At 67.6% G+C, this 112,390-nt stretch carries 115 protein-coding genes, 1 tRNA gene and 3 pseudogenes (1 of these 119 cut by a window edge); 45 read left to right on the top strand and 74 right to left on the bottom strand.

Going from position 1 to position 112,390, the window contains the following annotated elements; genetic code table 11:
* Positions 1–837: the 5' portion of an alpha/beta hydrolase gene (locus QC180_RS25225; RefSeq protein ID WP_278265299.1), read on the bottom strand. 144 nt of this gene lie to the left of the window's left edge; only the first 837 of its 981 coding nucleotides appear in the window; it begins with the start codon at positions 835–837; the stop codon falls past the left edge of the window.
* Between the two features lie 187 nt (positions 838–1,024).
* A complete protein-coding gene (locus QC180_RS25220) occupies positions 1,025–2,584 on the bottom strand; it encodes an FAD-dependent monooxygenase (protein WP_278265298.1) in 1,560 nt (519 codons plus the stop codon).
* 131 nt (positions 2,585–2,715) lie between these two features.
* Here QC180_RS25220 and QC180_RS25215 point away from each other — a divergent pair, with 131 nt between their 5' ends.
* From QC180_RS25215 to QC180_RS25200, 4 genes are all read left to right on the top strand, one after another.
* Positions 2,716–3,384: a TetR/AcrR family transcriptional regulator gene (locus QC180_RS25215; RefSeq protein WP_278265297.1), complete on the top strand. Its 669-nt coding sequence runs from the start codon at positions 2,716–2,718 to the stop codon at positions 3,382–3,384.
* 293 nt (positions 3,385–3,677) lie between these two features.
* The gene (locus QC180_RS25210; RefSeq protein WP_278265296.1) at positions 3,678–4,634 is read left to right on the top strand and encodes a YihY/virulence factor BrkB family protein; all 957 of its coding nucleotides are present in this window, start codon (positions 3,678–3,680) and stop codon (positions 4,632–4,634) included.
* 105 nt (positions 4,635–4,739) lie between these two features.
* Positions 4,740–5,180 (top strand): DUF3618 domain-containing protein, encoded by a 441-nt coding sequence (locus tag QC180_RS25205; protein ID WP_278265295.1) that lies wholly within the window; start codon positions 4,740–4,742, stop codon positions 5,178–5,180.
* Complete coding sequence (locus tag QC180_RS25200; RefSeq protein WP_278265294.1) at positions 5,177–5,437, top strand: DUF4235 domain-containing protein; 261 nt, start codon at positions 5,177–5,179, stop codon at positions 5,435–5,437. Before QC180_RS25205 ends, QC180_RS25200 begins: the two co-directional genes overlap by 4 nt.
* 174 nt (positions 5,438–5,611) lie before the next feature.
* Here the strand turns inward: QC180_RS25200 and QC180_RS25195 are convergent, their stop codons facing one another.
* The 5 genes and pseudogenes from QC180_RS25195 to QC180_RS25175 all read right to left on the bottom strand — a co-directional run bounded on the left by QC180_RS25195 (position 5,612) and on the right by QC180_RS25175 (position 9,884).
* Positions 5,612–7,012: an NAD-dependent succinate-semialdehyde dehydrogenase gene (locus QC180_RS25195; RefSeq protein ID WP_278265293.1), complete on the bottom strand. Its 1,401-nt coding sequence runs from the start codon at positions 7,010–7,012 to the stop codon at positions 5,612–5,614.
* 218 nt (positions 7,013–7,230) lie between these two features.
* A pseudogene (locus tag QC180_RS25190) lies at positions 7,231–7,497 on the bottom strand (hypothetical protein); the annotation flags it as partial.
* Between the two features lie 5 nt (positions 7,498–7,502).
* Positions 7,503–7,913: a cupin domain-containing protein gene (locus tag QC180_RS25185; RefSeq protein ID WP_278265291.1), complete on the bottom strand. Its 411-nt coding sequence runs from the start codon at positions 7,911–7,913 to the stop codon at positions 7,503–7,505.
* A 93-nt stretch (positions 7,914–8,006) separates the two neighbouring features.
* Positions 8,007–8,891 carry an MEDS domain-containing protein gene (locus QC180_RS25180; RefSeq protein WP_278265290.1) on the bottom strand — a complete coding sequence of 295 codons (885 nt, stop codon included), beginning with the start codon at positions 8,889–8,891 and terminating at the stop codon, positions 8,007–8,009.
* A 3-nt stretch (positions 8,892–8,894) separates the two neighbouring features.
* Complete coding sequence (locus QC180_RS25175; protein WP_278265289.1) at positions 8,895–9,884, bottom strand: MEDS domain-containing protein; 990 nt, start codon at positions 9,882–9,884, stop codon at positions 8,895–8,897.
* Between the two features lie 326 nt (positions 9,885–10,210).
* Between QC180_RS25175 and QC180_RS25170 the strand changes: the two genes are divergently transcribed.
* Positions 10,211–10,453, top strand: a complete 243-nt coding sequence (locus QC180_RS25170) for a hypothetical protein (RefSeq protein ID WP_278265288.1) — start codon at positions 10,211–10,213, stop codon at positions 10,451–10,453.
* A 40-nt stretch (positions 10,454–10,493) separates the two neighbouring features.
* Positions 10,494–11,825: an MFS transporter gene (locus tag QC180_RS25165; protein ID WP_278265287.1), complete on the top strand. Its 1,332-nt coding sequence runs from the start codon at positions 10,494–10,496 to the stop codon at positions 11,823–11,825.
* Positions 11,826–11,873: 48 nt separating this feature from the next.
* Here the strand turns inward: QC180_RS25165 and QC180_RS25160 are convergent, their stop codons facing one another.
* Positions 11,874–12,167, bottom strand: coding sequence for a hypothetical protein (locus QC180_RS25160; protein ID WP_278265286.1), 294 nt, complete (start codon positions 12,165–12,167; stop codon positions 11,874–11,876).
* Positions 12,168–12,432: 265 nt separating this feature from the next.
* Between QC180_RS25160 and QC180_RS25155 the strand changes: the two genes are divergently transcribed.
* Entirely contained in the window at positions 12,433–12,687 is a 255-nt protein-coding gene (locus QC180_RS25155; protein ID WP_278265285.1) for a hypothetical protein, read from the top strand.
* Positions 12,688–12,973: 286 nt separating this feature from the next.
* Here the strand turns inward: QC180_RS25155 and mbp1 are convergent, their stop codons facing one another.
* Entirely contained in the window at positions 12,974–13,219 is a 246-nt protein-coding gene (gene mbp1, locus QC180_RS25150; RefSeq protein ID WP_278265284.1) for a microaggregate-binding protein 1, read from the bottom strand.
* Positions 13,220–13,495: 276 nt separating this feature from the next.
* On the opposite strand from mbp1, the gene QC180_RS25145 reads away from it, so the two are divergent.
* The 3 genes from QC180_RS25145 (at position 13,496) to QC180_RS25135 (ending at position 18,483) form a co-directional block, all read left to right on the top strand.
* Positions 13,496–15,136 (top strand): phosphatase PAP2 family protein, encoded by a 1,641-nt coding sequence (locus QC180_RS25145; protein WP_278265283.1) that lies wholly within the window; start codon positions 13,496–13,498, stop codon positions 15,134–15,136.
* A 360-nt stretch (positions 15,137–15,496) separates the two neighbouring features.
* Positions 15,497–15,931 carry a hypothetical protein gene (locus QC180_RS25140; protein WP_278265282.1) on the top strand — a complete coding sequence of 145 codons (435 nt, stop codon included), beginning with the start codon at positions 15,497–15,499 and terminating at the stop codon, positions 15,929–15,931.
* Complete coding sequence (locus QC180_RS25135; RefSeq protein ID WP_278265281.1) at positions 15,928–18,483, top strand: tetratricopeptide repeat protein; 2,556 nt, start codon at positions 15,928–15,930, stop codon at positions 18,481–18,483. Before QC180_RS25140 ends, QC180_RS25135 begins: the two co-directional genes overlap by 4 nt.
* 79 nt (positions 18,484–18,562) lie before the next feature.
* Here QC180_RS25135 and QC180_RS25130 read toward each other — a convergent pair.
* The 5 genes and pseudogenes from QC180_RS25130 to QC180_RS25110 form a co-directional block, all read right to left on the bottom strand.
* Positions 18,563–18,688 (bottom strand): annotated as a pseudogene (locus QC180_RS25130) (IS481 family transposase); the annotation flags it as partial.
* Between the two features lie 652 nt (positions 18,689–19,340).
* Positions 19,341–20,198 (bottom strand): aldo/keto reductase, encoded by an 858-nt coding sequence (locus QC180_RS25125; RefSeq protein ID WP_278265280.1) that lies wholly within the window; start codon positions 20,196–20,198, stop codon positions 19,341–19,343.
* Between the two features lie 54 nt (positions 20,199–20,252).
* The gene (locus QC180_RS25120; RefSeq protein ID WP_278265279.1) at positions 20,253–20,396 is read right to left on the bottom strand and encodes a hypothetical protein; all 144 of its coding nucleotides are present in this window, start codon (positions 20,394–20,396) and stop codon (positions 20,253–20,255) included.
* A 128-nt stretch (positions 20,397–20,524) separates the two neighbouring features.
* Positions 20,525–20,662 (bottom strand): hypothetical protein, encoded by a 138-nt coding sequence (locus QC180_RS25115; RefSeq protein ID WP_278265278.1) that lies wholly within the window; start codon positions 20,660–20,662, stop codon positions 20,525–20,527.
* A gap of 109 nt (positions 20,663–20,771) precedes the next feature.
* The gene (locus QC180_RS25110; protein ID WP_278265277.1) at positions 20,772–21,686 is read right to left on the bottom strand and encodes a helix-turn-helix transcriptional regulator; all 915 of its coding nucleotides are present in this window, start codon (positions 21,684–21,686) and stop codon (positions 20,772–20,774) included.
* Between the two features lie 162 nt (positions 21,687–21,848).
* On the opposite strand from QC180_RS25110, the gene QC180_RS25105 reads away from it, so the two are divergent.
* The 9 genes and pseudogenes from QC180_RS25105 (at position 21,849) to QC180_RS25065 (ending at position 29,175) form a co-directional block, all read left to right on the top strand.
* Positions 21,849–23,108 (top strand): MFS transporter, encoded by a 1,260-nt coding sequence (locus QC180_RS25105; protein ID WP_278265276.1) that lies wholly within the window; start codon positions 21,849–21,851, stop codon positions 23,106–23,108.
* 39 nt (positions 23,109–23,147) lie between these two features.
* Positions 23,148–23,645, top strand: coding sequence for a cyclophilin-like fold protein (locus tag QC180_RS25100; protein ID WP_278265275.1), 498 nt, complete (start codon positions 23,148–23,150; stop codon positions 23,643–23,645).
* A 23-nt stretch (positions 23,646–23,668) separates the two neighbouring features.
* Entirely contained in the window at positions 23,669–24,436 is a 768-nt protein-coding gene (locus QC180_RS25095) for an SDR family oxidoreductase (RefSeq protein WP_278265274.1), read from the top strand.
* A gap of 34 nt (positions 24,437–24,470) precedes the next feature.
* Positions 24,471–25,497, top strand: a pseudogene (locus tag QC180_RS25090) (zinc-dependent alcohol dehydrogenase family protein).
* A 190-nt stretch (positions 25,498–25,687) separates the two neighbouring features.
* Positions 25,688–26,668 carry an alpha/beta hydrolase gene (locus QC180_RS25085; RefSeq protein WP_278265273.1) on the top strand — a complete coding sequence of 327 codons (981 nt, stop codon included), beginning with the start codon at positions 25,688–25,690 and terminating at the stop codon, positions 26,666–26,668.
* Positions 26,669–26,694: 26 nt separating this feature from the next.
* Entirely contained in the window at positions 26,695–27,162 is a 468-nt protein-coding gene (locus QC180_RS25080; RefSeq protein WP_278265272.1) for an SDR family NAD(P)-dependent oxidoreductase, read from the top strand.
* 167 nt (positions 27,163–27,329) lie between these two features.
* A complete protein-coding gene (locus tag QC180_RS25075; RefSeq protein ID WP_278265271.1) occupies positions 27,330–27,488 on the top strand; it encodes a DNA-binding protein in 159 nt (52 codons plus the stop codon).
* Positions 27,488–28,708, top strand: coding sequence for a tyrosine-type recombinase/integrase (locus QC180_RS25070; RefSeq protein ID WP_278265270.1), 1,221 nt, complete (start codon positions 27,488–27,490; stop codon positions 28,706–28,708). The genes QC180_RS25075 and QC180_RS25070 overlap by 1 nt, the downstream gene beginning before the upstream one ends.
* Before the next feature lie 41 nt (positions 28,709–28,749).
* Positions 28,750–29,175: a helix-turn-helix domain-containing protein gene (locus QC180_RS25065; RefSeq protein ID WP_278265269.1), complete on the top strand. Its 426-nt coding sequence runs from the start codon at positions 28,750–28,752 to the stop codon at positions 29,173–29,175.
* A gap of 835 nt (positions 29,176–30,010) precedes the next feature.
* Here the strand turns inward: QC180_RS25065 and QC180_RS25060 are convergent.
* On the bottom strand, positions 30,011–31,108 hold the full coding sequence (locus QC180_RS25060; protein ID WP_278265268.1) for a DUF262 domain-containing protein: 1,098 nt from the start codon (positions 31,106–31,108) through the stop codon (positions 30,011–30,013).
* Between the two features lie 356 nt (positions 31,109–31,464).
* On the opposite strand from QC180_RS25060, the gene QC180_RS25055 reads away from it, so the two are divergent.
* Positions 31,465–31,641, top strand: a complete 177-nt coding sequence (locus tag QC180_RS25055) for a hypothetical protein (protein ID WP_278265267.1) — start codon at positions 31,465–31,467, stop codon at positions 31,639–31,641.
* 15 nt (positions 31,642–31,656) lie between these two features.
* Positions 31,657–32,415 carry a trypsin-like peptidase domain-containing protein gene (locus tag QC180_RS25050; protein ID WP_347567353.1) on the top strand — a complete coding sequence of 253 codons (759 nt, stop codon included), beginning with the start codon at positions 31,657–31,659 and terminating at the stop codon, positions 32,413–32,415.
* Between the two features lie 44 nt (positions 32,416–32,459).
* On the opposite strand, the gene QC180_RS25045 is transcribed toward QC180_RS25050, so the two are convergent.
* The 3 genes from QC180_RS25045 to QC180_RS25035 form a co-directional block, all read right to left on the bottom strand.
* A complete protein-coding gene (locus QC180_RS25045; RefSeq protein ID WP_278265265.1) occupies positions 32,460–32,729 on the bottom strand; it encodes a hypothetical protein in 270 nt (89 codons plus the stop codon).
* Between the two features lie 423 nt (positions 32,730–33,152).
* Positions 33,153–33,287 (bottom strand): hypothetical protein, encoded by a 135-nt coding sequence (locus QC180_RS25040; RefSeq protein WP_278265264.1) that lies wholly within the window; start codon positions 33,285–33,287, stop codon positions 33,153–33,155.
* Positions 33,288–33,663: 376 nt separating this feature from the next.
* A complete protein-coding gene (locus QC180_RS25035) occupies positions 33,664–33,942 on the bottom strand; it encodes a hypothetical protein (RefSeq protein ID WP_278265263.1) in 279 nt (92 codons plus the stop codon).
* Between the two features lie 116 nt (positions 33,943–34,058).
* Here QC180_RS25035 and QC180_RS25030 point away from each other — a divergent pair, with 116 nt between their 5' ends.
* Positions 34,059–34,412, top strand: coding sequence for a helix-turn-helix domain-containing protein (locus QC180_RS25030; protein WP_278265262.1), 354 nt, complete (start codon positions 34,059–34,061; stop codon positions 34,410–34,412).
* Positions 34,413–34,418: 6 nt separating this feature from the next.
* The gene (locus QC180_RS25025; protein ID WP_278265261.1) at positions 34,419–34,976 is read left to right on the top strand and encodes an ImmA/IrrE family metallo-endopeptidase; all 558 of its coding nucleotides are present in this window, start codon (positions 34,419–34,421) and stop codon (positions 34,974–34,976) included.
* Between the two features lie 167 nt (positions 34,977–35,143).
* On the opposite strand, the gene QC180_RS25020 is transcribed toward QC180_RS25025, so the two are convergent.
* From QC180_RS25020 to QC180_RS25005, 4 genes are all read right to left on the bottom strand, one after another.
* Positions 35,144–36,034: an IS3 family transposase gene (locus QC180_RS25020; RefSeq protein ID WP_278265260.1), complete on the bottom strand. Its 891-nt coding sequence runs from the start codon at positions 36,032–36,034 to the stop codon at positions 35,144–35,146.
* Positions 36,031–36,360 (bottom strand): transposase, encoded by a 330-nt coding sequence (locus tag QC180_RS25015; RefSeq protein ID WP_278265259.1) that lies wholly within the window; start codon positions 36,358–36,360, stop codon positions 36,031–36,033. The genes QC180_RS25020 and QC180_RS25015 overlap by 4 nt, the downstream gene beginning before the upstream one ends.
* A 64-nt stretch (positions 36,361–36,424) precedes the next feature.
* Positions 36,425–37,036 (bottom strand): IS3 family transposase, encoded by a 612-nt coding sequence (locus QC180_RS25010; RefSeq protein WP_278265258.1) that lies wholly within the window; start codon positions 37,034–37,036, stop codon positions 36,425–36,427.
* A 2-nt stretch (positions 37,037–37,038) separates the two neighbouring features.
* Positions 37,039–37,344: a transposase gene (locus QC180_RS25005; RefSeq protein ID WP_278265257.1), complete on the bottom strand. Its 306-nt coding sequence runs from the start codon at positions 37,342–37,344 to the stop codon at positions 37,039–37,041.
* A gap of 1,035 nt (positions 37,345–38,379) precedes the next feature.
* Between QC180_RS25005 and QC180_RS25000 the strand changes: the two genes are divergently transcribed.
* Complete coding sequence (locus QC180_RS25000; protein ID WP_278265256.1) at positions 38,380–38,751, top strand: effector-associated constant component EACC1; 372 nt, start codon at positions 38,380–38,382, stop codon at positions 38,749–38,751.
* A 267-nt stretch (positions 38,752–39,018) separates the two neighbouring features.
* On the opposite strand, the gene QC180_RS24995 is transcribed toward QC180_RS25000, so the two are convergent.
* The 5 genes from QC180_RS24995 to QC180_RS24980 all read right to left on the bottom strand — a co-directional run bounded on the left by QC180_RS24995 (position 39,019) and on the right by QC180_RS24980 (position 43,651).
* Positions 39,019–40,668, bottom strand: coding sequence for a caspase, EACC1-associated type (locus tag QC180_RS24995; protein ID WP_347567352.1), 1,650 nt, complete (start codon positions 40,666–40,668; stop codon positions 39,019–39,021).
* 440 nt (positions 40,669–41,108) lie between these two features.
* On the bottom strand, positions 41,109–41,378 hold the full coding sequence (locus tag QC180_RS30415) for a DDE-type integrase/transposase/recombinase (protein ID WP_474646531.1): 270 nt from the start codon (positions 41,376–41,378) through the stop codon (positions 41,109–41,111).
* Positions 41,379–41,938: 560 nt separating this feature from the next.
* On the bottom strand, positions 41,939–42,103 hold the full coding sequence (locus QC180_RS24990) for a hypothetical protein (protein ID WP_278265254.1): 165 nt from the start codon (positions 42,101–42,103) through the stop codon (positions 41,939–41,941).
* Positions 42,104–42,945: 842 nt separating this feature from the next.
* Positions 42,946–43,019, bottom strand: a tRNA-Pro gene (locus QC180_RS24985).
* Between the two features lie 56 nt (positions 43,020–43,075).
* A complete protein-coding gene (locus tag QC180_RS24980) occupies positions 43,076–43,651 on the bottom strand; it encodes a hypothetical protein (protein ID WP_278265253.1) in 576 nt (191 codons plus the stop codon).
* A 344-nt stretch (positions 43,652–43,995) separates the two neighbouring features.
* On the opposite strand from QC180_RS24980, the gene QC180_RS24975 reads away from it, so the two are divergent.
* Positions 43,996–46,041: a nitrate- and nitrite sensing domain-containing protein gene (locus QC180_RS24975; RefSeq protein WP_278265252.1), complete on the top strand. Its 2,046-nt coding sequence runs from the start codon at positions 43,996–43,998 to the stop codon at positions 46,039–46,041.
* On the opposite strand, the gene QC180_RS24970 is transcribed toward QC180_RS24975, so the two are convergent.
* Positions 45,992–47,404 carry a sensor histidine kinase gene (locus tag QC180_RS24970; RefSeq protein WP_278265251.1) on the bottom strand — a complete coding sequence of 471 codons (1,413 nt, stop codon included), beginning with the start codon at positions 47,402–47,404 and terminating at the stop codon, positions 45,992–45,994. The two genes, QC180_RS24975 and QC180_RS24970, sit on opposite strands and share 50 nt — an antisense overlap.
* Positions 47,401–48,084, bottom strand: a complete 684-nt coding sequence (locus QC180_RS24965) for a response regulator transcription factor (RefSeq protein WP_278265422.1) — start codon at positions 48,082–48,084, stop codon at positions 47,401–47,403. Before QC180_RS24965 ends, QC180_RS24970 begins: the two co-directional genes overlap by 4 nt.
* Positions 48,085–48,357: 273 nt before the next feature.
* Between QC180_RS24965 and QC180_RS24960 the strand changes: the two genes are divergently transcribed.
* The 5 genes from QC180_RS24960 (at position 48,358) to QC180_RS24945 (ending at position 52,058) form a co-directional block, all read left to right on the top strand.
* Positions 48,358–49,083: a cutinase family protein gene (locus QC180_RS24960; RefSeq protein ID WP_347567351.1), complete on the top strand. Its 726-nt coding sequence runs from the start codon at positions 48,358–48,360 to the stop codon at positions 49,081–49,083.
* Positions 49,077–49,262, top strand: a complete 186-nt coding sequence (locus QC180_RS30270) for a hypothetical protein (protein ID WP_347567350.1) — start codon at positions 49,077–49,079, stop codon at positions 49,260–49,262. Before QC180_RS24960 ends, QC180_RS30270 begins: the two co-directional genes overlap by 7 nt.
* A 59-nt stretch (positions 49,263–49,321) precedes the next feature.
* Positions 49,322–50,032, top strand: coding sequence for a DUF8020 domain-containing protein (locus tag QC180_RS24955; RefSeq protein ID WP_278265250.1), 711 nt, complete (start codon positions 49,322–49,324; stop codon positions 50,030–50,032).
* 242 nt (positions 50,033–50,274) lie between these two features.
* Entirely contained in the window at positions 50,275–51,252 is a 978-nt protein-coding gene (locus QC180_RS24950) for an alpha/beta hydrolase (RefSeq protein ID WP_278265249.1), read from the top strand.
* A gap of 140 nt (positions 51,253–51,392) precedes the next feature.
* On the top strand, positions 51,393–52,058 hold the full coding sequence (locus QC180_RS24945) for a TetR/AcrR family transcriptional regulator (RefSeq protein WP_278265248.1): 666 nt from the start codon (positions 51,393–51,395) through the stop codon (positions 52,056–52,058).
* Positions 52,059–52,067: 9 nt separating this feature from the next.
* Here the strand turns inward: QC180_RS24945 and QC180_RS24940 are convergent, their stop codons facing one another.
* Positions 52,068–52,478, bottom strand: a complete 411-nt coding sequence (locus QC180_RS24940) for a hypothetical protein (protein ID WP_278265247.1) — start codon at positions 52,476–52,478, stop codon at positions 52,068–52,070.
* Positions 52,479–52,918: 440 nt separating this feature from the next.
* Here QC180_RS24940 and QC180_RS24935 point away from each other — a divergent pair, with 440 nt between their 5' ends.
* Positions 52,919–53,962: an amidohydrolase family protein gene (locus QC180_RS24935; RefSeq protein WP_278265246.1), complete on the top strand. Its 1,044-nt coding sequence runs from the start codon at positions 52,919–52,921 to the stop codon at positions 53,960–53,962.
* Between the two features lie 23 nt (positions 53,963–53,985).
* Complete coding sequence (locus QC180_RS24930; protein ID WP_278265245.1) at positions 53,986–54,633, top strand: TetR/AcrR family transcriptional regulator; 648 nt, start codon at positions 53,986–53,988, stop codon at positions 54,631–54,633.
* Here QC180_RS24930 and QC180_RS24925 read toward each other — a convergent pair.
* The 10 genes from QC180_RS24925 to QC180_RS24880 all read right to left on the bottom strand — a co-directional run bounded on the left by QC180_RS24925 (position 54,590) and on the right by QC180_RS24880 (position 65,092).
* The gene (locus tag QC180_RS24925; RefSeq protein ID WP_278265244.1) at positions 54,590–55,234 is read right to left on the bottom strand and encodes a TetR/AcrR family transcriptional regulator; all 645 of its coding nucleotides are present in this window, start codon (positions 55,232–55,234) and stop codon (positions 54,590–54,592) included. The genes QC180_RS24930 and QC180_RS24925 overlap by 44 nt on opposite strands.
* Before the next feature lie 96 nt (positions 55,235–55,330).
* Positions 55,331–56,341, bottom strand: a complete 1,011-nt coding sequence (gene dmpG / locus QC180_RS24920; RefSeq protein ID WP_278265243.1) for a 4-hydroxy-2-oxovalerate aldolase — start codon at positions 56,339–56,341, stop codon at positions 55,331–55,333.
* Positions 56,338–57,282 (bottom strand): acetaldehyde dehydrogenase (acetylating), encoded by a 945-nt coding sequence (locus QC180_RS24915; protein ID WP_278265242.1) that lies wholly within the window; start codon positions 57,280–57,282, stop codon positions 56,338–56,340. Before QC180_RS24915 ends, dmpG begins: the two co-directional genes overlap by 4 nt.
* On the bottom strand, positions 57,279–58,097 hold the full coding sequence (locus QC180_RS24910; RefSeq protein ID WP_278265241.1) for a 2-keto-4-pentenoate hydratase: 819 nt from the start codon (positions 58,095–58,097) through the stop codon (positions 57,279–57,281). Before QC180_RS24910 ends, QC180_RS24915 begins: the two co-directional genes overlap by 4 nt.
* Positions 58,094–59,848 (bottom strand): bifunctional 3-(3-hydroxy-phenyl)propionate/3-hydroxycinnamic acid hydroxylase MhpA, encoded by a 1,755-nt coding sequence (gene mhpA, locus QC180_RS24905; RefSeq protein WP_278265240.1) that lies wholly within the window; start codon positions 59,846–59,848, stop codon positions 58,094–58,096. Before mhpA ends, QC180_RS24910 begins: the two co-directional genes overlap by 4 nt.
* A complete protein-coding gene (locus QC180_RS24900) occupies positions 59,845–60,867 on the bottom strand; it encodes a VOC family protein (protein WP_278265239.1) in 1,023 nt (340 codons plus the stop codon). Before QC180_RS24900 ends, mhpA begins: the two co-directional genes overlap by 4 nt.
* Complete coding sequence (locus tag QC180_RS24895) at positions 60,864–61,724, bottom strand: alpha/beta fold hydrolase (protein ID WP_278265421.1); 861 nt, start codon at positions 61,722–61,724, stop codon at positions 60,864–60,866. The genes QC180_RS24900 and QC180_RS24895 overlap by 4 nt, the downstream gene beginning before the upstream one ends.
* 109 nt (positions 61,725–61,833) lie before the next feature.
* The gene (locus QC180_RS24890; protein ID WP_278265238.1) at positions 61,834–62,514 is read right to left on the bottom strand and encodes a lysophospholipid acyltransferase family protein; all 681 of its coding nucleotides are present in this window, start codon (positions 62,512–62,514) and stop codon (positions 61,834–61,836) included.
* A 451-nt stretch (positions 62,515–62,965) separates the two neighbouring features.
* Entirely contained in the window at positions 62,966–64,255 is a 1,290-nt protein-coding gene (locus QC180_RS24885) for a YhgE/Pip domain-containing protein (protein ID WP_278265237.1), read from the bottom strand.
* A gap of 102 nt (positions 64,256–64,357) precedes the next feature.
* Positions 64,358–65,092 carry an LmeA family phospholipid-binding protein gene (locus tag QC180_RS24880; protein ID WP_278265236.1) on the bottom strand — a complete coding sequence of 245 codons (735 nt, stop codon included), beginning with the start codon at positions 65,090–65,092 and terminating at the stop codon, positions 64,358–64,360.
* Positions 65,093–65,446: 354 nt separating this feature from the next.
* On the opposite strand from QC180_RS24880, the gene QC180_RS24875 reads away from it, so the two are divergent.
* Entirely contained in the window at positions 65,447–66,607 is a 1,161-nt protein-coding gene (locus QC180_RS24875; protein ID WP_278265235.1) for an amidohydrolase family protein, read from the top strand.
* Between the two features lie 41 nt (positions 66,608–66,648).
* Here QC180_RS24875 and QC180_RS30410 read toward each other — a convergent pair whose 3' ends face one another.
* From QC180_RS30410 to QC180_RS24855, 4 genes are all read right to left on the bottom strand, one after another.
* Positions 66,649–66,903, bottom strand: coding sequence for a TetR family transcriptional regulator (locus tag QC180_RS30410; RefSeq protein ID WP_474646530.1), 255 nt, complete (start codon positions 66,901–66,903; stop codon positions 66,649–66,651).
* 82 nt (positions 66,904–66,985) lie between these two features.
* A complete protein-coding gene (locus tag QC180_RS24865; RefSeq protein WP_278265234.1) occupies positions 66,986–67,810 on the bottom strand; it encodes a CPBP family intramembrane glutamic endopeptidase in 825 nt (274 codons plus the stop codon).
* A gap of 316 nt (positions 67,811–68,126) precedes the next feature.
* Complete coding sequence (locus tag QC180_RS24860; RefSeq protein WP_474646536.1) at positions 68,127–69,191, bottom strand: PQQ-dependent sugar dehydrogenase; 1,065 nt, start codon at positions 69,189–69,191, stop codon at positions 68,127–68,129.
* Between the two features lie 70 nt (positions 69,192–69,261).
* Positions 69,262–69,810 carry a hypothetical protein gene (locus tag QC180_RS24855; RefSeq protein WP_278265232.1) on the bottom strand — a complete coding sequence of 183 codons (549 nt, stop codon included), beginning with the start codon at positions 69,808–69,810 and terminating at the stop codon, positions 69,262–69,264.
* Between the two features lie 369 nt (positions 69,811–70,179).
* Between QC180_RS24855 and QC180_RS24850 the strand changes: the two genes are divergently transcribed.
* A complete protein-coding gene (locus QC180_RS24850; protein ID WP_278265231.1) occupies positions 70,180–70,767 on the top strand; it encodes a YdcF family protein in 588 nt (195 codons plus the stop codon).
* A gap of 6 nt (positions 70,768–70,773) precedes the next feature.
* On the opposite strand, the gene QC180_RS24845 is transcribed toward QC180_RS24850, so the two are convergent.
* Positions 70,774–71,757 carry an alpha/beta fold hydrolase gene (locus tag QC180_RS24845; RefSeq protein WP_278265230.1) on the bottom strand — a complete coding sequence of 328 codons (984 nt, stop codon included), beginning with the start codon at positions 71,755–71,757 and terminating at the stop codon, positions 70,774–70,776.
* Positions 71,758–71,805: 48 nt separating this feature from the next.
* Here QC180_RS24845 and QC180_RS24840 point away from each other — a divergent pair, with 48 nt between their 5' ends.
* Together QC180_RS24840 and QC180_RS24835 are read left to right on the top strand one after the other, a co-directional pair.
* Positions 71,806–72,654 carry an SDR family NAD(P)-dependent oxidoreductase gene (locus tag QC180_RS24840; protein WP_278265229.1) on the top strand — a complete coding sequence of 283 codons (849 nt, stop codon included), beginning with the start codon at positions 71,806–71,808 and terminating at the stop codon, positions 72,652–72,654.
* Between the two features lie 89 nt (positions 72,655–72,743).
* Positions 72,744–73,718 carry an AurF N-oxygenase family protein gene (locus QC180_RS24835; protein ID WP_278265228.1) on the top strand — a complete coding sequence of 325 codons (975 nt, stop codon included), beginning with the start codon at positions 72,744–72,746 and terminating at the stop codon, positions 73,716–73,718.
* A 17-nt stretch (positions 73,719–73,735) separates the two neighbouring features.
* Here the strand turns inward: QC180_RS24835 and QC180_RS24830 are convergent, their stop codons facing one another.
* Genes QC180_RS24830 through QC180_RS24820 form a run of 3 tightly spaced genes read right to left on the bottom strand, consistent with a single transcriptional unit; the run spans position 73,736 to position 76,700 of the window.
* Positions 73,736–74,479 carry an SDR family NAD(P)-dependent oxidoreductase gene (locus QC180_RS24830; protein ID WP_278265227.1) on the bottom strand — a complete coding sequence of 248 codons (744 nt, stop codon included), beginning with the start codon at positions 74,477–74,479 and terminating at the stop codon, positions 73,736–73,738.
* On the bottom strand, positions 74,476–75,480 hold the full coding sequence (locus QC180_RS24825) for a phosphotransferase family protein (RefSeq protein ID WP_278265226.1): 1,005 nt from the start codon (positions 75,478–75,480) through the stop codon (positions 74,476–74,478). Before QC180_RS24825 ends, QC180_RS24830 begins: the two co-directional genes overlap by 4 nt.
* 11 nt (positions 75,481–75,491) lie before the next feature.
* Positions 75,492–76,700 carry an acyl-CoA dehydrogenase family protein gene (locus tag QC180_RS24820; RefSeq protein WP_278265225.1) on the bottom strand — a complete coding sequence of 403 codons (1,209 nt, stop codon included), beginning with the start codon at positions 76,698–76,700 and terminating at the stop codon, positions 75,492–75,494.
* 129 nt (positions 76,701–76,829) lie between these two features.
* Here QC180_RS24820 and QC180_RS24815 point away from each other — a divergent pair, with 129 nt between their 5' ends.
* A complete protein-coding gene (locus tag QC180_RS24815) occupies positions 76,830–77,699 on the top strand; it encodes a TetR-type transcription factor C-terminal domain-containing protein (protein WP_278265224.1) in 870 nt (289 codons plus the stop codon).
* A 251-nt stretch (positions 77,700–77,950) separates the two neighbouring features.
* Here the strand turns inward: QC180_RS24815 and QC180_RS24810 are convergent, their stop codons facing one another.
* Complete coding sequence (locus QC180_RS24810) at positions 77,951–78,688, bottom strand: PaaX domain-containing protein, C- domain protein (RefSeq protein WP_278265223.1); 738 nt, start codon at positions 78,686–78,688, stop codon at positions 77,951–77,953.
* A gap of 101 nt (positions 78,689–78,789) precedes the next feature.
* Here QC180_RS24810 and QC180_RS24805 point away from each other — a divergent pair, with 101 nt between their 5' ends.
* The gene (locus QC180_RS24805; protein WP_278265222.1) at positions 78,790–79,629 is read left to right on the top strand and encodes an SDR family oxidoreductase; all 840 of its coding nucleotides are present in this window, start codon (positions 78,790–78,792) and stop codon (positions 79,627–79,629) included.
* Between the two features lie 7 nt (positions 79,630–79,636).
* On the opposite strand, the gene QC180_RS24800 is transcribed toward QC180_RS24805, so the two are convergent.
* Positions 79,637–80,686: a glucose 1-dehydrogenase gene (locus QC180_RS24800; protein ID WP_278265221.1), complete on the bottom strand. Its 1,050-nt coding sequence runs from the start codon at positions 80,684–80,686 to the stop codon at positions 79,637–79,639.
* A gap of 36 nt (positions 80,687–80,722) precedes the next feature.
* On the bottom strand, positions 80,723–82,294 hold the full coding sequence (locus tag QC180_RS24795; RefSeq protein WP_278265220.1) for a sugar porter family MFS transporter: 1,572 nt from the start codon (positions 82,292–82,294) through the stop codon (positions 80,723–80,725).
* Between the two features lie 180 nt (positions 82,295–82,474).
* Here QC180_RS24795 and QC180_RS24790 point away from each other — a divergent pair, with 180 nt between their 5' ends.
* Positions 82,475–82,957 (top strand): cation:proton antiporter regulatory subunit, encoded by a 483-nt coding sequence (locus tag QC180_RS24790; RefSeq protein WP_278265219.1) that lies wholly within the window; start codon positions 82,475–82,477, stop codon positions 82,955–82,957.
* Between the two features lie 10 nt (positions 82,958–82,967).
* On the opposite strand, the gene QC180_RS24785 is transcribed toward QC180_RS24790, so the two are convergent.
* Positions 82,968–83,258, bottom strand: a complete 291-nt coding sequence (locus tag QC180_RS24785) for a hypothetical protein (protein ID WP_278265218.1) — start codon at positions 83,256–83,258, stop codon at positions 82,968–82,970.
* Between the two features lie 550 nt (positions 83,259–83,808).
* Here QC180_RS24785 and QC180_RS24780 point away from each other — a divergent pair.
* Both QC180_RS24780 and QC180_RS24775 read left to right on the top strand, forming a co-directional pair.
* The gene (locus QC180_RS24780; protein ID WP_278265217.1) at positions 83,809–84,633 is read left to right on the top strand and encodes an SAM-dependent methyltransferase; all 825 of its coding nucleotides are present in this window, start codon (positions 83,809–83,811) and stop codon (positions 84,631–84,633) included.
* 210 nt (positions 84,634–84,843) lie between these two features.
* Positions 84,844–85,557 (top strand): GNAT family N-acetyltransferase, encoded by a 714-nt coding sequence (locus QC180_RS24775; protein ID WP_278265216.1) that lies wholly within the window; start codon positions 84,844–84,846, stop codon positions 85,555–85,557.
* A gap of 9 nt (positions 85,558–85,566) precedes the next feature.
* Here QC180_RS24775 and QC180_RS24770 read toward each other — a convergent pair whose 3' ends face one another.
* Both QC180_RS24770 and QC180_RS24765 read right to left on the bottom strand, forming a co-directional pair.
* On the bottom strand, positions 85,567–86,406 hold the full coding sequence (locus tag QC180_RS24770; RefSeq protein WP_278265215.1) for an alpha/beta fold hydrolase: 840 nt from the start codon (positions 86,404–86,406) through the stop codon (positions 85,567–85,569).
* Between the two features lie 48 nt (positions 86,407–86,454).
* Positions 86,455–87,711 carry an aspartate kinase gene (locus tag QC180_RS24765; protein WP_278265214.1) on the bottom strand — a complete coding sequence of 419 codons (1,257 nt, stop codon included), beginning with the start codon at positions 87,709–87,711 and terminating at the stop codon, positions 86,455–86,457.
* Between the two features lie 203 nt (positions 87,712–87,914).
* Between QC180_RS24765 and QC180_RS24760 the strand changes: the two genes are divergently transcribed.
* Positions 87,915–89,024, top strand: coding sequence for an ACT domain-containing protein (locus QC180_RS24760; RefSeq protein WP_278265213.1), 1,110 nt, complete (start codon positions 87,915–87,917; stop codon positions 89,022–89,024).
* Between the two features lie 23 nt (positions 89,025–89,047).
* Here the strand turns inward: QC180_RS24760 and QC180_RS24755 are convergent, their stop codons facing one another.
* Positions 89,048–89,935: an alpha/beta fold hydrolase gene (locus QC180_RS24755; protein ID WP_278265212.1), complete on the bottom strand. Its 888-nt coding sequence runs from the start codon at positions 89,933–89,935 to the stop codon at positions 89,048–89,050.
* A gap of 97 nt (positions 89,936–90,032) precedes the next feature.
* On the opposite strand from QC180_RS24755, the gene QC180_RS24750 reads away from it, so the two are divergent.
* Positions 90,033–90,629, top strand: a complete 597-nt coding sequence (locus tag QC180_RS24750; RefSeq protein WP_278265211.1) for a TetR/AcrR family transcriptional regulator — start codon at positions 90,033–90,035, stop codon at positions 90,627–90,629.
* 62 nt (positions 90,630–90,691) lie between these two features.
* On the opposite strand, the gene der is transcribed toward QC180_RS24750, so the two are convergent.
* The 12 genes from der to QC180_RS24690 all read right to left on the bottom strand — a co-directional run bounded on the left by der (position 90,692) and on the right by QC180_RS24690 (position 102,952).
* Complete coding sequence (der, locus tag QC180_RS24745; protein WP_278265210.1) at positions 90,692–92,110, bottom strand: ribosome biogenesis GTPase Der; 1,419 nt, start codon at positions 92,108–92,110, stop codon at positions 90,692–90,694.
* Positions 92,107–92,811 carry a (d)CMP kinase gene (cmk, locus tag QC180_RS24740; RefSeq protein WP_278265420.1) on the bottom strand — a complete coding sequence of 235 codons (705 nt, stop codon included), beginning with the start codon at positions 92,809–92,811 and terminating at the stop codon, positions 92,107–92,109. Before cmk ends, der begins: the two co-directional genes overlap by 4 nt.
* A gap of 38 nt (positions 92,812–92,849) precedes the next feature.
* Positions 92,850–94,118 (bottom strand): pseudouridine synthase, encoded by a 1,269-nt coding sequence (locus QC180_RS24735; RefSeq protein WP_278265209.1) that lies wholly within the window; start codon positions 94,116–94,118, stop codon positions 92,850–92,852.
* 8 nt (positions 94,119–94,126) lie between these two features.
* On the bottom strand, positions 94,127–94,783 hold the full coding sequence (gene scpB / locus QC180_RS24730; protein ID WP_278265208.1) for an SMC-Scp complex subunit ScpB: 657 nt from the start codon (positions 94,781–94,783) through the stop codon (positions 94,127–94,129).
* A complete protein-coding gene (locus QC180_RS24725; RefSeq protein ID WP_278265207.1) occupies positions 94,780–95,652 on the bottom strand; it encodes a segregation and condensation protein A in 873 nt (290 codons plus the stop codon). The genes scpB and QC180_RS24725 overlap by 4 nt, the downstream gene beginning before the upstream one ends.
* Complete coding sequence (locus tag QC180_RS24720) at positions 95,649–96,482, bottom strand: ParA family protein (protein ID WP_278265419.1); 834 nt, start codon at positions 96,480–96,482, stop codon at positions 95,649–95,651. Before QC180_RS24720 ends, QC180_RS24725 begins: the two co-directional genes overlap by 4 nt.
* Before the next feature lie 243 nt (positions 96,483–96,725).
* On the bottom strand, positions 96,726–97,655 hold the full coding sequence (gene xerD, locus QC180_RS24715) for a site-specific tyrosine recombinase XerD (RefSeq protein ID WP_278265206.1): 930 nt from the start codon (positions 97,653–97,655) through the stop codon (positions 96,726–96,728).
* A gap of 72 nt (positions 97,656–97,727) precedes the next feature.
* On the bottom strand, positions 97,728–98,390 hold the full coding sequence (locus QC180_RS24710; RefSeq protein WP_278265205.1) for an NUDIX domain-containing protein: 663 nt from the start codon (positions 98,388–98,390) through the stop codon (positions 97,728–97,730).
* A gap of 15 nt (positions 98,391–98,405) precedes the next feature.
* Positions 98,406–100,127 carry a CTP synthase gene (locus QC180_RS24705; RefSeq protein ID WP_278265204.1) on the bottom strand — a complete coding sequence of 574 codons (1,722 nt, stop codon included), beginning with the start codon at positions 100,125–100,127 and terminating at the stop codon, positions 98,406–98,408.
* Between the two features lie 173 nt (positions 100,128–100,300).
* A complete protein-coding gene (locus QC180_RS24700) occupies positions 100,301–101,242 on the bottom strand; it encodes a copper transporter (protein WP_278265418.1) in 942 nt (313 codons plus the stop codon).
* The gene (steA, locus tag QC180_RS24695) at positions 101,239–102,438 is read right to left on the bottom strand and encodes a putative cytokinetic ring protein SteA (protein ID WP_278265203.1); all 1,200 of its coding nucleotides are present in this window, start codon (positions 102,436–102,438) and stop codon (positions 101,239–101,241) included. Before steA ends, QC180_RS24700 begins: the two co-directional genes overlap by 4 nt.
* A gap of 49 nt (positions 102,439–102,487) precedes the next feature.
* Positions 102,488–102,952 carry a MarR family winged helix-turn-helix transcriptional regulator gene (locus tag QC180_RS24690; protein ID WP_278265202.1) on the bottom strand — a complete coding sequence of 155 codons (465 nt, stop codon included), beginning with the start codon at positions 102,950–102,952 and terminating at the stop codon, positions 102,488–102,490.
* A 114-nt stretch (positions 102,953–103,066) separates the two neighbouring features.
* Between QC180_RS24690 and QC180_RS24685 the strand changes: the two genes are divergently transcribed.
* Positions 103,067–103,504, top strand: coding sequence for an SgcJ/EcaC family oxidoreductase (locus QC180_RS24685; RefSeq protein WP_278265201.1), 438 nt, complete (start codon positions 103,067–103,069; stop codon positions 103,502–103,504).
* A 46-nt stretch (positions 103,505–103,550) separates the two neighbouring features.
* Positions 103,551–103,970 (top strand): SRPBCC family protein, encoded by a 420-nt coding sequence (locus tag QC180_RS24680; protein WP_278265200.1) that lies wholly within the window; start codon positions 103,551–103,553, stop codon positions 103,968–103,970.
* A gap of 40 nt (positions 103,971–104,010) precedes the next feature.
* Here the strand turns inward: QC180_RS24680 and recN are convergent, their stop codons facing one another.
* The 7 genes from recN to QC180_RS24645 form a co-directional block, all read right to left on the bottom strand.
* Positions 104,011–105,780 (bottom strand): DNA repair protein RecN, encoded by a 1,770-nt coding sequence (gene recN, locus QC180_RS24675; RefSeq protein WP_278265199.1) that lies wholly within the window; start codon positions 105,778–105,780, stop codon positions 104,011–104,013.
* Positions 105,758–106,702, bottom strand: coding sequence for an NAD kinase (locus QC180_RS24670; RefSeq protein WP_278265198.1), 945 nt, complete (start codon positions 106,700–106,702; stop codon positions 105,758–105,760). Before QC180_RS24670 ends, recN begins: the two co-directional genes overlap by 23 nt.
* Positions 106,699–107,520: a TlyA family RNA methyltransferase gene (locus tag QC180_RS24665; protein WP_278265197.1), complete on the bottom strand. Its 822-nt coding sequence runs from the start codon at positions 107,518–107,520 to the stop codon at positions 106,699–106,701. The genes QC180_RS24670 and QC180_RS24665 overlap by 4 nt, the downstream gene beginning before the upstream one ends.
* Before the next feature lies 1 nt (position 107,521).
* Positions 107,522–107,794: a hypothetical protein gene (locus tag QC180_RS24660; protein WP_278265196.1), complete on the bottom strand. Its 273-nt coding sequence runs from the start codon at positions 107,792–107,794 to the stop codon at positions 107,522–107,524.
* Between the two features lie 13 nt (positions 107,795–107,807).
* Entirely contained in the window at positions 107,808–108,701 is an 894-nt protein-coding gene (locus tag QC180_RS24655; protein WP_278265195.1) for an HAD-IIA family hydrolase, read from the bottom strand.
* Between the two features lie 423 nt (positions 108,702–109,124).
* On the bottom strand, positions 109,125–110,081 hold the full coding sequence (locus QC180_RS24650) for a hypothetical protein (RefSeq protein ID WP_278265194.1): 957 nt from the start codon (positions 110,079–110,081) through the stop codon (positions 109,125–109,127).
* Between the two features lie 677 nt (positions 110,082–110,758).
* On the bottom strand, positions 110,759–112,072 hold the full coding sequence (locus tag QC180_RS24645; RefSeq protein WP_278265193.1) for a hypothetical protein: 1,314 nt from the start codon (positions 112,070–112,072) through the stop codon (positions 110,759–110,761).
* Positions 112,073–112,390 lie beyond the last annotated feature (318 nt).

Here is a 112,390-nt window from a genome sequence, read left to right as displayed (position 1 = left end):
ATTCACCGTGCAGAAGTGCACCGCCGCCTCGATCGGTCCGCCGAAAGCGATCTGGATCGGCAGCGGAATCCGACCGTCCCGTACGCGCGGATCGGCCGGGGTGTCGTGCGGCGCGGCGGGGATTCCGCTGCCGGTGCTGAGATAGATCTCGGTCCCGCGCAGCCCTTCGGCATTGACGAGCGGGTCGTTGGCCCGCCACAGCGGTCCGGTGCGCGGCCCCCACATGTTCTCGACGCTCTGCCCACCGCCCCAGGTCTCCACGGTGATGCGGACGAATTCCTGCCCGATCGGGTCCGAGGTCTGCGCGCAGCCGCTGTAGGAGGCCACACTGCGCCAGAAGCCCGGTTTGGCGATAGCCAGATTCAGCACCGAGGTTCCGCTCATCGATACCCCGACCAGGGTTCGGTTGCCGTCGGCCGAGAGGAAATCCTCGATCACCGGCGGAAGTTCCTCGTTGAGGAAGGTCTGCCACTTGTTGCGGCCCAGGACGGCGTCGTCACGTACCCAGTCGGTGTAGTACGAGCTGGCGCCGCCGACCGGGGTGACGACGTTGACGTCCTTGTCGCGCAGGAAGTCGACGGCATCGGTCTGCGCATCCCACCCGCTGCCGCCCGGTCCGCCTTGCGAACCGTTCAGCAGATACATCGTCGGCCGCGGACTCGCGGTGTCGGCGGCCCGAATGATCTGGAGGGGGATCGGCTTGTCCATGGCGGGCGAATACACCGTCACGTTCTGCCGCCGGTCGTCGATGTCGTCCACGGACACGATGCGCGCGGGCGCCGCTGTCGCCAGACCCACCGGCCCGGCGAGTCCGCTCGCCACCAGGAGTCCGATCAAGGTCGATCGCAGGGTCGCTGCGCGGATAGATCGCGGTATTCGCACTGTGGGAACCTCTCGTCGTGCCCTCCGGATGAGGACAGGCAATGCAGGAGGTTCGCGCTGCCACCGCAGGCGGTTTGGTCGATCCGGAGAATCGTTTTCTCCGAAGTGCGGTTCAGCCGAGTCGGAATTCGGCGGGTCGACCTCAGGTCACCGGATCGGTGGGACGAAGCCAGCGTCGCAGCGCGTCGCGGAGCGCCTGTCGGTCCGCGGTGTCCGGGTGGGGTGACGAGGTCGCCCAGGCGACGTAGCAGTCCGGGCGCAGCAGCAGCGCGGTGGGCGCACCCGGTTGTGGGCGCGCGGCGACGATGTCGAGTTGGTCATGCCATTCGGAAACCGTCTCCGCCAACTGTGTGCCGCCGGTGAGATCGAGCAGCAGTGGCCGAGCGGTTCTGGTCAGCTCGGCCAGCCGGGCCGTCCCGTTCGGGGTGACCAGTTCGATGTCCGGCGCGAATCGGCCGATGAGCGGGTGGGTGTCGGGGATGCCCATGTCGTAGCGGATGTCGGCGCCCGCGGTGAGGGCGGCGAGCCGCCGCACGGTGTCCTCGTCGCGCAGCAGTTCGGCGAACAGCGCGCGCAATTCGGTGACATCGCCGCCCGGGGCGATCAGCGCCGATTGCGCCCGAGCGTAGGTGACCATGCGGGAGGCGCACGGCCGTCGTTCGGTTTCATAGCTGTCCAGCAGCCCGTCCGGGGCGTTGCCGAGGATGTCGGCAGCCAGCTTCCAGCCGAGACCGGCCGCGTCCTGCAGACCGAGATTCAGCCCGGGCCCACCTCCCGCGGTGTAGATATGGGCGGCGTCGCCGACGAGGAACACACGGCGGTCGCGGAATCGGTCGGCGATTCGCGTGTTGCCACCGCTGAGTCGACGCAATACGTGGGGCCCCTCCCCCGCGGGTGGTCCCAGGGGCAGTTCGGCGGCCAGTACTCGTGCGATGCTCGCCCGCAACTCGCCGAGGCTCATGGGATCGTCGGTTTCCCCCTGATCCCACTCCGTGGTGCTGATCAGTGGCGGCTGCCCGGGAAAAGGCGCGTAGGAGAAGCCTCCGCGATCGGTGCGTACCGGCAGGAAGGGCAGAACCGTCCCGTAACCGGGCACGGTCAACGCGCCGGTGACCGGGTCCACCCACTCCGACGGAACGGTGGCGTGCGCCGCTCGACTGGTCGTGCGGTCGTCATGGACACCGGGGAATCCGATGTCGGACAGCTTGCGGATCAGGCTGTGCGCGCCGTCGGCGCCGACGAGATAACCCGCCCGCACCTGGTAGTTCCCCTCCGGACCCGCGATGTCCACAGTGACGGCGTCGTCGTCCTGCGTCAGACCGACGACCTCGTGCCCACGTCGGATCCGCGCGCCGAGTTCGACTGCCCGCTCTTCCAGAACCCGCGTGATGTGATGCTGCGGGGCGGCCAGGCCGTAGATCGGGCTGTCGTCGAGCAGACTCAGGTCCAGCGGCATCCCCGCGAACATGAAGTAGGTCGAGTTCGGCTGCGGCGGTGTGGCACTGCCGCTGAGCTGCTCGTACAGTCCCCGACGATCGACTAGTTGCACCACCTGTCCGAGCAGCCCATTGGCTTTCGGTTCCGTACTCGGCGCGGCCGACCGCTCCAACACGAGCGGACGAACCCCGGCCAGGCTCAGCTCACAGGCCAACATCAGCCCGTTGGGCCCGGCTCCGCTGATCACGACGTCGACGGTCGTCAAAGCCCCTCCCCTTCTGTTCGCGCCGCGACGTGAACTCGTGCGGCGATTGCGGGTGTGGCCGCCAGACTAGAACGAATATTTGCGTGCACGCAACTTTGCGCGCACGCACACAATGATGGAATGCTCGGACCATGACACAGCGGAGTGGGTTGCGCGAACAGAAGAAGCAGGCCACCCGGCAGGCTCTACGCGAGGCCGCGCTGCGCCTCGCGCTCGAACACGGGCCGGACAACGTCCGCGTCGACGACATCGCCGAAGCCGCAGGCGTTTCCCCGCGGACCTACAACAACTACTTCCCCAGTCGCGAAGCGGCGATCGTCGCCGCGGTCACCACCGAGCGCGAAACCCAGGTCGCGGAGGCTCTGGCTACCCTGCCCACGACCGTGGGCCTCGCCGACGCCGTCATCGACGCGATCGTGGACCAGTACACAACCCAGAGCGAATCCGGGCGCGAGGCCCTGCTGTTGATCACCACCCACCCCAGCCTGCGCGGCGCGTTCGTCCACGCCACCACCGCGATAGAACATCCACTCACCGACGCGATCACCGAACGCCTCGGAGAGAGCGACCGGATCACCGCACACGTACTCGCAGCCGCCGTGACCGCCGCGATTCGCGTCGCCCTCGAACAATGGCTACAGCCCACCCCCATTTCCCCAGCCGCCAGCGGCCTGGTCGTGCCGTCCGGCCCGCTACCAGACCTTCTGCGCGCCACACTCACCCCCCTGGCACCCGCCCTCGACGCCGCCGAACGACTGAACGCGAGCCATCCTCGTACACATACAGGCGAGCCGAGTTGATCCGTGCCTGAGTACGGGCACGGTCACTGTACGGTCATCGCCGCGCCTCGGTGGTTCTGGTCGCCGAATCGACTGCGGCCACCAAGGCGCGCCGCCGATCTCGACCAGTGCCGAACGAATCCGCCGCTCCCGCGCACGCAGGTCGGCCACGCTCAGGAAGCGTCCACTCATCAAGGAGGGACCAGCGGTTTCCGGAGTCCGAGTCGCCTCGGACGGCGGCGGTGAACGACGGGCGCTCTGTTTGGCACCTGGGGTACCGGGTAGTCGGCCTGCGATCAGGAGGAGATGTTCGGATGGCCGAGAGTATTGCCGAGCCCCAGTCGAGGCCGCAGAGCTGGTCGGAGGGTCCCTCGGAGCTGCGGGGGCGCTCGTGGTGGGGCGTACTGCGCCGCACCGCGAGCGAATTCATGGAAGACAACGTGACCGATTGGGCCGCTGCGCTCACCTACTACAGCGTGCTGTCGTTGTTTCCCGGGATCATCGTGCTCACCGCGATCCTCGGACTGCTCCAGCCCTCCGCGACCGACTCGCTCATCCAGACCATCGAACAGTTGGGCGCCACCCCGGGGACCGATCTGCTCGTCGACGCGATCAGGGAACTGCAGGGCTCGCGGTCGGCCGCCGGTCCGCTGGCGATCATCGGCGTGGTGACCGCCCTGTGGACGGCTTCGGGCTATATCGGAGCCTTCATCCGGGCCGCCAACTCCATCTATGACACCGAAGAGGGTCGCCCGATGTGGAAGACGCTGCCGTTGCGCGTCGGGCTCACCGCGGTGATGGTGCTGCTGATCGCGCTGTGCGTGGTGGGTGTGCTGTTCACCGGCAGGTTCGCCGGAGCGGCGGGTGAGTGGCTGGGTGTCGGCTCGGTCGGGGTGTTGGTCTGGGACATCGCCAAGTGGCCGGTCCTGGCCGTCCTGGTCAGTCTCGCGATCGCCCTGCTGTACTGGGCGGCGCCCAACGCGCAGCAGCCCGGATTCCGGTGGCTGTCGCCGGGCAGCGTGCTCGCGGTGTTGATATGGATCGTCGTCTCGGCCGGTTTCACCGTCTATGTGGCCAATTTCGGCTCCTACAACAAGGTCTACGGCTCGCTGGGCGGTGCCGTCGCCTTCCTGGTGTGGCTGTGGTTGAGCAATGTGGCGGTGCTGCTCGGTGCGGAATTCAACGCCGAACTGGCACGTGGCAAACGCATCGAACAGGGCCAGCCGCCCGAGCGAGAACCCGTCCTTCCCCCGAGGGAGCAACCCGAATGAGGCGCGGGACCAAGCCCCGGCCAGAAGCACCTCACCGAGACCACGTCAGCGGTTCCCACAGGAGCGGGGTGTCGAGGAAGACATCGTCAAGGAAGGAAGTAAGCGATGAGCGAGCCCAACAACCCGGACAAGTTGCGTGAGGACATCGAGAAGGCACGCCGCGAACTCGGCGACACCGTCGCCGATGCGGCCGACGGAGTCGACGTGCCCGACCGTACGAAGGCCGAGATCAATGGAACCGCGCAGGCCGCCAAGGATGCGGTGACCGCCGCGAAATACCAGACGTTGGCCACCGGCGACAAGGTCAGAGAGAAGGCGCAGAACGCGCGGGACATCGCCGAGGACAAAGCCGATCAGGCCCAGTTCGTGGCCAAGGAGAAGACCCGGCAGGTCGCCGAACAGGTCGAGTCCTCGGTGCCCGACCCGGTGATCGACCGTGGCAGGCAGGCCGCCGAGGTGGCTCGGCGCAACCCGCTGCCGCTGGCCGCGGTCGCGATCTCCGGTGTCGCCGTGATCTGGTGGCTGGCGCGGAGGCGGCGGTCATGAAGACGCTGTATCGCCCGCTCGGCATGATCGTCGGGGTGATCGGTGGTGTCGCCGCGGGCGCGGTGTTCAACCGGGTCTGGGGTGCGGTGGCCGGTGGCGAGCAGGCGCCGTCGGCGACCGACCGCGACCACACCTGGCGCGAGGTCCTGCTCGCGGCGGCGCTGCAAGGAGCCATCTTCGGACTGGTCAAAGCCGCCGTGGACCGCGCGGGCGCCTCCGGCTACCAGTCACTGACCGGCACCTGGCCCACCGACTGATTCGCCGTACCCGGACCGCGAGGGCAGCCGACCATTCGGCGTCCTCGCGGTCACAGTCGTTCTCACGGCGGCGAGTACCTCCGGACCACCGAATTCCCTGAGCACCGCTGCACTCAGCTGCCTTCACCTCGCTCGGATCGTCGACATCGACGGACGCTGAGGCGAGCGGGAGTATCAGCCACCGGCACCGGTGATGTCGGATTCCTTCGGAACTGTGCGAATGAGCTTGTGGTTGGCGAACTCGCCGATGCCGAAATGGGCGAGTTCACGTCCGTAACCGGAGCGTTCGACACCGCCGAACGGGAGTTCGGGCGCGGTGCCGGTGGGGTGGTTGATCCACACCATGCCGCTGTCGAGCCGGTCGGCCACCGACTGGGCGGCCTCGACGTCGGCGGAGAAGATGGTGGCGCCCAAGCCGAAGCTGGAGTTGTTGGCCTGCCGCACCGCGTCGTCGGCATCGGTGACTCGATGCACGACCGCGACCGGTCCGAACAGTTCCTCGCTGAACGCGCGCATGTCCTCGGTGACGCCGGTCAGTACGGTCGCTTCGAAGTAGGCGCCGGGGCGATCGACACGATGACCACCGACGCGCGCGGTCGCTCCCCGGTCGAGCGCGTCCTGCACGATTTCCTCGAGGTCGGTCACCGCGCGTTCCGACGACAGCGGTCCCAGTGTGGTCGACGGGTCCTGCGGATCGCCGGGCTTCAGCTCACCCAATGCCTGAGCGAGGCCGTCGACGAAACGGTCGTAGAGGTCGCCCACGACGAAGAACCGTTTGGACGCCACACAGCTCTGGCCGGTATTGGCCATGCGCCCGGTGGCCGCGCCTTCGATCAGCCGGGCGAAATCGCCGCCGTCGTCGAGCACGATGAACGGATCGCTGCCGCCGAGCTCGAGCACCGATTTCTTGAGATTCTTGCCCGCGTGTTCACCCACGCTCGCCCCGGCGGCCTCACTGCCGGTCAGAGAGACGCCTTTGATCTCGGGTTTGCCGATGACATCCGCGATCTTCGATCCGGAGACGAAAAGGTTGGTGTAGACGCCAGCCGGGGCACCCGCATCGGCGAACAGTTGCTCGAGCGCCAGCGCCGATTGCGGGCAATTGCTGGCGTGTTTGATCAGCACGGTATTGCCGAGCAGGAGATTCGGGGCCGCGAAGCGCACGACCTGGTACAGCGGGAAATTCCACGGCATCACGCCGAGGAGCGCACCCAGCGGCGCTGTGCGGACGATGGCCGAGCCGTCGGCGACCTCGATGCTCTCATCGGCGGTCATCGCCTCGCCGTTGTCCGCGTAGTACTGCAATATCGCCGCGGCCAGGGCTACTTCGCCGCGACTCTCGCCTATCAGCTTTCCCATTTCCGTGGTCAGTAGTGGCGCGAGCTCGTCGGCCCGATCGGTCATGAGCTGGGCGGCGCGGGCGAGAATCGCCGCGCGCTCGGATTTCCTCGTGTCCCGCCACGCCGGGTACGCGGCGTCGGCGGCCGCGACGGCGGCGTCGATCTGCTGGTCGGTGAATTCGTCGAACTCCTCGACCGTGATGTTGTCGGCGGGATTGACGGTCGCGATCGCCATCGATGATTCCTTTCGTGGTCGTTGCAGTCGCCTCGTTTCGTCTAGATCTGCTGGGTCCCCGGCGGTGAGCGCGGCGTTGCCGGTGCGGTGAGCGCGGAAGACGACCCAGCTCCACGCGAGGCGGCGAGCAGCCGGGTCACACCCACAGTGCGAAGCCGTGCGCTGGAAACTCGCTCATATCGGCGGCCTTACCCCGGCGCGCTTGGTGGAAACCGCGACTACGGGGTCTCGGCTCGATCTGTCGTCGTCTCCTCGCGGCGATGGCGAGAGCCCCCGGTGAGGGCCAGAAGGGTCCCGCCGACGCCGATCAGAACCAGTGCCGACGCGACGCTCGGCCAGCCCGCGGTCTGCCAGTACACGTCCTCGAGCGTGATGAGCAGCGCGGCCTCGTCCACGATCAGCGCCAGTGCGACACCCCACGCCAAGCCCATCCAGACCCGGGTCCGTGGGCTGCGGTCGACCATTCCGAAGATGGCCACCGCGGCGTCGGTCAGTCGAGACGGAAATCGGCGAAATCGAAGCCCGGCGCGACGACACAGCTCACCAGGGTGTAGTCCGCACCAGCGGGACGGGCGGACTGGCTCACCCCACCGGGGACCACCGCCTGGGGCCGCTGACCTTGCTCGACGTCGGGTCCGAGGACGATTTCCTCCTCGCCGATACGCAGCAGCAGCGGGCCACCGCGATGCCACATCCAGATTTCGTCCGAGGTCACCGTGTGGGGTGCGGACTGCTCACCCGGCAGCAGCAGGAAATAGATCGCCGTCGCACTCGCCCGTGGACCCGCGTAGCCCGTCGGCTCGAATTCCACCGCGCTACGCCAGGTTTCACGAAACCAGCCACCCTCCGGATGCGGCTGGAGATCCAACGCTACGGCCAGTTTCGGACGGTCATCGCTCATGGAGCCACAGTATTCCTCGCCACCGCCGTCATCGTCCGCACCACGCATCCAGCACCCGACCGGCCTCACCCGCGTCCGGTGGGGTCCGCTGACTCAGGAACCGACGCGGCTGAGCAGCATTCGGGGGTCGAAATCCATCACGCTCCACACTCGCTCGACGATGGGATGGGCGTTGACCAACCGCACCGACGGTCGTCCGCGCTGATCCTGATCGGTGCCAGCCAGCACGGCCGCGGCGCGCGCGCTCAGGAACGACAGATCGCTGACGTCGAGGTCGGTGGCCTCCTCGGGCAAGGCCGCGAGCGCGCCGCGCAGGGCGGCTACACCGGCCTGATCGATTTGTCCGTCAAGGATCCGATGCCCGTCTCGCCAGTACAGCCCGAAACTGGTGGGCACCTGGGAGGGCCCGTGGCGCAAGGGATGCACAGCCATGATCGCGTCCTGGTCTCTGCCGGTCGCGGTGAGATCATAGGCGCACATGGCGGCCATCGGGTTGCCGTCAGCCATGAACGCGTCCGCGACGTGTTCCCAGCGGGTGTGCCCGGGGCGGCGGGCGGGATCCAGGGTGAGGCCGGTGATGTCGGCGAAGACACGGATACCGGCGAACCCCGCGTCGAGGGCCGAGGCGACTTCGGCCCGGTAGCGAGCGAGCTGGGCTTCGGTATCGATCGGTGCCGTCACGTCGTAGACCGTCGCGAGGGGAATGTGGGTGAGTTCGTGGGCCTGCGCGGTGTCGGCTGCGGCGAAAGCGGCCAGCAAGCGTGCCCCGGCATCGGCGTCGTCGGTGACCGCCAGTAGGCGCTGTCCGAGACCCGCGCCCTCCAGCAGCCATTGCACGGCCGCGCGGTCGCGTTCAGGACGGGTGGAATAGGCCCAGCAGGCATGATCATGGCAGCTGGCTTGTCGCGCGTGGGTCACTTGACCGGCGGCCCTGACCACCGAGGAGCCGAGCGCGGGCGCGGAGGGATCGATAGGCATGTCTCAGTTCCCTTCCCGGGAGGCGAGAGAAGAGGGAATTTCACACCACACGCTCTTGGTGTGCCCGGCCGGATCCAGTTCGGTGCCCCAGCGGCTGCCCAGTGCCGCGATCAGCATCACGCCACGCCCACCGAGAGCGGTTCCACGGTCGGACCGCAGGACGGGAAGGTGTGGGCTGAGATCCTCGGCCTCGATCGTCACCGATCGCTCGTTCTGGGAGAGTCGGATCCGGAACGCGGTGTGCGCGTGGGTGACCGCGTTGGCGGCGAGTTCGGAAACCACCAGCGCCGCGTCGTCGATGACCGTCGGGGCGTGGCGCCAGGATCGCAGTCGCGCGGTGACGAACCGGCGCGCGGCGCTTACGGCGCCGGGTACCGATACATAGGTTCGACAATCACTGTCGGTACTCGGTCCGAGCTCGATGTCGGCGGAGGCGTAACTGTCGGGCGCGACGATCGCGGAATGGTGGGCACAGACCTGTTGCAGACCCGCCAGATCGTCGGCGCCGGTGAGCATGTCCCGTGGATAGGCACAGTAGAGCGCGAACCGATGGCTGCGAGCCAGGTCGTTCCACATCGCTTCGAGGGCGATCGCGGCCCCAGGGTCGCCGTCGGCCCACAGCAGCGCCACCATCTCACCGAACGCGAACACCGGACGCTGATCCGCACCGGCGGCGACGATGACATCCCCGATCACCTCGGCGAACCGATCCCGGTCGAGAGCACCATCGGTGGTGAAGGCCGCCAGGGTCCGCGCGGCGTCCAGGGATCGGTAACGCCCGGAGGCGGTCAGGGCGGCCACGTCGAAACCGTGGGCATTCAGCCGCGCAGCGATGGCGTCGCGGTGGGCGGGGACGGCGATGATCACCGCCGCGCCCTCGGTGTCGAGTCCCTGGCCGAGGAAGTCGCCGACGTTGCGGACCAGCTCGTTCACCCCGTCATAGATGTCGACGACGTGGTCGTGCGGTGGAACAACTCCAGCCGGTGCACTCATGCGGACGAGCCTAGCCGACATGACCACCGAGGTCACCGGGGCGATTCTGCTGGTAGCGGCCGGGCTGGGGTTGGTCGGGCCGCTCCTGGCCGCGGTGTTGATGCGCCGCGCCGGGGACCGCGAGCGCGATCTCGCTGTCGTTGGCGGCGGCCGCGGTGGCCGCTCGTCTTGTCGCGGGAGCGGCCTTGGCTCGTGCCGGATGGCGTCGACGGTCCGGACGGGCTGTTTGGTCTCTATGAAGCAGGGAATGCGCTGTACTGCCAACAAATCACCCGCAACAGGTCGCAGTGCCGACGATGCGTGGAGACCGCACAGGGGAGAACACCATGCAGATTTTGCGCTCGCGGCCCTCGACGTGCCGTATCGACGCGGACAGCGTCGGCCTGTCCAGCGATTCAGCGGTATACGACGATCATCTGCTCCTGCGACTGTGGGATTCCCCGCTGCGTGAATTGTGCACTCGCGCAGCCGGACTCTCGGGCGAGTCATTGGTACGCCTGGAAGCCATGGCCGAGACGTTGCGGCGAACCGAGGGGCTCGCACCGGGCGCGCTGACTTCGCGCTGGTGACCCCGACGAGTCTTCTCAACCACCATATTCCGTGACAGTGGTGCCCCGTCGGCCTGTGCGCGCCGGGCGTCTCGCGCGGACGCTCGCGTTGTGTTCGGTGCAGTTCGTCGATGTCATGTGTGTGACCGTCGTCGCGACCGCCTTGCCCGCGATGCTCGCGGACCTCGACGGTTCGGCCGCCGACGGGACCGTGATCGCCGCCGCCTACGCCACGTTCTTCGGTGGGCTGCTGTTGTTCGGTGCGCGGGTGGGACAGCGTGTGGGGCATCGGCGCACCATCTCGACCAGCATCGCGGTGTTCTCGGTCGGGGCGGTGATCGCCGCCCTGTCTCCCTCAGCGCTCGTGCTCGCGGGTGCGCGCGCACTACAGGGCGGCGCCGCCGCGTGCGCGGTTCCCTCGGCGTTGACTTTGCTCACCGCCCAGGCGCCCGATGAGCACACTCGGGCGAAAGCCGTCGCGGCCTGGAGCGCCTCCGGAGCCGCGGCCGGTATCTCGGGATTCGTGCTCGGTGGCGTACTCACCCAGTTCGGGGGATGGCGCACGATCTTCTGGTCGCTCGTACCGGTCAGCGCGCTGCTCGTGGTCGCCGTGCTCGCGGTGATACCTGCCGATCCGCCGCAGCGGGTACGCGAGCCGTTCAACGCCTTCGGCGCGGCGGCGGCGACCGGGGCGGTCATCCTGACTGTCGTCGGAACATCGTCGCTGGGCGAGAACGCATGGCGGGGTGCGGCGCTGCTGGTCTCGGCGGCGCTGATGACAGCGATCTTCATCGCGGTGGATCGTCGCGCCGCGAACCCGCTCGTCCCTGCCGCGTTGGCCCGACTCCCTACCGTTCGATGGGGATCGACCACCGCGTTCGTCAATACCGCGACAACCAGCGGTGTGGCTACCGCCCTCACTCTTCATCTCCAGGCCACCCAGGGGTATTCGCCGACAGCGGCGGCCGCCACCTTGGTTCCGCTCAGCATCATGGTGATCGTCGGCGCGGCAGCCGCAGGTCAGCTGGTTCGAGCCCTCGGAACCGCGGCGATCGGCACCATCGGAATGGGGTTGATCGCGACCGGAATCGGTGCGCTCGTGGCATGGCCGACCGGCGCGGCGGTGACGATCGCGACCGCGGTGATGGGGTGCGGACTCGGGATCTCCTCGGTGGCCAGTACCGCTACCGCGCTGTCGGTGCCCGACGAGGCGCGAACGACGGCTTCGGGGTTGGTCAACACCGCAGCCCAACTCGGTACGGCCGTCGGCACTGCGGTGCCTCTTCTGCTTGTCGCATCCTTCGCCCCGCGTCCCGCGTGGGTTGTCGCCGCGGTACTGGCCGCCGCGACAGCCGTGGCGTGGTCGAGACGGCACAGCGACATCGACCGATAGCTGTCCACTCCGGACAGCCGAGTTCCACGGCGTCTTAGCGAGTGACCGTCAGCGACGTCGGCGCTGTCCGATACCCCAGATACCCAGCGCCGCGGACAAGATCACATGCAGCGCGACGATGCTGGCAACAGGCACAGGCCCGCCGTACTCGGCAGCCAAGGACGGCAACCAGGCCAGCGAGGCCACACCGGCGAAGACCAGCACTCCCGACAACACCACCGCGGGAACGCCCAGCGCTGCCAACTCCCCGTCGGCGGCTCCCTCGGCGCCCAGTTTCCACGACGGCGGAGTATCTCGCGTCGTGAGGTCTCCAGAACGTCGGTATCGCCTCGCCATCGTCACCCGCTGATCCTTCCGCCGCCGAGCTCGTGACCCCTCGTCGTGGACGCCGAATCGCCCACGACCTGGCGATACCCCCTCCCCACGGACCGAATCAGCCCCCGAACACCTCCTCCGACGATCCGGCAACCGATCGCGGGCGGCACCTGACGAATGCCGTTGCCGCGCAATCCGACCGGCGCGGGTCGACACGATCCTGCTGTCGCAGGGCCAACCGCAGCGTGCGGGGATAGTATCGGTCATGGCGTACAGGGACATCACACTCACGATGACATTGGACGACCAGGATTGGCAGACGCTGACCGAGGCCGCCAACTGCGCCGGAATGACGCTGCCGGAATACCTCACCTGGAACACCAAGCTGCTCGCCCGCCAATCCCGGCCCGGCCCCGATCGCGGACAGGGCCGCCCGATGCCTTCCCGCCGCCGACCCCCGCTGACTGATGTCTCCGAGGAACAAGCCTGGGCGGAGACATTCACCGAACGGCTCTCCCATCGCGCCGACCCCTATCGCGAAAGCTGAGCCCGCAGCGCCCGCGGTCGACCCGCCCACCAAATAGGTTCCAGTCGTAATGGCCAACGGTGGGGCGGGTCACAGTGTCACCCGATCCTGCAGCGGCCCCACCCCCGGACTCGCCACACCCATGACCGGCGCAGCTCTGACATTCTGACCCCGAATAGGGCTGCTAGCGTGGATCATTCGGGAGGATGAAAGCCCCGCCACTACTCTCGGCAGGACACGCATACAAGAGGTGGGAGGGGCTCGGACGAATTCGTCCCAGCCCCTCCCACCGTGTCAGCAGCCCGAATCAGCGGTCGCGCTGATGCGCTGCCTGGCGTGCCTCGTCGATGTCGGCTTCAGCGCGTGCTTTCTCCGCGGCGGCTTCCTTGCTGGCGGCCTTGCGCTGGGACTCGGCCTTGTCTTGCTGGGCCTGGCCCTCTTCTTTGAGGTTGTCGTCGCCGGTAAGCGCACCGGCGGCTTCTTTGGCCTTGCCTTTGACGTCTTCGACGACGCCTTCGACGCCTTCGCGAACTCCGTTACCGTGCTCGGGCATTGTGTGACCTCTCGTCGCGGGGATGAACTGTCGTTTCCGACATACCCTGACCCCTCCGAATCAACCAGGCGCAGTCCAGAAAGACAGACCTACCTCCGCCTCCAGCGGCACCGGCCGCGAGGGACAGAGAAGAAGCGTGCCCCGCTGTCCCCGCTCCCACCCTGCCAGCCCTGGTACGAAAGAAATCGCTTCTCACCGATGCGATCAGCTCCGCAGGCCAGATCGTGCCCACGACCCCGGCGCGCGCGGGAATCGCGCTGGTGATTTCTCGATTGATTGCGGCCGCCTGCAACGGGAAACCTTGAACAACAACGATATCCGCCAACCGGAGTTCCCTGGTGGCCTTTCGCGGTTCTCGCTGGTCGGCGATGCCATACGATCGCAGGAGGTGTCGCATTGTCTGTCGACCAACGTGACGAGGATGTCGCGACGGGCACCGACAGCTCCGTCGTCGCGCATCACAGCGAGACCGAGGCCGTCGAACGGTTCGCTGTTCGCAGTGCCGCGGCGTTACTCGGCGCTGTGGGCATCGGTATCGGGTTCGGGATGCTCACCGCACTGGTCCGGACGCGGTGGGAACCGATGCAGACCGCGGATCAAAGGGTCACCGACCACGTGGTCGCCGTGGTGGCGGACAACAAGGCCCTACAGAGCGCAGTCACCGGCATCACCGGACTCGGGGCCACCAGCACGCTGGTTCTGGTGCTGGCCGTCGCCACCATCTGGCTGCTGCTGCGTCGTCTCCCCCGACTCGCCCTCTACGTGGTGCTCACTGCCGCGGGTGGCCTGATCCTCAACCCGGTCGTCAAAGAGCTTGTCGCACGGCTACGTCCGGTGGTGGACGAGCCCGTCTACACAACGGACGGTTGGAGCTTTCCCAGCGGGCACGCGATGAGTTCACTGGTGTGTTACGGCGTTGTGCTGCTGGTCTTCACGCCCACCTGGCAGGCGGGCGCGCGCCGCGCGGCGACCGTGTTCACGGTGGGGATCGTGATCGCCATCGGGGTGAGCCGAACAGCGCTCGGCGTGCACTACCTCACCGATGTCCTCGGCGGCTGGCTACTCGGCACATTGTGGCTCGTACTGGCAACTGTCGCCTTTCACCGATGGCGTCGCGACGCCCGGATCGACAGCACCGGCCCTCTACCCGGCGACGTCGCCCCGGCCGAGGAAGACGACTTGCGACCGGTCCCGGCTCAGCATCCGCCCACGCTGCCGCACCCCTGGCAAGGGATCGGCGAGCTCGCGGTCGCGTGGGTGCTACTCGTCGGTGGACTGGTGGGAATCGGCCTCCTGGTGCGCACCCTGGACACCGACACCGCTGTCCTGGGGTGGGATCACCGCGTCGTGGCGATGCTCGCCGAGCACCGCAATTCCACGCTCACGTCGGTCCTCGGCGTGTTCGGCGAGATCGGAAATACCGTCGCGATCATCACGATCGCTGTGATCGTCGCAGCACTCGCGGTGGGCATCTCGCGCAGCTGGCGACCGGTGTTGTTCCTAGGCACCGCGCTGCTGGGCGAGATCACGCTATTCCTCACCACCGCCGCGATCGTCGACCGAGACCGGCCCCGGGTCGCACACCTCAATCCCGACCTTCCCCCCACGGCCAGTTTCCCTTCCGGCCACGTCGCCGCCGCACTGACGCTCTACGCTGGCACCGCCGCGCTGGTGTGGGCCACCACACGCCGATGGCAGTACCGGGTCTTCGCAGCCGCGGCATTCCTGGTTCCGGCGCTGGTAGCGGCGCAGCGACTCTATGCCGGAGCCCACCACCCCACCGACATCATCGGCGCGATCCTGCTGTCCTCGATATGGACCACGATCGTCTGGTGGGTCGTGCGACCCGTCTCGACCGGCGAGAGGTCGGCACTCCCCCAGGCTCGCCCTGCCCGGCGCGGTTCATCCACGAGCTGATCATCGGCCGAATCGCCCAGGGCCACCCCGACCAACGCATGGTGACGCCGACGATGCTCTCGCGCCCACGACCTACTGGCCTCGAGCGTCGACGAGATCCTGCTCGCCGATTGGCTAGGCGCGCGGACACCGGGATGCATGCCCGCGCCGCCGCCCTCCGACGCGCTCATCCCGCTCGCACGGAGAAGCACACAGTGGCAGCGGTCTCGACCAGCCCCTCACTGGGCTCATCTCCGCTCGCGCGGGGAGCACACCAACGTCAGATCCCGCAGCTCGAGCCCCCCGACTTCGATAGCCTTCTCTACACACCGGTATTCGCCCCATAGGCCGCCATATCCCCACGGTAAGAGGCACATCGATATGAGCACGACCAACTCAGTCCTGACCCGCGTCATCGCCCCCACCGCCGCGTCAGCGATCATCACCACTGCCCTGGCTGTAGCCATCAACTACGCCACTGGCAGTGACGCACCCTGGTGGCAGTGGCTCGTCGTCGCCGCACTGACCTTCGCCCAGTTCCTCGCGTGGCTCTGGCTTTACAAGCGCCAGAACAGCGAGTCCGGTACCGATGCCACCGCGACCGGCGAACGCTCTGTCGCCGTCGCCGGGAGCGTCCGCGGCAACATCACCACCGGTGACACCGGCGCCCTCAGCGTGCCGCCACAGCCAACCGCCGGTTCTGCGCAGCCCGCACCAACAACCCGACCTGGCAGTGCGACAGCCTCTGGGAATCGATCCGCGGCAGTCGCCGGAAACGTCCACGGCAACATCACCACCGGAGACGTCCGCTCGTGACAGATCCTGAACCTATTCAGAACCGGACGAACATTGCGAAAATCCCCGCGAGTGCTCCCTCTCACAGCGGGGTCACCGCCCAGGGCGCACGCTCGGTCGCAGTAGGCGGGAATGCGCAACTGATACAAACCGGCGACAACGCCACCGCCCATATCGTGGAACTGTCGCCGGAAGTCCTTCTCGCAGAGGTTGATACCCCGCGAGGAATTGACAATGTCCCACTGCGCCCAGGCCTGTTCGTCGGCCGCGATGCCGAACTCGGCCAGCTCGACCCAGACACTCCATCCGGCGGGTACCTCGTCGTGCACGGGATCGGTGGGATAGGAAAGAGCACGCTCGTCGCTCAGTGGGCGGCCACCCGTGCTCACAAATACTCGCCAGCGGTATGGATCACAGCAAGCAGTGCTGGCGAGATTCGGCAAGGGCTGGCGGATTTCGCTATCAGGCTGCAGCCGATACTGGCTGCGGTCCTGGAGATCGACCAACTGGCGGAGCGTGGAATGCAGTGGCTCGCCACCCACTCCCAATGGCTGCTGGTCCTCGACAACGCCGAAAACCTCAACGACATCGGCGATGTGCTCGCCAGAGTCGGCACCGGGGGCCGGATCATAGTCACCAGCCGCAGGTCGACCGGGTGGCAGCCAGGAACCGCCCTGCTGCCGCTGGAAGTCCTGCATCCGAGCGAATCGCTGCGGTTACTGATCGGTCTCATGACTTCGGCTGGCCCCCGGAACGAGGACGGGTCAGTCGAACTGTGCGCAGAACTCGGGCATCTTCCACTCGCGATCGAACAGTCGGGCGCGTATCTGCAACAAAGCCCGTTTGCCACCCCGCGCACCTACCTCCAGATGCTCGTCGACCATCCCGCCGACACATACGCGCAGACGGCAGTCGACGGAGACTCGGCACGAACCATCGCCCGGGTTTGGCGCGTCACCCTCGATCGCGTCACGGCCATCGAGCCAGCTGCGGCCGAGCTTCTCCGTGTTCTGGCTTGGTACGGCCCGGACGCTGTTCCCTATCTGCTTCTGCAGAATCTGGCCCATGCGCCGATGCTCGACAACGCACTCGGTGTACTCGCCGCCTACAGCATGATCACTCCGGATCTGACGACCCGTTCTATCTCGGTTCACCGTCTCGTCCAGGCGGTCACCCGCACCGCCGACCCCACCGACCCGCACCGCGAACCTGCCGCGATCGAGCGGGCCCGAAATCGTGCCATGGCCGCACTGCATACAGCCTTGCCCGACCACCAAGATCCCGCGAGCTGGCAGGACTGGCGCGCCCTGCTCCCCCACATCGAAATCCTCTCCGACCACACCCGCAGTTGCCCGCACGAGTCCACCGTGATCGCCGCCGCTCTCGACCTCCACGCGGGGATCTTCCTGCACGGACAGGGGTTGAACGCCCCTGCCCTGGACCACCTCGAACGTGCCCTCGATATCCGCGAGAGAATCCTGGGTGACGACCATCCCGACACCCTCACCGCACGCGACAGGGTCGCCCGCTCCTACCGCGCCGCCGGGCGCGCGAACGAAGCGCTCGTGCTACTCGAACGCACCGTGGCCGCTCGAGAGCGAGTCCTGGGCGCCCGACACGCCGATACTCTCGACTCCCGCCACAACCTCGCCTATGTCTACGAAACCATCGGACGACCACACGACGCTGTCGAACTGTTCGAACGCACACTCACCTACCGCGAGCAAACCCTCGGCCGAGACCATCCCGACGCACTGTCCACGCGCAGTAGCATCGCCCGCGTCTACCGAACCATCGGGCGCGTACCCGACGCGATCACACTGTTCGAGCGAGCTCTTGCCGACAGCGAGCGAATCCTGGGCCGCCGACACCCGAATACGCTCTCGACCCGCAGTAGTTTGGCCCACGCCTACCTCGAGACCGGGCGCAGCAACGAGGCGATCACGCTGTTCGAGCAGGTTCGCCGCGACTGCGAGCACATCCTGGGCGACCAGCATCCCAACACGTTCTCCGCCGCGAACAACCTCGCGAGCGCATACGCGTCCGTGGGACGCCTGACTGAAGCCGTCGAACTGTTCGAACAGACTTTCCGCAATCGTGAATCGGTCCTCGGCACAGGCCATTCCGAGACCCTCGAGGCCGGAAACAACCTCGCGCGCGCCTACCGAGACATTGGCCAGACGCATCAGGCGATCGAGCTGTTCGAACGCACCCGCACCCACTGTATGAACCACCTCGGCTTTGAGCACCTCACAACCCTACGGGTGGGGAACAATCTTGCCAGCACCTATCAATCCGCGGACCGGATTGTCGATGCGGTCCGGCTGTTCGAACAGAACCTGCGCGATCGACTACAGGTCCTCGGGCCCTGTCACCTGATGACTCTGGTATCCCGCTTCAATCTCGCCGTCGCCTACCTGGCACAGAAGCGGGTCGATGAGGCGATCGAACTGCTCAACCGAACATTTTCCGACTGCGAGCAAGCATTGGGCCGCGACGACGCGATCACCGAGAAGGTCGCTCGCAAACTTGAATCCGCGCGACAGAACTCATCACAGAGAACCGAAGGCTGAACACTTCCAGTGGCTATGCCTACACCGAGGTGAAGCCAGGTGTATGAGGCCATGACGTTGGTGACGCCCGCGCGGAGTCGGCAGCGCGGTAGCAGGAGCCGTTGTCGGTCACGATCCGCTCGAGCAAGACGATGCCGTGAACGGCGAAGAACGCTCGCGCGCGTTCCATGAATCCGAGAGCAGTGACGGCCTTTTCGTCACCGAGGGTTCCCTTGTGAGTGGTAGGGCACCTCGAACATGGGACCGGTCGTCGGGGCCGGTCAGCCTGGGGCACCGCACCAGCTGGGGCTGACCGGACTGATAGACACCGTCCGTCGTTGACCATCGAGCACGTTGGCGGTTTTCACGGGTCCCCTGTCGTGATGTTGGTGGCGGCGCACCCGTGCGGGGCGGCGGCCCGGCTCGGTTCGAGAAGGAGAACCAACTCATGGCCGCTGCTTCGATGCCCGCTCGCGGCGAGGTGCTCACCGGCCTGGCCACCGCAGCGGCGCTGATCCTGACCGGCTGCACACGCGCGATAGACCCAGCACCACAATCCCGCGCCCCCACTCTTCCGGCCACGATGCCGGAGCCCGGACGGATCCTGATCGCCTGCTTCTCCCGGCCGTGCCCGCACCCGCACCGCTGCCGCCGTTCTCGCCCTCACCACCGCCCTCGCGCTCACCGCCTGCGCCCAGGACACCGACCAGCCCAGCAAATGCTGCCCGATCACTGCTGATCAGCGAGCGCTGAAGGGTTTCGACTGACGCAAGCTCGGGACGGACGTTCGTCCCCCCAGCTTTGATGTGAGCGAGTTTCCGATGTCGTCGACATTTCGCGATATCCGTTGTCGGCGTGAGGTATTCGCCGAGAACGCATCACTTGCCGCTGTAGACGGGGAAGACACTGTGCTCGCCGTAGTCGCGGGCACGCAGATGGCGAAGTGCGTCCATGTCGTCGTCGGTGATCTCGAAGTCGAGTTGGGCATTGCTGCGCATGTGATCGGGGTTGGCGGTCTTGGGAAGTGAGACCGTTCCCAATTGCAGGGTGTATCGGATACACAGCTGCGGAACGCTGACCCCGTACCGGTCGGCCATCGCCGCAACGTCGGGATTGTTCAGGATTTCCCCGTGGGCGATGGGTGAGTACGCCTCGACGAGAACGTTGTTGTCCTGGCAGTAGGTGATCAGCTCGGTCGGGGTGTTACCCGCATGGACGAGCAGCTGGTTCACCTGCGGGGCGATCGTGGCGACGGTGAGGATGTTGTCGAGGTCGTGCTGTTCGAAGTTGGAGACGCCGATCGAGCGGAGCTTTCCTGTGGTGTAGGCGTTTTCGAGCGCGTGCCAGGCCTCGCGGTTGCCCTCGGCGTAGTCCCCGCCACGGAAATCGCGCCACGGCTGGGGGCTGTGGATCAGCATGAGATCGATGTGGTCCAGGCCCAGCGTTTCCAGCGAGGTGTCGATCGCGGCGACCGCGCGGTCGTAGTCCTTGATCTCGGCGGCGAGCTTGGTGGACACGAACAAGTCCCCGCGCGCGATGCCGCTGCCACGGATTCCGTCGCCGACGCCGCGCTCGTTGCCATAGGCCTGCGCGGTGTCGATGTTGCGGTAGCCGATCTCGATCGCCGCGACGACCGCGTCGGCGGCTTTGTCGTCGTCGATGAACCAGGTGCCCAGGCCCAGCTTCGGGATCTCGACACCGTTGGACAGCGTGTAGGACTCGGTCAGGATGGTCATGCGTTGTCTCCGTTCTTCTTCGGCAGCTCGCCGTAGACCTCGTCGGTGACGGGCTCAGCCGGGCTCGAAGGTGATGTTGGCGACGGGAACGCTGCCGCCGGTCAGTGGTGCGTTGTAGCTCTGTCCGATGAAGTACCGCGCGTAGGCGTCGTTGGGTTCTCCGAGGGCGAAGATCTGGTCGAATTCGTTGTCGCTCACGATGTCTCCCGCTTCTGTTGTTCGTGGGTAGCGTGTTCTCCAGTGGTCGAAGACCTGTCTGGCCGCGGTCATCGCGCTCATCCCGTCAGGCCAGCCGGTGTAGAAGGCCAGATGGGTGATCGCTTCTTTCAGTTCGGTCTCAGTGAGACCGTTGCTGCGGACGGCTCGTCGAACAGGACCTTGTCGGTGTAGTGGGCCAGGCCGGGCGCGAAGTCACCGCATGCGCGTTGCCCGCCGGTCCAGCCGTTGCTGCGCTCCTCGGTCATGACTGCTTCCTTTCGTCGGCGGATCACAGGGAATGGGTGCGCGGATCTGGCGCAAGAGGGCCGCGCGGGCGGCGTCTGCCTCGCCAGCGGTCGTGTCGGAATCGGATCTCTACTCACCCGCGTCGACGGCACGCGCGGGCTGCGCCGGTGGGTGGATGTTGGTGGCGGCCCAGGTGCCGAGCAAGGCCATCGCATCCGCGGAGGGGGTGGCGGGTTCCACGGTGTAGAAGTTGACCACCAGGCCGGGGTCGGCGGGTAATGGCATCGTCTCGTAGGCGATGGTGAGGTCGCCGACGACGGGGTGGTGAAAGTTCTTGATGCCGGTGTAGTGCAGGCGCACATTGTGTTTGGCCCAGCGGGTACGGAATTCCTCGCTGCGGGTGGACAGTTCGCCGACCAGGTCGGAGATGCCACGGTCGTAGGGATCGCGTCCGGCGTCGGTGCGCAGCAGGTTGACCGCGCCGTCGGCCATCTGGTCCCAGTCGGGGTAGAAGTCGAGGGCGCGAGGGTCCAGGAAGCAGAACCGGACGAAGTTGACCGGTTTGGTGACCTCGGGTGCGAGGGGGTCAGGGTAGAGGGGGCTGTAGAAGGCGTAGCCGAGCCGGTTGGCCGCGACGAGGTCGTGGCGGGCGTTGCGCACGAACGCGGGCCCGTGGTAGCTGTCGAGCAAAGCTTGCACGCCCGGCCGGACCGCCTTGGCGAATCGGCGCGGACGGCGTTGCGGGCTGATCAGGGCATTACGGTGCAGGTCGAACAGGTGTGAGCGTTCGGCGTCGTCGAGTTCGAGGGCGCGGGCGATGGCATCGATGACCGATTCGGAGACGGTGTTGACTTTGCCGCGTTCGATCTGGGTGTAGTAGTCGACCGAGAGCCCGGCCAGGGTGGCGACCTCTTGGCGGCGCAGGCCCGGGACGCGGCGTTTGGCGGCGTCGAAGACCGGCAGCCCGACCTGGTCGGGGGTGATCTTGGCGCGGCGTGAGGCCAGGAACTGGCCGATCTCGGCGGCTCGGTTGCTCGACTCCATGGTTCGAGGCTAAGCCGCCTGCCTGCGTGTTTGCCAGGTTCTTTCAGGGGGGTGCTGGCAGCACCCCCCTGATCCTCACCTCCCACCACCGCGGTCGGAGGCGTTGCATGGGTTGCGGAGCCGCTAGCTCCGTTCCCCATTCTTCGACATCGACGAGGTGAGATGAACACGTCGCGCATCGACCTGGCCGCACCCGGATCACGGCTGCCGGTACTGGTGTATGTGCTGGCTGCCGGGATCTTCCTGATGGGCACGACCGAGTTCATGATCGCCGGGCTACTGCCCGACGTAGCCGCCGACCTCGGTGTGGACATCGCCCGCGCCGGACTGCTGGTGACCGCCTTCGCGGTCGGCATGATTCTCGGGCCGCCGGTGATGGCGCTGGCCACGTTGCGGCTGCCCGCGCGAGGCACCCTGGTCGGTGCGGTGGTGATCTTCGCTGCCGGGCATCTCGTGGCCGCGCTCAGTGATTCGTTCACCGTCATCACGGTCTCGCGGGTGATCACCGCCTTGGCGACCGGCACGTTCTGGGCGACCGGTGCGGTGGTCGCGGCGGCGGTCGCCGGACCGGGCTCGAGCGCTCGGGCTCTGGCCGTGATGTCGGGCGGGTTGAGCATGGCCGTGGTCGCCGGAGTGCCGCTGGGCACCTTCGCCGGACAGTTCACCGGCTGGCGTGGCCCGTTCTGGATCCTGGCCGCCCTCGCGGTGCCCGCTGTCGCCGCCGTGCTGCGGTGCACTCCGCGCTCGTTCGGCAACGACGAGAATCCAGTGTCGGTGCGCGCCGAGATCGCCACCGTGCGGCCGTGGCGGGTGTGGGCGGTGCTGGCTGCGATCACGCTGGCGCAGGCCGGGTTCCTGGGTGCCTACAGCTTCATCAGCCCGTTGCTGACCGACCTGGCCGGGATTTCCACCGCGGCGGTTCCGTTGGTGCTGGTCGGGTTCGGGCTCGGCCCGCTGGGCGGGACCGCGCTCGGCGGGCGTGTGGGTGACCGTTGGCCGCTGGGCACCATCACGGTCGCGATCACGATCACCTCGATCCTGCTGCTCGTGCTCGCCGCCACCGCCAGCCATTCCACGATCGTCGTCGCCGTTGTCGTCGTACTCGGTGCCTCCGGGCTGGGCGCGAACCCGGTCTTGATCGCGCAGACCATGCGTTTCGCCGGTGAGGGTTCGCGGCTGGCGTCCTCCCTGGCGACCGCGGCGTTCAACCTCGGCACCGCGGCCGGGTCCGCCCTGGCCGCGACCACGCTGTCCACCGCGCTCGGTCTCTCCGGCCCCGCCGTGCTGGGCGCCGCGCTCACCGTCACGGCCCTGATCCCGGTCGCGGTCCTCGCCAGCACCCGCGCCCGCCACCGCACGGGCGACGACACACCGACGCGACCCGGCCAGCAGCCCCAACGCGTCCTGACCGGGGTGAGCTGAGCCATGGCCAGCTCGACCAGTACCGACAGGAGACCTCACATGCGAGCACTCACCACCCTGATCGCGCTGACCACTCTCACCGCGGCCGCGACGGTCACGGCGTGCACCGCCACCCCACCAGCACCGGCGCCGCTCACCTCCACCGAAGAGCAGGCAACCGCGTCACCGGCACAGGAGGCCACCTTCATGCAGATCCAACTCACGCTCGGCACCGCCGAAGCCACCGCCCGCCTCTACGACAACGCCACCGCCCACGACTTCGCCACGCTCTTGCCGCTGACCCTCGATGTCCACGACCTCGGCGGCCGAGAGAAAGCAGGCACGCTGCCGCGCGAGCTCGCCGGAGGCCAGGGCCGATCCGGTTACCGGGCAGGACAGCTCGGCTACTGGGCTCCCAGCCACGACCTGGCCCTCTACTACCTCGAAGACGGCTTCCGCGTCCCCTCCCCCGGGATCGTGATGATCGGCGAAATCGAGTCCGGCCTCGACGCGATCACCACCGAGAACGCCAGCACCCTCATCATCACCGCCGCCTGACCACCCGCTATGAAAGGACCCCTGTGAATCCCACCTACGACTTCACCGGACAGGTCGCCTTCGTCACCGGCGCCGCCTCCGGCATGGGCCTGGCCACCGCCACCGCCTTCGCCCGCGCCGGAGCCGCAGTCACCCTGACCGACGTCGATGACGATGCCCTCGAAACCGCCGGGGCCGGGCTACGCGACGCAGGACACCAGGTCCTGACCGTGCGCTGCGACGTCGCCGACGAAGACCAAGTCGCGGCTGCCGTTGCCACGACCGTCACCGAGTTCGGGCGCTTGGACCTCGCCTACAACAATGCCGGTATCCAGTCGCCGACCGTGGACGCCGCCGACGAACCGGGCGAAGTGTTCGACCGGGTCACCGGCATCAATCTGCGCGGGGTGTGGGCATGCATGAAACACGAACTCGCCCAGATGCGCACCCAGGGCTCCGGCGCGATCGTCAACTGCTCGTCGCTCGGCGGACTGGTCGGGCTGCCCGGCCGCGCGGCCTACCACGGCGCCAAACACGGCGTCATCGGCCTGACCCGTTCGGCCGCACTGGAATACGCGCCACGCGGGATCCGGATCAACGCCATCTGCCCCGGCACCATCGAAACCCCGATGGTCACCAAGATGTTCGACTCCGGCGACCTCGATCCCGCCGAAGCCGCCGCCGACGAACCCATCGGCCGTTTGGGCACCGCCGAGGAAATGGCCGCCGCCGTGCTGTGGCTATGCAGCCCTGGCGCTTCCTACGTCATCGGCGTCGCCCTGCCCGTCGACGGCGGCTACACCGCCCGCTGACACCCCTCGAAACCCACCGAAAGGACACGATTCCATGCGTGGAGTAGTCATGTACGCCCCCGGCGACGTGCGCGTCGTCGACCGCGAGGACCCGAAGATCATCGAACCCACCGACGCGATCATCCGGCTCACCGCCACCTGTATCTGCGGCTCGGACCTGTGGCCCTACCGGGGCATCGAACCGGTCGACCACACCCTCATGGGCCACGAATACGTCGGCGTCGTCGAGGAAGTCGGCGGCGACGTACGTACCCTGAAGGTCGGCGACTTCGTCGTCGGCTCGTTCTGCATCTCCGACAACACCTGCGAGATCTGCCGCGCAGGATTCCAATCCCGCTGCGTACACGGCTCGTTCGTCGCCGGAGCCATCGGCACCCAATCCGAACTTGCCCGCATCCCCTATGCCGACGGCACCCTCGTCACCACCCCCCGCCATGCCGGAGTCCGACCTGATCCCGTCGCTGCTGGCGGCCTCCGACGTGCTCGGCACCGGCTGGTTCGCCGCCGACGCCGCAGCGGCCGGACCCGGCAAGACCATCGCCGTCGTCGGCGACGGCGCGGTCGGGCTCATGGGTGTGCTCGCGGCGAAACAACTCGGTGCCGAACGCATCATCGCCATGTCCCGCCACGCCGACCGTCAAACCCTCGCCCGGGAATTCGGAGCCACCGACAACGTCGAGACCCGCGGTGAGGAAGGCGTCGCCGCGATCAAGGACCTCACCGACGGGCTCGGCGCCCACGGCGTCATCGAGGCCGTCGGGACCCAGGAATCGATGATGCAGGCCATCAACTCCACCCGCCCCGGCGGCTATGTCGGCTACGTCGGCGTCGCTCACAACGGCGTCACCCTGCCCGCCGACCAGCTGCTCTTCGCCGAAGTCCATCTCCTCGGCGGTCCGGCACCGGTGCGCCGGTTCCTGCCCGAGCTCATCGACCGCATCTGGAACCGCGACATCGACCCCGGCAAGGTCTTCGACCTCACCCTGCCGCTGGACCAAGCCGCCGAAGGCTACCGGGCAATGGACGAACGCCGCGCCATCAAAACCCTGCTCACCCTCTGACCCGCACTCCCCCTCCCCGATCGATTCGCTCCAGGAGCACCACCATGACCACCACGGCACTGCCTCGACATCCCCACCGCTGGACCCGTCTCACCGGCACCGCGATCGCAACCCTGGCCCTGCTGGCGGCCTCGGCCTGCTCCGGCGCCGATACCACCACCTCGGCAGCGCCCCCGCTCCGATCGCGGGGTTGGCGCCCGGCGACCTGTCTCGCGGCGCGGACAACTTCTACACCAGCGACCAGATCACCGCCACGCCGGTCACCTTCAAGAACCAGTACCAGATGGAAGTCACCGGCACCCTGTTCGTCCCCAACAACCTCGCCCCCGGCACCCGCGCCGCCGCGATGGTCGTCGGGCATCCGATGGGCGCGGTCAAGGAACAATCCGCCAACCTCTACGCCACCAAGATGGCCGAACAAGGCTTCGTCACCCTCGCACTCGACACCGCCTTCTGGGGCGGCAGCGACGGCAACCCCCGCAACGCCGTAGCCCCCGACATCTACACCGAAACCTTCAACGCCGGAGTCGACTACCTGCGCACCCGCGACACCGTCGACCCCGAACGCGTCGGGGCCCTCGGCATCTGCGGCAGCGGCAGCTTCGTCATCTCCGCGGCCAAGATCGACCCGCGCATCAAAGCCGTCGCCACAGTCAGCATGTACGACATGGGCGCGGCCAACCGGAACGGGCTGGGGCACTCGGTCACCCCGGAGCAGCGGCAGCAGATCATCGCTCAGGCCGCCGCCCAGCGCGACGTCGAATTCCGTGGCGGGCCAGTCGAATACACCGGCGGCACCGTGCCCGAACTGACCGCCGACTCGACCCCCGTCGAACGCGAGTTCTACGACTTCTACCGCACCCAGCGCGGCGCGGTCACTCCTGAAGGCGCCACCGCTGACACCACCACCCACCCGACTTCGTCCAGCAACACCAAGTTCATGAACTTCTACCCGTTCAACGACATCGAGACCATCTCCCCACGCCCGATGCTGTTCGTCACCGGCGAGAACGCCCACTCCCGCGAGTTCAGCGAAGAGGCATACCGCCTCGCGGGCGACCGCAAGGAACTGGTCGTCGTCCCCGGCGCCGGACATGTCGACCTCTACGACCGCACCGAACTCATCCCCTTCGACAAGCTGACCACGTTCTTCCAGACCAACCTGCGCTGAGCCGCGCCGCCTCCGCAAGGACGACCATGACAACGATCGCGATCATCGGCGCGGGCCCCGGGCTCGGCCTGGCCACAGCCCGCCGCTGCGGGCGCGAAGGGTTCTCGGTCGCGCTGATCTCCCGCTCACAGGACAAACTCGACCGTCTCGTCAACGACCTGTGCAAACCAACACAGTCCCGCGAACGGACTGGCACGGTGTCGTCTCGAGGCCCCGAGAGCGACGTGCGGGCTAGGGCCCATCGAGCACTGAAGCCCCGCTGCATCGTGGTCGTGGTCGGCGGGGCCTCGGCCCAGCGAGCAGCGCTGGTTCATGTCACTCGAACTGCTTCGATCCATCGGTATCCCCGAGGGAGAGCAGCTCGACGCGGACTTCGTCCGACTGTTATGGTGCGCTCCGCAATTCCCCGAATTGGCAAATCAAGCGAGCTGTTGATCGAGGAGCCGACCGGATCCAAGTCTCGAAGTACTCGGACCTTATCTGGAATGCCGTAACAGACCTCCTCGGTGCACCTTGAAACGACTCCGGAACATCTGTCAACACCGGCACTGCTACCTCTCCGCCCCCTGCGCCGTCGCCCACGGCAGATTCCGGCACAAGAAGTCGACTACGTCCAGCAACTGCTGACGGGTAGCTCCCATCGCGGCTTCCACAGCGAGCGGTGCTCGAGGTCGACCCGTCCAGTCTGCGGCGCTGGCGCAGCGCCACGCCTCCACAGGGACCGCCGTTCTTCCACCTGGCTGGCCGCGTGACGCGCTATCTCGGTGCGGACATCATCGAGTACCTGCGTGCCAGTCGCGTCGATCCTCGGGCGGCGTGATGGCAACCGAACCCATTCACACCATCCCGCTCGGTGTCGAGATCCGAGCCGACATCGAAGAGCGCGGGAAGACCAGCCGCTTTCGAGCGCGCGTGCGCTGGACAGACCCCGCGACGAAAGAACGCCGGTCGAAGTCCGAGTCGTTCGCTACCCGCGATGAGGCCGAGAGCTGGATTGAACAGATCATGAAAGCCGCGGCGCGTGGCGTCGATCCCAAGACCGCGACGGCAACCCTCAAGGATTTCGGCGACACCCATTGGAAGGCCGCCATGCGCGGCGTCGAACTGAAAACCGTCGGTGACGCCTACAAACCGGCGTGGAACCGGCGCGTGGTGCCTTCACTCGGCCACCTTCCGGTCACGATGGTGACCGCCGGTATGGCCGATCGTGCGGTGACGAACTGGATCGCCAAGGGTGTCAGCCGGTCGGCTGTCAAGAACAGCCTTGCCGTACTCGCGCGGGTACTCGATCAGGCAGTGCGTGACGAAGTGATCGAGCGGAACCGTGTCGAAATCTCCGGCTGGCAATCCCAATACGAGCGGATCGAGGACGAGCTGGACGACCCCCGATCGCTCGCCCTACCGGACTGGGCGGCGCTGACGCAACTGTCGGCCGCGCTCGTGGCTGCCTCGTCTGACCAGTTCCAGGGCTGGGGCGACGTGGTGACCTTCGCGGCCTGCACCGCCTCCCGCATCGGCGAAGTGTCCGGCGTCCGCGTCAAGGACATCGACACCGAGCAATGGATCTGGAACCTGCGGCGCCAGACCTCACCAGGACCGGGCGGAATGCTCGACAAGGGCACGAAAGGCAAGCGCGCACGCCGTGTTCCGATCATCGAGGAGATTCGGCCGATGCTGCTCGATCGGATTCAGGCGCGCAAAGACAAGCCGGAGGCTCGTCTGTTTGTCGGGCCGCGCGGCGGCAAGATCCAAACCGGCGTACTTCGCAAAGCAACGCACTGGGATTCCGTCGTTGCCGCACTCGGCTACGAGCACCTGCGGCGGCACGACCTCCGGCACACCGGACTCACCTGGTTCGCCGACGCAGGGGTGCCGATCCATCGGCTACAGCAGATCGCCGGGCACACGGACCCTCGGATAACGCAGCGGTATCTGCATCCGGACATCGTGGCGTTGCAGGCCGACGGCGACATGCTCTCCGCGCACCTGAGAGCGCCGAAACGGTCCCAAATTGGTCCCAAGCTCCGATTGGTCCAGTGACAGCAAAATCCCCTCCGACGCAGGTCGGAGGGGATTCTTGCATGGTCGGGGTTACCGGACGTTACCTGAAACAGCGCGAACCGGATTGGCTGAAGACGGTCATCGCCAAGGTGGATGCTGCAACGACTCGCCAGATCGGGAAAGCGGATACCAACGCGGTACAGCCAAGGCAGCTGGATCGGCGGCTGTCCACCGAGACCGTCGCTGAGTTGGTACGCGCCTATCGCAGCGGCACCTCGACCGGCAAGCTGTGCGAGATCCACCAACTGTCCAAGGGCGGACTGCTGAAGATCCTGTCCGAGCACGGGGTTGAGATGCGGTACCAGCCGATGACGAATGAGGAGATCGACTGGGCAGTACGGCTTTACGGGGAGGGGCAGTCAATGAACGCGATTGCACGGCAGATTGGTAAGGCTAAGGGGAGCGTGTGGAAGGCAGTGCGAGAACGAGGAGTCGAGAGGCGATAGCTCATCAACAAGCTCCAAACGTTACTAATACACCCGTCTCCACCCTGTTTTTGTCCTTGCACCACTCTTCTTGCACTTACTGCAGTCTCCCAGCCTTCCGATCTTAGTACGTAGATTCTTCGTTCCAGCGCAATTTATGCACTGATAACAGCCCTTCGTAACCTCGTCGTTTTTGTTATACGCCGCTTCCGGCGAAAGAACACGCTTTGCTGCACCAATGTTAGGCCGAGTTAGAGCTGACGCGATTATCAAGATGGATGAACAGTATCGACGAAAATGCGTGTCACCTTGAACGGTGTACTGAAGATATCCAGCTGGATTGCGCCGGCGAGCCCGCATTGGACTTGTTAGGTTTTCGATCTTCTTGAGAGAAGGAGCGCTTTGATGGGCAACCGCATTCCGAACCAATGTGAGTTCTTCCAAGAAGCTCTTCTCGTCAGCATGCCTACGTAAGCGAGAAAACGGAGCCCCATCGGAAAAGGTTCTCTTCGATATCCTCTCCACCTCTCCGTATGGCATCCATGTGACGTAATTAAGATTGCCGAATAGCAGATTGCTGGCCTGCTCTCGACTTGAGAAAGTCAGTTCTGGCGCACAGTCGTCGAGGCCGCTTTTGCCTGTGATGCATGAGTAGAAAAGATCTTCGAGAAAGAGTTCAAATCTGATATGCAACGAGAGTAGACCTGACGTATACAGCGCATCCGAGCTTAGTTGTGAGAGATTGCCTTTTCGACGCTGCTCGGTCGCTTGGACTGCTAAATTATCGAGTTGCTTTACTTGTCGAGAAAATCTAGTAAAGAGCGTCTCGGCGCTGGGCTCCTCCATGAAGCACTCCTCACATCTGCAGCAGGAACTGCACCCGCGCCAGCCTGCTCGCGGTGTCCGAGGATGCTCCGCGCAGAGCTTTCGCTAATTGCTCTGGCAGATCGCCTTCGATTAGCCTATCCAGTAACCGATGCGATTTCTGAACGAGAGCCGAGAAAGGCATTGTCAGGTCGAGAATTTCGGCAGTTGCTTTAGTTGGGGAGAGTATTGTATTCCGCGCATAAGAAAGATCGCACGCCGCAAACAAGGCATATATCCATGACTGTGTTTGCAGTCTTTTCAGATATGGATTTGTGGCCATACTTCTATAGATCTCGTCCACTTGATCTAGCCCTCTGGATACTCGTTCGACAGTTTCCGAAGCGAAGGGGAATTCATCGTCGTACCTTTTGTAGAGGGCATCAATCGAGGATCTATTTTTTGATTGTATGCCAGTCAATGTCAGAAGCATAAGCTCGCTAGTCAGCTCGACGTCTCGCATTTGAGCCAGGCTTCGCGGAGTGAAGATCCCCCATTCTTGCCATCTATCGAGCTGGTCATAGGACAGCCTATAGGCTAAAGTCTTGAGCTCGCCGTGGTATTCGGCATTTCTAAGTTCTTGATCATTTAATCTTTCGCCGGTACTGTTGAGTCGCGCGAACAGCTGGAGCAAATGCCTATCGGAAAGAGTCGCTGGCAGAACATGCACCGATAGTTCTGTATCGGCAATCGTCTGCTGTACATGATCGGGCAACTCTCGAAATGACATGCCAGCGAAATTCTTGTTATGCGAGGGCAGTATAGAGAAGCTGTCCCTTTCGGTCTTATCTTCCAAGACATCTGGTGAAATATAGGCTAGGATTGTTCTCAGTCGTTGCTGCCCGTCAACAACTTGACGAACGTTTTTGATCGCTTTTCGATCATGTTTATTCTGTAGATAAATAACGGGTACTGGATATCCGCGTATAAGCGTATCAATTAGGTAGCTCTTAGCTTTAGGTGTCCATACATCCCCCCTTTGAAAGTATGGACGAAGGTTCAGTACGCCCTGCCGCTTCCATTCCAAGAAATCCGTTACCGTATATACGGTTTTCGTAACAGATATCGGGGCATCCTCTGGCGTATCCACAGGTCGAGTGTAGTACCCGGCCGTCGATGCGTCTTTGCAACTCGCCGGTAACACATGCACACGACGAGGCGGAAGGACCTGCACCCAGGACCGATCGCATGCTCGGCGCGTAGTCGTGGGCATCTCAGGTGGTCAAGCGTTTCAGATAACGTCCGCTATCCCGTGTTCCAGTCGGGGTTACCGGACGCTACCTGAACAGTGGGAACCGGACCGTCTGAAAGATGGTCATAGCCAAGATCGACGTGGCGTCGGCGGTCTTCGTCGGCAGATAGCAGCGCGGTGCAACCGCGACGGTTGGATCGGAGGCCACCGCCTGACGTCACCGTAGAAATGATCGAGGGGTATCAGGAAGCGCGTTGACAACCCTGCTGTGCGAGCGGTACGGGCTGTCCAGGGGTGGTTTGCTCAAGATCCTTCAGGAACACGGCGTGCAGATGCGGAACCAGCCGATGACCGAAGCTGAGATCGAGTGGGCTGTCAGGCTTTACAGTGAAGGGCAGTCGCTGAACGCCGTTGCCCGTTCGGTCGGGTAAGGCCAAGGGCAGCGGGTGGAAGGCATTGCAGCAGCGCGGGGTCCGGATGCGTCCCTCGACCATGGATCAAAGGAGACGACAATCCAAGCTGACCAGCCGATTCGGAATTACGTCCTTCCTCTAATAGAAGCGAGCGTAACCGACAATGTCTACCGCTTTGAGCAATTTCGAGGAACATGCTTCTTGGTTGGATCGGGCGGTTTTGCTCTAACGAATGTGCACACACTAGGCCCTCAAGACGGCAACGTTCTCTGTGTTATGACGATCGGCAGCGATGGAGGCTGGTCTGCCCATGACGTTGCTCAGAACGAAACACACCCCTCAGAGGATGTTGCATTGCTCAACATCCCGGCGCTCCCGCATCTATCCTTCTTGCGACCATCACCGAAACCTCAACACTCGTCGTTTGAATACATGCAGTGGGCGTATCCCGACGACGTTGTGCAAGAGCTAGAAGAACACGGGCAAATCGTCAATCGTCCAGATTTATTCTACTTGCAAGGGTACATCCGGCGGCGGCTGTCGGATGTACCGCTGCTCGGAATCAAGGGAAGGTACTTCTATGAACTAAACGAACCGGGCGCGATTGGGTGTTCGGGAAGTCCAATTATCGCAAGACGGGGCGGCGCTACCTGGGAAGTTGTCGGAATTTTCGTAGGCGAACGCCGCAGCAAAACCATGAGTGGATACACAGCCGTGGGGTATGCCGTTCGGATGGACGCACTCACCGACTGGATTCCGAGCATCGCAGGCAAGACTATCTTTGAGTTATGACAGCGAAATTATCTGACGAGCGCCGGTACACCAGCCGGCTCAGCTTAGAGATAGATCTTTTTGAGGTCGTCCCAGTTCCTCGGATGGTCGCTCAGGGCAGCTAGATACGACGCAACGAAATCGAACGAGTATCCCGCGCCGGTCAGCGTCTTGATCGGCGGCGTATAGAGAGTCTTGAAGTACAATTCCTTGCTCCGGGCGTAACCGTTGTAGCCCGCAGCATGCAGGTCTTCAAGAGCCGCACGAATCTGCGGGGCACTGCGGGCGTTGGTTCGCCGGTGGCGAGGTTCAGAGCACCCGTCGCCGCCGCCCATCCGGCAACTTCCCCTGGAGCGTGCTCGACAACGCCAAGCATCTGACCGTCAGCCAGGTGAACAGCTACAGAGAGGAGCCCAGGGGTAGGAATCAGTGCGAGCACTGGTCCACCCGGCGTGGCCGAGGTTCCCTTTAGACTACCGACATTGCCGTTTGAAATATACTGAGCCAGGATCGGATCAGGGTGCGCCACGTCCGCCTTCTGCGGTGTGAGAAGCGCGCGGCGCTGGTAGTTATCGCCGTTTCGGCGGAACCACGCGACCACCTTCCCAACCGCACGATCAAGGCCCTCGGATCGTGAAATCCAAGCATTTGCTGTTGGTGCCATGTCATCTCCGATCATTCGATTCATCAGACAGAGAGTCGTTCGGTGAGTCAGCCGCGCAGAAAGGGGTCGGACTTGATGTCCGACCCCGCCGCTCCTACTTCTTTTTACTTGGCGTCTGCGCCAACGCCGAAGCAGCAGCCGTCTTCGACGCCTTGCCTGTACGGCCATCCTTGAGTACCTTCGACGCTGCTTTCGCAGCTTTCGGACTCGTAACCTTGCCCTTTGCCATTTCCACCTCCTTCTCGCATCCGACGCACCATGAGGTCTTTTCGTGCTACTCAGTCAGGAAATGCTGGTTCGTCGCCCCACAGCCCAGAACCACCGATATCGGGTGCACCGCATCCCGCGCGCGAAGCGGAAGCCGAAGGACTGCCGGTGACAGCGCTGTCGCTACCCCGAAAGACAACGCGGTCACCAACAATCGTTCCGGCGTAGCGTCCACGCGGATCGAAGACCTTGCCGCGGTCAATCCGACCGACGTACTTGCCTGACCGCGAGTAAATCTTGAGGCAGTCAACCTGGAGTGGGCGGCCGTTGCGAGTGTGGAGCCTGTTGGTGCTGATGATTCGCCCTTTCGTTTGGAACAGTCCACTTGACCGGCATTGTCAGCCGTCCATGTGCTTCTGTAACCAGGCGTTACCCTTGTCTGACATTCCGAACGTTGCCCACATGTCGCCGGTCACGTTGACGACCAGTACCTCGTCGTTCGCATCGACGCGTGCCTTCACCGCGTTGCGCATCTCCACCGCAGTTAAGGGCGTTTTCACCAGCCAGGTCGAGTCCAACTGGTGCCACCAGGTGCCCTGGGACTTCAGGTACTCGATCAGCTCTTCGTACTTCTGGCCTGGTCGATTCAGGTCGTAGCCGATCATCAAGACGTTCACGACGCTCCTCGATGCCAGTTCGATTGCACCTCTGCAACCGAACGTCTACAGTCAAACTGGACGATAGCAGGCCGGTTGCAGAAGTGCAACCAGACGTCACATGTCGAAAGGAAATCATGTCTGATCGCGGATCATTCGACGCAGGGGCGTTCTATGCAGCACTCAATGCCGAGCGGGATGCCCGAAACCTCATGTGGAAGGACGTCGCCCAGCGGGCGAAGGTCAGCCAGTCCACCTTGACCCGTCTCGCTCAGGGCAAACGGCCGGATGTTGACAGCCTTGCCGCGCTGGTCGACTGGGCCGGGCTGAGTGCCGATGACTTCGTCGTGCGAGTCCACAGCAAGCCGGATCACGCCGAGCCGCTAGCCATGTTCTCAACATATTTACGCGCCGACAGAAGTCTCAGACCGGAGGTCGCCGAGGCCCTGGAGCAAGTGGTGCGGGCAACATACAAGGTTCTGGAGGGATAAAGCGCGATGGGGTACTACAGGGGCTTCAAGGCTGAGGCAGAGCGGCTCGCGGTCGAAACCCGCAAAGAACTTGGACTGACCGAGTATCAGCGGCTCGACCCCCGTCGACTCGCAGATCATTTGGATATCCCTGTCTTCACGCTCAGCGACCTTGAGGCGCGCGAACCAAGCATCGGCGACGCCATCCGCGTGCTGCACGGCGAGGATGCATCGAGCTTCTCCGGGCTGACGCTCTTCAGCGGAACCCGGCGGGTGATCGTCCACAACGAGGCTCACACCCCAGGACGGCAGTCGAGCGATATCGCTCACGAACTGAGCCATGGACTTCGCCTGCATCCTCCTGCCCCAATTCACGACGGCCGCGGATGCCGGACATGGAACGCCGATCACGAGGATGAAGCCAACTTCTTAGCCGGGGCCCTGCTTATACCCGCCAAAGCTGCGTGGGCGCTGGTTAAGCGGCGCAAAAGCCTGGACGAGGCGGCGTGGGAGTTCGGGTGCAGTGTGGAGATGGTGCGGTGGCGAATCAACATCACCGGAGCAGGCCGTCAGATGGCGGGCTGACTTGACGTCTGGCGATATCGATACATACCCAACCGGTAAGCGGGATGTTGCTCCTGGCCCTACGTGATCTCGCAGGTGAGCTGCGCTATCAGCTCGTCCAGGATATGGAGGCTAATCATCCGCGTCGACTGAGATGGGCTGGGGTTCCCCTGCAAAAGTGGACGGGGTTAGCTTGCTTGCGCGGCCGTCTTGAGGGACAACTCATAATCGATGGGTGAACGCATCCCGATCGATGAGTGACGCCGCCGATGATTGTAGAACCGCATCCAATTGTCAACCGCGGCAACCAGTTCGACCTTCGTAGCGAAGCTGTGCCGGTAATAGTATTCGTGTTTGAAGGTCGACCACAGCGATTCCGCGCCGGCGTTGTCCCAGCAGATCCCGGTCGCGCCCATCGACCGCAGCAGCCCGTGCCCGGCGCAGGCCGCAGCGGTGGCCAACGCGGTGTACTGGGTTCCTCGGTCGGACTGCAAGATCACACCCCGAACCCGACCACCACGCACGAAGACCGCGTCATCGACCGCGCCGATGACCAGTTCGGAACGCATGTGATCAGCGACGCGCCATCCCAACACTCGCCGGGAATGTTCATCGCGGATCGCGCAGAGGAACATGTCACCCTCACCGCAGGTCAGGTAGGTGATATCCGAGGACCAGACCAAGTCCGGTCGGCCGCGATCGAAGCGACGCCCGACCAGATCAGGCGGGAACGCCGCGGCCGGATCGACGACCGTGGTGGTCTTGAACGTGCGTGGACTGATCCCCTCGATCCCGAGGTCGACCATGATCGCGGCAACGGTGTTGGCCGAGACGGCTTCACCTTCGTGCCGCAGATCCGCGGTGATCCGCGGCGACCCGTAGGTGCCCTTCGATGCGCGATGGTGGGCGAGGATCTTCACCTCCAGGTCGCGACGGCGCTGGACCCGCGGCGTGGCCTGCGGTGCTGCGCGGACCTGCAGGTGTCGGTAGTAGCCCGAGGTCGACACGCCGAGTAGCTTCGCCATCCTGGTCGCGTCGTGGTCGGCGCGCTCTGAGGCCATGAGCTCGAACCTGCTCACTTTGGATGCTTTGCCGCAAAGTACGCCGACGCTTTTTCCAGGAACGCGATGTCCTTGGCCCGCTCGGCGACCTTGGCCCGCAACCGCACCAACTCGGCCTTCTCGTCAGAGGAAAGCTCCTGCCCAACAACACTATTCGGGCCATGTGCTGCGTCCTGACCCGCTGCGCTCATGCGGCGGCGTTCTTCACGCACCCATTTGTGGAGCAGGTTCTCGTGGACATCGAGTTCGCGGGCGATGTCGCGGACCGGCCGCCCGGAGTCGATGACTCGGTGCGCGGCTTCGACCCGGTACTCGGGTGAATACGATCGACGCGGACGAGGCATGATGAACATCCTTTCAGGGACCGATGGTCCCGCTATCTCGGATGTCCACTACTTCAGGGGAACCTCAGATCGCCGTGTAGGTCGACCCGCGATCGCAATGATGAACCAGCTGCCCGTCCCGGACATCGCGGGTCCAGACCGCGTACTCGAGAGCACCGAGGACCAGTTCGGTGTCGCACCGGTCCGAACACTTCCAGCCCACGATCCGGTTCGAGAACGCGTCGCGGACCGCGGCCAACCAGAACACGCCCTCACCACAGACGATGCGGGTGGCATCGGCAACCCACAATCGGTCCGGCTCACCGGCGGTGAAGTCGCGGTTGACCAGGTCCGGGGCGGGAGTGGCACGCCGATCCTGCCGGGTCGAGCCCAGCCGCCATTTCTTGCGCAGGAACGCGCCCTGCAAACCGGCGCCCCGCATCAGGCGCTCGACTCGTTTGCGGCCGACCGAGATCCCCCGCCGGCGCAGCATCGCATGGATCCGCGGTGACCCGTAGGTTCCGCCCGAGCTGGTATGGATGTCGACGATCTCGGCCAGCAACTCCTGGTCGGCCAGCCGCCGTTGCGACGGCTCCCGCGCCTGCCGCAACCAGCCGTAATAGGTCGAGGACGCGATGCCCAGAACCCGTAGTACGAGCTCGACCGGGTGCTGCGGATGCTCGCTGACGAACGCCACGATCACCGCCGGGTCTGGCCGAGCTCCGAGGCGAAATACGCACTCGCATCACGCAATACGGCGTTCACTCGCTCCAGTTCCGCGACCCGCTTCTTCAGGGCCCGGTTCTCGGCCAGCATGTCGGTCGTCGGCTTGGCGTCTCGTTCGCCGGCATCGGTCTCGGCCTGGCGGATCCACAGCCGCAGCGCCTCGTGATGCACTCCTAGCTGGGTGGCCAGCTTCCGGATCGTCGGCTTCGGGTCCGACTCCCGATACAGCCGCACGGCCCGCGCCTTCAACTCGTCCGGGTACTTCTTCGGTGCTGCCACGAATGACTCCTTCCGGTCCTATCGGACCACAGTCGGAGCCCTCCGAGGAAGCGGGGGAACCTCAGATGCGGGACTGAATCGGGTCACGCATTCAGCCACATTTGGGGAAGCTTCACAGTGCCGCCGGGCGATCGTTTGTCGATCTGCCGTACATCCGAATATCGAGGGGCACGGATCTCAATGGCGAATCGCGCAGCTTTCAGGTTTCCTGGAAGCGGAAGAGTCTTTGCTAAGGGCAGATACAAGGTGCCCGATGCAAATTCCAAACACCGCCGCGCACAGTACGCACACGGAACCGCCTTCGGCGCTGCGCATGGCTTGCCGATCTCGAACGCCCGCCCTACGGCAAATTAGCGGCCCAGACATCACTCAACGCTTGGTGACGGTCGCCTCGACCGGACCCAGCGAAATCACGTAAACGCCGAAGGTAGGCACCCCGTCGGGGTGCCTACCTTCGCTGGGTTGCTCCGGTTTGCCGATCGAGACATATCACGTCGGAGCCATTCGGGTGGTCGGCCATGTCCGCTGACCCCTCACGCCCACCGCGGCCACCACTTCGCCGCTGGGTCAGCACCAAAGTTGCTGCGGCCCACATCAACCTCCACGCACAAGTACTGCGTCGCTGGGCCCGCGATCCCCACATGCCCCACTGGCGGCCGAGGCCGATACGAATCGGAAAGGAATACCGTTGGGACATCTACGCAATCGACGCAGCGATGAAGCCTGCGGACGACGAACCACCATCGGCCGACCGCGATGAGACGCGGTAGACCACCACGCCAGCTCGGCATACTCGGCAAACCAGTGCTGACCCAACTGGCCCCGGGCCGCTGGCGGGCACGCGCGCTGGTCCGATTACAGCGCCTTGGTCACGGCGGGCCAATCCACACAATGCCGTGCATCGCTCGTCGGCATCGCCAGTCACGAGGATCGCGTGCGCCGACACCGCAGCCAGGGAAGTGCTCAGCCGCTCGGAGAGCTGGCAACAAGGACCGAGATATTGCCCTCGCGGCTCCGTTGCTCAAGGATGAACGTATGCCGAACTTGCAGGAGACACTGTCGATCCGCACCGATGGCAACGTCGATGACCTACTGAGTCTCGTGGACTGGTTCAAGCGTGACGACGCGCTTCGTGGCCGCGTGATGCTGCGTTCAGCCGAGATCAGTGATGGTCAGATGGGCGACATTTACCAGGTGGCGGAGATCGTCGGAGGCGGGCTCGCTGGGGCCTTGGGAACATCGCTGACGACCTGGCTGATCAATCGCCGCTCTGATGTGAAGGTCATCCTTCGTAACCCGCGCGGCCTTGAGCTCGAGGTTGATGCCAAGCGCGTAAATGCGATCGAACTTGTCACGGAGATCAACAAGCTCTCCGAACAGCCAGGCGGCACCGCGTCTGCCGACTGAACGCCATTGCGAAGGGCGATCTTTTCCCGACTCGCCGAGTTCCGAGGAATCATTGGCGATTCCATGGCCGGGTCCGTACCCACCTGCGCTGGTAGGGTTTTCTCTACCGACCCAGGTGGTCGGTGTGTCGATCCAGGTGGTCGGCACAGCTTCACCCTGGTGCGTCTGGGTCGGACAATGTCCGAGCTGGCCGTGCCACGCAACACCCTGGGCTCGGGTGGGGGTCGAGGACATAGACCGGCCCTCATCCGGATCCTCGCAGAATGCTCAGGCCCGCACGACAACAGGCAGTTGTGCAAGCTTGCGTCGAGCACGTTCCAATCGCACCAGCATCTGTTCGAGATCGATCCTGCTCACGGAATTGGCGGCCGGGCCGCCTGCGCGAGAGAGCACTCGACCCAAGGAGCCGAGCTCCTTGCGAGAAAGCATCGGCACCCACTCGCACAGGTCTTCGAGCGTCACGAAGCAACCGAGACCGCTTCCGAGCATGCTCGGCAACCTGACGTGGGGCCCGCACGCTGTCTGCAGCAAACTCGCCGCCCGCGCTGCCTCGGCAGCGTAGTCGGCGTGCTCGTCACCGTAGCTGGCGTGGCGAACCGGCCCGAGATCGATCACATGTCGACGGCTGAGGAGCAAACGATGCAAGCCCCGATCCAGCTTCCGAATTCGAGCTGCGACAACGGTTCCTACTGCCGGCGTTGGATCCGTATCGTGCAGTTGCGCGTGTACCCAGGGAACGAAACCCCGCACATGATCTTCCACTGCAAGGTGAAGTCCGTTGACGCCGTGATGGAGCACACGACCTCTGACGATGTCGCGGCGCCGGTGCCGCTCGATCATTTCAGGCCACTTCTCTTCACACTCGTGTCGGCGTAGGGACAGTTCTGCGAACGTCTCGTCGTCGGTGAGTTTGAGGAAACGAGCGACGACTACGGCGCCGGGGTCGATACGACCACGGGGGTCGCTGGGCTTTGCGGCGTCGATCTCGTTGCCAGAGATGATCCCCGTCAGTCCTGAACTGCTCACGACGGCGATGCCTTTGGCGTCTACGCCGGTGACTGTTGCGTGTATCCTGCCACCGAACCGGGGAATCGAACGCACGTCACCCACAGAGCCGATCGGCTGAACCGAGGAGCTCAAGTCTGGGATCGGCGAGACGGTCGTCTGCCATGGAGCTGCTCTGGACTCTCGGTCGGAGTCTGTCCGGGGGAACAGGACAAGGCGTCCGGCACTATCCGAGGAATTGCGATGCGGTTCAGGGTGGCCTGTATTACGGAGTTTGCGTTGGACGGTAGTGAAGAGCTTGTCGAGGCTGATGCCGCGGTTCGACCGGGCGGTATCCAACAGAGCAGCGGTAAACGCCGTGTGACGGTCTCCTGGCGGGGCAAGCGAAGGGGCGTTGGGCGCGCTGGAAGCGATCGTATATGCCCCAGCGATGTGGATCGCGTTTCCGACCGCGGCAGATTCGTCGGACATGACCGCCAGTGCGCGGCCGGAATAGCAGCAGTCCAGAATAAGGATGCGTGCTCTCGCGGGAGACTCACGTATCGCTGTCAGCAGTACGTCGATATGTAGAGCGCTCCATTGAACCTGATCTGGGTGAGACGTAGTCAACGCGAGATGCAATCGTCCGCTCGAGTCCGGCTGACCGTGTCCGGCGTAGTACACCAAGAGGGTATCCGTGGCTTCCGCAGCAGCGCGCAGGATCACTGGGCCGATGTCTCCTGGCGTCCTGGGATCGACGATGACCGAACAATTATCTGAAGTGAAAGCTCCACCCTCGACTGTGAGCGCGCTCTGCAGGTCTGCCAGGTTGTTGGCAACTGCCGGCAACTCCGGATAGTCCGAAAAAGTACTGGCACCGATCAGCACTGCGCGCGAGTCTTGCGCGCGGGGAGGCCGCCGCGTCTGGGTCATCGCTGTCCCGCCAGCGTTACGTACTCGCGGCTGGCGCGGTCCAAACCCGTTGCACTCACATCGAACTGCGAGCGGGTGGCGGTGACCGAACCAGAACCGGCACCGTCACACCGGGACAGCTCTCGCTGCGTGCAAGGCACCGCCGATATACCTGCCTTACGACGCGGTCCCGCATGGGGCGGTTCATCAGTAGCCATCACCGGCATTCGCCGACTCGCTCTCGTTCATCCATTCAGTTCGTGCAGCCTAGCGTCAGCCGCCGTCGCCACGACAGACTGCATCGACGGGTCACGATGCCGTTGGCACCCCTACGCAGGGCCCTGCGTCCCGCAGCGTGGGCTTCGGGTCTCGCGGTGATTCGCCACCGTGCCGCACCCTCCAACGTCTCGCGTTTCACGGTGGCGTTCAACGATTCCGCAAGAGCGTTGTCAGCTTTGCGCCTACCTCTCCTGTCGACTGGGTAACACCCAGCCTCGCGCACATGCCTGCGAACGCCGTTGCGGTGTACTGCTTCCGTGGTCGGCATGGAAGGAAGATCGCCGCGGCATGACTGCCGCAGGTCGCGCTGCGGCGGTGAGGGCGTTCTCGACAAGTTCGGTGCGCACTTGGTCAGCGATCGACCAGCCGACCACACGGCGGGAGAAGCAGTCGATCACAGTGGCCAAGTATGAGAACTCGCCGTCTTTTGCACGGCACGTAGGTGATGTCACCGAAGTATTTGGTGCCCGGTGCCGACGCAGCGAAATCGAGGAGGACCAGGTCTTGGGCCGGGGTATCGGCAGAACTGGGCGCGGTGGTTCGATACCGGAGGCGAAGCCGCAATCCCTCGATGTTGATCTCACACATGAGCCTTGCGACGCGTTTGTGGTCGATCCGCCCGCCGGCGGCTGCACCGTGGTTGGGCTCGCCGGTGATCCTGGCCCCGCAGCTGTATCGGCGTCGTGGACCGCACGGATCCGGGTGGCGAGTTCAGCATCAGCGCGGACTGCTCGGTTGTCGGCGGCACCTGATCCAGGCGTAGTACGACGAGCGGGCGAGGCCGATGACCTGGCATAACCGCTTCTCCACGAAGGTGTCGGAGTGGTCGGCGACGAACTGGAAGCGGACCAACAGCGCGTCTCCCGGCGAAATATTTGTCCGCCGATCGCAGGATGTAACGCTCGGTCCCGAGCTTTGTCTTCTCCGCCTTCACCTGGGCGAGCTCTGCCCGCAGGCGGGCCGTTTCCTGCTCGGGGGCTTCCTCGGTGGCGGACTCGGGGACCGGATTTGTTCAGGGTTTCCGGATCGGGACGCCGCCCATGTTGAGACACGCTGTCAGCGAGCTGTGGGAGATGCCGAGGTCGGCGGCGATAACGACCACCGTCGCGTCTGCGTCGTCGCGGTAAAGCGCGACCGTGCCGCGGCGGAACTCGTCGATGTAGTGATCCTTGTACATCGAGTGAATCTTCTCGCCTTCCCTGGTCAGACCAAGCTAATGGGCACTCATCACCCAGGATCAGGGCCCGGCCGCCTATCGCAGCGCGGAGCAGATGTACTGGTTTCGTGCGGTGTCGGCGGTAAGTTCGTCGTCTCGACAGGAGATCCGTCCTCGCTCCATGAGGTGGTCAGCGCTTGTTCTCGCCGCGCCAGCCTGTGTCGCGGTCTCCGGGCTGTCGAACCAGCATTCGCCCAGCAGCGGCGCGACTTCGCTTTCCACAATGCTGACAAACCAGCTGGGTTCGTCGGACTCGATGTCTGCGGGAGTGAAGTACCTGCGCCCGACCTAGAATGCAAGGGCGATTCATCAGTCCGATCCCCGGCACATATCAGAGGTGTACAAGTACGTTGCCGGGCCGACGTGACGAATACCCACCTTCGAGAGCTCTCGGACAGGTGTCTTGCCTCAACAACATTGCTCACTGAGGCGAGACCTTCCCCTGCGTCCTACACCGCCGCCACGGCGTGGGTGCCACTCAGCTTATGCATCGCATGTCCACAGAGCGGGGGCCGCACCTAGAACCGATCGCAGCCGCCTGGTGTCGCGAGACGAACGACGTCGCTAGGCGTGCGGACACCGGGAGGCATGCCCGCGCCGCCACCCTCCGGCGCGTCCGCACGACGTGCACGGCGGCCCTTGTTCACACAGCATCTCGACCGCGGCCGAGAGCGCGGCGGCGAAACACTGGACGCCTGATCAGATTCGAAACTGTTGAGTTTCTGTGTAGTTTGACCAAACCACGTCAAATCTCCGGGCACGAGAAAACCCCCTCCGACCCAGGTCAGAGGGGGTTTTCGTTGTCGGGCTGACAGGATTTGAACCTGCGACCACCTGACCCCCAGTCAGGTGCGCTACCAAGCTGCGCCACAGCCCGTTCTTGCGCCCGTTGCCGGGTGCTCGGAAAGATTACCGCACTGGTCGGTGTAGGTACTAATCGGCTGGTAGATGGGGGTTTCTGGAGGAGGTCGGGGGGTAGGTGGCCAAGAGGATTCGGAGGGGTTCGGTGGCTTCCGGGTGGGTGGCTTGGAGTTCTCGGGCGTGGTGGGCGGGGTCGAGGAGGCGGAGGGCTCGGCGGGCGTAGGCGTGGATGCGGCGGGGGAGGTCGGCGCGGATGGTGGCGAGGTCGGTGGGGTCGGCGTGGCGGCCGGGGCGGGTGGGGTCGGCGTGAAGGGTCCAGGGGGTGGTGAGGTCGGCGGGGAGACCGATGGAGTCGAGGAGGCCGGGGCCGGTGGCCTGGTCGAGGGGGGTGGGCGGGAGGCCGAGTTCGGTGTCGCGGCGGGCGCAGTGTTCCCACCAGGCTCGTGGGGTGGCGGTGAGTTCGAGGCCGAAGGTGAGGACCTGCTGGCCCTCGGTCCAGGTGCGTTGTACGCGGGTGCGCCGGATGGTGGCGACACCTTCGGGGGCGAGATGGACCCAGCGGGCGTCGGCGCCGTGGAAGCCGTAGGGCTGCAGGAGATTTCCCGCCTCGCGGGTCAGGCGGCGCACTGCCGTATCCGAATCGACCATTCGAGCACAATAGCGGCGGGAGCCGACAGGGTTCGGCGCACTCGAGCGGTGTCTTCGGACTGTTTCGCGGGCGAGCATCCGACGGAGAGGTTGTCGACGCATCCGGACACCGGACCATGGACACCGCGCACCGACGGCAACCCACGGTGGAGCGCGACCCGGCACACCGGGTTGCCACCCAGGACGCACCGACGTCGCTCGCACGACACCATTTGACTGATGTTCGCATCGCATGTGATTCTTTCATCAATCAAAGGGAGCGAGCCATGAGAATCGAGCGGGACCGGCAGGAATCGAGCGTGCGCCGAGCCCGCGCCGCCCGCTTCCGAAGCAGACGGAGTGGGATGACGCAGACTCCGATCCGCCACGACACCCCCGCGCGCACCGCCGAGTCGGCGTCGCTGACGGGAATTCGCGCACGGGTGATGGCCATCGTGCTCGTCCCGAGCATCGTCTTCGCTACCGCGGTGACCGCGGTGGGCCTGCACCTCGTCGAGGAGAACCGGCAGAATCGGGCGTGGGCCGAGCTCGTCCTACGCGCGGCGCCGCATGCGGTGGACTTCAGCGAGGCCATGCTGCAGGAGCGCCGGTTGGCGATGGTTCACGTCGCACACCCGGAGCGCGGCGCCGACGAGCTCCGTAGCAGGCGCCTTCGCGTCGACGCCGCGGGCGCGGCGCTCCTGGAGGCCGCGGCGTCGCTGAGCGAACTCACCACCGGCGCGTTCGACGAATCCGCTCACCAGCTGCGTGACACGGTCCGTCGGCTCGGTGACGTGCGCGCACGTGCCGATAGCGGTGCCTCGACAGTCGACGAGGTGTACCAGGCGTACGGCCTGCTCACCGCCACCGGGACGATCGCGGTCGAGGCGTTGGTCGCCAGAGCTCCCGACGCGGACAGCGCGATCGCGTTGACCACGACCGCGACCTTGCTGCGCACCGCCGACGCCATCGCCGCGGTGCACGCGCTCCTCGCCGCCGCCGATATCGACACAGCGCTGGATCAGGCTACGTTGCAAGCGTTCGCCAACAGGGTCGGCGCGTACCACGCCGACCTGGACTCCCTGGGTCACAAGGACAATCCCACCGTCCGGCAGAAGATCGTGCAGTTGACCTCGAGCCCACAGTGGAGACAACTGGTCGAGTTCGAGAACACCGTGGTGGCCAGAGGCGCGGCCTCCACCCCGGCACACCCCACCTCGGCCACCTACGGCTCGGACGACGACCTGCCCCGGCCGTTGTCCGCCGATTCCGCAGCGGCACAGCAGATTCTGGAACTCATCGCGACCGGCCTGCTGACGCTGTGGCGATCCAACTTCGTCGGTGTCCAGCAGCGAGCGACCGATATCGCGGACAACGCGGCGCGCACCTCCACGCTGACCGTGCTCGCGGCGCTGATCATCGCCATAGCGACTTTCGTGCTGACCTCCTGGTTGGCGAGCGGACTCATTCGGCGACTCCGGCGCCTTCGACTGCACACGCTGGCCGTCGCCGACACCGAATTGCCCGCGATCTTGGCCCGGATCAACGCTGGTGAGACAGTCGAGCTGGACTCGGTGCTACCTCCGACCGACTTCGGTGACGACGAAATCGGCGAGCTCGCGGAGGCTTTCGACACCGCCCAGCGCGCGGCGGTGTCCGCGGCGATGGCCGAGGTCCGAACCCGCGGCGCGGTCAACGCGATCTTCTTGAACCTCGCACACCGCAGCCAGGCCATGGCGTATCGCCAGCTGGAAGTTCTGGATGCCGCGGAAGCTCACGAGGAGGACCCGGACAAGATGGAGCTGCTGTTCGAACTCGACCATCTGGCCACCCGGGAACGCCGCAATGCCGAGAATCTGATCATCCTCGGCGGTGAACGCCCGGGACGGCAATGGCGGCATCCGGTGACACTCAGCGACGTCGTGCGGGGTGCGATCACCGAGTCCAAGGACTACACGCGGGTCGCCCTCGACCGTTTCCCCGATGTCTCGGTCGATGGCGAAGTCGTCGCCGACGTCATCCACTTGCTGGCCGAGCTGATCGAGAACGCCACCTACTTCTCCTCCGCGACCGCACCCGTCACGGTCTCGGGCGGCCTCGTCCGGGGTGGCGCGGTCGTCGAGGTCGCCGACCGAGGGCGGGGAATGTCCCGGCAGGAACTGAACCGAGTCAATCGGATACTCGGCAGCGCACCGGATTTCGGTCTGATGCACCTGTCGAGCGATGCGCGCATGGGGTTGATCGTGGTCTCGATCCTCGCAGGCCGAAACCAGATCGAGGTTCGGCTGACCGAGTCGGACCACGGCGGAGTCAAGGCGATCGTGTTCTTGCCTCTCCCCCTGCTCGATGACAGATCGGCCGTCATGTCGCGGCGCGACTCCTCGATGATCGCGTCCCCGACCGTTCCCTGACCGGATCGCCGGGGTCGGCGAGCTCGGACGGTCCCACGACCCCGGGTTCGGGGCAGGCGAGGACGACGGCCAGCCGCAGGCCGCCGAGCGGACTCGTGATCAGTTCCGCACGCCCGCCGTGCAATTCGGCCTGCTGTGCGACCAGGGCGAGGCCAAGGCCCGATCCTTCCCGCGCCGCGCCCGAGCCCCGCCGGAATCGGCCGAACACCACGTCCCGTTCGTCCTCGGGCAATCCGACACCGTTGTCGTCGACCGTCAGCAGGAATCCGGCGGCGGTTCGGTGGACGGCGATCTCGATCCGGGTGGCCCGGCCGTGGCGGACGGCATTGGTGATCCCGTTGTCGAGGATCAGGCGGACCCCGGCCGGAGAGCACTGGCAGTCCGCTCGTTGCTCACCCGAGACGGCCACGTCGAGTTCTGGGTGGGTTCGTGCCGCGTCGGCGACGGTCACGTAGGCCAGCTCGACCAGGTCGGCCGGTTCGCTGACGTGACGCGAGGTCAGTTCGCCCGCGGCCAGCAACTCCAGTGCCACCAGCGTCGACTCCACCCGGCCGTGTTTGCGCAGGGCGTCGTCGAGGATCTGCGCGCGCTCGGCGGGGCGCAGTTCGACATCTCGCGCGATCTCGATGTCGGTGCGGATGGCGGTGAGCGGGGTGCGGAGCTCGTGGGCGGCCGTGTTCGCGAACGTCCGGGCGGTGTCGAGAGCCGCGATCGTGCGCTGCTGGGCGGAGTCGATCCGCGCGAGCATGGACCGCACCGAGACGGCGAGCCGATCGGCTTCGCGCACACGGAACCGACCACCCGCCTCGGGCAGGGCATCACCGGCATCGATGCGGCGGGTCAGGTCGACGATCGGCCGGATCGCCCGGCCGCCGAGTATCCAGCCCAAGCCCGATGCCACCGCGATCGCCGCCGCTCCGGCGAGCAGGACGTGCTGACGCTGTTCCCGGGTCACCGATTCCGCCGCCGACAGTGGCGCGGCGACCGACACGAGGTGGGGGCCGATCGGAGACTGCCCGACCACCATGGTCTTGACGCGGTAGCCGACATCCTCCATCGCCAGTGTCTGATGCCCTTCGGGCAGCTCCGGCAGCCGCGTGGACGTGCTGGCGAGGACGGTGCCGTCCTGATGCAGGGTGATCGCGGCGACGCCACCATCGCGCAGGCTGCCGATGAACAGTTGCGCGGTACCGACATTCGCTTCGACCAGACCGGTCATGACGTCCAGTTGCTCGTCGACGTGCCTGATGTTGTTCCGCTCGATCGCGACGAACAGGAAGACGGCGAGCGCCCCCACGATGAGCGTCGTTCCGGTCGCGGCCGCCACCGCGACCCGTGTTCGCAGGGAGAGATTCCCCCTCACAACCGCTCCTCCCGGAGCACGAATCCGACCGCGCGCACCGTGTGCAGCACGCGGGGCGCGCCGTCGATCTCGAGCTTGCGGCGGATGTGCCCGACGACGACGTCGACGACATTGGTCTGCGGCCGGAAGTCGTATCCCCACACCGTCTCCAGCAGCCGGTCGCGGGTCACGACCGCCCCGTGGTGGGTGGCCAGGACACTGATCAGCTCGAATTCCCGCCGCGTCAACGAAATCTCGCGGCCACCGACCGTCACCCGCCGCGCCGCGAACTCGACCCGCAATGCCCCGACGACCACCGACTCCTGCGCGGCGCTCCAGCCACTGCCGCGCCGTCGCAGCAGCGCGCGCAACCGCGCGGTCAGTTCGACGAAGTCGAACGGCTTGGTCAGATAGTCGTCCGCGCCCAGCTCGAGTCCTTCGATCCGGTCCGATACCCGCGTGCGCGCGCTCACCACACAGATGGGCACATCGTTGCCGAGTGCTCGCAGGGCGGTGATGAGGGCCAGGCCGTCCAGGCCCGGCATCTCGATGTCGAGTACCACCACGTCGGGTAGCTGGTCGCGGGTCGCGGACAGCGCGGCGGCGCCGTCGGCCGCGGTACACACCGCGAAGCCGTTGAGGCGCAGACCACGTTCCAGCGATTCACGGACGTCGGCGTCGTCGTCGACGACCAGCACCATCCCGCGCTCACCCGAAACGGCGGAACCCGCACGGGCGGCCACGTCGCGCAGCGGCGTCGTGCGCGCCGTGGTCGGTGCGTTCACCTGAATTCACTTCCTCTGCCGGTCGAAACGCTTCCTGTCGGAGGTTTACCGATTGCTTGAGAGTTCTCTGACGACGATTGACTGATCAGAACATCATCTGTGACGTTTTATACCACCAGGGCGCAGATCCGCCGATGACGCCGGTCACGCTCCTGCCGACCCAGCGCCGATCGACGAAGGAGCACGACCGTGCGGACGAACATGCACACCGCGGCCATCGTGTTGGCCGCCGGTACGGCGATCGCGCTCACGACCGGAACAACCGGCACGGTGACGAGCGACGCCGCAGCGGATCCAGGCTGCCCCGGCCTCTCGGTCATCGCGATTCCGGGCACCTGGGAAACCGGTGCGGCCCGGCACACCACGGGCCCCGGCATGCTCGCCGGGGTGACCGACGGTCTGCCCGCGAGCGAGCAGGTCACCTATGTCGACTATCCCGCGACGGCCTTCCCCTGGGAGGGCAAGGTCTATGGCGCGTCGCAGCAGGTCGCCGTCGATACCGCGCGCGAGTTGATCCGCACCACGGCCGACCGCTGCCCCGGCACCGACTTCGCCGTGATCGGCTACAGCCAGGGCGCCGACGCCGCAGGCGATCTGGTGGCGGAGATCGGCCGGGGCGGTGGCGTCGTGCGCCGGATCGCGTACGGGCCGTCGGCCTGCTCTCCGATCCCCAGCGATCGCGGGCCGATACCCAGGTCGGCCCGCCCGCCCACGGCGTCGGCGTCCGAGGGCCGCGTCCCGGCGGGTTCGGCTCGGTCACCGGCCGCGTCCGCACGATCTGCGCCGTCGGCGATCTGTATTGCTCGACCGACGACGAGGACTTCGTCACCGCCATCGCCAGCGCCCTGGCCGGAGTCCGCGCGGACCATCCCGAGGATCTTCCCCGCTACCGGACCACAGCGGCGGAAATGCTGACCGCCCTGCGATCCGCCGACGGACAGGGCGAGCTCACCGACGCGGCTCGCGACGAACGCGCGCGTCAGCTCGCGCACTTCTACGGATCAGGGACCCACATGTGCTACGGCAGCTACCCCGTCGACAGCGGGCACACCGCCGTCACCTGGCTGCACGACTGGCTGTCGACACTCGGCTGATCCGCCCACCAGACCCGCCCGGGAAATCTCCCCCATCACGAAGAAGGAACAGAACAGAAATGCGCATCAAGCACCTCACCGCCGCATCAGCGATCCTGATCGGCGCGCTGGCCATCGGCACCGACACGGCCTATGCCACCCCGGCCGCCGACCTCGGCGTCGTGAACTACACGACGACCACGACCGACACGTCCACGCTCGTCCAGATCGACGCGGGTTCCCTGGTCGTCGAGGACGGCGCGCTGAAGGTGAAGGCACCGGACGGCAAGGTCCTCGCCGGAACCGAACTGGCGTTCCGCGTCGACGACTTCGTCTTCCCCATCGCCGCCGAGGTCGGCGAGCGGACGGCGACGCTGACCCCGCAGTTCACCCTCGACAAGGCGCACTACGAGCCGGTCGCCCTGCCGTACGAGGATCAGGCCACCTGGAAGAACGACTACGACCGGGAAAGGGACGCCTGGGCCAGGATGACGAGCACGATCGGACTCGGCGCCTCGATCGGAGCCATGGTCGGCGGGATCGGCGGCGCGGCGGTCGGTTGCGTCATCGGCGGCGTGACCGGCGCGGCACTGACCGGCGCGCTCGCGACCATGTTCGGCGGACTCCCGTCCGAGGCGCAGGGCTGCATCGCGGGTGTGGCGGCCGGTGGTTTCCTCGGTGTGCTGGCGGGACAGCTGCTCATCGCCGCGCCGGTGGCGATCTTCGCCGCGGCCCAGTACTACACCACGATCAACCAGCCGTCGGTGCAGAGCGACCAGCAGGCGAAGTAGCGATCGGGATGCCGGGCGCGCGGTGGACACCCGCGCGCCCGGCGCTCGCGCGTTCCGGAGCCACCCGCCCTCCGCGCTGGTTCTCGATACGCGGCTGCCGAACATCGCGGCCAGGTGCCCCCGCTCCGGCGAAAGCTGGAATTCGGCGACCACGACCGATTGATCCATACGCCCGGTGACCAGTGCCGAACTGGCTCCGACAACCCTTGGAAAGAGACGAAGCGTTGATCGCGCTCTCCCGAATGACATTGTGGCTGGCCCTGTTCGCATCACTCGCGTTGGTGCTGGTGGCGACACCGCGCGCGAGCGCCGCGAACCCCACCGGCGTCGACTTCTGGGTCGAATCCGATATGGGTCCCGTCAAGACTCGCGTATTCCGCGCGGCCGACGGAAACACCCAGCGCGTGGTCTATGCCCTGGATGGCATGTGGGCACGCGAGGACCTCAACGGCTGGGAGATCGAAACCGAGGTCGCCAGGACACTGACCGAGCACAACATCACTGTCGTGATGCCGGTCGGCGGGCAGTCCAGTTTCTATATGGATTGGGATCGTCCGTCGTCTCTACCGGAGAGCGCGGTATCCGAAATAGCGGGTGATTCCGTGCCCGATACCGACACCGGGCCGGGAAAGTCGTACACCTACACCTGGGAAACCTTCTTGACCCGGGTTCTGCCCGCCGCGTTGCACGAACGACTCGGCCTGTCCCCCACGCGCAACGGTGTCATCGGGCTCTCGATGGGCGGTAGTGCCGCGCTCGCGCTGGCCGCTCATCACCCGGCCCAGTTCAGCTACGCCGCGTCGCTGTCCGGATACCTGAACCCCTCGGCTCCGGGCATGCGCGGAGCGATCTCGGCCGCCATGGTCAAGGCAGGCGGCTACAATATCGCGTGCATGATCAGCTCGCCGACCTCCGACAAATGGCAGTGGATGGATCCCATGTTCCTGGCACCCGCCCTCATCCGGAACGGGACCCGGCTGTGGGTTTCGGCCGCGAATGGTGTGCCGTCCGAGGCCAGGGAACCGAGCAAGCAGGGCGCCGAGGGATCGGCACTCGAGGCGCTGTCGCTGACCAACTCGCGGTCGTTCCAGACTCGGATGACATCACTGGGCGCCACCACCGTGACCTACGACTTCCCGTCCTCGGGTGTCCACGCCTGGGCATACTGGGAAGCTCAGGTCGACAAGATGCTTCCCGTCCTGTCCGGCGCCATCGGCTGAGCCGTCAGTACGTCGGTCGCTGGGGGTCCCTCGCCGTACCCACAGCGACCGACCGACGCCCCACGTCACGAGTCCCGCGCGCATCGGTACTGAACATCCCATCAGTTATGATTGCCGCGGTAACTCGAGGTGGAGGGCAGATGACAGCCGAACAGACCACACCCACGCGCAGCGACCGCCGCCGGGAACGCACCCGCGCCGCGCTGCTCGGTGCGGCACGAAAGTTCCTGTCGGAGGGCAAGTCGGCGGTGAGCATCAAGGAGATCACCGACGCGGCGGACGTCGGGTTCGGTTCCTTCTACAACCACTTCGATTCCAAGGAACAGCTCTTCGACGAAGCCGTCCGGTCCGCGCTCGAGGTCTACAGCGAGATGCGCGATCAGGTCGTGGCTCGCTACGACGACCCGGCGGAGATCTTCGCGGTCAGCTTCCGGCTCACCGGGCGGCTGCAACGCCTGCTGCCCGAGATGGTGCGCGTCGTCCTGCATTCCGGCATGGGGGTCATGCTGCGCGACGAAGGGCTCGCGCCACGGGCCCGGCACGATATCGTCGCCGCGCAGGAGGCCGGTCGTTTCGAACCGATGGACCCGGATCTGGCGGTCATGGCCGCGGGCGGGACCCTGCTGGGACTGCTCCAGCGGCTCGATGCCGACCCGGACGCGGACGCGGCGGCACTCGCCGACGAGATGGCGTATCGGGCCCTGCGCATGTTCGGCGTGACCAAGCGGACCGCGCAGCGCCTCAGCTCCGGACCACTCCCCCAGTTGCCCGTACACCCCGACCTGCCGCTCGAAGTGGGCGAGTAGGCCCCGGTGTCACCGGTTCGGGTCGAATCCCTCGGTTCCGAGCACGAGCCGCAACCCGGGAATCCCGGAATGCGCTCGCGCATAGGCGAGTTCACGGCTGATATCGCCGACATTGTTGATGACGGGCAGCCCGAGCCCCAGGGTGGACAGCGTGCCCATCGCCCGCCCTTCCGCATCGAGGAAGGCGCTTCCACTGTCGCCCGGGATACCCGGGGTCGGTGATTTCAGGGCGTGGGTCCACCCGCCGAGCGTGCTGTCGTCGGCCAGACTCTCCCCTCGCTGCGGCGACAGGCCGGGCAGGCCGCCGCGCAATCGCGAGTTGCCATAGCTGTAGACCCGATCGCCCTGGGGCGTGCCGTTGGTGGAGGCACGGCGGGTGAAGTCACCGCGGTGCCGAGTGGCTGGCTGCCGCTGGCACATCCGTTGGTTTCGGTGGATCCACCCGTCCCGGCGCAGTGCGCGGACTGACCGAGGTAGACCTCGCCCGCGTCGTCGACGAACATGGCGGCCGTGGATCCCGCACCGCCGTCCTGGGCGCCGGTTCCACATCCCGAGATCAACAGCGCGGCGGAGCACAGGACTCCGACCGCAGGCAGGGCGACGCCGCGCCGCGGGTTCGACATCCGAACCGACCCTCTCCGCCGGTGTGGCGTACAGCGCGCGACCCCAGCTCATCGTTAGTGACTGTTTCATCAATGATGATCCATCACGACGACCAGCGCAATGGACGACTCGACCGATGTGCTGACATTTTCATCACTATAGATATAGTGTCATCGTTACTGATATAATCATCACATACATGCCGATGGTGTAGTCACACATCCGCTCACCGTGGCCACCATGAACGGAAGGACCCGATGAACGCGGACCGCATCGACGTGCATCAGCACATGATCCCGCCGGTCTACCGTGACGCGCTGCGCCGCCACGGCATCACGGCTCCGGGCGGCCGGGAGCTGCCGGACTGGTCACCGGACTCGGCCCTGCGCCTGATGACGACCGCGGGTATCTGCTCGGCGATTCTGTCGGTGTCCACGCCCGGAACCACGTTCCTGACCGACCCCGCCGAGGCCACGGCGCTGGCCCAGGCTCTCAACGACCACTCCGCCGAGATCGCGGCCGCCCATCCGGGGCAGCTGGGGTTCATGACCACGGTGCCCATGCCCGACGCGCGCGCGTCCGCGCTGGAAGCCGAGCGAGCCCTCGACACGCTCGGCGCCGACGGAGTGGTCCTGCTCGGAAACGCCGCGGGGCACTATCTCGGGTCCGAGGGTCAGGACGATCTCTTCCGCGTGCTCGACGAGCGTGCCGCCGTCGTTCTGATCCATCCGGCGGACCTTCCCGGCGAGCCGGTCTCCGGCGTCCTACCCTTTGCCGCGGACTTCCTCCTCGACACGACCCGAGCCGCTTATCTGCTGGTGCGCAACGGGATTCGACGCAAGTACCCGAACATCAAGTTCGTCCTGTCGCACGGTGGTGGCTTCGTCCCCTACGCGGCCCACCGGCTGGCGCTCACCATCTTCAGCGAAACGGGGGTGAGCCCGGCCGACCTGATCGACGAGTTCGCCGGGTTCTACTTCGATACCGCGCTGTCCTCGAGCGCGTCGGCGCTGCCGAGCCTGCTGTCGTTCGCCCGGCCGGGCCACGTCCTCTACGGCAGCGACTGGCCGTTCGCCCCCGACCCGGCGGTCCTCTACTTCGGCGGTGGCCTCGACGCCTACGCGGGTCTGGACCACACCGAGCGCCGCGCCGTCGAGCGCGTCAACGCGCTGGCCCTGTTCCCCCGGTTCGGCACCGCCCCGGCCGTCACATCGTCGACGTCGGTTCTGGACCGGGTTCGGAGCACGATTCGGCGCCAGGCGTTCCGGGGCATCGCGCGAGCGATCGGACCCCGGGCGTAGGCCGGGATGGGGAGGAAGGTTCGATGACAGCCGCACCCACCACGCGGAATCGGGTGGACAGGCGCCGGGCGCGCACGCGCAATGCGCTGTTGACCGCGGCCACCGCCTTGCTGGCCGAGGGGCGCACCGCGGTGAGCATCCAGGAGATCACCGATGCCGCCGACGTCGGATTCGGGTCGTTCTACAACCATTTCTCCTCGAAGGACGAGCTGTTCGAGGAAGCCGTCCGCAGCGTCCTGAACACCTACGGCGTGCTTCGTGACGGCGTGGTCGCGGACTATCGGGACCCGGCGGAAGTGTTCGCGGTGAGTTTCCGGATGACGGGCCGGATGCAGCGGGACTTCCCCGAAGGCGTCCGGGTGATCCTGCACTCGGGCACATCGATCCTCGTTCGCGACGAGGGCCTCGCTCCCCGCGCGCGCCGCGATATCGCGGCCGCGCAGCAGGCAGGCAGATTCGACCCGATGGATATCGAGATGGCCATGATGGCCGCGGGCGGGGCATTGTTGGGGCTGCTCCAGCTACTGGACAGTACACCCGAGGCCGACGCCGGGGAGCTGACCGATCAGGTGACCGGCCGGGTCCTGCGCATGTTCGGGATGTCCAAGGACGCCGCCGAGCGGCTGGCTACCAAGCCACTGCCCCGCGATCTGCCGAAGCCCCTCGCGTAACCACCAGCATCGCCATGCCCGTCAGGAGCCCGACCAGGCTCGACGGCGGCAGCTCCGGCGCGCGGGACAGCCCTTCGCGCGCGACCGCGTTCACCGTGGCGGTCAGCAGCCGGACGGCGTCGTCGTCGGAACGCGTCCCGGTCGCCGCCAGGAATTCCAGCGTGTGCCGGGCCCATCGGTGGGCGTGCGCCCGGCACTGCTGTGCGGCGAGTTCACCGACACCGCTCACCTCGAGCACGGCGAACCTGGCGCCGTCCGGCTCGCTCTCGATCGCGGCGAAATAGGCGGTCAGCGCGGCGCGGACGGCCTCGGCCGGTTCGACGGGCACGGATCGACCGGCGAGCGCGCCTGCCACCGCGACGGCCGCTCGGTCCTGGATCCGGCCATAGGCCGCCACGAGCACCTCGTCGAGAGTGTGGAATTCCTCGTAGAACTGCCGCTTCGACAGCGACGCCGCCGCGCAGATATCGCTGAGCGAGCAGCCGAAGCAGCCGCGCTCGGCGCAGATGCGGGTGGCCGCGTCCACGAACCGACGCCGTCGTTGCGCCTTGCGCTCGGCGACGGTCCGGCCGCCGTACCGCCTGACATCGGCGGCGGTCATGGCACTCCGCCTTCCGGTTCATGGGGACAGCGGTCCCGGCCTCCTGTGACAAAGGCCGGGACCGCGTCACCTTCCTGCCCGCGCGGGCCGGAAGTCTCAGTGATCGCCGACCAGGTCGAGCGCGATATCGGCGATCATGTCTTCCTGTCCGCCCACCAGGCCGCGACGGCCTGCGATGGTGAGCAGCGTGCGCACGTCCACGCCGTAGGTGGCCGAGGCGTTCTCCGCGTGGCGCAGGAAGCTGGAGTAGACGCCCGCGTAGCCCAGCGTCAGGGTCTCGCGGTCGACCTGGACGGGTCGGTCCATCAGCGGACGCACCAGGTCGTCGGCCGCGTCGGTCAGCCGGTCGAGGTTCGCGCCGTGTTCCCAGCCGGTCAGGTCGGCGACGGCGACGAACGCCTCGAGCGGAGTGTTGCCCGCCCCGGCGCCCAGTCCGGCCAGGGACGCGTCCACGCGGGTCACGCCCTCCTCCACCGCGACGACACTGTTGGCCACCGACAGCGAGAGGTTCTGGTGGGCGTGGATACCGATCTCGGTCTCGGACGTGAGCACGTCGCGGTAGGCCCGCACGCGGTCACGAACACCGTCCATGGTGAGCCGCCCGCCGGAATCGGTGACGTACACGCAGTGCGCGCCATAGGATTCCATGAGTTTCGCCTGCTCGGCCAGACCCTGCGGGCTGTTCATGTGGCTCATCATCAAGAAGCCGGACACGTCTATGCCGAGTTCGCGCGCGTAGGCGATGTGCTGGGCGGAGATATCGGCCTCGGTGCAGTGGGTGGCCACCCGGACCGAGCGCACGCCGAGATCGTACGCGCGACGCAGGTCCTCGATGGTGCCGATGCCGGGCAGCAGCAGGGTCGTCAGTCGGGCGAACCGCACGGCCCCCGCGGCGGCTTCGAGCCACTCCCAGTCGGTGTGGCTGCCCGGCCCGTAGTTGAGGCTGCCGCCGTGCAGGCCGTCACCGTGGGCGACCTCGATCGCGTCCACGCCCGCGGCGTCGAGCGCGGCGGCGATCCGGGCCACCCTGGCGGGATCGATGCGGTGCCGCAGTGCGTGCATCCCATCGCGCAGGGTGACGTCCTGCAGGAATATCTCGGTGCTCATCGCACACTCTCCTTCGTGGATGCCGCGATCCGCTCGGCGACCCGCACGGCGGCCGAGGTCATGATGTCGAGGTTTCCGGCGTAAGCGGGCAGGTAGTGCGCGGCACCCTCGACCTCGAGGAAGACGCTGACCTGGTGGGTGACCGAGGTGTCGCCGACGAGGGTGCGCAGGGGAGCTGCGGCCTCGACGGGCGTGATCTGCACGCTCTGCTTCAGGCGGTAGCCCGGCACGTAGGCGGCGACATCGGCCACCATCGACAGGATCGATTCCTTGATCCGCGCGTGGATTTCGGTGTCGGCGGTGTCGATGAGCGCGAGCACGGTGTCGCGCATGATCAGCGGCGGTTCCGCGGGGTTGAGCACGATGATCGCGCGGCCACGCTGGGCGCCGCCCACCGCGGCGATGGCGGTCGAGGTGGTCTCGGTGAACTCGTCGATATTGGCTCGGGTGCCGGGGCCCGCGGATTTCGACGCGATCGAGGCGACGATCTCGGCGTAGGGCACCGCGGTGACCCGGGCGATGGCCGCGACCACCGGGATGGTCGCCTGACCACCGCAGGTCACCATGTTGACGTTGTCGGCGTCCACGTGCTCGTCGAGGTTCACCGCCGGAACGACGAACGGTCCGATCGCGGCGGGCGTCAGATCGATCAAGCGTTTGCCGTAGGGGGCGAGGGCGGCGGCGTTGGCCTTGTGCGCGCCCGCCGAGGTGGCGTCGAAGACGATGTCGATGTCCGCGAAATCCGGCAGCCCGATCAGACCCCCGACCCCGTCGGAGGTGGTCTGCACACCCAACCGACCAGCGCGGGCGAGCCCGTCGGAGTTCGGGTCGATGCCGACCATGGCGGCCATGTCGAGCGTGTCGGACAGACGCAGGACCTTGATCATCAGGTCGGTGCCGATATTGCCCGATCCGATGACGGCGACTTTGGTGCGGCTCATCGCAGTTCCTCCAGGGTGAAGTCGACGGTGCCGAGCGGCCCCGAGCGCTGTGTCAGTTCGGCGTGGACCCGCGCGCCGGGCACCAGCGGCGCCATCGGCCCCAGCGCGCCGGACAACACGACCTCGCCCGCGCGCAACGGATCTCCCAGTGCCTGCGCGGTGCGCGCGAGCCAGGCCAGCGCCAGCAGGGGGTCGCCGAGGCAGTCCGCGCCCTTTCCGCGCGAGACGATCTCGCCATCGATGCGCATGGCCATCGTGATCTCGCGCGGCTCGAAGTCATCGAGGGAGAGCCGCTGTTCGCCCAGCACGAACCAGCCGCTCGAGGCGTTGTCGGCCACGGTGTCACCGAAGGTGATGTCCCAGCCCGCGATCCGACTGTCCACGATCTCGAGCGCGGGTGCGGCGTAGTCGATGGCGCCCCGCACGGAGATGGGATCGAGGTCGTCACCGGTCAGGTCGGCGCCGAGGACGAAGGCGAGTTCGGCCTCGATCTTGGGCTGCAGCAACCTCGGCCGCTCGGACAGTGGCGTCGTGCCCGCGTCCATATCGTGGAAGAGCACGCCGAAGTCGGGCTGGTCGACACCGAGTTGACGCTGCACGGCCGTGGAGGTCAAGCCGATCTTGTGCCCGACGACGCGGACGCCCTCGTCGACGCGTCGGCGCGTGCCCAGGCTCTGTACCGCGTAGGCCAGGTCCACGTCGTCGGCGCCGATCAGGTCACGCACCGCGGCCACGGGCACGCCCAGCTCCGTCGCGGTCGCCAGCCGTTCGGCGGCGGCGAGGACGGCGGGCAGTTCGCTGGTGGTCGTGGTCATCGGGCTTCCTCCAGGGGAGTCGGCGCGGCGGATGCCACGACGCGCAGCGGGCTGTGGTTGGCGGTCAGCATCGCGGGAGTGACGGCGAGGCGGACCAGCAGCGCGGTGACCAACTCGGAGGCGTCGGACTTCGCGCTGATCCCGAACACGTACCGGTCCGGCCGGAGCACGACCGTGCCGCCTTGGGCGACACCGGCTTTGGCGAACCACCGGGCCATGTCGCCGGTGTAGTCCTCGACGTCAGCGTAGTCGGTGGCGGCGACCCGGGCATCGCCCGGCTCGCCCTGCGGACGGCCACCGGTCGCGTACACGGTGACGAACTGGGTGCCGAGTATCTGCAAGGCATTGCGCTGGGCGACACTGAGTCCCTCGCGCGGATCGACACCGTAGCCGACGACGGCGAAGCCGAGGCCGAGCGCTTCGTCGAGGCGCTGGTGGCGCCCATCGAAGGTGCGGATCTCCGGCTGGGGGGCCAGCGTGCCCTCGACACCGCGCGTCAACTTGCGCGGAAGTCCGAAGTAGGCGCCGCGCTTGAACCGCGGCGACGGCTTCATCTTCGCCTCGCGGATCCACGTGTTGAGTCCGGGCACCTTCAGCGCGGCGGCCAGGGCGACATCGCGGGCACCCGCGGCGAGCTTGTTGTCGACCGAGACGAGGCTCTTGTTCAGCACCGACAGATCGATCATCGCCTTGGCGTGGGGCCGCCGCTCGGTCTCGTAGGTGTCGAGCAGGTCGAGACTCGCACCGTGCTGGATGATGGCGCCGAGCTTCCAGGACAGGTTGTCGGCGTCGCGGACACCGGAATTCATGCCCTGGCCGATGAACTGGGGCGTCATGTGCGCGGCGTCCCCGGCGAGCAGAACACGTCCCTCACGCCACTGGTCGGCGACCACGGCGTTGAAGGTGTAGACCAGTTTGCGCAGGACCGTCACCTCGTCGGGATCGACGTAGCGACCGATGAGATCGCGGACCTGGTCGGGGTCCTCCATCTCCTCTTTGCTCTGCTGGTCGTTGAGCATGAACTCGAAGCGGTGGTGTCCACCGGGTTGCGGACACGAGACCGTCGGCAGGTCGGGATCGCAGACGAAGTTGAAGTACGGCAGGTGCCGGAAGGCGTCGACGCCGTCTTCGGCGAGCAGGTCGACCACGAGCCAACGTTCCGGGTAGCTCCGACCGGTCATATCGATGCCCAGTTGGGTGCGTACCACGCTGCGGCCGCCGTCGCAGCCGACGACGAACTTCGCCCGCACCTCTTCCGAGGTGGTCGCGTCGGTATCGGCGGCGTGTTTGCCGTATCCGGTGCCGCGGCATTCGGCGTGCCGCACGAGCACACCGTCGGCATCCTGGTCGAAGTCGAGGACCTCCCTGCCACGCCGCACGGTCACGTGCGGGTAGCGGTCGAGGGCGTTCTCGAGCGTGTTCTCCAGGTAGGGCTGGTACAGGAAGTTGGCCACCGGCCACCCCAGCGGGCGCGAGACCTGGTTGAACTGGGCCAGCACCGAGCCGTCGCTGCGCACCCACTGGACCGTGCAGTCCAGATTCATCTGGGCCGAGGCCTCCTCGGCGACACCGGCGGTCTGGAAGATCCGCATGCCCTCGTCGTCGGTGTACACCGCCCGCGCCAGGCCGTAGAACTCCGGCTCCCGCTCGAGTACCAGGACCCGCACGCCACGACGGCCGAGCAGATTCGCCAGCGTCAGACCGGTGGGCCCCAAGCCGACGACTACCACGTCGTAGTCGAACGATTTCATCGCGCCATGCCTCCGCTGAGTTGGGGAACTGTGATCTCGGGTGTCCGCAGCGTGCGGACCACCTGCCGGAACTGGGTGAACTTGTCCAGCACGGTCTCGCCGACCGGGGTGTGGCCCCAGATGCTGATGCCCTGATAGGTGGTCGGCTCCCACGTCGATTCGCGTTCCGGGCCGAACACGATCGGATTCCAGCCGACCTCGAGCTCGAATCCGGACGGGGTGACGCAGTAGAAGGACAGCTCACGATCATTGGTGTGCTGACCGACCGACCAGGCCATCCGGAACCCGAGATCGGTGACACGCCCGTAGGCCGCCAGCACGTCGTCGAGCGAGCCCGACTGAATGTTGATGTGCTGCACCCGCGTTCGGACGGGGTCGATCTTCACGCCCCGGATATTGGCGATCGCGATCGAGTGGTGCCGCTCGTTCACCCGCAAGAACCTGATCTTGAGGGTGAGGCCGGAGACGTTCTCGTCGATGTAGTCGCTGAGCCGGGAGTCGAAGACCGTCTCGTAGTAGCCGCGCAGCGATTCCGGTTCCCTCGACACGATCGCGACATGTCCCATACCGGCTTCGCCGGTCACCCACCCGGAGCTGAGCATGCGCAACGGCTCGGAGGTGGTCACCGGGACGGTGAAGATCTCCTGGCGGATGCCCTTGGGCCCGGGGAACCGCCACAGCCGCTCCACGCCGCGGCGGGCCGCGTCCTCGGCGCTGCCTTCGGAGATCGGTACGCCGCGATCGGACACGCGCGCGATGATCCGATCGAAGGTTTCGTGATCGTCGACCTGCCAGCCGACGGCCGTCACGTCCTCCTGCGGACCCCGCTCCACCAGGAAACGGCACGCGTGCTCGTCGAGGCGGAACCGCAGCGTGGAACTGTCGATGTCGTCGGCGTGCATGCCGATCGCATCGACACCGAAGCGACGCCATTCGCCCAGGCACGCGGACTCCACCACGATGTAGCCCAGGTGCACTGCGCCGAAGACCGACTCGGTACTCGATACGATGCCGCTCATCGCTCGGCCTTCAGGTACGCGATCGCGAGGGTGTTGAACAGCTCGGCCCGCTCCCACTGCGCCCAGTGCCCGGTGCGCGCGACCAGGTACAGGTCGCAGTCGGGCATGGTCTCGGCGAGCATCCGGCCACCGGACGGCCGGTTGACCTTGTCGTCCTCGCCCCACACCACCAGCGTGGGATGCCGCACCTCGCTCAGGCGTGAGTCCCGGGTGAGATCCATCCGCCAGAGCGTGCGCAGCGCGAACAGACCCGAGGGCCGACGCAGCGGCGGGTTCGCGACGACCTCAGGGGCGATGCTGGCCCGGTAGCGCTCCTCGATCACTTCGTCTGGCACCGTCGCGCCGTCGTACACCAGGTACTCACGGATGAAGCGGATGATCTTCTCGCGGCTGGGGCCACTACCGGGGTAGTAGTTGAGGAGCTCCTGCAGACCCTTGGTCGGCAGGGCACGGGTGGAACCGACGCCGCCGGGACCCATCAGGACCAGACGGCCGACTTTGTCGGGGCGGTCCATCGCCAGTCGCAGTGCCGCCGCCCCGCCGTAGGAGTTACCGATGAGGTGCGCGGAGTCGATCTTCAGCACGTCGAGGAACTGGCCGAGCACGCGCGCCAGGTAGCCGAAGGGATCGGACTGGTCGATGTACTTCGACGACCGGCCGTAGCCCGGCATATCGATGACGATCACGCGGAAGTGCTCCGCCAGCGCCTCGATATTGCGCGAGTAGTTCGACAGTCCGGTCGCGCCGGGACCGCCGCCGTGCAGCAGGACGACCGCGGGGCCCGATCCGAACTCGGTGAAGTAGATCTCGCGGTTGCCGACCCGCACGGTCTGCCCGGTGTCGACTTCCTTGTCGATGCTTGTCACGATGTACCTCCCAGTGAAGTTGATAATATCATCACCTTCGATCGAATCTACGTCAAGGATTTCTGATGAAAAACTCAGCACTGGTGAGGTTGACCGGTTCTCATCCGAGCAGGAGGACACGGTTCGCGGTCTGGCGGTCCATCTCCTCCTGCATCACCCCACGCACCCGTTCGGCGAACTCCGCGGGCGACTCCCCCGGCTCGGGCCACGTGACCGGCAGCACCGTGGTCCGAATCTTGGTCGGCAGCGGGAAGTAGGGCAGCAGCCCCGCGATTCCCGCGGTGAGACCCCAGGGCAACGACAGCGTGATCGGCAGCCGCTTGAGCCGCAGCACCTCGTCGAGACGCAGCCAGCGCGCCAGCGCGCGGCCATCGGACAGGCAGATCAGCGATTCCCCCGCCCCCGACGTGACCACCGGGACGATCGGTACCCCCGCCTGGATCGCCAGCCGGGCGAATCCGGTCCGGCCCGCGAAGACGATCTCGTTGCGCTCACCCCACGACTTGAACGCGTCGACATCACCCCCGGGGAACACGAGGACATGCTCACCCCGCGCGAGGGCTCTCAGGGCATTCTCCCCGGTCGCGGGCTCGGCCCCCAGCTTGCCGAGCAGCGGACCGAGCCCGATCGCCCAGGCCATGTGATGCGTCAGGGTGACCACCCGCCGCGGATCTCCGACGTAGACGTACGCCGAGCGCGCCGCCAGGACATTCAGGTCGAAGATCCCACCGAAGCCGTGGTTGGCCACGACCAATACCGGCCCCGGCGCCGGATCGAGCACCCCGCCCACTTCATGGCGGTGATACCACCGGAACATCCCGAGAAGAAGCCGCACGACGACCGGCGTCCGCACGGCATCGACCCCCCTTCCGGCCGGTGGCGAGTCATCGAACGGCTCATCATGAAGCGGCTGAACCCCACTGTCAGACACTGCTTCTCACTTCCCACGCTTGTCGCCGCGCCACTCCCGAGCCGAACAGCACTCGAATCGATGATCGCGATATTGATCGTTTGATCATATTTGATCGCCTGATCTATAGGGTTGTGAGTTCACCCACTGGGATCGAGCACGCGCGCCATCGCCAGGCCCCCGAGACCATGACGTCGCCCCTGTGCCGCCCCGGCTCGGTGCCGATCGGGCGGTGCTCGCGGAGATCGAACCCGCGATCACGGATCTCGACGAGGCCGCCCGCCCACCTTCGGACCGGCGCCCCCGGCCGGGGCGGCGCCGGTCACTGCTGTGCGGCCGCCGGGACAGCCCGACGTTCCAGTCCCTTCTGGTCGTAGAAGATCGTCGCGGCCAGGCCGATGACCAGTCCGATCAGCAGACCGAGTAGGGCCATCCCCACTCCGTGCGCCAGACCCGAACTCGCCCGGGCGTCGTAGAAGAGGATCGCTCGCACCGCGATGAAGATCTGGTGCATCGGCTCGAAGGTGGACAGCCACGCCATCCCCCTCGGTGTCGCCTCGATCGGCACGGTTCCGCCCGCGGAGGGCAGGCCGAGAACGATGAACACGATGAGGTTCACCAGCAACCCGGCCGCGCCGAAGATCGCCAGGACGGACAGCGCGGTGACCCCGACCGCCACGATCGCCAGCACCCCGTACAGGAACAGCATCGGAGCCCGCTCGATCGACATCCCCAGCAGCGTCGCGACAGCCAGATATATCCCGGACACCACCGGCGCGACGACCACGAGAATGCCCCACTTCAGCAGCAGGGTGCGCACGCGCGAGATCGGTGTCGCCGGGTAGTGGACGTACCAGGGCCCGTATTCGGTCGGCGCGAAACCCAGTGACGAATCCACCATCGCGTGGATGATCATCGCGCCGGTGAACCCGGCGAGTAGCAGCAGCAGTGTGTAGAAGAAGGCCGACAGTCCCCCACCGGCGCCGTCGGGGAGCACGCGGAACGGCACGACCACCACCGAGACGGGCTCAGCCAGGGCCAGGCGGCTCACGCCGGAGAGTTCGGTGGCGGGCGCGTCCGATGTCGGCTGGAGCTGGTTCCGCACCCGCTCGAGCAGCTGGGCGCCCACCGCCTTGTTCGCCTCGTCCGTCGCCTGGGTGGTGATGCGCAGCAGGATCTGGGTGGCGTAGGCGCCCGCCGCCGGATTCGTTTCGACAGTGATGACGGGCCAATCGACGTCGCCGGGCACGACACCGGCCGCGCCCAGGATCGAGACACGCTTGGTGAAGTCGCTCGGGATGACGATCGCCCCGTAGATCTCGCCGTCGAGCATGGCCCGATGCAGCTCCGGCAGGCCCATCTCACGCAGCTCGACTTTGTCGGCGGGGATCCGCTGAACCATCGAGGCCGCGATCTGGTCGCCCACATCGACCTGCTCACCTCCGACCGTGTCGCCGACATCGAGGTTGACCAGTCCGATCGGGAAGTCGTGCAGGTTCTTCTCCGGATCGACGATGTATCCCAGATACATCGTCGCCAGTAGGGCCGCGAGCACCGCGACAACGGCGCCGGGGCGGAGCCATCCAGCCAGATTCCTTCCGGTGACCACCATGGAACCACTCCTCTACCGCCAGCTCGGCAACTTCGTCGCTACCTACCACGTCGATCATCGAGCACCGACTCTTGGCAGGTCAAGCTATTTCTGATGAAAAAATCAGCACGTGTCGCCGGATACCGGCAGCTCGGTACCGCCACCACGGAGTTCGACCCGGATTCCCGAGTCGGTCACGGTCGCGATTTCCGGGCGCAGCCCCAGCGGATAGTCGCGCAGACTCCGCGTCAGCAGGTCGGCGATCTCGTTCGCCAACTGCGGCGAAACCCCACGGGAGGAGACGATCTCGACGCGGATCACCCCGTTGTCGACAGAGGGGCGCAGCCGTACCGACACCACGCCGAGGACGCCGGTGACATCGACCGTGCCATCGGCAGCCGACATCCTGACCTCACCGGCCAGACCGTGCAGCGTCCGCTCGATCGCGTCGGCACTCCAGTCGACGCGCGCCTCGGAGCTGCCCACGGTGACCGAACTTCCGTCCTCGGCCATCGAGACCTGATGCAGCGTGGCATGGACCGCCATGCCCACCGCCGGACCGAACCGCGCGTCGTCGCCGTCCACGGTCAGTTTCGGGATCCGCCGGTCGATCAGGCCGAGCACGACGGGCCGGGGGCCGAGATCCACCTCCACCGAGGAGCCGAGGTCCTCGCGCAGACCGGCCGCCAGGCAGCCCTCGATGCGGTTGCGTAGAGACAGCTCCAGGGACACGATCCCGATGGTCGCCAGCCCCAGCACGACAACGAGTCCGAGCGTGACGCCGCGTGCGATCCGCCGCCGCACGCGTCGGCCGACCGTATCGCCGTGATCGACGGGATCCCACTGTTGAAGCCTCATATTTCCTCCAGATTCCCCCGTGGCCGACCCGGGAGACGATCCGGGCATGAGATGTCGTATTCACACCTATGGTGATGAAATAATCATATTTGATGTAAATACCTACGAGACGTGATGTCGCCCACGCGTTTCCTTTCAGTGCCCTGCGGATCGCCTGAGAGTTCTCTGGCGGCGGTTGACCTATCGCATCTGATCGCATCTGATACTTTCATCAGCGCTTCACGCATCGCGTCGCTCGATCCCCTCGATCGAGCACCCTCCACCCCATAGCCCATCCCCGCCCGGGCGGACTCCGACCGCGCCGACCGGGAGCTCGCGATGCGACTGGAACAACCGACGGAAAGGGACATTCTCGTGAACGAATCCGGCAACCCGGAACGCGCCGGTGTGAGCCGCCGACGCATGCTGGGAGGCGCTGTCGCAGGCACGCTCGGCGTCGCGGCGGCGACGGCACTCCCCCTCGGCACGTCGACGAAGTTCGGCGCGACCGGAACGGCCCGCGCCCAGAACGCCGCGCCCACCGGCACCTACCGCATCGACCTGCACACGCACGTGCTGCCGCCGGATTACCGCGCGGCGCTGCTGTCACACGGGCACTTCACCGTCGGCGGCTACCCCACGCCGGAGTGGTCGCCCGAGTCCGCGATGGAATTCATGGACTACTACGGCATCCAGGCCCAGGCCCTGTCGGTCTCCGACCCCGGCGTCGGGTTCCTGGCCCCAGGCAAGGAAGCCAACGACATGGCCCGCTACTGCAACGAGTACGTCGCCGGACTCACCCGGCAGTACCCCACGCGCTTCGGCTCGTTCGCGGTGCTGCCCATGCCCGACATCGCCGCCTCGGTCGCCGAGGCGATCTACGCCCTCGACGTTCTGCACGCCGACGGCATCGTGCTGCTGTCCGCCTACCAGGGCGTCTACCTGGGCGACCCGCGCTACGAGCCCTTGATGATGGCGCTCAACCAGCGCAACGCCTACGTCTTCGTGCACCCCGCCGCGATCGCCGACGACGCCAAGCCGAGCCTGCCCCTGCCCGACTTCCTCATCGAGTACACCTTCGACACGACCCGGGCCGCGACGATGATGATGCTGACCGGTGTCACCAAGCGCTACCCCAATATCCGGTTCCAGCTCTCCCACGCGGGCGGCACCCTGCCGTTCCTGTCCTGGCGCGTCGGCGTCGCGTCGGAGACCGCGGTCGGCGAGAACTGGCCCGAGGGGCTGGACAAGCCGTCGCTGCTCGACGCGAAGACGCAGATCTCGCGCTTCTACTACGACACCGCGCTGAGCGGATCGCCTGCCGCGATGTCGGCGGTGTCGGCCGTGACCAGTCGCGACCACATCGTCTTCGGTTCCGACTGGCCCTTCAGCGCGACCACCCTGCCGCAGTCCGGAACCCACGACCCCGCTCCGGGACTCAGCGAGATCTTCGACGCCGAACAGCGCATGGAAGTCGAGCACCACGCCCCACTGCGCCAGCTCCCCCGCCTGGCCGCCGCGATCAACGGCGGCTGATCCGCCGCCGGGCGCGCGGTGAATCTCCCCGCGCGCCCGGTTCAGTCTTCTGCTTCGATACGCCCCTCACCGAATTCCGGCCCGGCCACCCGCAAGAGGTCTTCCCGGCTGGCGAAGTGGTGGTAGAACGACCCCATCCCGACATCGGCGGCCTGGGTGATCTCCAGAATGGGCACGTCGAGCCTGCCCAGGGCATCGAAGCGAGGGTCGCCACCGATGACGGCGCGATCGATCCGGGACGGCAACGGACACCGGTCCGGTACGCCCGGTGATCGCTCGCGGCGCGCACCGAGCACTACGAAATCCGTTGTGCTCCAAGAGCATTCGGCATCCTTCGCGCCCGACTCCCGATCGATCCGCGGGTGCGGCGGTGAGCGGCTATCCGGGCGGAAAGGCGTGGGCCGCGGTGGGTTCCTGGATGACCGGTGCCGGGCTCGTGCGCATCAGCCACATCGCCGCGGCGAGTGTCAGTATCCAGCCGATCACTTCGATGAGCAGATGATCTGTCGCGTCGGGGACCGATTGCAGGACGAACACCCGGATGCTGTTGATCGCACCGTGGGTCAGGACGGCTGGCCAGACACTCCCCGAGCGCCAGCGAAGGGCGAGGAGCAGCGGTGCCCACGGAAGCATGCCCACGAAATAGATGACGATGTCCCACGGTGGTCGATCTCCGACGACAGCGAGTACCGGCAGATGCCAGATCATCCAGACCACACCGCTGACCAGGGCCAGCGGCCAGAATCCCCAGGACGCGGCGCGGGTCGCCAGCCAGCCGCGCCAGCCGAACTCCTCGCCGACAGCGAAGGCGGACTGCATGAGTAGGACCGGAACGATCCAGATTGCCGCCGCCGAGATCTCGTCGACCGGGTTCAGCGGCCAGATCCCCCCAGCCACCGCGATGACCGTCTGGACGGCGGCGATCGCGGTGATGAGACCGATGCCGATACCGGCCCACTTCGGTGTGCCGCGCCACCCGGTGGCGAAGGTCGCCCGGAATGTTCCAGGCCGTCGGGCGAGCCACATGATGATCGCGGCGAGCATGGGAGTCAGCTGCAGGATCGGAACGATCAGGTTGTCGAAATCCGTGGAGACGAGCCGGAAGACCATCGGAACTGATAGCGCATAGCACAGCACGATGGCGATCGCGAAGAACCACACGACATCGATGACTGGCGGCTGACTGCGGCGAGCGCGGTTCATCCATGGACGGTAGCCATCCGATTTCGGTCTCCGGATCCTGGAAAGACCCGGAAATTCACCCTGAGAAGTCCCCTACCCGACGAGATCGTTCCAGCTCCAGTGGCCACACCGATCTGACCAGTCGACGCGAGAGACGTCGACTTCCGCCGACGCGGCGATGTACCGGGCCGAGCAGTCCGGCGGAAACCTCGTCGTGGTCGACGAACTCACCCCGCCACCGAACCATCACCACCCCACCGACTCAGGGTCCGGCGATGTCACCCGGCTGTGGAAATCTCGTTGGTGACGAGCGGAGGACGTCGCCCGGGGAGCTCGGTCAGCGGGCTGGGAAGCGGAGGACGCGGTCGTCGGCGGAGCGTGGGTCGCCGCGGCCGTCGGTGTTGGAGGTGGTGAGCCACAGGGCGCCGTCGGGGGCGACCGTGACGGTGCGGAGCCTGCCGTAGGTGTCGGTGAAGTGGGCGTTCGGCTCGGCCGCGGTGCCGTTGGACAGGGCGGTGGTCCACAGGCGTTCGCCGCGCAGGGCCGCGAGATAGAGGGTCTCGCCGGTGATGGCGATGCCGGAGGGCGACGCGGTCGAGGTCGGCCAGGTGAGCAGGGGGTCGGTATAGCCGCGGTCGGCGCCGCCGGGGCCCTCGACGGTGGGCCAGCCGTAGTTGCGGCCGGGTTCGACGAGATTGAGTTCGTCGAAGCGGTTCTGGCCGAATTCGGCGGCGTAGAGGCGGCCCGCGTCGTCCCAGGCGAGGCCCTGGACATTGCGGTGGCCCAGGCTCAGAACCGGGGAGCCGGGAGTGGGGTTGTCCGGGGCGGGGGCGCCGTCGGGGGTCAGGCGCAGGATCTTGCCGTTGGGGCTGGCGGGGTCCTGGGACAGGGCGCTGTCGCCCGCGTCGCCGGTGCCGACGTAGAGCATGCCGTCGGGGCCGAAGGCGATGCGGCCGCCGTTGTGGTTGCCCGCCTTCGCGATTCCCTGGTAGACGATCTCGCCCGGTTCGCCGGGACGGAAGCGCAGGATGCGGTTGTCGTTCTCGGCGGTGAAGTAGGCGTAGAGCAGGCCGGACCCGTCGGGGGCGACGGCCAGGCCGAGCAGGCCGCCTTCGCCGCGGGCGACGACGCCGGGGACCTGGTGGACCGGCTCAGGCGCGCGGCCGGGTGTCACGCGCAGGATCCGCCCGGAGTCCCGTTCGGCGACGAGGGCCGTGCCGTCGGGGAGGAAGGCCAGGCCCCAGGGGACGTCGAGCCCTTGCGCCACCTCCTCGGGAGCGCCCAGGTCGGGGACGCCGCCGGGGGCGCTCGGGGCGACCGACGACGCGATCGGGGCGGGAGTCGTGTCGCGGGGCGGGTCCTGGGCGCACGACGCCACCGCGAGGGCCGACACCGCGGCCATCAGGACACGCAGGACACCGGACACGGGAACCTCCCTCGGGGGTGGGCTCCTTCCAGGGTAGAGCGGGTCGCTAGATCAGATCGGCCGTCATGGGGTCGGCGAAGGTGGGGGTCAGCCAGGGGCGGAAGGTGCGCTCGGCGGCCTCGGCGGATTCCGCGCCGATCACCCGGCCGACGGCGTCCCAGGAGGCGCCGGAGGCGCGGACGAAGCGCACGGCCTCGACCAGGCGCTGCTGGGCCGAGGCCGAGTCCTGGTAGGCGAGGTGCACGGGGAGCAGGGCCTGCATCTCGAGCCGGTGGTAATCCCATTCGGCGACGACGAGGCGGCTGAGTTCGGGCGCGAGGCGGCCGCCGGGGCAGTGCAGGACGCGGTCGAGCGGGGCGTGATCGGCGGCGTGCTCGGCGCGCAGCCATGTGCGGCCCTGCCAGGCGCCGCAGGTGCACAGGGCGCGCCAGCCGATCACCTCCGTCTCGTCGCGGCGGCGGTGGTCCCGGGGCGAGAGCGGCTTCGCGTCGACGGCCGCGGTGGCGCGCGGGTCGGGAGCGTCGCTGTGGCCGCGCAATCCGTCGGCGAAGATATCGGCGACCCATCCACGATGATTGTCGAGCAAGCTGTTCATTCTGACTCCGATGTCGAATCCACACGGCTCGTTCCGATGCATGGGACCAAAAATCCCACGTATCAACCATCGGTGTTCGGGATGCTCTCGGCAACCATTCTCCGGGATATTGTCGCCAGTCACATAACGGCCGGTCTGGTCTTTGGAGAAACCCGAAGGAACCGCCTGCTACCGGCATCCGACGAGGTCCGGCGGGGTTCGTCCCAATCGTGACCGACTGCGGCTGGGGCCGACAACAGTGCCCTTTCCGCGCACCACCAAACCTCGGCGATCCGCGTGTGAATTGTCCAGGAACAGCGAATGGCCGACGAATTTCGGGGCGGGACAGCGGATTCTGTGGCGACATCACCGGAATATTCGGGAGTCCCCATGTTCGCCCCTTTCGTCCCCTTTCGTTCGTTCGTCCGACGTCTCCCCTGCGCTGTCGCCGGGGCGGTGATCGCCACGTCGACGGTGTTCGGCACGCCACTCGTGCTGGCCGGTCCCGGCCCGGCCGCGGCGGTCGCGCCGCTGGGGGTGCGCGGTCCCGAGACGGCGATCGTCATCCTCGGCTACGGATTGCTGCCCGACGGGAGCATGCGCCCGGAGCTGGTCGACCGGCTGACCGCGGGCTACGTCCAGGCCGTGCTCGCGCCGCTGTCGCCCATCGTGGTCACCGGCGGCAATCCGCACAACGGCGTCACCGAGGCCGACGCGATGACGGCCTGGTTGGTCGAACACGGGATCGCCGCCGAGCGGATCCATCGCGAGCCGCAGGCCGACTCGACGGTCCAGAACGCCCTGTTCTCCGCGATGATCCTGCGCGAGATCGGCGCGCGGGACGCCGTCATCGTCACCTCGGCCGACCACATCGATCGCGCGGTGGCGAATTTCCTCGGCGCGGGCGTGCAGGTCGTCTCGGCCGTCACGCCCGAGCAGGTGCCGCCGTTCGCCGTGCCGACACCGCTGCACTGGTAGTCCCGCCTACGACCGAGCGGGCACGGTGACCTCGCGGAGTGCGGTGAGCAGGAAGGCGTCGACGGCGGCGGACTGTTCGAGTTGGACCAGGTGTCCGGCGTCCGGAACCCGCACCACCGCACGCAGATCGGTGACCGAGGCGCGCAACGTGGCCAGGGGGTCGCGGCCGCTGAAACCCTCCATGTCCGGGTCGTTCTCGCCGTAGAGGAAATAGGTGGGGACCTGCACGGTGGCACCGGCGAAGGGCTCGGTCAGTTCCCAGTTGCGGTCGAGATTGCGGTACCAGTTCAGGCCGCCGGTGAATCCGGTGCGCTCGAATTCGGTGGCCAGGGTGTCGAATTCGGCCTCGCTGAGCCAGGGCCACGGCAGGTCGGGGGCCTGCGGCAGCACGTCGAGGTAGCCGAGGCCGGGCGGGTTCTTCCAGGTGTCGAGGTAGTGGTAGTCGCCGGAGAGCGAGAAGTAGACGCGGGCGAGGAATTCCCGTGGCCGCGCGGCCAATTCGGCGTCGGCGACGCCCGGTTCCTGGAAATAGGCCAGGTGCAGGAAGTGTCGCTGGGCGGCCTTGGTCCAGTATTCGGACGGGGTGCGCGGCGGTCGGGGCGAGAAGGGGTTGTTGAGCACGACGGCGGCGGCCACGCGCTCGGGGGCGCGCAGGGCGAGTTCCCAGACCAGTTGGGCACCGAAATCCAGGCCCACGAAGACGGCCTGTTCCGCGCCGAGGTCGTCGAGCAGGGCCAGCAGGTCACCGATCACGGCTGCGTTGGTGTAGGCGGTGATGTCGGCGGGGGCTTCGGTGCGACCGTATCCGCGCAGGTCGGGGGCGATGGCGTGGAATCCGGCCGCGGCCACCGCGGATAGCTGGCGATGCCAGATGAAGCCGGTGTGTGGGAAACCGTGACAGAACACCACGGGAAAGCCCGTGCCCTGCTCGGTGAGGTGTATCCGGGCGCCGTCGGTGTCGAGGAATCGATGGGTCTGCTCCACTACCATCTCCAATTTCTAGAACGTGTTCTTATTTCACGGTAGTGTCCGGAGGTCATGAGCGGAACACCCCAGATTCTGGCCGGGCGCGTCGCGGTGGTGACCGGAGCCAGCCGTGGCATCGGCAAGGGCATCGCCCTGGAACTCGGCGCGGCCGGGGCGACGGTCTATGTCACCGGACGCACCACCGCGCCGGGCCGCCTGCCCGGCACCGTGCACGACACCGCCGCCGAGATCACCGAACTGGGCGGGACCGGCGTGGCCGTGGTCTGCGATCATCGCGACGACGCGGCGGTCGAGCAGCTGTTCGCACGGGTCCGCGCCGAGCAAGACAGGCTCGACGTGCTGGTGAACAATGTCTACAACTCCCCCGCCGCGGCCCGCTGGCTCGGCCGCAAATTCTGGGATGTGCCGCCGAAGGCGTGGGACGAGACCTTCGACGTGGGCGTTCGATCGCACTATGTGGCCAGCGTTTTCGCCGCGCCCGCGCTGATCGAGTCGGCGGGATTGATCGCCAACGTCTCCTCCCCCGGCGCGCGGCGGTACATGCACAATGCCGTCTACGGCGTCGGCAAGACCGCGCTGGATCGGCTCACCGCCGATCTGGCCCACGACCTCGACGGGACGGGCGCGACGGCGGTGTCGATCTGGCCGGGCATCGTCGACACCGAGCTGTTGCAGCTGGTGCCCGCCGACGAGCAGGGGCGTCGACTGGTCAGCCTGCCCGGCGAGGGCACCTTCGATCTCGACGCGGCCGAGAGCCCGCGATTCCCGGGCCGGGCCGTGGTCGCGCTGGCCGCGGACCCGGACCGCGCGAGCCGGGCGGGCCAGGCGTGGAAGGTCGCCGATCTCGCGGTCGAGTACGGGTTCACCGATGTCGACGGGCGAATCCCCCGGGCCGACTGACGACCCTGGAAATAGGTGCGACAGTGCGTTACAGTTACATGGGGAATGGTTCGGTACCTCGGCCATCCCGGTGACAATGGAGAGAAACAATGACGTTCTCGAAAACCACGAACCCGGAATACGCGGACACCCTGCTCACCCTGTCGGAGGGATCGGTCCACCGGCGGTTCGATCCGTATCTCGACATCGACTGGGACGCCGCCGAACTCACGATCGACCGCGACGATCCGCGCTGGGTGCTCTCGGCCGAGCTCGACCCGCTCGGCGCGACGAGCTGGTATCAGAATCTGCCGCTCGAGCGGCGCATCGAGATCGGGCGCTGGCGTCAGGCCAATGCCGCCAAGGTCGGGCTCGCGTTCGAGTCCATCCTGATCCGCGGGATGATGCAGTACGCCATGGCGCTGCCCAACGGCTCCCCCGAATTCCGGTACTGCCTCCACGAGATGACCGAGGAGTGCAACCACATCCAGATGTTCCAGGAGCTGGTGAACCGCATCGGTGACGATGTGCCCGGCATGCGGCCGCTGTTCCGGCTGGCCTCGCCGTTCATCGGGGTCGCGGGCGGTTACTTCTGGGTCATCCTGTTCATCGGCATCCTCGGCGGCGAGGAGCCGATCGACCACTATCAGAAGGCGCTGCTGCGTTCCGGCAGCGCGACGCAGCCGACGCTGCGGCGGATCATGGAGATCCACATCGCCGAGGAGGCGCGGCACATCTCCTTCGCCAACGAGTTCCTGCGCGATCACGTGGCGCGGATGAACCCGGTGAGTTCGGCGGTGTGCGCGGCGGCGTTCCCGATCGCGATGCGCTGGCTGGCCGACGAGCTGGTCAAACCGTCGAAGTCCTTCGCCCGCAAGTTCGACATCCCCGACGAGGTCTTCAAGGACGCGTTCTGGCGCAGCCCCACCTCGCGGCGGATCCTCAGCGGGTTCTTCGGTGACATGCGCACGCTCGCCGACGAACTCGGGTTCCGCAGTTCGGTCACCAGGCCGCTGTGGAAGCTGCTCAAGATCGACGGTGGGTACACCCGCTACCGCTCCGAGCCCGAGCGCCGGGTGAGCTGAGCCGCGCGGGGTCGATGTCAGGCGTGATAGGCGTCGGCCCCGGCGCGCGAGAGCACGATCTCCGGGACGACCGCGCGGGCGGACAGGCGCAGCAGCGCGTCGACCATCTCGACGATGTCGTTCACCGCGAGCATCCGCTCCGGTGGAACGCGATCGTGGATCCAGGCGCTCATCTCGGTGTCGACATAGCCGGGGGCGAGCGCGGTGGCGGTGACACCGTTGCCGGATTCCTCGGCGTTGAGCGTGGCCAGCAGCGAGATGAGCGCCGCCTTGGCCGCGCCGTAGACGGCCAGGCCCGCTTCGGCGTAGACGCCGGTGATCGAGGACAGCGCGATGACCTTGGCGCCGCGTGTCGGTTCGGCGGCCGCACCGGCGCGCAGCAGCGGCAGCGCGGTCTGGATCAGCTGGAGCGGGGCACGCACATTGACGGCGACGGTCTTGTCGAAGCGCCGCATCGAGGCGTCGGCGAGGGGGCCCGCGGTGCCGACTCCGGCATTGAGGACCAGCGCCGAGAGGGTGTCGTGATGGTCGCCGTGCACGGCCACGACCCGGTCGATGCCGTCCTCGTCGGCCATGTCGGCGGCGACCGGCACCACCTCGACGGCGCCCGCCGCGCGCAGTTCGGCGGCGACGGTGTCGAGCCGGGCGGCGTCGCGGGCGGTGATGGTGAGGCCGTAGCCCTGCTGGGCGAGACGGTGCGCGATGCCGAGGCCAATGCCCCGGGAGGCACCGCTGATCAGGGCGGAACGGGTGGGGGTCATCGTTGTCCTCGGAGTGCGCGCAGGCCAGCGGCCATGAATTCGGGGGTGGCCTCGGCGGCGCGGTCGGCGGCCGCGCCCGCGTCGGAACCCTGGCGGGCCCGGTGGGTGATGCCCTCGCCGATGACGCCGAGCTTGAAGTTGGCCAGGGCCAGGTAGAAGCCCCAGTCGTCGAGGTCGCGTCCGGCGGCGGTGGCGTAGGTCTGGGCGAGGGCGTCGGGGGTGGGTAGGCGGTCGCTGGTCCAGGCGGCTCGGGAGCCGAGGACCAGGTCGAAGATCGGGGATCGGTAGACACACATCAGGGCGACATCGGTGAGCGGGTCACCGAGGGTGGACAGTTCCCAATCGACCACGGCGCGAACCCGTCCGGGGTCGGCGGTGTCGAGAATCGTGTTGTCGATGCGGAAGTCGCCGTGCACGATCGAGGCGGCCGATCGGCCGGGGACGGCGTCGACCAGCGCGGAACGGAGGGTGGCGACGTCGGGCAGGTCGCGGGTCTTGACCCGTTCCCACTGCGAGGCCCACAGCGTCACTTGACGTTCGACGAAGCCGGTGGGCCGCCCGAACCGGGACAGCCCGACCGCGTCGGGGTCGACCGCGTGCAGGTCGGCCAGGACGCGGACCAGGGCGGTGGTGGCCGCGGTGACCTGGTCGTCGGAGAAGGCGGCGAGATCGTCCTGGTCGCGGACCACGGTGCCGTCGACGAAGTCGACCACCGTCATCGGGGCGCCGAGGGCGGTGCCGTCGGCGTCGAAGGCGACGGTGCGCGCCACCGGGACGGCGGAATCACGCAGGGCGCTGGTGACGGTGAACTCGCGGGCCATGTCGTGCGCCGAGGGCGTGAGTCCGGCGACCGGGGGCCGCCGGACCACCCAGCGTGACACGTCGTCGGCGGCGGCGAAGGTGAGATTCGAGCGGCCGCCGCTGATCAATTCCACGCGCAGCGCGCCGCGCACGTCGACACCCTGGTCGCGCAGGAATTGTTCGAGGGCGGCGATATCCATGCCGGGCAGGCTCATTCGCTGTCCCGCCGCGCGCGCTTGGCCGCGCCGACCACGCGCTTGGCGATGGCCCACCGGTGCACCTCGGAGGGGCCGTCGTAGATGCGAAACGGCCGCACCTCGCGCGAGAGTCGGGCCAGCGGCAGGTCGGCGGCGACGCCGAGCCCGCCACACATCTGCATGCTGCGGTCGATGATCCGGAAGATCGCCTCGGCGGCATAGGTTTTCGCGATGGAGGTGGCGTCGGCGGCGGATTCGCCGTTGTCGAGTTCCCAGCAGGCGCGGGTGAGCAGGGCGCGGGTCGCGGCGATATCGATCTCGTTGTCGGCGATCATCTGCTGGATCATGCCGAGATCACCCAGGCGCGAGCCGAAACCCTCGCGCTCGGCGACCCGCGCGACCGCGACGTCGTGGCCGCGCCGGGCAGCGCCCAGCCAGCGCATCACGTGCGTCATCCGGGCGGGACCGAGCCGCACCTGGGCGTACTCGAAACCGCGGTCCACCTCGCCCAGTACGGCCGAGTCGGGGACGAGCAGGTCGTCGAAGAACACCTCGCAGTGGCCGCCGAGCATCGAGCGGTCGAGGGTGTCGATGTGCCTGCCGACGCGCAGACCGGGGGCGTCGGCGGGGGTGAGGAACATGGTCGCGCCGCCGCGCTGACCGGGTTCGCCGGAGGTGCGGGCCATGATGATGAAGAATCCGGCGCCGTCGGCACCGGTGATGAACATCTTGTGGCCGGTGATCCGCCAGCCGCCCTCGGCGCGCACGGCGCGGGTGGTGAGGGCGGACGGGTCCGATCCGGCGCCGGGCGCGGGCTCGGTCATGGCGAAGGCCGAGCGCACCTCACCGCGGGCCAGCGGTGCCAGGTACTGCTGTTTCTGCTCGGGGTCGGCGATGTGGGCGAGCATGTGGACGTTGCCCTCGTCCGGGGCGGCGATATTGAGCGCGGTGGGGCCGAACAGCGAGTAGCCCGCCTCCTCGAACACCGGTGCGCGATCCGACATCCCGAGCCCGTGGCCGCCGAACTCGACGGGGGCGTGCGGGGCGAAGACCCCGGCGTCACGGGCGGCCTGCTGCAGTTCGATCCGGAGCTTCTCGCCACCGGCGGCGGTGATGTCACCGTCGTGCGCGTCGTCGAGCGGGAGCACCTGCTCGCGGACGAAGGCGCGGGTGGCCTCGGCCAGCCGCCGCACCTCGGCGGAATGGGACAGATCGATCGCCACGGACCAACTCCTCGATCTCGCGTGCCGAACGAACGCTCGGCAACTAATGCTTTCGACCCTGACATGTCGTTGCTGTGTGTGTCAATGTCGGTGTCGACCTGGGCACATTTGTTCAGCTATTCTGAACAGGTGAAGACCTCGGAACAGCGGTCGCTGGGCGCACGTGTACGCCTGGCCAGGACCGCCGCGGGCCTGTCGCTGCGGGACACCGCGCAGCGCTTGGGCGTGAGTCCGGCGACGCTGAGCGCCGTGGAGAACGGCAAGACCGGTGTCTCGGCCGCCCGGCTGATCGTGCTGGCCGAGACCTTCGGTGTCCCGGCGTCGACCCTGCTCGGCGAGACCCCGGCCCCCGAGCCACATCGCCCGACCGTCGATGTCGTCCGGGCCGCGCGGTCCTGGCGTTCCTTCCCGCCCCTCGACATCGATCCGGTCCTGGCCGCCGCCATCGCCGCGTTCGTCGAGACCGGGTACCACGGCGCCACCATGCGGACGATCGCGCAGCGCGCGGGCATGAGCGTGCCCGGGGTGTACCACCACTACCGCGACAAGCAGGATCTCCTGGTCCGCGCGCTCGATCTGACCATGGACGAATTGCACCTGCGGGTGAGCGCGGCGCGCGCGGAGGCCGCGACCGGACGCGACCGGGTGGCGCGCGCGGTGGAGGCGCTCGCGCTGTTCCACACCCATCGCCGCGAGCTGGCCTTCATCGGCGCCAGCGAGATGCGCAGCCTGTCCCCGGACAACCGGCGCCGGATCGCGGCCTCGCGCAACGCCATCCAGCACCAGCTCGACGACGACATCGACGCGGCGCTCACCGAGGCGGGCCTGGACACCCGGCGGGCCCGGGCCGCCGGGCGCGCGATCGCGACCATGTGCACCTCACTGCCGCAATGGTTTCGGCTCGGCGGTGCCGCGACGCCGGAGCAGATCGCGACCGAGTACGCGGACTTCGCGCTGGGGATGCTCGGCATCGACGGACACCGGCAGGCCTCGCCCTGACCGGCGGTTCCGGCGATGCCGCGCACGAATTGCCTTGCGCGGCATCGGAAACCGGAAACCAACGAACACCGTGGCGTGGCGCTCACTGCGGCCGGTGTGTGCGACCCGCCCCTACTGTCGGGGCGGGTCCTTCCCCACGCACCATGCGGCGCCGCCACGTCGCACGGCTGCCCCCATCGTAGGCGCTGATCACCGCGCACCGAGGGAGGCGCACAGGAGTTACCGTGGATGTGTGTCGAAGCCTGGGCTTTTCAGCGGTCGACGTCGGCGGGGGCGAGGGCGCGGAACCACGCGAGATACGCGCTGGTCGCCGCGCGCAACCGGTCGACGGGCCAGTCGACGGGCAGGAGTTCGGCGGGCAGTACCGGGTCGGTGGTGAGATGGTCCAGGCCCGCGCAGACGGCGGCGAATCTCGCCGTGGGATCGGGGGTTTCGGTGGCGGCGAGAATGCCGACGGCGCGCGCGGCCCAGTCGCCCAGCGGCCACAGGCGGTGCGCGAGTGTCACCGGGTCGTCGACGGAATGGGTCCGCAGCCGCAACAAGGCGTCGTCGAAGGCACTCGGCCAGGGACGGTCGAGATTGGCCGGACGCATCCAGACCCCCTCGCGCAACTCGGCCAGCCGCGCGGACAGCAGTGCCGCGCGCAGCGCCGCCCGGTCGGCGGCGGGGCGACCGCTCGCGGTGACCACGACCTGGTCCCAGTCCCCCGCCCACGGCCGGGTGGGCGGGGCGGTGAGTTCGCCGCGCCGCGCGCGCAGGTCGGGGACCAGGGTGTAGGAGCGACGATCGCGCAGCAGTTCCCCCGCCGCGACCATCCGGGACACCGCCACGCGGATGGTGGCCTCGGGGTAGCCGATGGCGGTGGTGACCGCGCAGATCTCGCGGGAGGTCATCGTCGGGGAATCGGCGGCGATGAGGATGCGGACCAGCGCCGAGCGCGCGGACACCGGACGGATACCGACGTCGGGGCCGGTCACAGCGCTTTTCACGCCTCGAGTGTACATATTTCAGTATTGCCACGCCCGTTTTGGAACTGTAACGTCACCGCGTAGCAGCCGCCTCGCGGTCTCGTCCACGACAAGGAGTCCCCATGACAGCCCCGTTCCCGCTCGCCGGGCGCACGATGATCATGTCCGGTGGCAGCCGCGGTATCGGCCTGGCCATCGCCGTGGCCGCCGCGCGCCAGGGCGCCAATATCGTGCTGCTCGCCAAGACCGATGTGCCCGATCCGCGCCTGCCCGGCACCATCCACACCGCCGCCGCCGAGATCGAGGCGGCCGGTGGCCAGGCGCTGGCCGTGGTGGGCGACGTGCGCGACGAGACCTCGGTGCGCGACGCGGTGGCCAAGGCGGTGGCGCGTTTCGGCGGCATCGACTACTGCGTCAACAACGCCTCGGCGATCGCGCTGGCCCCCACCGAGGAACTGCCGATCAAGCGCTTCGACCTCATGCAGCAGATCCAGCTGCGCGGCACCTATCTGCTGTCCTCGACCTGTCTGCCGCATCTGCGCGAGAGCGACAACGCGCACATCCTGAGCCTGTCCCCGCCGCTGAACCTCAGCCAGAAATGGCTCGGCCAGTACCCGGCCTACATGCTCGCCAAGTACGGCATGTCCCTGCTGACGCTGGGCTGGGCGGCCGAGTACGCCGAGCACGGGGTGGCGGCCAACTGCCTGTGGCCCGAGACGCTGATCGCGACCGCCGCGGTGCAGAACCTGCTCGGCGGCGACGAGGCCATCGCCAAGGCCCGCACCCCGGAGATCGTCGCCGACGCCGCGGTCGCCATCCTCGGCAAGGACGCGCGCACCACCACCGGCAACACCTTCCTCGATGTGGACGTGCTGCGCGCGGAGGGCATCACCGACCTGTCGGCCTACGGCGGCGCGGGCGAACTGGAATACGACATCTTCGTCGATCCGCCGCGGTCCTGAGGTCGGCTCAGAGGTCGACAACGACCTTGATGTCGGCGTGGTCACCCGGATCGAAGGCCTCGAGCGCGCGCTCGAGCGGCAGTCGCCGGGTGATCAGCCGGGTCAGCCAGGATGCGTCCGCCTTCGCCAGGGCGTCGGCGGCGAGTTCGTAGTGGTGCCGATTGGCGTTGACCGAGCCGAACACCAGCGCGTTGTCCAGCACGATGTTGCGGTTCAGGCCGCCGACGTCGACCTCGGTGTCGGTGCCCGGTGAGGAGACGCCGGTCAGGCAGACGATGACGCCCGGGTTGTTCACCTCCATCGCCTGCAGCGCCACCGCGGGCGCGCCCGTCGCCTCGACGACGATGTCGGGCTGGATCTTGTCGGCCACCTCCGCGGCCGAGGCGGTGTGGAAGGTGGCGCCCAGGTCGGCGACCAGGCCCGGTTTCGGGCCCTCGTCGGAGCGGTCCAGGACGTGCACGTCGAGCCCGCGCTGGGCGCCGAGCAGCGCGGCCAGCAGGCCGATCGGCCCGGCGCCGGTGACCAGCACCGATTTCGGCTCGAACCAGGCGCGCTGGTTGATCCGCTCGATCTGGTCCCAGGCCTTGGCCACCACCGTGGTCGGCTCCATCAGCACGCCGACCTCGGTCAGCGCCGGATCGAGTTTCACCGTGTAGTCGGCCCGCACCACCCACGCCGTCGAGCCGTAGCCGTCGATCTCTTTGATGCCGCGCTCGACGTAGCGACCGTTGCGGCACATGTCGAACTCGCCGCGCTCGCACGCGCCACATGGCACCGGGTCCGGTCGCCGCACGATGCCGACGACGAGGTCGCCGGGGGCGAAACCACTTCCGTCCGGCGCGGTCCGCACCCGGCCCAGCGATTCGTGGCCGAGCACGAGCCGTTCCTTGCCCGGTGGCGCCCAGCCGTAGAGGCCGCTCGCGATCTCCCGGTCGGTGCCGCAGATGCCCAGCGACACCCCGTCGACGAGGAGTTCGCCCGGTCCCGGCGTCGGGTCGGGGACCTCCTCCACCTTCAGCGATCCGGCCTGGTTCGGCACCACAGTCAACGCTCGCATGTCGTCTCCCTTTCCGCCCGCCTGTTCGACATCGTGCTAACTCTCCGCCGCCGCGGTGATCTGCTCCAGCGACACGCCCTTGGTCTCGGGCACCCGCCGGTAGCAGAACACCAGCGACAGCACCGAGACCACCGCGAAGATCGCGAACATCGTCGACGCGCCCCACAGTTCGCCCAGCGGCGGGAACACCAGGGAGACGACGAAGTTGCCCATCCAGATGAGGAAGGTGGTGATACTCATCGCGGTGGCGCGGATCGGCGCGGGGAAGATCTCCGAGAGCAGCAGCCAGGTGGGCACGCCGACACCCACCTGGAACGAGGAGATGTAGACGATCATCAGCGCCAGCAGGATGTAGCCGGTGGCGGTGTTCTGGGTCAGCCGCTCGACCAGCGCCATACCGACCAGCGCGACGATCATGATCGTCAGCCCGAGGAACATCACCGGGCGGCGACCGATCCGGTCGACCAGGCTCATGCCCACGATCACACCGATCACCGCGCCGACACCGATGCCGATCGAGGACGTGATGGCGGCGTTGTCGCCCATGCCCGCGGCGGTCAGCGTGGACGGCGCGTAGTAGATGACGGTGTTGACGCCGACGAACTGCTGGATGAGCGCCAGCCCGATGCCGGTGACGAACAGCGCGCGCACCTTCGGCCTGCGCAGCTGGTCGCGCAAACTGTCCTTGACGGCCGCGTCGGCGGCCTCGGTGTGCTCGATCGCGGTCATGGTCGGTTCGACGTTCTCCGGATAATAGGAACGCCGCAGCACTTTTCTGGCATCGTCCTCGCGGCCCTTTTTCAGGTACCAGCGCGGTGAATCCGGCATGAAATACATGCCGATCAGTAGGGCGACCGCGGGAATTGCCGCCATCGCCAACATCAGTCGCCAATTCCCGGTCGGCGCCAGCGCCGCATTGACGATATAGGCGAGTAATTGGCCGCTCGCGATCATCAAACTGTTCATCGACACGAGTCGGCCGCGATAGGTGGCCGGGGCGATTTCCGAGACGTACATCGGCACGACCAGCGACGCGGTGCCGACGGCCACGCCGAGCACGAGCCGGGTGACGATCATGACCGAGGCGTTGGGCGCGGCCGCCTGGGCGATCGCGCCGACCAGGAACAGCCCGCCCGCGAAGAGCAGGGTCGCGCGCCTGCCCCAGCGGTCGGCCATCCAGCCACCGGAGATCGAGCCGATCGCGGCTCCGATCAGCAGCGAACTGGTGATCACGCCGACCTGGGCCTGGGACAGGCCGAAATCCGGGGTCAGGAAGACCAGCACGCCGGAGATGACGCCGGTGTCGTAGCCGAACAGCGCGCCGCCGAGGGCGGCGATGATCACGACGGTGAGGACGAATTTCTTGATCCGCGCGCGGATCGCGACGCGTTCGGGTGAATCGTCGGCCGGTGCGGGCGGCTCGGTCACCGGGGACACCAGTACCCGTTCGGAGTCCTTCTCGACCGTGCGGGGCACCCGGACGGGGGTGTCGGTATCGGGGCGGATGAGGCGATTCGCCGGTCCGGTCCCCGGCACCGAGGACGGGGTCAAAACGGTGGTGGGAATATCGGGATCTTCTCCGGTGGGTCCACGCTCGGGATCGGCCATATCCGTACCTCCGTCGCAAGGAGTGGAGCAATTCCTGCACTGTAATGGAAAAGGCGAGGCGGCCGGAAGACGCACAGCCCCACGGTTATCCACGGGCGAATGACGGATAACTCTTCGACACCACCCAGCCGTCGAACTGTGACCAGCGTTCGTCCAATTTGTCCGGTTACAGTGGACGGTGTGCAGATCGACGTGACGCCACTGCCCGGCGTGGGGGTACGCAAGGATTTCGTGGCGCGCAAGGGCGGGCGCCGCATCGGCGTGGTCGAGCGGCGCGACGGCACCATCGAGCTGCTCGTGGGCAGGCCGGGGAACCCGGAGGTCACCGATCAGGTCGCGCTCTCGGCCGACGAGGCGTCGGCGCTGGCCAGTCTGCTCGGCGCCCCGCGCGTGGTGGCCCAGCTGGAAGCCGAGCATCGCGATTTCGACGGCGTGCGCACCCGCCAGTTCCCGATCACCGCCGGGTCGCCCTATGCCGGGCGCACGCTCGGCGAGACACGGATGCGCACCCGCACCAAGGCCTCGATCGTGGCCGCGATGCGCACCGGCGCCGTGCTCGCGTCACCGGGACCGGAGTTCGCGATCAGCGCGGGTGATGTGTTGATCGTGGTCGGCTCGGCCGACGGACTCGAGGCCGCCGCGCGGATTCTGCGCGACGGCTGAGCGATGGTCGTCAACGGTGGCGCGACGCCCAGACCGTGAACCCGCTCCACTGCACCAGGCGGGCCGCGGCGGCCATATAGAAGACATAGGCCAGCACGACCAGCGCCATGCCGTAGTCGCCAGTCCAGTCGCCCAGGCGGACCGAGGCGATGATGCCGAGCCCGAGCAGGGTCATCCCGAGGATCAGGCCGGGCATCGCCAGCGGGGTGAGCGGGGATTCGGCGGTCGGATTCGCGGTGACGCGGCGATCGCAGCCGGTAACCGAGAGGTTGCTGTCGGACTCGAAGTACATGCTGCTCATAACCATGCGGCCCCTTCCGGAAGGCCGTAGCGACACGGCCGTCGGGTGATCACTGATGGATCCCCTGTGGTGCGTTCGTGACACAAGGTCCGCACCGACCCTGGCAATGATCACAAACGGTTAACGTTCAGCAATTACGAGCGTGCCACCCGAATCGGACGAAAGACACCCTAGTGTGATCTGCATCACATCGAACGCATGTGCGACACGAGATGGTAACGAACGCGGCACCGTGCGCGAACCGGTCTCGGTACTGGCGAAACAGCAGAACAACTGGACGTTTGCTCAAAATAGTGTCACCGCTGTGATTTATCGAACCGTTACGGCTTCGACGTGCGTGAACACCTCCGATCGCGAGGGCATCACCACTGTGACCCACCCCAACGGACCGGTCGTCGCGGAGCCGATCCCGCACCGGCACCCGGCACCGTAACCGATACGCCCTGAACCGATTTCGTCCCCACCCGCGCATGGAAACCCTGCCGACACGCCGAAGTTCTCCTACGATGGGCGACATCATGTACCAGCACAGTGGGAGAGGTCCTCGACGATGAGCGACAGCGCGAACGTGATCGACCAGTCGACGCCGAGCATCGCCCGGGTCTACGACTATCTTCTCGGCGGCAAGGACAACTACGAGGTCGACCGCGCGGTCGGCGACCACTTCAAACTGAACCTGCCCGGTTCGGTGGCGATCGCCTTCACCAACCGGCAGGCGCTCACCCGCGCGGTCCGCGAGATGGCGGCCGCCGGGCTGACCCAGTTCCTCGACTTCGGTTCCGGCCTGCCCACCGCCGACAATGTGCACCAGGTCGCGCAGCGGGTGAATCCGGACGCCCGGGTGGTCTACATCGACAACGACCCGATCGTGCTCGCGCACGGACGCGCGCTACTGGCCACCGACGCCAACACCACCGTCATCCACGCCGACGTCCGCGATTCCACCGAGATCCGCGAGCATCCCGACGTCGCCCGGCTCATCGACTTCGACAAGCCGATCGGCGTGATCTTCAGCGCGATCCTGCACCACCTCAACGACGACGAGGACCCGCAGGCCGTCGTGCGCTACTGGGCCGAGCAGATCCCGGTGGGCAGCAGCGTGTTCATCTCGCACTTCCGCTCGGGTGACAACGCCGAGACCATCGAGGCCGAGAGCAAGCTGCAGTCGACCTTCGGACGCGGCCGCTGGCGCACCGACACCGAGATCGAGACACTGTTCGGCGACCTCGTCCTGCAGGAACCCGGTGTGGTGGCCGCGGCGCGCTGGCGCCAGCACGGCCCGGCCGACGGCACGGCCCCGCAGATCGGCACCGCCGACCGGGACCTGTCGGTGTGGGAGGAACTCATCGTCGCGGCGATCGCCGACAAACGGTAGGCGTTTCGTCCGGGTCGGGTAAACCGGGAAATTTTCCGGTCCCGACATCTCGTGCGTTCGTGTGGGCGAACGCGGCACGGTAGGTTATCGTCCTCTTGCTTTTTTCGATGCCGCTGGATCGTTCGTGTCGCTTCGCCGCTATCACGTGCCGCGTGAGATCCACGCCCTCGTGATTCGGCGACCCTCATCAGACGAAGGACGCCGGACACCATGCCCGCACCCGTTATCCTCGATGGCCGCATCGCACGGCTGGAACCGCTTGCACCCCACCACGTTCCCGGCCTGGTCGCCGCGGCGGCCGCGCTCGACGGACAAGCCGGGTTCACCATCGTCCCGCACGGTGAACAGGAGGCGCGCACCTATGTCTTCCAAGCCGAGGCCGCGCAGCTGGCAGGCACCGCGCTGGCTTTCGCGATCCGCACCACCGCCGACGACTGTGTGGTCGGCGCGACCCGCTTCACCCGTCTGGACTACTGGCAGGGCCCGCTGACCTGGCCGTTGTCGGCCGAGCCGGTGACCGCGCTGCCCGGCGGCGCGATTCCCGACGCCGTCGAGATCGGCAACACCTGGCTGGTGCCCGCGGTGCGCGGTGGCCAGGTGAATCTCGAGTCCAAACTGCTGCTGCTCACCCACGCCTTCGACAGCTGGGGTGTGCGCCGGGTGAGCCTGCGCGCCGACGCCCGCAACCAGCGTTCCCGCGCGGCGATCGAACGGCTCGGTGCCGTGTGTGACGGTGTGCGCCGGGCACATTCGCGCGGGCTCGACGGCGCGGTGCGCGACACCGCGTTCTATTCGATCCTGCACGACGAGTGGTGCGGGGTGCGCGCGCGGATCGTCGAGCGGCTGGCCGCGCGCGCGGCGCTGCCACCGGCGCCGCTCATCCCCGCCACCGCCGCGGCCTGGCGTCCGCTGGTCCATCCCTGACCATCGGCGTCAGGAGCGGGTGGACTCGATCCGCTCGGCGATGATCTCGGCCAGCTCGGCCGGGTGTTCCTCGGGCAGCCAGTGCGAGGCGCCGTCGAGCACGACCAGCCGGTAGTCGCCGCGCGCGTACTGCCCGGCGAGTTCGGCGCCGCGGCGGCTCAGCGCGGTGTCACCGGTGCTCCACACGTGGGTCACCGGTACCGCGATCGGGCCGACGCCGCCGCCGAACGGCAGGCCCCGATACCAGTTCAGACCGCCGGTGAGCGCGCCACCGTCGACGATCTCGGTGTGCACGCGCGCGATCGCCGCGGGCGGCATCCTGGTGGAGTTCAGCACCCGGTCCAGCAGCGCTGGCCGGGTGCGCAGCAGGTATTCCGGCAGGACCGGCAGCTGGAACAGCCCGATGTAGTACGAGCGCAGCAGCTGGTCGCTGCTGGTCAGCGATCGCAGGAAGGCGCCGGGATGCGGGACCGAGATCGTGACCAGCGAGCTGATCAGTTCGGGCCGGGCCCCCGCCACCGCCCACGCGACCATGGCACCCCAGTCGTGGCCGACCAGGTGCACGGGGCCGCGGTCGATCGTCTCGATCAGCGCGACGACGTCGGCGACCAGCTCGGACACCCGGTAGGCGCGGCGGCCGCGCGGGCGGGCGCCGGGTGAGTATCCGCGCTGGTTCGGGGCGAGGGTGCGGTAGCCACGGTCGGCGAGCAGGCCGGTCAGCTCCGTGAGGGAGGTGGCCGTCTGCGGAAAGCCGTGCAGGGCAACGACAACGGGCCCGTCGAGCGGGCCCGTGTCGACCACGTCGAACTCGAGTCCCGCCCGGGTGTACGAGCTCAGCCGAGTGCTCACGTGTCCTCCGACCGTCGAGGTTTCGCCGATCGATCGATTATGCCCGGTTCAGCGGCCGGTGCCGCCGTGCACGACCGCGACCTCGGGCCCACCCAGGTCGAAGGCGCGATGCAGCACCTGGACCGCGTCGTCGAGCTCGGTGTCGCGGACCAGCACCGAGATGCGGATCTGCGAGGTGGCGATGAGATCGAGATTGATGCCCGCCGCGGCCAGCGCCTCGCAGAAGGTCGCCGTCACCCCGGGATGGTTCTTCATGCCCGCGCCGATCAGCGACACCTTGCCTACCCGGTCGTCGTAGCGCACGTCGGCGAACCCGATCTCGGCGCGGCGCGAGCGCAGCAGCGCGACGGCCCGGGCACCGTCGGCGGCGGGCAGGGTGAAGGTGATGTCGGTGCGGCCGGTGCCGGTGTTCTGGACCACCATGTCGATACCGATCTCGGCGTCGGCGACCGCCCGGAACACCCTGGCCGCGTAGCCGGGTTCGTCGGGCAGGCCCACCACGGTGATCTTGGCCTCGGCGCGGTCGTGCGCGATGCCGGTGAGCACCGCCTGGTCGGCCGGGATGTCGGCCATCGAGCCGTGGACGGTGGTGCCGATGCCGTCGGTGTAGGACGAGCGCACGTGCACCGGAACGTGGTAGCGGCGCGCGTATTCCACGCAGCGCAGCATCAGCACCTTGGAGCCGCAGGCCGCCATCTCGAGCATCTCCTCGTAGGAGATCTGATCGAGTTTCTGGGCGTCGGCGACGATGCGCGGGTCGGCGGTGAACACGCCGTCGACATCGGTGTAGATCTCGCAGACATCGGCGTGCAGTGCCGCGGCCAGCGCGACGGCGGTGGTGTCGGAACCGCCACGGCCCAGCGTCGTCACGTCACGACTGTCCTGGCTGACGCCCTGGAACCCTGCGACCAGCACGATCTCGCCGTCGTCGAGGGCGCGCCGCACCCGGCCGGGATCGACCTCGATGATCTTGGCGTTGCCGTGCGCGCCGGTGGTGATGACACCGGCCTGGGAACCGGTCAGTGACCGCGCGTCGGCACCCAGAGCGTGAATCGCCATGGCCACCAGGGCATTCGAGATGCGTTCACCGGAGGTGAGCAGCATGTCCATCTCGCGCGGCGGTGGCGCCGGGGCCACCTGCCCCGCCAGGTCGAGCAGCTCGTCGGTGGTGTCGCCCATCGCCGAGCACACCACGACCACGTCGTTGCCCTGCTTCTTGGTCTCCACGATCCGCTCGGCGACCCGGCGGATGCGCTCCGCCGTGGCGACCGATGAGCCACCGAATTTCTGTACCACCAAGGCCATTGACGTCGTCCTCTCCCCTGCTCGCCCGCGTGCGATCCGCGGGTGACTCTTCCGAGTATCCCGGCAAACCGGGCGTTGCGGGGAGATTGGTGCACGAAAACGACTGCCGCCGAATCGATTCGGCCTCGATACTGGCAGGCGGGGGTAGCGCCTGTCGGCGGGCGGTCCCCGGCTCGGCAGCTCTCGGCGGTTAGGCGAAATCCATGGCTTCACAACTCGGTGTCACAGTTCTCGGGGCGGGCCCGCTGGCCGCCGAGGTCACCAGGATCATCCGGGACACCGGCTCCGACCTGCGCGCGCGGATCGCGGCGCCACTGGTCCTCGAGGGGGCCGACCCCGACCTGGTGGTCGACACCACCGATTCGGCCGACGCGCTGCCCCCGGTCCTGGACGCACTGCGCGCGGGCCGCGCGGTGATCACGGCGAACGCGGCACTGGTCGCCCACCACAGTCACCTGCTGGCGACGACCGGCGAAACCCATGGCGGTGACCTGTATTTCGAGGCGGCGGTGGCGGGCGGCGTTCCGGTGGTACGTCCACTGACCCAGTCGCTGTCCGGTGATCGGGTGCGTCAATTGCTCGCGGTGCTCCCCGACGACCACATGGTGGCCCAGGCCGCCATCCTGGCCACCCTCGCCTTCCACACCCGGGTGGAGCCGGGTGACGTGCACCGCGAGGCGTTCGGCACGCCCTCGGCACACGATCTGGCGGCCGCCGCGTCACTGGGTCTGCGCCCGCGTCTGCTCACGGTCTGCGCGCTGGTCAGCGACGCGCCGGGTCCCGAACACGGTGGCAAGCAGCGGATCTCGGTACGCGTGGCCCCCGCCCTGCTCCCCACCGAGCATCCGCTGACCCACCTGGACCCGGCCGTCGGCGCGGTGGCGGTGACGGCCGAGGGCGCCGGTCCGCTCATGTTCTCCGGAGGTTCCGGCGTCGAGGCCACGGCCTCGGCGCTACTGGGTGACCTGGTCACCGCCGCGCGCAACCGGGTCCACGGTGCCCGCGCACCCCGTGCCTCGACCTACGCCGAACTCCCCCTCGCTCCGCTCGGCGACTGCCCCACCCGGTATTACGTGAACCTGCACGTCACCGACCATGCCGGTGCCCTTGCCCAGGTCGCCGCGACCTTCGCCGACCACGGCGTCGGCATCGCCCGAGTCCGTCAGGAACTCCACGACACCGACGCCCACCTCATCGTCCTGACCCACCGCGCCCCCGAGTCGGCCCTGGCCGACACGGTCGACGCGCTCATCGAATCGCCGTGCGTGCGCGCAGTGACGACACGCTGGCGTGTCGAGGGCACCCAGGACTGAACCCCGCTGGCGCGGACCGGAACTCACTCGCCGCGGCGCGCGTCCGTGGGCTCGTAGCGGGCGGTGAAATCGAGGATGCGGGCCGAGACCTTGTCCGAGATCGCGTGGAACAGGCCGTGACCCTGGCCCCGGAAGACCACTACTTCGCAGTTCGGCAGGTTGTCGCGCAGGCGCTGCTCGGCGATCGTCGTGTCGATCACCAGCGACTCGGAGCCGAGCATCGCCAGGGTCGGGGTGGTGATCGTGGCCAACCTCTCGTCGGTGAACATCTTCGGGTAGCCGATCGTGGGCGAGTAGCCCAGCGCGGCCTTGACGCCCTCGAATTCCAGATCGGTGAGGGTGACACCGGGGTTGAGCCGGGCGTTCATCTTGCGCAGGTTCTTGTCGGTGGGGCGGGCCCCAACCCGGATCATCATCCACAGCAGGCTCCACTTGATCTTGGTCAGCGTGCCGGTGGGCTCGATGACGGTCAGGCTGGCCAGTCGCCGCTGCTGGGTGGTGGCGATGACCAGGGCCTGCCACGCGCCCTGCGAGTAGCCGACCAGGTGGACGCGGTCGGCGCCGAGCCCGTCGAGGACCTCGCCCAGCCAGGTACCGAACTGCGACTCGTCGATCGGCGCGGTCTGCACGCTGAGTCCCGGCACGCCGATCATCTCCGGCATGTGCACCACGTGCTCACGGGCGAAGGTCTCCATGACGTGGTTCCAGGCCAGGCTGTTGCCGCCCAGCGAATGCAGCAGCACCACCGGCGCTCCCGTTCCGGCGCCCGCGGTGCGCACCCGGGTGGTACCGAAGGAGGTGGGGATGTCCACCGTGGTCGACGGGACCGGTATCTCCTTCTCCTGCAGGCGATACACGCGCAGGTATTCCTCGCGCGCCTTGTCGTTCTTGAATCGTCCGATCTTGCCCATGACCACCCCTGAATCTCGTTGGTGATATGACCGTACCACATCAGTGGTATGGGCGTACCATGAAGACCTCGTCGAACGGGACAGTAGGGAGACAGCGGTGCCACGCTTGGCCGATCACGAAGAAAGGCGCGCCGCCATCACCGGCGCGGCCCGGCGGGTCATCGCGCGGGGCGGACTCGACGCGGCGACCTTCCAGTCGGTCGCCGCCGAGGCGGGGGTCTCGGTGCGGTCGGTGCAGTACTACTTCGGCACCAAGCGCGAGTTCCTGCTCGCCACCCACCGCGCCGTCGTCGCCGATTCCGGGTCCCGCCTGCACAAAGCGCTCGGCGAACTCGGTCCGAGCGCGGGCCCGCGCGACATCGTCCGGGCGGTACTGCTGGGCTTGCTCCCCCTCGACGAGCCCAGTCGCGAGAACGCGACGATCCTCGGCATCTTCCACGCGGCCGCCCTCACCGGCCCGCACCTCGAATCGGCGGACACCGCCGAGACCCCGACCTACATCGTCGACGCGGTCGCGGCCCAACTGCGCTCCCTGCGCGGCCCCGACGCTGACGCGGCGACCCTGCGCGCCGATGCCGAGGTGACCTTGCTCGCCGTCGCCGGACTGGCCCAGGGCATGCTCACCGACAAGGACATGGCCGCCCGCGCGACGGTACTGGTCGACCATCTGCTCGACCGTGTGATGGTCGACTGAACAACGGTCGAAAAACGCCGCGAGCCCGGGCTTTCGGGCCCGGGCTCGCGATAGGTCTCGACCTACTTCTTGCGTTCCTTCTTCTCGCGCACGCGCACCGAGATGCGCACCGGCGAGCCGTCGAAACCGAACTCCTCGCGCAGGCGGCGCTCCAGGAAGCGACGGTAGCCCGCCTCGAGGAAACCGGTGGTGAACAGCACGAACGTCGGCGGGCGGGTGCCCGCCTGGGTGGCGAACAGGACGCGGGGCTGGCGGCCGCCGCGCATCGGCGGCGGGGTGGCCGCGATGACTTCCTTGAGCCAGGTGTTCAGACGGCCGGTGGAGATGCGCTTGTCCCAGGACTCGAGCGCGGTCTCCATCTGCGGCACCAGCTTGGCCACCGCGCGACCGGTGTGGGCGGAGATGTTGACCCGCTGGGCCCACGGCACCCGCACCAGATCGCGGTCGATCTCGCGCTCGAGCATGTAGCGGCGGTCCTCGTCGACCAGGTCCCACTTGTTGAACGCCAGCACCAGCGCGCGACCGGACTCGGCGACCAGGCTGATCACCCGCAGGTCCTGCTCGGTGATCGGCACCGAGGCGTCGATCAGCATGATCGCGACCTCGGAGGCCTCCAGCGCCGACTTGGTCCGCAGCGAGGCGTAGAACTCGGTGCCCGAGGCATTGGACACCTTGCGGCGCAGACCGGCGGTGTCGACGAACTTCCAGACCTTGCCGCCGAGTTCGACCAGCGAGTCGACCGGGTCGACGGTGGTGCCCGCGACATCGTGAACCACCGAACGCTCGTCGCCCGCCAGCTTGTTCAGCAGACTGGACTTGCCGACATTCGGCTTGCCGACCAGCGCCACGCGTCGCGGCCCGGCCACGCCGGTGCCCTCGCGCGGGGTCTCCGGCAGGGCGCCGAGCACGTCGTCGAGCAGGTCGCCGGTGCCGCGGCCGTGCGAGGCCGAGACCATGCGCGGCTCACCCAGACCCAGCGACCACAGGCTCGCCGCCTCGAGTTCGACCTTCTGGTCGTCGACCTTGTTGGCCACCAGGATCACCGGAATCTTGGAGCGACGCAGCTTGCGCACCGCGGCCTCGTCGGTCGCGGTGGCGCCGACGGTCGCGTCGACCACGAGCAGGATCGCGTCGGCGGTCTCCATGGCGACCTCGGCCTGGCGGGCCACGTGCTGCTGCAGGCCCTTGGCGTCGGGTTCCCAGCCGCCGGTGTCCTGCACCAGGAATCGGCGCCCGGCCCAGCTGGCCTCATAGGAGATGCGGTCGCGGGTGACGCCGGGGATGTCCTCCACGACGGCCTCGCGGCGCCCGAGAATGCGGTTCACCAGGGTCGACTTGCCCACGTTCGGGCGACCGACCACGGCGACGGTGGGCATGGCGAGCTGTTCGCCGTCCTCGTGCTCGCCTTCGAGATCGGCGATCTCCCAGTCGGTTTCGTCGGACCAGACACCGTCTCCGGCCAGAACCTCTTCGTCGATCATCGCGACCTTCCTGTCGTGGCCGAAAGCTGCTGGGCCACCACGCGGTAGAGCTCGTCGATGGTCTCGTCCATCGTCAGATCGCTGGTGTCGACGAGCACCGCGTCGGCGGCGGGGCGCAGCGGCGAGACCGTGCGGGTGGAGTCGAGGGTGTCGCGGCGCTGCACGTCGGCCAGCACGGCCGTGTAGTCGTCGCCACGGCCCTCGCGGATGTTCTGGGCATTGCGCCGCTGGGCGCGCGCCTCCGCGGAGGCGGTGAGATAGATCTTGGCGTCGGCGCCGGTGAGCACCACGGTGCCGATATCGCGGCCCTCGACCACGATCCGCCCGGCGACCGCGGCGATCTCGCGCTGCAGGGCGACGAGCTGCTCGCGCACCTGCGCCACCGCCGACACCGCCGAGACGGCCTTGGTGACGGCGTCGCCACGGATCTCGGCGGAGACGTCCTCACCGTCGAGTTCGATGACCTCGTGACCGGGATCGGTGCCGATCGACAGCGGCAGCGCGGCCACCGTGTCGGCGATCGCGGCCGGGTCGGTCAGGTCGACCTCGGCGCGCAGCACGCACAGGGTGGCGACCCGGTACATGGCGCCGGTGTCGAGGTAGCGGGCGTTCAGGCGCGCGGCCAGCTTGCGCGAGACACTCGACTTGCCGGTGCCCGAAGGCCCGTCCATGGCGACCACGAGCGTGCCGTCACCGGTCATCCGGTCGCCGGTGAGTTCCACCGGCAGGTCCACTCCGTTCACAGCTGCACCGCCTCGTAGAGTTTGCCGATCTCGTCGCGGCCGAGCACCCGCAGCGTGCCGGGACGCTGATCGCCCAGCGCCACCGGGCCCAGGTGCGTGCGCACCAGGCGCACCACCGGGTGGCCGACCTCGTCGAGCAGCCTACGCACGATGTGTTTGCGGCCCTCGTGCAACACGAGCTTGACCAGCGAGCGGCCCTCGTGGGCCTCGAGCAGGACGAACTTGTCGACCTTGGCCGGACCGTCCTCGAGCTCGACGCCGTCGCGCAGACGCTTGTTGACCAGGCGGTAGTTCACCTCGCCGTTGACGGTGGCCAGGTAGGTCTTGGGCACCTCGAAGGACGGGTGCATGAGCCGGTGGGCCATCTCGCCGTCGTTGGTGAGCAGCAGCAGCCCCTCGGTGTCGGCGTCGAGACGGCCGACGTGGAACAGGCGCTGACCGGCCGCGATGCGCTCGGCGACGATGTCACCGACACAGGGGCGACCGAGGTCGTCGGACATGGTGGACTGCCAGCCCTTGGGCTTGTTCAGCACCAGGTGCACCAGTTCGTCACGCACGACGACACGGGTGCCGTCCACGCGCACGACCGCGTTCTGCGGGTCCACGCGCAGACCCTGCTCGCGCACGATCTTGCCGTCGACCTCGACGCGTCCGGCGGCGATCATGTCCTCGGCGGCGCGGCGCGAGGCCACTCCAGCCTTGGCGAGGACCTTCTGCAGGCGCTCGCCCTCGCCCCACGGCAGCTTCTTCGGGCCCTCGGTGGCCTCGGAATGCTGGTGGCGGGCGGGCTTGGCGTTGTTCAGGATGGTCGGCGCGACCACCTTGCGCTGCGGCTTGGCGGTCTTCTTGCGAGCGGTCGGCGCCTGCGAGGTGGCCGGACGAGCCGTGCCGCCCGCGCGGGGCGCGCTGCCGCGCTGACCGGCGCCGCGGGGGTAACCGCCACGGTCGGCGTCGTCGCGCTGGAAGCCGCCACGGCGGCCGCCGGACTCGCCGTCACGCTGGTAGCCACCGGCGGAACCACGGCGTCCACCGGATTCGCCACCGCGCTGGTATCCGCCGGAGGAACCGCGACGGTCGGTGTCGCTACTGCGCTGGAAGCCACCCGCGCCGGTGCCGCGGCGGCCGGAGGCCTCGCCACGGGAGCCACCCTGCCCGGTGCGCGCACTGCCGCCGCGGGTTCCCGCGGTCCGGTTCGCGCCACTTCGGGGCTGGTCGCTGCGTTTTCTTCGGTCCGGTGTGCCATCTCGGCGAGCGGAATTATTCATCTGTCCTGTCAATCGTCGGTGCCGAGGTCCATGTCGGACTCGGCGGGTTTCTTCAGCCTGGTGAACCGGGGGTCGGTCTCCAGGCTCTCGCTGATCTCGTCGATCAGGTCGACGCCGGGAAGCAGCGGCGCCAGCGGGGGCAGGTCGCCCAGGGAGGCGAGCCCGATCCGTTCGAGGAACAACTCGGTGGTGCGGTACAGCGTGCCGTTGGTCTCCGGGTCCTGACCCGCTTCCGCGATCAAGCCCCTGGCCAGCAGCGTGCGCATCACTCCGTCGACGTTCACCCCGCGGACCGCGCTGACCCTGGTGCGGGTCACCGGCTGGCGGTAGGCCACCACCGCCAAGGTTTCCAAGGCGGCCCGGGTCAGTTTCGTCCGGGCCCCGTCGAGCAGCACACGCTCGACATAGGGCGCGTACTGCTGTCGAGTATAGAAGCGCCACCCGTCACCGACGAAACGCAGGTCGATCCCGCTGCCGCGCGCGGACAGCTCCGCCGACATCGCGCGCAGCACCTGCTCGACCCGCTCGGTGCTGTCGTCCAGGGCCGCTGCCAGCTGTTCTGCCGGGGCGGGAGCGTCGACGACGAGCAGCATGGCCTCGAGTGCTGCGCGCAGTTCGCCGTCGTCGAGCGGCTCGGAGGTGAATTCCACCACTGTCTCCGTCATCCGTAGTCCTCCTCGAAAGTCAGCGCCGCCGCCTCGGCGTCCGGGTCCAGTTCACCCAGCCAACTCACGGCCAGTGGACCGAGCGGATCGGGCTGGTCGAAGGCGATGGTCTTGCCGCGATAGAGCTCGAGCAGCGCCAGGAATCGGGCGACGATCTCGACCGGGACGGTGCAGTCGGCCACGATCTCGGCGAAGGTGGTCCACCCACCGGGGCCGCGTTCCTTGAGCAATGCCAACACCAACTCGGCCTGTTCGGCGACCGAGATGGTGTGCATGTGCAGATGCCCGAGGCCGACCTCGGCGACCGGGCGGGGCCGGAAGGCGGCCGCCGCGATCTGCGCGAACGCGGCGATGTCGACGCCGAGGGTGACCTCGGGCAACAGCCCCTCGAACTGTTCCTCGAGCGCGACCGAGCGCGGGTACCGGCGCAGCGCGGCGGCCTCGAGTTCGGCGAGCAGCTCGGCGACCTGCTTGAACGCGCGGTACTGCAGCAACCGGGCGAACAGCAGGTCGCGCGCGTCCAGGAGTTCCAGATCGTCGGCGTCGGTCATCTCGCCCGAGGGCAGCAGCCGCGCGGCCTTCAGGTCCAGCAGGGTCGCCGCGACCACCAGGAACTCGGTGGTCTGGTCGAGAATCTTGTCCGCGCGCAGCTTGGTGTTCTCGGCCAGCTCGGCCGTGAGCGCCTTGGTGTAGGCGATGAATTCATCGGTGACCTGGTGCAGCGCCACTTCGGTGACATCGAGTTTGCGCGAGCTGATCAGCGTCAGCAGAAGATCGAACGGCCCCTCGAAGTTCGTCAGCCGCAAATGGAATCCGGCCGGGGCAGGGTCTTCGGGTACTGCGGGCTCCGCGGGTGAAGCGTCGGTCACCGGCCCGACCGGTGGATGACTTCACGTGCCATGGCCCGATACGATTCCGCGCCCGCGGATTTCGGCGACCAGGTGGTGATCGGCTCACCGGCGACGCTGGCGTCGGGGAAGCGCACGGTGCGCGAGATGGCGGTGTCGTAGACCAGGTCGCCGAACACCTCGACCACGCGCGACATCACCTGACGCGAATGCAGCAGCCGCGCGTCGAACATGGTGACCACGATGCCGTAGAGGCTCAGCCGCGGGTTGAGCCGGTCGCGCACCTTCTCGACGGTGTCGTTGAGCAGCGCGAGGCCGCGCAGCGAGAAGTACTCGCACTCCATCGGAATGATGACGCCGTCCGAGCAGGCCAGCGCGTTGACGGTGAGCAGACCCAGCGAGGGCTGGCAGTCGATGAGGATGTAGTCGTAGCGGTCGCGCACCGAGGCGAGCGCCCGGCCCAGCGACTGTTCGCGGCCGACCTCGTTGACCAGCTGGATCTCGGCGGCGGAGAGATCGATGTTGCTGGGTAAGAGGTCCATGCCCTCGACCTTGGTGGTCTGCAGCACGTCGTCGACCTTGGCCTTGCCGCCGATGAGCAGGTTGTGCACGGTGAGTTCGAGGTCGTGGTGGGCCACCCCGAGTCCGGCCGAGAGCGCGCCCTGCGGGTCCAGATCGACCAGCAGCACGCGGCGGCCGTATTCGGCCAGGGCCGCACCGAGATTGATCGTCGAGGTGGTCTTGCCGACCCCGCCCTTCTGGTTGCACATGGCCACCACGAGTGCGTCACCGTGACGCTGCACCCGAGGGGGCTCGGGCACCAGTCGCAGCGGACGCCCGGTCGGCCCCATCTCGGCGACCTCGTCCGATCCACCGTCCCACGGTGTTTCCGCTGTCGTCACGATCCGCTGCTCCTTAGACGTATTCCTGCCGGTAACCCCTGTCGAGGGTAGCGAGACCGATTCGGGCCCGGACTCGCTTTCGTACGGTCCAGCTCTGGGGGTAGACGCTACCGCTCGCACCGGTGAGGTACGGCATGGCAACGCCGGGCGTGTTCGCACGATACCCGCTGGACGGCCACCGGCGCCGAGGGTTCATCGCGCGCGCGGGTGCGCGGTGGCCCAGACCTCGCGCAGGGTGCTCACCGTCACCAGGGTGTAGATCTGCGTGGTGGTCACCGAGGCGTGGCCCAGCAGTTCCTGCACCACACGCACATCGGCGCCGCCGTCGAGCAGGTGGGTGGCGAAGGAGTGGCGCAGGGTGTGCGGGGAGACCGCGGCGCCGATGCCCGCGCGTTCGGCCGCGGTCTGCAGGACCTGCCAGGCGCTCTGCCGCGACAACCGTCCACCGCGCGCGTTGAGGAAAAGCGCTCCGGCCGAACCCTTTCCGCTCGCGGCCAGACTCGGTCGGCCACGGACGAGGTAGGCGTCCACGGCGGCCAGGGCCGGTCGGCCGATCGGGACCAGTCGCTGCTTGCCGCCCTTGCCGCGCAGTACGACGCAGCGCTGTTCGGCGTCGATGTCGTCGACGTCCAGTCCGACCATCTCCGAAATGCGCGCGCCGGTGGAATACAGCAGTTCCAGCAGGGCCCGGTCGCGCAGTCCGCGGGAGCCGCCGTCGGCCTCGCCCTCGCCGCCCGCCGCCTCCAGCAGGCGCAGAACCTGGTCGTAGGGCAGCGCTTTGGGGAGTCTGCGGCCCGGCGCGGGCGGTTTCACCGCGTGGGCCACATCGGTGTCGGTGATGCCCTCCGCGGCGGCGAAGCGATGCAGCCCACGCACCGCGATCAGCGCCCTGGCCACCGAACCCGCGGCCAGCGGGGGGTGTTCGTCATCGCCGGAGCGCAGGGCCATGGCGAATTCGGCGACGTCGCCCTGGGCCACCCCGGCCAGGCTCGCGACGCCACGGCCGTCGAGAAATCGCAGGTAGCGGGCAAGATCTCGGCGATAGGCGCCGAGGGTATTGCGGGCGACACCGCGCTCGACCGTCAGATGGTCGAGGTAGGCGTCGATTTCGCGCGCGAGCACCGCGGCCGCCCGGTCAAGCCCCGTCGGCCGCGGCGGCAGGGGTTCCTGTCGCGCCGCGTGCCGACGTCGTGCTCACGCGTCGCTGCCGGAATCCGTCGACCGCGCCTCGGCGGCCTTGCGGCGCAGGAACGCCGTCGGCTGACCCGGCCACGGCGCGTCGGCCGGACGCAACGCCACCCCGCTCGCCTGGGCCGCCGCGTAGGCGAGCACTCCGGCCACGGCGGTCGCGTTCACGATCTCCCCGGCCAGCGCGGCCCGCACGGCCTCGGCCACCGGCGTCCGCACGGTTTCGAGGTCGGCTTCCTCGTGTTCGGGGTCGGGACGCTCGGTCGGGGTGAGACCGGTCGCGACGAACACCCGCAGCGCCTCGTCGGTGAACCCCGGCGAGAGCGCCACGTCCACCAGCACCGACCACCGCGCGGCGGCCAGGCCCGTCTCCTCGGCCAGCTCACGCTTGGCCGCGGTGAGCGGGTCCTCGCCGTCGATGTCGAGCAGCCCGGCGGGCAGTTCGAGCAGCCGGGTGCCCAGCGGATGCCGGTACTGGCGGATCAGCACGATCTCACCGTCGTCGTCGAGCGCGAGCACCGCGACGGCACCGTGGTGCTCGATGACCTCACGTTCGGCGATCCGCCCACCGGGCATCGCGACCTGATCCTGGCGCAGAGCCAGGATCGCGCCGCTGTAGAGCACCCGGCTCGACACCGTCTCGAACTCGTGACTACCCGGCGCGCTCATGACCTCACAGCCCTCTCAGAGTTCCGCGGCCTGCTCCGCGAGTTCTTCCTCGGGGAAGTCTACGGGAAGGCGTTCGGCCAGTTTGTATTTCAGTGCCGCGTTGATCAGCGCCGCGAACAGCGGGTGCGGGCGGGTCGGGCGGCTCTTGAGCTCCGGATGCGCCTGGGTGGCGACGAAGAACGGGTGCACCGAGGCCGGGTACTCCACGAACTCCACCAGGTGCCCGTCGGGCGAGGTGCCCGAGAACACCAGGCCACTCTCGGCGATGGCGTCGCGGTAGGCGTTGTTCACCTCGAACCGGTGCCGGTGCCGCTCGGAGACCTGCTCGGAGCCGTAGGCCTGCGCGACCACCGAGCCCTTGCGCAGCGTGGCCGGGTAGGCGCCCAGACGCATGGTGCCGCCCAGATCGGCCTCACCGGCGACGACGTCTTCCTGGTCGGCCATGGTCGAGATGACCGGGTTCTTCGTCTCGGGCTCGAACTCCGCCGAGTTGGCGTCCTCTATGCCCACCGAGCGCGCCGCCTCGATGACCACACACTGCAGACCCAGGCACAGCCCCAGCAGCGGGATACCCCGATGACGGGCATAGCGAATCGCGCCGAGCTTGCCCTCGATGCCGCGGATGCCGAACCCACCGGGGATCAGCACGGCGTCGACATCGCGCAGCGCGGCCTGCGCACCGGCTTCGGTCTCGCACTCGTCGGAGGGCACCCAGCGGATCTGCACCTTGGCGCGATGCGCGAAACCACCGGCGCGCAGCGCCTCGGTCACCGACAGGTAGGCATCCGGCAGGTCGACGTACTTGCCGACCAGCGCCACCTCGACGGTCTCGCGCGGGGAGTGCACGCGGTCGAGCAAGTCGCCCCACACGGTCCAGTCCACATCGCGGAACGGCAGACCCAGCTTGCGCACCACGTAGGCGTCGAGGCCCTCGCTGTGCAGCACCTTCGGGATGTCGTAGATCGACGGCGCGTCCGGGGTGGAGATGCAGGCCTCCACGTCGACGTCGCACATCAGCGCGATCTTGTTCTTGAGCCCCTGCGGCACCTCGCGGTCGCAGCGCAGGATCAGCGCGTCGGGCTGGATACCGATATTGCGCAGCGCGGCGACGGAGTGCTGGGTGGGCTTGGTCTTGAGCTCGCCCGAGGGCGCCAGGTACGGCACCAGCGACACGTGCAGGAAGAAGACATTGTCGCGGCCCACGTCGTGACGGATCTGCCGGGCCGCCTCGAGGAACGGCTGCGACTCGATGTCGCCGACGGTGCCACCGATCTCGGTGATCACCACATCCGGCACATGCCCCTGCAGATCCGGACCCTGCATCGCCATGATGCGGTTCTTGATCTCGTCGGTGATGTGCGGGATGACCTGGACCGTGTCGCCGAGGTACTCGCCGCGCCGCTCCTTGGCGATCACCGTCGAGTAGATCTGGCCGGTCGTGACGTTCGCGTCCTTGGACAGATCACGGTCGAGGAAGCGCTCGTAGTGGCCGACGTCGAGGTCGGTCTCCGCCCCGTCCTCGGTGACGAAGACCTCGCCGTGCTGGAACGGGTTCATGGTGCCCGGATCGACGTTCAGATACGGGTCCAGCTTCTGCATCGTCACCCGCATACCGCGCGCGGTCAGCAACTGACCGAGGCTGGAGGCGGTGAGACCCTTACCCAAAGAGGAGGCGACGCCACCGCTCACGAAGATGTGCTTGGTGGCATTTCGAGCCTGATTCCGTGTTTGACCCACGGAACTCCAGCCTAGCAGCGGTCCGCCTCTCCGCGTATTCTGCCGGTCGTTTGCGACGGGGTGTCGCGCGTACCGGGCCACCGGTGCGGGTGGTCAGGGCTTCTGGGCGTGCCCGGTGAGTTACCCCTGTGCGTGCGAGATCAGTCGATGCGTTTTCCGGCGCCGCTGTGGGGTCAGCGGGGCATGGCGACGAGGGTGAAGGAGGTCGCGGTGCTGCTGGTGCCGTAGCGGCCCGCGCCGCCGGAGAGCTGTTCGGTGAAGGCGAGAGCGGTTGTCACGCGGCCGATTTCGCGGTCGGCGTTGTCGACGGTGGTGACCGAGGCGGCCAGCGGGGCCTGGGCGCGGACGACGGCGATGGCACCGTCGCCCTCGGCGGCGCCCGCCCGTCCGGCGAGCACCGTACCCGCGGCGCGCGCGCGGACCGCGCCGGTGAAACGGGCGATAGTCGCACCCTGTCCGGTGTCGGAAACAACACCATCGCCGGTGACGACGACCGCCAGTTGCGCGGGTCGCACCGGAGTGTCGCCGTAGGCGAGGAAGCCGCCGCCGCGCAGGGTCTCCAGGGCCAGCGCGAGTTCCTGGGGTGTGCTGCGCGGCTGATTCGTGGCCGGGTCGAGCAACAGCGTCAGGCCGAGCAGGTCGCCCGCCATGCTGCCCTGGTCGACGGCGCCGGTGTGCAGTTGGGCGCCCGCCGGGACGATATTGGTCAGCGCCGAGCGCATCCGGTCGCCCTCCCCCGCGTCGGTGAAGGTCTCGGTGAGCGCGATCCGGCCGGTCACCGCGGCACCCGCCGTCTCCAGCGCCCGGCTGACCCCGTCGATGTCGGTGGGATCGGCGTCCGGGGTGCTGAACACCACGACGCTGCGATCGGCCAGGGTGCCGCCGAGAATGCGCCCCGCCGCCCCGGCGACGAACTGATCGGCGGTGTCCAGCCGGGCCGTGAGCTGCTCGTTGCGCACGGTCAACGTGTCGACCTGCTCGCGCAGATCACCGCGTTCGGACCGCAACCCCGACACCAGATCCGCGGCCAGGGTCTGGGAACCGAGCACCACCCCGATCGCCAGCGCGAGGAAGATCGCCGCGATCGAGATGGCGTGCTGACGCAAGGAGATCACCGCAGACCACGCACCCACAGCACGAACCGATCCCAGTACGCGATCGCCCAATCCAGCACCTGGGTGCCGTTGTGCGAGGCCAGGAGCACCACCACGATCGCCACCAGCGCGGCCAGCACCACCAGCGCCAGCGCGGCCCCCGAGGAGCGCTGCCGGTACAGCGTCGCGACGGCGTTGGCGTCGACCAGTTTCGCACCGACCTTCAGCCGGGTCAGGAAGGTCGCCGGAGTGCTGTCACGGCGGCCACGATCGAAGAAGTCCTCCAGCGAGGCGGGTGCCCCGGCCAGCACGATCAGCGAGGCGCCGTGGTGATCGGCCAGCATCAGCGCCAGATCGGACGGTGACCCCGAGGACGGGAAGGTGGTGGCGCCGATACCGAGATCCTGGATGCGCTCCAGTCCTCGGGCGTGCCCGTCGGTGTCGGCGGGCAGGATCATCTCGGCACCGCAGCGCAGCGTCTCGGTGCTGATCTCGTCCGGCTCGCCGACGATCAGGTCCGGCGTGTACTTCAGCGTGCGCAGGGTGTCGGCGCCGCGGCCGACACCGATCAGGATCGGCGCGTACTCCTTGATGAACGGCTTGAGCCGCTGGAGTTCCTCGCGATGTCCCGGCCCGTCGGCGATCACCACGACATGCCTGCCGCGGAGCTCCAGTTCGATGTCGGGCACGCCGATGCCGTCGATGAGCAGCGCGCTCTCGGTGCGGACGAATTCGGTGGTATTGCCCGCGAAGGCGTCGAGATGATCGGCCAGGCCGTTGCGCGCCTCGATCATCCGGTCGGCGATGGCCGACTCGTCGAACTCGATGCCCTCGACCAGGACCTCGGGTTCCTTCTTGGTCAGCTTGTCGGCGTAGACGATGCCCGCGTCGATCCGGACCTTGGTGCCGTCCTTGATCTTGCCGAAGGCATCGGAGGACACGGTGTCCATCAGCACGATCCCATTGGCCACCAGCACTTCCGGGCCCAGATTGGGGTATCGCCCCGAGATCGACGGCGAGGTGTTGATCACCGCGACCACCCCCGCTTCGACCAGCCGGTCGGCGGTGTGGCGGTCCAGATCGGTCTCGTCGAGGACGACCACGTCCCCCGGACCGACCCGCCGCAACAGTCGCCGGGTATCCCGATCCACCCTGGCGATCCCGGTGACACCGGGCAGCGTTTCCGTGTTCCTCGACAACAGCCCCGGCATCCTCATGGCCCGATGATGGGCGCAAACCCTCAACCTGTGGTGGAGGCGCGCCGAGTCAGTCCTCGGCGCGCAACGCCGCCGCTACCTCCAGCGAGGTCGCGTGCAGCCGCCCGAACAGGTCGAGAACCAGCTCCAACTGCGCGTCGGAGTAGTCGTCGAGCGCGGCGGCGAAACGGTGCGCGAGCAGGTCGTAGTGCGGGGCGATCTCGTCGATCCGGGCCGGAATCGCGCTGACGATCACCCGCCGCCGGTCCGCCACATCATGGTCGCGGCGCACATATCCCGCCGCCAGCAATCGATCCACCATCTTCGTCACCGCGCCGGTGGACAGCGCCGTCTGGGCCGCGAGCTCCCCCGCGGTGGCCGGGCCGCCCAGCCGCAGCATGTTCAGGCACCGCAGATCGGTGACGTGCAGGCCGAGCTTGTCGGCGACGGCCTGGTGCAGCATCACCCCGTCGGTCGCGCTGCGCTGCGCGGCCACCGTCAGCGCGGCCGCGAGTTCACCCCTCTTGTCGGACATCCCTTGACACCTTCCGCGGCTTCCGGAATTATCTTTCTCAGTAAGATTATTACCCAGACAGATACTCACCGAATCGAATTCTGACCGTTCGATCCTAGATTTCGGGAGCCACCCATGACCGAACCCCATGCCGACGAGCGGGCCGTGCGCGCGCTGTTCGCCGCCAACACCGCCGCCTGGGACGCCGGTGACGCCCATGCCTTCGCCGCGACCTTCACCGAGGACGCCGAATACGTCACCTGGTTCGGCCGCCACTACACCGGCCGCGCCGCCATCGAGTCCTCGCACGCCGCCCTGTTCGCCTCGTTCCTGAAGAACAGCCGCCTCGACGGCGAGATCACCCGGCTCCGATTCCTGACTCCCGATGTCGCCGTGGTCGACGGCCGCGGCGCGCTGCTCAAAGGCAAGGGCAAACGCAACCGGCGCAATACCAAGGACTACGTCTACGTCGCGGTGCGTCGCGACGGCACCTGGCGCTTCGCCAGTTTCCACAACACCAAGTTCCACTGGTTCTTCGATGCCATGGCAGCCAGATCGGAACGCGCCGCGTGAGTACCCGTATGCTGCGGGTCACAGACATCTCGGACAGGAGACCTCCATGCCCCGCAGCACCGTCGAGACGGTTTTCGACGCCCCTCGCGATATCGTGTACCGCCTTTTCACCGAGCGTGAGAGCGTCAGCCCGTACCTGCCGGTCAATGTGAAGCTGGTCAAGCCGGGCGACCCGGCCACCGGCGTCGGCGCCCAGTACACCCTCGGCCTGGGCAAGGTCGCCGTCACCGAGGAGACCACCGCGCTGGTCCCCGGTGAGCGGATGGAATACAAGATCGTCAAGGGCGCCCCGGTGAAGCGCCACGTCGGCACCGTCACCTTCGCCGACACCAGCACCGGCGGCACCCGCGTGGTCTACACCATGGATTCCGAGCCATCGCTGCCCGTGCCCGCGCCGGTGCTCGAGTTCGGTCTGCGTCAGCTCACCAACCAGCTGCTCGGTGGCGTCCGCAAAGCCCTGAAGTGAGCCTCGGGGCCGCCCGCACCCGTGCGCGGGCGGCCTCGGCTCAGGCCGGAGTCCGCTCCGCCCTGGCGGTTTCCAGCAGTTCCTCCGCGTGCGCGCGGCCGGTCTCGGTGTCGTCGAGACCCGCGAGCATGCGGGCGAGTTCCACCACGCGTTCCTCGTCGGTGAGCGTGCGAACGCCGCTGTCCACCTTGCCTTTTCCGTCGTCGGACTTGTTCACGACGAGATGGGTGTCGGCGAAGGCCGCCACCTGCGGCAGATGGGTCACCACGATCACCTGATGGGTGCGGGCCAGGCGAGCCAGCCGCTTGCCGATCTCCACCGCGGCCCGGCCACCGACACCGGCGTCGACCTCGTCGAACACCATCGTCGCGCCGTGATCGGACCCGGCCAGCACCACTTCCAGCGCCAGCATCACCCGCGAGAGTTCACCGCCGGAGGCGCTCTTGCTCAGCGGCAGCGACTGCGCGCCCGAATGCGCCGAGAGCCGGAACTCCACCTCGTCGACCCCGGCGGCCCCCGCGTGCACCGCGACTCCGTCGATCTCGAGCGGCGCGGAATCCTGCGCTCCGGCGGGCATCGGCCGCACCTGCACCTCCAGGCGTGCCTTGCCCATGGCCAGCCCACCCAGTTCGGTACTCACCGCCGTGGCCAGCTTGCCCGCCGCCTTCGTCCGCGCGGCACTGAGCTTGCGAGCGGCCTCGCGCACCTTGCCCGCGGCGGTCTCCACCTCGGCGGCCAGCTTGGCCAGCGCGTCCTCGGACACGTCGAGCGAGTCCAGGCGGGCGCGGGATTCGTCGGCCCAGGCGATCACCCCGTCGATATCGGGAGCGTATTTGCGGGTCAGCGATTTCAGTTCGGCCTGGCGGGTGAGCATCGAGTCCAGCGCGCCGGGATCCGACGGCAGTTCCGACAGATAACCGCTGATCTCGGTGGTCACGTCGACGACCACGGCGATCGCCTCGCCAAGGCGCGGCGCGAGCGCGGTCAGCGCGGGATCGTCGGCCGAGTCCAGGCGGGCCCTGGCACCGCCGAGCAGGTCGAGGACGCCCCCGCCGTCGACGGGTTCCTCCCCCGGACCGGACAGCGCCTCGTGCGCGGCGACCGCCGCCTCCCGCAGCGAGTCCAGGTCGCTGAGCCTGCGGATCTCGGCGACGAGCCGTTCGTCCTCACCGGGTTCCGGGGCGATGCCGTCGATCTCGGCCAGCGAATGCTTGAGCCGATCCGCCTCGAGCGCCAACTCCCGGCTGCGGGCGGTGCGCTCCAGGAGTTCGGCACGCGCGTCCAGCCAGGTCCGGCGGTGCACCTGATACTTGCGCAGCAGCCCGGCCACGCCGTCACCGGCGAACTGGTCCAGCGCGGCCAGCTGCTGTTCGGGACGCTGCAGGCGCAACTGGTCGTTCTGTCCGTGCACGGTCAGCAGCCGTGAGGTGAACTCCCCGAGCACCGCCGCGGGCACCCCGCGACCACCCAGGTGCGCGCGCGAGCGCCCGTCACTGTTGACGGTGCGCACCGCGATCACGCTGCCGTCCTCGTCGGCCTCGGCGGCCGCCGACTCCAGCACCTCGTGCACCGCGGCCCGCGCCGCGTCGTTGACGTCATCGACCACGAACCGGCCCTCGACCACGGCCTTGGCCGCGCCCAGCCGCACCCGTCCCGCGTCGGCCCGCGCACCGCTGAGCAGGTGCAGGCTGGTGACCACCATGGTCTTGCCCGCGCCGGTCTCGCCGGTGAGCACGGTCAGTCCCGCGTGGAACTGCGCGGTGGCCGTCGAGATGACGCCGAGTCCGTCAATTCTGATCTCGGTCAGCATCGGTGTCCTTTCTGCCCCGCCAGCCCGTCACCGGTAACTGGAACTTGCGCACCATCCGGTCGGCGAAGGGCGCCGAATCCAGCCGCACCCAGCGCACCGGCCGGGCGCCACGCACCACTTCGACGCGTCCCCCACGCGGCAGGCCCAGCGTGCGCCTGCCGTCGAGGAACACGATCGCGTCGTGTCCGGTCGCCACGGCCTCCACCGCGATATGCGATTCCGGGCTGATCACCAGCGGCCGGGCGAACAGGGCGTGGGCGTTGCTGGGAATCACCAGCATCGCCTCGAGCTCCGGCCACACCACCGGCCCGCCCGCCGAGAACGCGTAGGCGGTGGACCCGGTGGGCGTCGAGACGAGGACGCCGTCGCAGCCGAACGACGACACCGGCCTGCCGTCGACCTCGAGCGCCACCTCGAGCACCCCCATGCGCTGGGCGTTCTCGATGCTGGCCTCGTTGAGCGCCCAGCCGCGTTCGGCCACCACGTCGTCGACGCGGACGGTGACGTCGATGGTCATCCGATCCTCGACGCGATAGTCCCGGTCGACGACCTGCGCGAGCGCCTCGTCGAGATGCTCGGCCTCGGCCTCGGTGAGAAACCCGATGCGCCCCAGATTGATCCCGAGCACCGGCACCCCGCTGGGCCTGCCGAGTTCGGCGGCCCGCAGGAACGTGCCGTCACCACCGAGGGCCAGCACCATCTCGCAGCCGAGGGCGGCCGACGGGCTGTGCGGCACCACCCGCACCGGATAACCGGCGGGTTCGTCCTCGAAGCGAGTGCTGTCGGCCTCGTCGGCCAGCACCCGCAGGCAGATCCCGGCCGCGGCGAAGATCTTGGCCACCCGGTGCGCGGTCTCGATGATCTCCGCGCGCCCCGGATGGGCGACGAGCAGGATCTCCCGGTCCCCGGCGTGCGTGCTCACTGCGGACCCTCCTCGACGGCCTTCGCGACCAGCGCGGCCACCCGCTCGGCGTCGTAGTCGAACGGGCCGACCTTGCGCAGCCACAGGAAGTACTCCACATTGCCCGACGGTCCCGGCAGCGGACTCGCCACCACGCCCTCGGTCCGCAGACCCAGCGCGGCCGCGGCCGCGGCGACATCGGTCACGACCTCGGCGCGCAACGCCGGATCACGCACCACACCGCCCGCGCCGACGCGCTCCTTACCGACCTCGAACTGCGGTTTCACCATCGGCAGCAGATCGGCGCCGTCGGCCGCGCAGGCCGCGAGCGCGGGCAGCACCAGGCCCAACGAGATGAACGAGAGGTCGCCCACCACCACTTCGACTGTGCCACCGATGATCTCGGGGGTGATGTTGCGGACATTGGTGCGGTCGAACACCCGCACCCGATCGTCGTTCTGCAACCGCCAGATCAACTGTCCGTAGCCCACATCGACCGCGGCCACCTCCCGCGCCCCGCGCTCGAGCAGCACATCGGTGAACCCGCCGGTCGACGCGCCCGCGTCCAGGCACCGCTTCCCGGCAGCACTCACGCCCTGCGGCTCGAACGCCTCGAGCGCGCCGAGCAGCTTGTGCGCGCCGCGCGAGGCCCAGGACACCTCGTCGGGTTCCTCCCGCACGATCAGCGGGGTGTTGGCCTCCACGGCCGTCGCCGGTTTCACCGCGACGGTTCCGGCGATCAGGACGCGGCCCGCGCCGATCAACTCGACCGCGTGTTCCCGCGATCGCGCCAATCCGCGGCGAACCAGTTCGGCGTCCACGCGCGCTCGCCTGGCCACCTCAGATCTTGTCCACTGTCGCCAGGGCGTCCACCAGCACCTCGTGCGCCTGTTCGAGGATGCGCGCGCGGCGGGTGATGTCGGCCCCGGTCTCGGTGTTCTCCGCGGGGCCCGCGGTGGGCCGGGGTCCGAGCTCGGCGAGCAGCGCGTCGACCTCGGACCTGATCCGGTTCGGGTCGGCCGGTTCCTGGCCCGCCAGGTGACTGCCCGGCAGGGGGATACCGGGACGGGGTGGCTGCGACGCGCCGGTCGGCGGTGAACTCGGAGTACTCATCGTGGGCTCAACGCTATCGGATTTCCGGATCGGCCGCGCGCACCCGTACGGCCCGGCCGGGGTGCTGTCGCAACAGCTCCGCGACCGCCGACGGCGCCACGGACTCCGCGAGCGGCTCGGTATTGAGTGCGTCGAGGGATTCGGCGATATAGCTGGGGATCCGCTCCGGTGGCGCGGTACACACGTCGTCGAGGGTGCTGACACCGGTGAGCACGAGCAGCGAGTCGAGACCGAGGCCGTGGGCGCCCTCGATATCGGTGTCGAGCCGGTCGCCCACCACCAGCGGCTTCCGCGCGCCCGAACGGTCCAGCGCGTCGCGCATGAGCGGCGCGTACGGCTTGCCCGCGACCAGCGGTTCCCGGTCGGTGGCGGCCTTGAGCGCGGCGACCATCGCGCCGTTGCCCGGGGCGAGTCCACGCTCGTTGGGCAGGGTGCGGTCGGCGTTGGTGGCGATCCAGAGCGCGCCGTCGCGGAGCGCGTAGGCGGCTTCGGCCAGGTCGGGCCACGCCGTCGTGGGCGAGTGCCCCTGGACGACGGCGGCGGGCGGCGTCTCACCGAAACCGCGCACGGGGACCAGCCCCACCGCCTTGACCTCCGCGGCCAGGTCCTCGGTGCCGACCACCAGCACCTGGGCACCCGGCTCCAGCCGCTCGGCGAGCATCCCCGCCGCGGCCTGGGCGCTGGTCACCACATCGTCGGTCGAGGCCGGATAGCCCAGCTCCACCAGGTGATCGGCGACCTGGCCCGGCCCTCGGGAGGCGTTGTTGGTGACATAGATCAGCCGCTGGGCCGAATTCCCGTCGGGCACGAGCGCTTCGGGCGCGCCGACGATCACGTCGGGCCCGCGGTACAGCGTGCCGTCCAGATCGAGCAGCAGAGCGTCATACAGATCGCGTAGCCGGTTCACACACCCTCACTCCGTCGTCGCTGCCGGGCCGAGTACGTCTGCGACCCTAGGCGAGGCCACCGACAGGTTCCGGCTCGCGCCGCCGTCGAATCGCCCTCGCCCTCTTCATGATCGAGCATGCCGGGTCGATCGGTGCCGGGTGTGCGAGGTTCGGTCGCCCGGGGTGACCCACTTCACCCCTGCCTCCGCCCCGGCGTGACAGTTGAGGTCCATGCCGGGCGGTCCGGGAACCGTCGCGCGGGGTCGATCGGCGCGGAGTGAGTTCCGACCGCCCGGGGTGCCGCGCTTCATCCCCGCTCCCATCGCCGACGACGAGGTGGAGGAGAGACGAGGTCCGGTCGTGGGCTGTTCTGGGCTCGGACACAGCAACGGCCGCGGTTCGGGCCCGGGTGATCCGGGGCCGAACCGCGGCCGGTTGGCTGACTAGGCGCCGCCGGTGAGTTCCGCCGCGCGCTCCTCGGCGTCGGTTTCGCCGTCCTCGTCGGCCGCGGCGGCATTGAGGAACCACTGCAGGCCGTCCTCGGTGCGCCCCGCCGCCACCAGGGCGTCGGCGTAGGCGTAGAACAGGCGAGCGGCTGCGGAACCGGTGCGGGAGGGGTCCAGGTCCGGGGTCTGCAGGGTCACCACGGCCTGGTCGAACTGTCCCAGGTCCATGCGCGCGCCCGCGACCACGATGCGCAGCTCGGTGGCCTCGTCACCGCTGAGCCGCTGGGCTTCCTCGCTGCGTCCGAGCTCGATCGCCCGTTCCGGACGGCCCAGACCGCGTTCGCAGTCGGCCATCACGGCCAGCAGCCCCGAACCACCCGACATGCGTCGCGCGGTCCGCAGCTCCGAGAGCGCTTCGGCCCATTCCTCGGCGTGATAGGCCACCACACCGGCGGTCTCCCGCACCACCGCGATGCGACCGGCCCGCTGCCGCGCCGCCCGCGCGTGCGCCAGCGCCAGACGCGGGTCGTCCTCGAGCAGCTCGACGGCCATTACCATGTGCCGGGCGACGGTCTCGGCGTTGTTCTTGTCCAGGCTCAGCAGATCGCGGCGCACGGCCGGATCCAGATCGGAGGCCTGCACGTCCTCGGGCAGATCGGGCTCGTCCGGCCGCGCGTTGCGCCGATCGGTGGGCCTACCACCCGCCGTCCGCGCCCCCTCGCCACCACGTCGCCGATCCTCACGCTCGTACTCACCGGAACGCGAACCGCGATCCCGCTCGTAGCCACCGCGCCGGTCATCCGACCGGCCGCGATCATCGTCGTTCGCGTAGCCACGATCGCGCTCGGCACGATTATCGGCCGAGTTCTCATCACGGCCGCCGACGGCCGCATCCCGCTCGTCGGCCGAGCGATCGGTGCGATTGCTCGCACGATCGTCCGCGAGGTCGTCCACTGAACGATCGGCGTGGTCGTCCGCCGAACGGTCAGTACGGTCGTCCGACGATCGGTCCGCACGGTCGTCCGCCGAACGGTCAGCGGGATCGCCGAGCGCACGGTCTGCGCGAGCATCGTCCGAGCTGCGGTCACGGTCGTCGTCCGCGCGGTCACCTGCTGAACGGCCGGTGCGGTCACCGGGCTCGCGGTCAGCGCGAGCATCGTCCGAGCTGCGGTCGCGGTCGTCGTCGGCGGGGTCACTTGCCGAACGGCCGGTACGGTCACCGGGCGCACGGTCAGCGCGAACATCGTCCGAGCTGCGGTCACGGTCGTCGTCTGCGCGGTCACTTGCCGAACGGCCGACGCGGTCACCGGGCTCGCGATCAGCGCGAGTATCGGCCGAGTTGTCGGCGGCGGCAGTCGCCTCTGCGCGACGGCTGTCCGCCGAGGATTCGGCGCTGCGGTCGTCGACCGCTTCGGCCGACTCGCCGGAGCTCTGTCGGGTGTCGGCAGCGTCGGCGGCGCCCGCGTTCCGGGACGCGGAGTCGGCATCGGACTGCACAGTGGACGCGGGCTGGTCGGCGGAGGGGGCATCCGACACGGCGTCGCCGGTGGGCTGATCCTCGTCGGCGCCGCTCGAGATCACGCCGAGCACGTCACCTTCGCGTTCGCGCCGCTTCTCCCGGTAGGTGCCGTTCAGCGGAGCGCCGTCCTCGCCGACGTACTCGGTACGCCCGGCGTCACCACCACGCTTGAACCCACCACGAGCGTTCTCGTCCCGCCGCTGGTACCCACCGGACTTCTCGCCGCGCTTGAACCCGCCGCGATCGGACCCTCCGCGCGAACGATCATCGTCGCCCCGCTTCTGGTATCCCCCGCGAGAATCATCGTCGCGCCGCTGGTAGCCGCCCCGGTCCCCTTCGTTGCGACGCTGATATCCCCCGCGATCGCCTTCGTCACGCCGCTGGTAGCCACCGCGGTCACCCTCGTTGCGACGGAACCCGCCACGATCCGAACCACCACGCGCATCATCGCCACCACGGCGGAATCCACCGCGGTCCGATCCGCCACGGGAGTCGTCCCCGCCGCGACGGAACCCACCGCGATCGGAGCTGCCACGCGAGCGGTCGTCGTCACGACGGAAACCACCGCGGTCACCGGAGCCGCTACGGCCCTGGTAACCACCACGGTCACCGCTGTCACGCCGGAAGCCGCCGCGCTCGTCATCACGCTTCTGGTAACCACCGCGCTCGTCATCACGCTTCTGGTATCCACCACGGTCGCCCTCATCGCGACGCTGGTAGCCACCGCGCGAACGATCGTCATCGCGACGGAAGCCGCCACGGTCCGAACCACCGCGCGAGTCATCGCCGCCCCGGCGGAAACCACCCCGGTCGGAGCTGCCACGCGAACGGTCGTCGTCACGACGGAAACCACCGCGGTCACCGGAGCCGCTACGGCCCTGGTAACCACCACGGTCACCGCTGTCACGCCGGAAGCCGCCGCGCTCGTCATCACGCTTCTGGTATCCACCACGGTCGCCTTCGTCACGCCGCTGGTAGCCACCACGGTCGCCCTCGCTGCGACGGAACCCACCACGATCCGAACCACCACGCGCATCATCGCCACCACGGCGGAATCCACCGCGGTCAGATCCGCCACGGGAATCGTCCCCGCCGCGACGGAACCCACCGCGATCGGAGCCACCACGGTCGGAGCTACCGCGCGAGCGGTCGTCGTCACGACGGAAGCCGCCACGGTCACCGGAGCCGCTACGGCCCTGGTATCCACCGCGCGAATCATCGCCACCACGGCGGGCGCCGCCGCGCTCATCGTCACGCTTCTGGTAACCGCCGCGCTCGTCATCGCGCTTCTGATAGCCCCCACGGGGACGGTCGTCGTCGTTGCGACGGAAGCCGCCGCGGTCGTTCGAGCCGCTGCGGCCCTGGTATCCGCCGCGGTCGCCACCGCGATCACGGTCGTCGCGGTTGACGCCGCGGTTGTCGTCATTGCGACGGAATCCGCCGCCTTCGCCACGCCCGGCGCCGCGGTTGTCACCATGGCTGCCTCGAGGGCGATCGGTCGGTTCGCCGCGTCGGCCGAAACCGCGGGCGTCTCCGTCCCGGCGGAAAGGCTTCCGTCCGTCGTTGTGTTCCGACACGGCGATCCCTTTCTAGGTTCCCCGCCTCCGGGGAGATGTTGTGGTGGCCCCGCCGTAAGAATTCAACCACGGGCGGAGGACGGGGCATCGTCCGCCCGGCATCTCGGACCCTTTCCAGGCCCGGAAACGCCGATAGGGGACCCAGATCTGGGTCCCCTATCGCGAAA

The sequence above is a fragment of the Nocardia anocheti genome (genome assembly GCF_029675105.1).
In the GTDB taxonomy this organism is placed as follows: Bacteria; Actinomycetota; Actinomycetes; order Mycobacteriales; family Mycobacteriaceae; genus Nocardia.
The sequence above is the reverse complement of the archived record's forward strand: the minus strand, read 5'-3'. Positions and strand labels throughout refer to the sequence as shown.

Excerpts from the sequence above, each read along its gene's own strand:
- QC180_RS25215 (WP_278265297.1), top strand. The coding sequence starts at position 2,716 with ATGACACAGCGGAGTGGGTTGCGCGAACAGAAGAAGCAGGCCACCCGG.
- QC180_RS25210 (WP_278265296.1), top strand. The coding sequence starts at position 3,678 with ATGGCCGAGAGTATTGCCGAGCCCCAGTCGAGGCCGCAGAGCTGGTCG.
- QC180_RS25205 (WP_278265295.1), top strand. The coding sequence starts at position 4,740 with ATGAGCGAGCCCAACAACCCGGACAAGTTGCGTGAGGACATCGAGAAG.
- QC180_RS25200 (WP_278265294.1), top strand. The coding sequence starts at position 5,177 with ATGAAGACGCTGTATCGCCCGCTCGGCATGATCGTCGGGGTGATCGGT.
- QC180_RS25195 (WP_278265293.1), bottom strand. The coding sequence starts at position 7,012 with ATGGCGATCGCGACCGTCAATCCCGCCGACAACATCACGGTCGAGGAG.
- QC180_RS25185 (WP_278265291.1), bottom strand. The coding sequence starts at position 7,913 with ATGAGCGATGACCGTCCGAAACTGGCCGTAGCGTTGGATCTCCAGCCG.
- QC180_RS25180 (WP_278265290.1), bottom strand. The coding sequence starts at position 8,891 with ATGCCTATCGATCCCTCCGCGCCCGCGCTCGGCTCCTCGGTGGTCAGG.
- QC180_RS25175 (WP_278265289.1), bottom strand. The coding sequence starts at position 9,884 with ATGAGTGCACCGGCTGGAGTTGTTCCACCGCACGACCACGTCGTCGAC.
- QC180_RS25170 (WP_278265288.1), top strand. The coding sequence starts at position 10,211 with ATGCAGATTTTGCGCTCGCGGCCCTCGACGTGCCGTATCGACGCGGAC.
- QC180_RS25155 (WP_278265285.1), top strand. The coding sequence starts at position 12,433 with ATGACATTGGACGACCAGGATTGGCAGACGCTGACCGAGGCCGCCAAC.
- mbp1 (WP_278265284.1), bottom strand. The coding sequence starts at position 13,219 with ATGCCCGAGCACGGTAACGGAGTTCGCGAAGGCGTCGAAGGCGTCGTC.
- QC180_RS25140 (WP_278265282.1), top strand. The coding sequence starts at position 15,497 with ATGAGCACGACCAACTCAGTCCTGACCCGCGTCATCGCCCCCACCGCC.
- QC180_RS25125 (WP_278265280.1), bottom strand. The coding sequence starts at position 20,198 with ATGACCATCCTGACCGAGTCCTACACGCTGTCCAACGGTGTCGAGATC.
- QC180_RS25115 (WP_278265278.1), bottom strand. The coding sequence starts at position 20,662 with ATGACCGAGGAGCGCAGCAACGGCTGGACCGGCGGGCAACGCGCATGC.
- QC180_RS25110 (WP_278265277.1), bottom strand. The coding sequence starts at position 21,686 with ATGGAGTCGAGCAACCGAGCCGCCGAGATCGGCCAGTTCCTGGCCTCA.
- QC180_RS25105 (WP_278265276.1), top strand. The coding sequence starts at position 21,849 with ATGAACACGTCGCGCATCGACCTGGCCGCACCCGGATCACGGCTGCCG.
- QC180_RS25100 (WP_278265275.1), top strand. The coding sequence starts at position 23,148 with ATGCGAGCACTCACCACCCTGATCGCGCTGACCACTCTCACCGCGGCC.
- QC180_RS25080 (WP_278265272.1), top strand. The coding sequence starts at position 26,695 with ATGACAACGATCGCGATCATCGGCGCGGGCCCCGGGCTCGGCCTGGCC.
- QC180_RS25070 (WP_278265270.1), top strand. The coding sequence starts at position 27,488 with ATGGCAACCGAACCCATTCACACCATCCCGCTCGGTGTCGAGATCCGA.
- QC180_RS25065 (WP_278265269.1), top strand. The coding sequence starts at position 28,750 with ATGGTCGGGGTTACCGGACGTTACCTGAAACAGCGCGAACCGGATTGG.
- QC180_RS25045 (WP_278265265.1), bottom strand. The coding sequence starts at position 32,729 with ATGGGCGGCGGCGACGGGTGCTCTGAACCTCGCCACCGGCGAACCAAC.
- QC180_RS25040 (WP_278265264.1), bottom strand. The coding sequence starts at position 33,287 with ATGGCAAAGGGCAAGGTTACGAGTCCGAAAGCTGCGAAAGCAGCGTCG.
- QC180_RS25030 (WP_278265262.1), top strand. The coding sequence starts at position 34,059 with ATGTCTGATCGCGGATCATTCGACGCAGGGGCGTTCTATGCAGCACTC.
- QC180_RS25025 (WP_278265261.1), top strand. The coding sequence starts at position 34,419 with ATGGGGTACTACAGGGGCTTCAAGGCTGAGGCAGAGCGGCTCGCGGTC.
- QC180_RS25015 (WP_278265259.1), bottom strand. The coding sequence starts at position 36,360 with ATGCCTCGTCCGCGTCGATCGTATTCACCCGAGTACCGGGTCGAAGCC.
- QC180_RS25000 (WP_278265256.1), top strand. The coding sequence starts at position 38,380 with ATGCCGAACTTGCAGGAGACACTGTCGATCCGCACCGATGGCAACGTC.
- QC180_RS24995 (WP_347567352.1), bottom strand. The coding sequence starts at position 40,668 with ATGACCCAGACGCGGCGGCCTCCCCGCGCGCAAGACTCGCGCGCAGTG.
- QC180_RS24990 (WP_278265254.1), bottom strand. The coding sequence starts at position 42,103 with ATGTACAAGGATCACTACATCGACGAGTTCCGCCGCGGCACGGTCGCG.
- QC180_RS24980 (WP_278265253.1), bottom strand. The coding sequence starts at position 43,651 with ATGGTCGATTCGGATACGGCAGTGCGCCGCCTGACCCGCGAGGCGGGA.
- QC180_RS24975 (WP_278265252.1), top strand. The coding sequence starts at position 43,996 with ATGACGCAGACTCCGATCCGCCACGACACCCCCGCGCGCACCGCCGAG.
- QC180_RS24965 (WP_278265422.1), bottom strand. The coding sequence starts at position 48,084 with ATGGTGCTGGTCGTCGACGACGACGCCGACGTCCGTGAATCGCTGGAA.
- QC180_RS30270 (WP_347567350.1), top strand. The coding sequence starts at position 49,077 with ATGCTGACCGCCCTGCGATCCGCCGACGGACAGGGCGAGCTCACCGAC.
- QC180_RS24955 (WP_278265250.1), top strand. The coding sequence starts at position 49,322 with ATGCGCATCAAGCACCTCACCGCCGCATCAGCGATCCTGATCGGCGCG.
- QC180_RS24950 (WP_278265249.1), top strand. The coding sequence starts at position 50,275 with ATGACATTGTGGCTGGCCCTGTTCGCATCACTCGCGTTGGTGCTGGTG.
- QC180_RS24945 (WP_278265248.1), top strand. The coding sequence starts at position 51,393 with ATGACAGCCGAACAGACCACACCCACGCGCAGCGACCGCCGCCGGGAA.
- QC180_RS24940 (WP_278265247.1), bottom strand. The coding sequence starts at position 52,478 with ATGTGCCAGCGGCAGCCAGCCACTCGGCACCGCGGTGACTTCACCCGC.
- QC180_RS24935 (WP_278265246.1), top strand. The coding sequence starts at position 52,919 with ATGAACGCGGACCGCATCGACGTGCATCAGCACATGATCCCGCCGGTC.
- QC180_RS24930 (WP_278265245.1), top strand. The coding sequence starts at position 53,986 with ATGACAGCCGCACCCACCACGCGGAATCGGGTGGACAGGCGCCGGGCG.
- QC180_RS24925 (WP_278265244.1), bottom strand. The coding sequence starts at position 55,234 with ATGACCGCCGCCGATGTCAGGCGGTACGGCGGCCGGACCGTCGCCGAG.
- dmpG (WP_278265243.1), bottom strand. The coding sequence starts at position 56,341 with ATGAGCACCGAGATATTCCTGCAGGACGTCACCCTGCGCGATGGGATG.
- QC180_RS24915 (WP_278265242.1), bottom strand. The coding sequence starts at position 57,282 with ATGAGCCGCACCAAAGTCGCCGTCATCGGATCGGGCAATATCGGCACC.
- QC180_RS24910 (WP_278265241.1), bottom strand. The coding sequence starts at position 58,097 with ATGACCACGACCACCAGCGAACTGCCCGCCGTCCTCGCCGCCGCCGAA.
- mhpA (WP_278265240.1), bottom strand. The coding sequence starts at position 59,848 with ATGAAATCGTTCGACTACGACGTGGTAGTCGTCGGCTTGGGGCCCACC.
- QC180_RS24900 (WP_278265239.1), bottom strand. The coding sequence starts at position 60,867 with ATGAGCGGCATCGTATCGAGTACCGAGTCGGTCTTCGGCGCAGTGCAC.
- QC180_RS24885 (WP_278265237.1), bottom strand. The coding sequence starts at position 64,255 with ATGGTGGTCACCGGAAGGAATCTGGCTGGATGGCTCCGCCCCGGCGCC.
- QC180_RS24880 (WP_278265236.1), bottom strand. The coding sequence starts at position 65,092 with ATGAGGCTTCAACAGTGGGATCCCGTCGATCACGGCGATACGGTCGGC.
- QC180_RS24865 (WP_278265234.1), bottom strand. The coding sequence starts at position 67,810 with ATGAACCGCGCTCGCCGCAGTCAGCCGCCAGTCATCGATGTCGTGTGG.
- QC180_RS24860 (WP_474646536.1), bottom strand. The coding sequence starts at position 69,191 with ATGGCCGCGGTGTCGGCCCTCGCGGTGGCGTCGTGCGCCCAGGACCCG.
- QC180_RS24855 (WP_278265232.1), bottom strand. The coding sequence starts at position 69,810 with ATGAACAGCTTGCTCGACAATCATCGTGGATGGGTCGCCGATATCTTC.
- QC180_RS24850 (WP_278265231.1), top strand. The coding sequence starts at position 70,180 with ATGTTCGCCCCTTTCGTCCCCTTTCGTTCGTTCGTCCGACGTCTCCCC.
- QC180_RS24845 (WP_278265230.1), bottom strand. The coding sequence starts at position 71,757 with ATGGTAGTGGAGCAGACCCATCGATTCCTCGACACCGACGGCGCCCGG.
- QC180_RS24840 (WP_278265229.1), top strand. The coding sequence starts at position 71,806 with ATGAGCGGAACACCCCAGATTCTGGCCGGGCGCGTCGCGGTGGTGACC.
- QC180_RS24835 (WP_278265228.1), top strand. The coding sequence starts at position 72,744 with ATGACGTTCTCGAAAACCACGAACCCGGAATACGCGGACACCCTGCTC.
- QC180_RS24830 (WP_278265227.1), bottom strand. The coding sequence starts at position 74,479 with ATGACCCCCACCCGTTCCGCCCTGATCAGCGGTGCCTCCCGGGGCATT.
- QC180_RS24825 (WP_278265226.1), bottom strand. The coding sequence starts at position 75,480 with ATGGATATCGCCGCCCTCGAACAATTCCTGCGCGACCAGGGTGTCGAC.
- QC180_RS24805 (WP_278265222.1), top strand. The coding sequence starts at position 78,790 with ATGACAGCCCCGTTCCCGCTCGCCGGGCGCACGATGATCATGTCCGGT.
- QC180_RS24800 (WP_278265221.1), bottom strand. The coding sequence starts at position 80,686 with ATGCGAGCGTTGACTGTGGTGCCGAACCAGGCCGGATCGCTGAAGGTG.
- QC180_RS24795 (WP_278265220.1), bottom strand. The coding sequence starts at position 82,294 with ATGGCCGATCCCGAGCGTGGACCCACCGGAGAAGATCCCGATATTCCC.
- QC180_RS24785 (WP_278265218.1), bottom strand. The coding sequence starts at position 83,258 with ATGAGCAGCATGTACTTCGAGTCCGACAGCAACCTCTCGGTTACCGGC.
- QC180_RS24780 (WP_278265217.1), top strand. The coding sequence starts at position 83,809 with ATGAGCGACAGCGCGAACGTGATCGACCAGTCGACGCCGAGCATCGCC.
- QC180_RS24775 (WP_278265216.1), top strand. The coding sequence starts at position 84,844 with ATGCCCGCACCCGTTATCCTCGATGGCCGCATCGCACGGCTGGAACCG.
- QC180_RS24765 (WP_278265214.1), bottom strand. The coding sequence starts at position 87,711 with ATGGCCTTGGTGGTACAGAAATTCGGTGGCTCATCGGTCGCCACGGCG.
- QC180_RS24760 (WP_278265213.1), top strand. The coding sequence starts at position 87,915 with ATGGCTTCACAACTCGGTGTCACAGTTCTCGGGGCGGGCCCGCTGGCC.
- QC180_RS24755 (WP_278265212.1), bottom strand. The coding sequence starts at position 89,935 with ATGGGCAAGATCGGACGATTCAAGAACGACAAGGCGCGCGAGGAATAC.
- der (WP_278265210.1), bottom strand. The coding sequence starts at position 92,110 with ATGATCGACGAAGAGGTTCTGGCCGGAGACGGTGTCTGGTCCGACGAA.
- cmk (WP_278265420.1), bottom strand. The coding sequence starts at position 92,811 with ATGACCGGTGACGGCACGCTCGTGGTCGCCATGGACGGGCCTTCGGGC.
- QC180_RS24735 (WP_278265209.1), bottom strand. The coding sequence starts at position 94,118 with ATGAATAATTCCGCTCGCCGAGATGGCACACCGGACCGAAGAAAACGC.
- scpB (WP_278265208.1), bottom strand. The coding sequence starts at position 94,783 with ATGACGGAGACAGTGGTGGAATTCACCTCCGAGCCGCTCGACGACGGC.
- QC180_RS24720 (WP_278265419.1), bottom strand. The coding sequence starts at position 96,482 with ATGGGGCCGACCGGGCGTCCGCTGCGACTGGTGCCCGAGCCCCCTCGG.
- QC180_RS24710 (WP_278265205.1), bottom strand. The coding sequence starts at position 98,390 with ATGAGCGCGCCGGGTAGTCACGAGTTCGAGACGGTGTCGAGCCGGGTG.
- steA (WP_278265203.1), bottom strand. The coding sequence starts at position 102,438 with ATGAGGATGCCGGGGCTGTTGTCGAGGAACACGGAAACGCTGCCCGGT.
- QC180_RS24690 (WP_278265202.1), bottom strand. The coding sequence starts at position 102,952 with ATGTCCGACAAGAGGGGTGAACTCGCGGCCGCGCTGACGGTGGCCGCG.
- QC180_RS24685 (WP_278265201.1), top strand. The coding sequence starts at position 103,067 with ATGACCGAACCCCATGCCGACGAGCGGGCCGTGCGCGCGCTGTTCGCC.
- QC180_RS24680 (WP_278265200.1), top strand. The coding sequence starts at position 103,551 with ATGCCCCGCAGCACCGTCGAGACGGTTTTCGACGCCCCTCGCGATATC.
- recN (WP_278265199.1), bottom strand. The coding sequence starts at position 105,780 with ATGCTGACCGAGATCAGAATTGACGGACTCGGCGTCATCTCGACGGCC.
- QC180_RS24660 (WP_278265196.1), bottom strand. The coding sequence starts at position 107,794 with ATGAGTACTCCGAGTTCACCGCCGACCGGCGCGTCGCAGCCACCCCGT.
- QC180_RS24645 (WP_278265193.1), bottom strand. The coding sequence starts at position 112,072 with ATGACGACAACCGCGGCGTCAACCGCGACGACCGTGATCGCGGTGGCG.